Genomic DNA, 113819 nt, shown 5'->3' with positions numbered 1-113819 from the left:
GCCACCGGCTCGCGCTACAGCCACATGGGCATCGTGCTGCTGCGCAACGGCAAGCCCTATGTGTTCGAGGCGGTACAGACCGTGCGCTACACGCCGCTGGCGCAATGGGCGGCGCGCGGCAGCGGCGGGCACTACGTGGCCAAGCGGCTGCGCAATGCCGACACGCTGCTGACACCCGGCGCGGTGGCCCGGTTGCGCGCGGGCACCTCCGACTTCGAAGGCCGCCCCTACGACCTGACCTTCGAGTGGTCGGACAAGCGCATCTACTGCTCCGAGCTCGTGTGGAAGCTCTACCAGCGCGCGCTGGGCGTACGCATCGGCGAGCTGCAGAAGATCCGCGAGTTCAACCTGAACGACCCGGCCGTGCGCGCCAAGATGCGCGAACGCTACGGCGACAAGGTGCCGATGGACGAGCCGGTGATCTCCCCGGTGGCGATGTTCGACTCGCCGTTGCTCAGGACCGTCGAAACGCGCTGAACGAATGCCCCCTGGCGGGCAGCTGAGCGAACGCCCCCCAACGGGCGAAGGCGGCCCGGCCGGGAGACAATTGTGGCCGTGAGTTCCCAGACCCCGAAACCGCCGATCCGCCGCATCGCGCACCTCGACATGGACGCCTTCTACGGCTCGGTCGAGCTGCTGCGCTATCCGCAGCTCAAGGGCCTGCCGGTGGTGATCGGCGGCGGACGGCGGCGCGTGGACGAGGCCATCCGCGACCTGCCCGAGGGCGGCACGCTGGCCGACATTCCGGTCGGCTCGTTCCCGCTGCTGAAGGACTACACCGGCCGCGGCGTGATCACCACCGCCACCTACCCGGCGCGCCAGTTCGGCGTGGGCTCGGCCATGGGCCTCATGAAGGCCGCCAAGCTGTGCCCGCAGGCCATCATCCTGCCGGTGGACTTCGACGAGTACCGGCGCTATTCGCGCGCCTTCAAGCAGGTCATCCTGGAGGTGGCGCCGCTCATGGAAGACCGCGGCGTGGACGAGGTGTACATCGACTTCACCGACGTGCCCGGCGGCCAGCGCGACGGCGGGCGCTCGCTGGCGCGGCTCATCCAGAAGGCCATCCTCGACGCCACCGGCCTGACCTGCTCGATCGGCGTGGCGCCCAACAAACTCATCGCCAAGATGGCGAGCGAATTCGAGAAGCCCAACGGCATCTCGGTGGTGTACGAGGACGACCTCGAGACGCGCATCTGGCCCCTGCCCTGCCGCAAGGTGAACGGCATCGGCCCCAAGGCCGACGAGAAGCTCAAGCGCTTCGGCATCGAGACCGTGGGCCAGCTGGCGGCGCACGACCGCGACTGGCTCGTGGCCAACTTCGGCAAGGCCACCGGCGCGTGGATGCACGAGGTGGCCTGGGGCCGCGACAACCGGCCCGTGGTGACCGAGAGCGAGCCGGTGTCGATGAGCCGCGAGACCACCTTCGAGCGCGACCTGCACGCGGTGCGCGACCGCGCCGAGCTGGGCGCGATCTTCACGCAGCTGTGCGAGAAGCTGGCCGAAGACCTGCAGCGCAAGGGCTACGTGGGCAAGACCATCGGCATCAAGCTGCGCTACGACGACTTCAGGATCGCCACGCGCGACCAGACCATCGACCGCTTCACCGCCGACGCGAAGACCATCCGCCAGACCGGCGGCCAGTGCCTGAAGCGCGTGCCGCTGGAGCGCCCGCTGCGGCTGCTGGGCGTGCGCGTGGGCGCGCTGGCGAAGGCGGGCAGCCCCGAGGCGCTGGCGCCTGCGGGTGCGCAGCGCACGGCCCCGGAGCCGGTGGCGACCACGGCGTCGCTGTTCTGATGGCCATGCTCAAACGCTGGCTCCTGCGCATCGCGTTCACGCTGCTGGGGCTGATCGCGTTGGTCGGCCTCTATGTGGCCACGGCCAGTGCCCTGGTGTTCTGGCCGGCCAACGCAAGCACCCATACCGGCACCCCGCCATCGAACGACGCGCCCGCCGACGTGCAGGCCTGGGTGCTGAGCAACGGCGTTCACACCGACTACGTGTTCCCCATCCGCTCGGCCACGGTCGACTGGCTGCAGGTGTTCCCGCTGAAGGACTTCAAGGCCCCGCCGCCCGACGCCGAGTTCGTCGCCATCGGCTGGGGCGACCGCGAGTTCTACCTGAACACGCCCACCTGGGGCGACCTGACGGCGGCGCGCGCCTTCGGGGCGCTGTCGGGCGGCAACCGCGCGCTGATGCACGTGAGCTACCTGCGGCGCGCCCAGCTGGCGCGCGGCGCATACCGGCTGCCGCTGTCGCAGGCGCAGTACGCGCAGCTTGCCGGCTACGTGCGCGCCGCCCTGCCGCAGGGCCGCGCCACGCCCATCGCGGGCGCGCACTACGACAGCCAGGACGCCTTCTACGAAGCCGAAGGCGGCTACAACCTCTTCGAGACCTGCAACACCTGGACCGGCCGCGGGCTGCGGCAGGCGGGCCTGCCCGCGAGCCGCTGGACGCCGTTCGACTTCACGGTGACCTGGCACCTGGTGCCGGGGCGGCCCTGAAGGGCCTCAGCGCCTGAGCGCCCTGAACAGGGTCAGGGCTTCGGCACGCCCGCCGACCACTTCGGCCAGTTGCCCACGATGTGGTCGACCACGCGCGAGCCGACGCGCTCGATGTTCTCCACCGTCTCGGCAAAGCCGCCCGCCGTCTCGCCCGGCGCCGGGTCCAGGTGCTGCAGCGTGGTTTCCTTCGGGCTGCCCTGGTCGAAGTTGACGGCGCCGCGCAGGCTCATCACGCGGTCGGTGCCGTGCGTGCGCTTGATCACCAGAGTGATGGCGGCGGCTTCCATCTCGGTGATCACGTAGTCGTCGGCGCCGTACAGCCTGGCGATGTACTGCGCCTGCTTCGACATGCCCGGGCCGTGGAAGAAGGTGTCGCCGGTCATGTGCGTGCCGGTGCCGACGAAGGGCGCGCGGCGCGCCGCGGCGTCGGGATAGCGCAGGCGGTACTTGCGGGCCGAGTCGGCGTCCTTCAGCGGCGTGTCCGCCGAGAGCTTCATGGCCCAGGTCACGAGGTCGGGGTTGAGCTTGAAGCGGCGGTAGTCCTCGTAGCCCTTGCGCGGCATGAAGGTCGGCTCGCCGGCCTTGTTCTCCTCGGGCGCCCAGCGGTGGCCCAGGTCGTAGTCGACCAGCCAGGTGGCCCAGCTCACCTCGCCGATGGTGCCGCGCGAAGGCGGCGTGCCGGCCACGCCCGAGATGACGTAGTAGCTCTGCGAGAAATCGAACTGCGGGTTCAGCAGGATGGCCTGCATCGACGACGACGAGTTGACCTTGCCCATGCCGAGCACCGCGCCGCACACGCCGTCGGCGTTGCAGTACACGGGCTGCAGCGCGCCGGGCACGGCGATGGGCTTGGCGCCCTTCCAGTAGCGCTCGTACCAGTGCTGGAACTCGCCGGCGCGGTCACCGGTGTTCTGGCCGATCTCGAACATGGCGGCGACGAAGACCTTGACCTTCACGGGCGCGGCGGGGGTGACGGGGGTCACGGCAGCGGCCGGGGCCGATGCACCAGAAGTGGTCGGCGTGGTGGTCGAGGCGCACGCCGTGAAGAGCAAGGCGGCCGCGGGCGCCGCGAGCCAGCGGGCCGTGAAAAGGGAGGGCTTGGAGGCAGTCATTCTGGAACTCGATGAAAAAGGAAAAGACACGGGGGCAGAGCAACAAGCGCGCCCAGCGCACCGCCGGCGCTTGCGGCGTCCTACAACCCGCGATTGTCGGCGCTGGCAAAAGCACCGTGTAACGCCCCCACTTCACCTCGCTGCCCATCCACCTCTACGCCATGCCGGCCTCCCACACCTCCTCCGCACGCGCCGCCAGGCCGCCCTCGAAGCCGACGCCCATCGCCAACGGCCTCGTCTACGTGAACCCCGAGATGCCCGGCATCCGCCGCCTGAAGCAAGGCGAGCGCTTCCGCTACCGCGATGCCAAGGGGCAGTGGCTGCGCGACGTGGACGAGATCTCGCGCATCCGCATGCTGGCCATTCCGCCGGCCTACACGCAGGTGTGGATCTGCCCGTTGCCCAACGGCCACCTGCAGGCCACCGGCATCGACGCGCGCGGACGCAAGCAGTACCGCTACCACGCCGACTGGCGCACGCTGAAGGACGAGACCAAGTTCGAGCGCCTGGAGGCCTTCGCGCTCGCCCTGCCCCGCATCCGCGCCCGCGTGGCGCGCGACCTGCGGCCCGACAAGGCACGCAAGGCGCCCGGCCGCAACCAGGTGCTGGCCGCGCTGGTGCGCCTGCTCGACACCACGCTGATGCGCGTGGGCAACGAGGAATACGCGAGCAGCAACGGCTCCTACGGCCTGACCACGCTGCGCAACCGGCACGCGGCGGTGCAGGGCACGGCGCTGCGGCTGCGCTTCAGGGGCAAGAGCGGCGTGATGCACGAGGCCAAGCTCGAAGACCCGCGCGTGGCCAAGGTGGTGCGGCAATGCCAGCAGCTGCCGGGGCAGGCGCTGTTCCAGTACGCGGACGAAGACGGCGAAAGCCGGGAACTGCACAGCGTGTCGTCCACCGACGTGAACGACTACCTGGCCGAAGCGGCGCGCGGCGAGCGCTTCACCGCCAAGGACTTCCGCACCTGGCACGGCACGGTGCAGGCGCTGGAACTCACGCGGCTGGCCTGCGAGCCCGGGCGCACCGCCGCCGATGGCAGCCGCTACAGCGCCAAGGACATCCTCGCCGCGGTGGCCAAGCAGCTGGGCAACACGCCCGCGGTCTGCAAGAAGGCCTATGTGCACCCGGCCGTGCTGGCGCTGGGCAGTGCGCTGTCCGACGGCGACGAGGCCACTGGCGCGCTGTTCGAGAAGATCGGCGGCAGCAGCCAGGCCCGGCCGTCGCGCGGGCTGCACGCGGCGGAGCGGCGCATGCTGGCCTTCCTCAAGGCCAACCGCCAGGCGCAAGGTCGCGCCACGCGAAAGACATCGGCCCCGCGTGCCGCGAAGAAAGTTCAGTTGCCGGTGGCGAGCACCAGGCGCACGCTGTCGCCGTCCAGCGTCATGGCGTAGCCGAGGTCTTCGGCCAGGTTCTGCAGCGCCACGGCGTCGATGGCCAGCGCGCGCGGCGCGCGGTGCGCGTCGAGCACCGCGGGCGTGGTGCCGGGCTCGCGCGGCACGGCCTTCAGGCGCAGCGCGTTGGCACCGTCGGCCTCGACGCGGATCGCACCGGCCTCGGCCGCGCCGTCATGCAGGTAGCCCAGCGCGCCGAGGAACAGGTAGCGCAGCGCGGCCGCGGCGGGCCAGCGGTGTTCGCCGTCCTGGCCCTCCTTCGTCTCCTGCGGGTCGAGCGCGCCGTCGATGTCGAGCGACACGCCGTGCAGGTCGAAGGCGGAGCGCATCAGCGTCACGCATTGCGCGACCAGCGCGCTGCGCGTGATGCCGTCGTCGGCGGTGGCCAGTTCCCAGTCGCGCAGCGAGCGGATGGCCCCGACCAGTTCGCTCACCTGGTTGTCGATGAGCGCCACGCGCTCTTCGCAGGCCGCGGAGTCGATGGCGGGCGCGGCCACCTGGCGCTTGAGCATGAGCAGGGCCATGCGGATCACCGACACCGGGGCGGCCATGTCGTGGCGCAATGCGGGCAGCGCCCGGGTCAGCAGTTCGTGGCGCACGCCGGCGGCGATCCAGCTGCGCGCGCTGGGAGAAGACTTCATTGCGCGGCAGCCAAGGGTGTCAGGTGGGTCGGCACGGTCACGGGGTACTTCCTGAAACGAGGGGAAATACAAGTATCGTGCCCGCGTTTGGCCACGGGTGTAGGAGCGTGCCTACGATCTCCACGCGACGCGGTCCTCTGCGCAATCCCCGGGGCGAAAGATCAGGTCACCGGCTTGCCCAGGTAGGTGCGCACGTCCTTCACCTGCACGCCCGCGGCGGCGATGGCCGAGCGCAGCTGCTGCTCGGTCACGCCCAGCGTCTGGGTCCAGTAGCGCACCTCGTGCAGTTCGTTCACGTTGATGCGGGACGCATCCTGCGGCCCGCGCTTGCTCAGGTCATCGGCCATGGTGTTTTCCTTTGTAGAAGACGCCACGATGCGGCGCACGCCGGGCGCGGGCTGGAGGACGCCGGCGCACCCGCGTGCAGGAGAAATCCGGCCGCGGCCGCGCAGGCGCAAGGCCTCTTCGCTCCTCGGGAGAGCGGCGCCGCCATCCTCCGCGGTCTCACACCGCGGCCGGCCGGCAACGCGCCTGCAGTTCGCGCTTGAGCAGCTTGCCGTTGGCGGTGGTCGGCATCGCGTCGATCACCTCGATGCGCGAAGGCCGCTTGTAGGGCGAGAGGTGCTCCACCAGGTGCGCGCGCAGCGCCGCCTCGTCGAGCGCGGCACCGGGCTTGAGCTCGACGAAGGCGATCACCTGCTCGTTGCCGTCGGCCTCGGGCACGCCGACCACGGCGCACAGGTGCACGCCCTCGAAGCGGCCGATCACCGCCTCGATTTCCGCCGGGTACACGTTGAAGCCCGAGCGGATGATCATTTCCTTCAGCCGCCCCACCACAAACAGCGCGCCGTCGCCGCCGAAGCGGCCGAGGTCGCCGCTCGCGTACCAGCCGCCGGGGCGCATCACGTGGGCCGTGGCCTCGGCGTCGCGGAAGTAGCCCCGCATGAGGCCCGGCCCGCGCAGCCAGATCTCGCCGGTCTCGCCTGGCGGCACGTCATGGCCGTCGAGCGACACGATGCGGGCCTCGCCGCCCTCCACCGCATGGCCGGCCGCGGTGTCCGCGCGCGGCGCCTCGGTGCGCGTGAGGAACACCGAGCCCGCGTACTCCGACAGGCCGTAGCCGTAGTGCAGCGGCTGGCCGAACAGGGTCTCCACGCGCTGCTTGAGCGCCGGGTCGAGCGGCGCGGAGCCGGTGTACACGTAGCGCAGGTGCGGAAAGCGCGGCCGCGCATGCTCGGCCTCCACATGCCCGGCCTCCACATGCCCGGCTTCGATGTGTGCGAGCAGCCGCGCATACATGGTCGGCGGCCCCAGCAGGTTCGACACCTGCTCGCATGCCAGCGCCTGCAGCATGTCGGCCGGCGAGAAGCTGGCGCGCAGCACCAGCGCCGCACCGCCCGTGAGCGCGGCCATCAGCACGGTGCCGATGCCGAAGATGTGCGTCATCGGCAGGAAGGCGTAGGCCCGGTCGCGCTCGCCCAGCGCGCGCACCTGCGCCGACACGTGCCCGAAATGCAGCAGCCCGCGGTGCGACACCATCACGCCTTTGGGCGTGCCCGAGGTGCCCGACGTGAAGATGATCGCGGCGGTGTCGGCCAGCGCCGCGCCGGGCTCGGTGCGCGCCTCGGCACGCACGGCCGAGCGCGCCACGCCGTGCAGCGCGGCCGGTTGCGCGGCGGCGCGCTGCGCATGCACGCTGGCCGCCTCCGACGCGGCCGTCGTGAAGCAGCACAGCCGCGCATCGGCCCGCTCGACGATGGCGGCGATCTCGCCCGGCGACATGCGCGCGTTCACGCCGCACGACCACGCGCCCACGCGGCTGCACGCCATGAGCAGCGCGATGTGCGCGGCGCAGTTCTCGGCCACCAGCACCACGCGGTCGGTGGGCCGCACGCCGGCGTCGAGCAGGTCCTGCGCGGCCGTGTCGACCATGGCCTGCAATGCGGCGTACGTCGTCGTGCCGCCAAGTTCATGAAGAAAGACCGCGTCGGGCGTGCGCGCGGCGCGCGCTTCGAGCAGGTGATGGATCCGCTGCATCGCTTATTCCGCCTCGATGCCCTTGGACGCCGTGGCCCACAGCCGGCGGTCCGACTGCCCCTTGCTCGCCAGCAGGTCGGCCCCGCCCGACCACACGTCGTAGCCCTGTTCGCGCAGCCGGTGCGCGATGTCCTCGCGCGCCAGCATCTTCTGCGCGGCGGCGTTGATGCGCGCAGCCAACGCCGCGTCCATGCGCGCCGGGCCGTACAGGCCGAACCAGCCGCCCACGTCGTAGCCCGGCACGCCCGACTCGATCATGGTCGGCACGTCGGGCAGCATGCGGTTGCGCTGGCGCGAGGTGACGGCCAGCGCGCGCACCTTGCCGGTCTGGATGAAAGGCTTGGAGGTGGCGATGATGTCGAACATCATGGTCACGGTGCCGCCCATCACGTCGGCCAGCGCCGGGGCGCTGCCCTTGTAGGGCACGTGCGTGAGCTGCACGCCGGTCATCTTCTCCAGCAGCGCGCCGCTCAGGTGGTTGGACGCACCCACGCCGGCCGAGCCGTAGAACACCTTGCCGGGCCGCGTCTTCGCGTAGGCCAGCAGCTCGGCCACGTTGCGCACCGGCACGTCGTTGTTGATGACCAGCACGTTGGTGTAGTCCACCAGCGGCGCGATGGGCGTGAGGTCCTTCATCGGGTCGAAGGCCATCTTGCGCTGCACGTTCGGATTGATGGTGATGGTCGGGCTCGCGCCGAAGAACAGCATGGCGCCGTCGGGCGCGGCCTTGGCCACCGCGTCGCCGCCCAGCGAGCCGCTGGCGCCGGGGCGGTTGTCCACGATCACCTGCGTGCCCAGCTCCTGGCTCAGCCCGGGCGCCAGCAGGCGCGCGGCGCCGTCCACCGGACCGCCGGCCGAATAGCCGACCACCAGCTTGATGAGCGGCGGCAGCTGCTGCTGCGCGAAGGCACGGTGCGGCAGTGCGGCCAGCGCCGCGCCGCCCGCCGTGGCAGCCAGGGCGGCCATGAGCCGGCGGCGCGAGAGGTCGATGGAAGTCATGAGCGTTGTCTCCTGTTATGAATTTCTTCGGCGCCCGTCGCTCAGGCCGGCAAGTCGAGGACTTGCCGCGCGAGGATGTTGCGCTGGATCTCGTTCGTGCCGCCGTAGATCATTGCGGCCGTGGCGCCGATGAGCGGCGAGAGCACGTTGAAGGTCTGCCCGTCGAGCACCTGGTCGCCTGCCACGGCGCCCTGCTCTTCACCGGCCTCGACCAGCAGCGCGCCGATGCGGTGGAAGGTCTCGCTGGCCCAGATCTTCAGCAGCGACACCGACGCGGGCAGCGGCTTGCCGGCCCGCACGATGTTCGCGAAGCCGGTGTAAGCGGCCGACAGGTCGAGCACATCGAGCCGCAGCGCCGCGAAGCGCTGCGCGAACACCGGGTCGGCGAACAGGCGCCGCGCCTGCGCCAGCCGCGCGAGCTGGCCCAGCGCGTACTGCGATTGCTTGGGGCTGCCCAGGAAGATGCGCTCGAAGCCCAGCAGCGCCTTGGCGATGCTCCAGCCGCCGTGCAGCTTGCCCACCAGGTTGCCGGCCGGCACGCGCACGTTGTCGAAGAACACCTCGCAGAACTCGGGCTCGCCCGCCAGCGTGTGGATCGGGCGGACGGTGATGCCCGGCGTGCGCAGGTCGCACAGCAGGAAGCTGATGCCCTCCTGCTTGCGCGCGTCCTTGTCGGTGCGCACGAGCATGAAGATGTGGTCGGCGTCCTGCGCGAGCGTGGTCCAGATCTTCTGGCCGTTGACCACGAAGTGATCGCCCTGCGCGTCGCGCGCGGGCATGGCCTCGGTGCGCAGGCCCGCGAGGTCGGAGCCGGCATTGGGCTCCGAGTAGCCCTGGCACCACACGTTCTCGCCGCTCAGGATGCGCGGCAGAAAGCGCTGCTGCTGCTCGGGCGTGCCGTGCTGGATCAGCAGCGGGCCGATCATCACGATGCCCTGGTCGGGCGCGCGCGCCACGCCGTGCTGCTCCAGCTCCTCGATCCATGCGATGAGCTTGTCGGCCGGCAGGCCCATGCCGCCGTGCGCCTGCGGCCAGGCGGGCGCGATCCAGCCCTGGGCCGACAGCGTGAGGTACCACTCGCGCATCTCGCTCCAGCGCGCGCGGTGCGACAGGTAGCGCAACCGCGGCGGGTAGCGCTGCTGCAGGAAGGCGCGCACCATGCGGCGGAAGTCGGCCTCGGGCATGGCGGCCCAGTCGGCGGTGCGCGGGAACTCGCCTTGCCAGGCGGCCGCGCCCGTGACCGCGTCGGTCTCGCCAACCAGCGCGGCGTGCCGGCGCTGGTGCGCGCTGACGTTGCCCAGCCAAGCCGACAGGCACAGCACGCGCTTGTAGAACAGGCTCAGGTCGCATTCCTGCGTGTAGCCGATGGCACCGTGCAGCTGCACCGAGGCACGCGAAGCCTGCAGCGCGGCGGCGGTGCAACGTGCGTTGACGCGGCTGGCCTCGGCCTCGAGCCGTGCTGCCGGCAACCCCTGCCCCGCCAGCGCCAGCACCTCGGCCAGCGTGGCCTGCGCCACCTCGAGGTGAATGAACATGTCGACGCAACGGTGCTGCAGCGCCTGGAAGCTGCCGATGGGCTTGCCGAACTGGGTGCGCGTGCGCAGGTAGGCCAAGGTCTGCGCGAGCATGGCCTGGCCGGCGCCCAGCAGTTCGGCGGCCTGGAGAATCTGGCCGGCCGCGAGCGCATGGCGCAGCGCATCCTGCGCGGCGGGGCCTTCGGCCAGCACCGCGCCGGGCGGCAGCGCGACCTGCTCGAAGCGCAGGTTCGAGGCCTGGCTGCCGTCGACCAGCGGCACCGGCGTCTCTGTCACGCCTTGGGTGCCGCGCGGCACCCAGAGCAGCACCGCGTCGTCTTCGCCGCGCGCCGACACCAGCCAGCCACTGGCGGCCGCGCCGGGCAGCACCATGAGCTTCTCGCCCTGCAGCAGCACGCCGCCGGCCTGGCCCGCGCGCCCCTTCCACGCCTCGCAGCCGCAGGCCAGCGGCACCGCGCTGAGGTCGCCCGCGCTTTCCTGCCAGGCCAGCGCGGGCAGGCTGCGGCCGGCCACCAGGTCGCCCAGCAAGGCGCGGGCGGGCGGTGTGTCCAGCCGCGCCAGCAGCAGCGCGCCGAGCCCGGCCACGGCCAGCAGCGGCTCGGGCGCCACGTGCTCGCCCGCGGCGCGAAGGATCTCGGCGGCGCCGTCGAGCCCGAGCGCCAGGCCACCGGCCGCTTCGGGCGCCAGCATGCCGGGCCAGCCGAGCGCGGCGATGTCGCGCCAGCCCTCGGCTTCGTCGCCGCCGGGTGCTTCCGTGCGGGCCCGCCGCCGGGCGATGGCACGGCTGCGCGCAAAGTAGTCCAGGGCCGCGGCGCGAATGGCCGCGCGGGATTCGGAGTCCATCGGTGGGTCTGCCTCGTTGCGTTGCAAAGACGGTTCGCAGCGTGCCTGAAGACCCCATGGCCGGGCATTCGCATTTGCCGAAGGGAGGGTTTCGCAATCAGAGAACCATGCCGCGCGAGGGCGGTCTAGATTCGATGCCATGACCAAGATCAAGAAATCCCTGCATACCGAGCTGGGCCACAGCACGCCCGACAAGATCACCGTGCGCGGGCGCGACCTGCCCTCCGAGATCCTCGGCCACCTGAACCTCGGCGACATGGCCTTCCTGGAGCTGACGGGGCGCATCCCGACGCCGCAGGAGTCGGTGACCTTCAACGCCATCGTCGTCACGCTGGTGGAGCACGGCGTCACGCCCAGCGCGCTGGCCGCGCGCCTCACCTACGCGGGCGCACCCGAGGCGCTGCAAGCCGCCGTGGCAGCCGGTCTCTGCGGGTTGGGCAGCGTGTTCGTCGGCAGCACCGAAGGCGCGGCCAGGATGCTCTACGAGGCCATTCCCTTCGGCGAGAAGCCCATGCGTCCGCTGGCGGACATCGCGAAGGACATCGTCGCCGACCACCGCGCGCGCCAGCAGATCGTGCCGGGCCTGGGCCATCCGCTGCACAAGCCCATCGACCCGCGCACGCCGCGCCTGTTCCAGATCGCGGCGGAGAACGGGCTTTCGAGCCACTACGTCGCGCTGATGCAGGCGGTGCAGGCCGAGGCCGAGCGCGTGTCGGGCAAGTCGCTGCCGATCAACGCGACCGGTGCCATCGGCGCCATCGCGGCCGAGTTCGGCTTTCCGTGGAAGATCATTCGCGGCTTCGGCGTGATGGCGCGCGCCATCGGCCTGGTGGGCCACATCCTCGAGGAGATCGACGACCCGATGGCCATCGAGATCTGGCAACGCGTGGAAAAAGAAGCTGGCGGCCCGCGCCAGGACTGAAGAGCCCCCAGATGAACAACGCCAACGACAAGAGCTTTCCCGACATCCGCGACGCGGTGCGCGACCTGTGCGCGCAGTTTCCCGACGCCTACTTCCGCAAGATCGACGAAGCCCGCGGCTACCCCGCCGAGTTCGTCGATGCGCTCACCAAGGCCGGCTGGATGGCCGCGCTGATTCCGCATGAATACGGCGGCTCCGGCCTGGGCCTGACCGAGGCCTCGGTCATCATGGAAGAGATCAACCGCTGCGGCGGCAACTCCGGCGCCTGCCACGGCCAGATGTACAACATGGGCACGCTGCTGCGCCACGGCAGCGAGGCCCAGAAGCGCGCCTACCTGCCGAAGATCGCCAACGGCGAGCTGCGCCTGCAGTCGATGGGCGTCACCGAGCCCACCACCGGCACCGACACCACCAAGATCAAGACCACGGCGGTGAAGAAGGGCGACCGCTACGTCATCAACGGCCAGAAGGTGTGGATCTCGCGCATCCAGCATTCGGACCTGATGATCCTGCTGGCGCGCACCACGCCGCTGGCGGACGTGAAGAAGAAATCGGAAGGCATGTCGATCTTCATCGTCGACCTGCGCGAAGCCATCGGCAAGGGGCTCACGGTGCAGCCCATCCTGAACATGGTGAACCACGAGACCAACGAGCTGTTCTTCGAGAACCTCGAGATCCCGGCGGAGAACCTGATCGGCGAGGAAGGCCAGGGCTTCAAGTACATCCTGGACGGGCTCAACGCGGAGCGCACGCTGATCGCGGCGGAGTGCATCGGCGACGGCTACTGGTTCATCGACCGCGTGACGGCCTACACCAAGGAGCGTGTGGTGTTCGGCCGGCCCATCGGCCAGAACCAGGGCGTGCAGTTCCCGATTGCCGAGGCGTTCATCGAAGTGGAAGCCGCCAACCTCATGCGCTACGAGGCCTGCCGCCTCTTCGACGCGCACCAGCCCTGCGGCGCGCAGGCCAACATGGCGAAGTACCTCGCGGCCAAGGCGAGCTGGGAAGCGGCCAATGCCTGCCTGCAGTTCCACGGCGGCTTCGGCTTCGCGTGCGAATACGACATCGAACGCAAGTTCCGCGAGACGCGGCTGTACCAGGTCGCGCCGATCTCGACCAACCTGATCCTGAGCTATGTGGCCGAGCACATGCTCGGCCTGCCACGCTCGTTCTGAAAGCGAAGCACCTCACCATGAACGAATCCAGAACCCTTGCAGACTTTGCCGCCGGCCTGCAGTTCAAAAGCATTCCGCCGCCCGTGCTGCGCCGCACCGAAGACCTGATGCTCGACTGGCTGGGCTCGGTGCTCGCGGCGCGCACCGCGCGGCCGATTCGCAGCATCGAGCGCTTCGCACAGCTGATGGGCCCCGCCGACGGGCCCAGCGAAATCCTGACCTCGCGCCGCACCAGTTCGCCGCTGTTCGCCGCGCTGGTCAATGCGGCGGCCTCGCACTTCGTGGAGCAGGACGACGTGCACAACGGCTCGGTGTTCCACCCCGCCGCCGTCGTCATTGCACCGGCACTGGCCGTGGCGCAGAGCGTGGGCGCGAGCGGCGCGCAGCTGCTGACGGCGGTGGTCGCGGGCTACGAGGTCGGCATTCGCGTCGGCGAATTCCTGGGCCGCTCGCACTACAGGACCTTCCACACGACCGCGACGGCGGGCACGCTCGCCGCAGCCGCTGCCGTGGGTCGGTTGCTGCAGCTCACGCCGCAGCAGATGCTGCATGCCTTCGGTTCCGCGGGCACGCAGTCGGCCGGCGTGTGGGAGTTCCTGCGCGATGCGGCGGACTCCAAGCAGCTGCACTGCGCGCACGCGGCGTCCAGCGGGCTGATGTCGGCCTACCTCGCGCAGGACGGTTTCACCGGTGCCGCGAAGATCCTCGAAGGCGCGCAGGGCCTGGGTGTCGGCATGTCGAGCGACGCCGACCCGGCCAGGCTCACCGACGGCCTGGGCACGCGCTGGACGCTGGCCGAGACCTCGTTCAAGTACCACGCCTCCTGCCGCCACACGCACCCCGCGGCCGACGCGCTGCTGCAGGTGATGACGCAGAACAAGCTCGGGCCCGCCGACGTCTCGCGCGTGACCACGCATGTGCATCAGGGCGCCATCGACGTGCTGGGCCGCGTGAACGTGCCGGCCACGGTTCACCAGGGCAAGTTCTCGATGGGCACGGTGCTGGGCCTGATTGCCGTGCACGGCCGTGCGGGCCTCGGCGAGTTCGACCGCGACTTTCTCGCGCCAGAGGTCTCGGCTTTCCGCGACAAGGTGACGATGGAACTCGACGCCGAGGTCGACACCGCCTACCCCGCGCGCTGGATCGGCAAGGTCAGTGTGCAGACCGCCGACGGCCGCACGCTGCAGGGCCGCGTCGACGAGCCCAAGGGCGACCCGGGCAACAGCCTGAACCGCGCGGAGATCGAGGACAAGATGCAGCGCCTGGCGCACTACGGCGAAGGCGCGACGGCCGACGAGGCCAAGGCGCTGTGCCAACGTGTCTGGCAACTGGAAGCCACGCCGCGCGTGGGCCGCTGGCTGGGCTGAGCCGCTTCAGGCGAAGTCAGGCGAAGAACCGCCCCCGCCCCTTTCAGGCGAAGAGCCGCCCCTGGCCGGGCGAACGCGCATCGAGCCCCGCGGCGCGCACCAGGTCCCAGAAGCCCGCGGGCGAACTCGACACCACGGGCACCTGCAGCCGCGCCTCCACTTCGCGCACCGCATCGAGCGTGACCAGCCCGCCGCACGAGATCAGGACGCCGTCGGCGCCCGGTTGCGCGTCGAACACCTTGAGGCACAGGTCGACCAGCACCTGCGTCGGCACCTCGCCCACGGCCTGCACGTCGGAGATCGACAGCCCTTCGAGCCCCAACGGCTCGAAGTCGCTTTGTTCCAGGTACTTGCGCAGGTGCACGTTGACCTCGTCGATGTAGGCCGTGGCCACCGCCACGCGCCGCACCTTCAGGTGGCGCAATGCGCCGACGATGGCGTTGCTCATCGTGCTGCACGGCAGGCCGGTGGCGCGCGCCATCTCGGCCTCGAGCTGGCGATTGAAATCCGCGCCGCGGAAGAAGCTCAGCGAGGTGCCCATGAGCGAGACCGCGCTCACGCCCTCTTCCTTGAGCGCGACGGCCTTCTCGACGACCGAATCGATCACGTCGAGGTACCCGCGCGTGGAGATCTCGCCGAGGCCAAGGCCGCGCGCGCTGAAACGGATGCGTTCGCCGTAGAGCAACGGGCCGTCCACCGGTACGGCGCCGGCGGCCGGTGGAACTATCAGGCCCAGGTGGGGGGTTGTCATTTCGATGGTCCTTGTTGCGTTTGCTGTTGGTTCTCGTGTTCGGGGCGATCAACGACCGCGCTTGATCACGAGCACGTCGATGGCGGGATCGCGCCCTGAACAGTGCCCTTCCAACGCACCGCTGCAGACTGCCTAGCTGCCTTCGACCACGATGCGTTGCTCGGTGATGATCCGCTTCCATCGCGTCGTTTCCTCCGCCATGTCCTTGCCCAGCTGGGCCGGCGTGGCGTACGCGCGCAGCGTGCCCTGCGCGGCCGCCGCCGTGCCGGCCTCGGGCGTGTCGAGCACCGACTTCACAGCCGACGACAGCCTGTCGACGATGTCGTTCGGCGTGCCCGCCGGCGCGAGCACGAAGATGCGCGGCGCCACGTCGAAGCCCGGCAATGCATCGGCCAGCGGCGGCACGTTTTCCACGCCGTCGAGCTTGGCCGTGTTCATCAGCGCCAGCGCGCGCAGCTTGCCGGCCTTGGCCTGCGCCATGCCGGCCGTGGCGCTCACCACGCCGATGGGAATCTGCCCGCCGATCACGTCGGGCACGATCTGCGCGGCGCCGCGGTACGGCACGTGCACCACGGTGCTGCCGGTGGCCTGCTTGAGCATCTCGAAGCCCAGGTGCTGCACCGTGCCCACGCCCGAGGTGGCGTACGAGTAGCGCGACGGATGCGCCTTGATTTCCTTGACCAGCTCGGCCGGCGTCTTCGCGGGAAACTCGTTGCCCGTGACGATCATCAGCGGCGAAATGAAGGCGCCCGCCACCGGCTTGAAGCTGGTGAGCGGATCGATGCCGATCTTCGGCTGCAGCAGCTTGGCGATGAGCAAGGCGCTGTCGCCCATCATCAGCGTGTAGCCGTCGGGTGCCGACTTGGCGACGAACTCCGCGGCAATGAGGCCGGTGGCGCCGGTGCGGTTTTCCACCAGCACCTGCTGGCCCAGCGCGGCCGACAGGCGCACGCCGAGCAGCCGCGCCACCGCGTCGACCCCGCCGCCGGCGGAGTAGCCGACCACCAGGCGAATGGGCTTGTCGGGGTACTTCTGGGCCCAGGCCATGGGCGCCGCGAGCAGGCCCGCGAGGCCCAGGACCACCGCGGTGCACAGTGCATGCCGGCGTGCCGGGCGAAGGACTTGTCTGGTTTTCATCATGTCTCCGTTGTCTTTTTCGGGTGTCGCCGGCCGTCTGCGCGGCCTGGTCGTGAAGAGAAGTGTCGGTGCGTCGCGACGCGTGGCTCAGGCCTTGCCCTTGCCGTGCGAGGTCGGCAGCTTGGCCAGCTCGCGCACGCGTTCGGCGTTGGGCGTGAAGCCCAGGCCCGGCGTCTCGGGCAGCGTGAGCCAGCCCTGGTCGGGCACCGGCAGGCCGTCGAAGATCTGCTTGAGCATCTGCACCGCCACGTAGTGGTACTCGACCAGCCCGCCGTTGGACACGCCCGCGTGCAGGTGCATGTTGTGGAAGGGCCAGGCGCCGCCGTTGTCGATGGGCACGTTGAAGGCCTGCGCCATGCCGGCGATCTTCAGGCACTGCGAGTAGCCGCCCGAGATGGTCACGTTGGGCTGGAGCACGTCCGCCGCCTGGTTCACCAGCAGGTCGCGAAAACGGAAGGCCAGGCCTTCGTTCTGGCCGCAGGCCAGCGGAATGCGCGTGCGCGCGCGCAGCTGGGCCATCTGGCGCACGTCGTTCTGCGTGAGCGGCTCCTCGAAGAAGCTGATGCCGTAGGGCTCGATGCGCTGCGCCAGTTCGCTCGCATGGAACAGGTCGAGGCCGCAGTTGGCGTCGACGTAGAGCTTCACGTCGGGGCCGACCGCCTCGCGCACGGCTGCCACGCGGCGCACGTCCTCGGCAATGACCTCGTCGAGCGGGCGCGGCTCGTCGCGGCGCGCCAGCGCGTGGTTGCCGACCGTCATCTTCAGGCGCTGGAAGCCCTGCGACACCCACAGCTTGGCGGCGGCGGCGAGCTGGTCGCGCTCGAAGAAGCCGAAGCCGAAGGTGGCGTACACCGGCACCTTCGACCGCGCGCCGCCGAGCAGGCGCCACAGCGGCTGCCCCAGCGCCTTGGCCTTGAGGTCCCACAGCGCGATGTCGAGCGCGGCGATGGCGTGGCTCGCGTAGCCGGTCTGCCCGCGCGGCGAGAGCAGCCAGTAGAGCTTGTCCCACAGGCGCTCGGTGGCCATCGGGTCTTCGCCGATCAGCGCGGGGCCGGCCACCTCGCGCACGGCGGCGGCAATGATCTCTTCTTCGGTGATGGCCGTCATGCCGTGGCCGACGAGGCCGGTGTCGGTCTCGATCTCGGTGAGGCACAGCGACAGCGAGGTCTGCTTGTTCATGCCGACCACGTCGATGGTGACGGGAATGTTCAGCGGCGTGGCGCTGACGCGAACGATCTTCAAGGCTGTCTCCTTTGGTTTGCACGCATCTTTGCGCGCGGGCCGCGGGAGAACAATTCGTTTTTGACGGGATCGAGCCTTCGCGAGCCACGAAGGCTCGACGCCGGGCGCGTTCAGTCGGGCCGGCCGAGGTGCTCCAGCACCGAGCGCGCGGCCACCGTCAGCTCCTGCTGCTTGCGCACGCACAGCAGGTGGCGGCGCAGCGCCCAGGGCGCGTCGAGCTTCAGGCAGCGCAGCTTCAGGATCTGCAGCTGCGGCAGGATGGCCGCATAGGGCAGCACGCCGATGCCGATGCCCTGCTCCACCATGCGGCACACCATGTCGAAGCTGCCCACCTGCATGCGCACCTTCAGCGGCACCTGCGCCTCCAGCGCGGAAGCCAGCAGCACGCGGTGCAGCGCGGTGCCTTCGCGCACCACGATGTGGTCGTGGCGCAGCACCTCTTCGACGCCGATGCGCTTGCGCCGCGCCAGCGGGTGGTCGCGCGCGATGACCACGGCCAGCTCGTCGGTGCGGTACGGCAGGCATTCGAGACCCTCGGCGGGCGTCTGGCCCTCGATCACGCCGATGTCGGCCAGGCCCGCCTGCACGGCCTTCACCACCTCGGTGCTGGCGCGCTCCTGCAGGTCGATCTTGAGCACCGGGTGCAGGCGCAGGAAGGAGCCGATCTGCGCGGGCAGGAACTGCGCGATGGTCGAAGCATTGGCCGTGATGCTCACCACGCCGGCCACGCCGTTCTGGAAATCGTCGAGCTCGGCGCCCAGCCGGTCCATGGCCGAGAGCACGGCGCGCGCATGCAGCAGCAGGCCGTGGCCTGCCGAAGTGAGCGTGACGCCGCGCGCATGGCGCACCAGCAGCGGCAAGCGCGCGCGGGCTTCGAGGTCGGAGATGCGCTTGCTGGCCGCGGCCAGCGCGATGTGGCAGCGCTTGGCGCCCTCGCTGATGCTGCCGTGGTCGGCCACGGTCACGAACAGGCGCAGCGACTTGAGGTCGGCGGACATCGGGTGCGCGCCTTCAGGACGCCACGAGGTGGTCGAACAGCTCGCGCGCCGAGGCGGGCAGCTGCTCGCGGTTGCGTGCGATGAGCTTGAGCTCGCGCTCGGCCCATGCGTCGCTGAGCGCCACGGTCGAGATGCGCATGGCCATCGACAGCCGCTGCGCCGACGAGGCCGGCAGCACGCCGACGCCCACGCCCGCTTCGATCATCAGGCAGATGGCCTCGAAGCTGCTGACCTGGATGCGCGGGTTGAAGCCGCGGCCCGCGAGCTCGGCGCGGCGCTGCAGGAAGCGGTGGATGGCGCTTCCGTGGTGCAGGCCCACATGCTGCTCGTCGAGCGTGTCGGCGAAGGCCACCGACGGCGCGCCCGCCAGGTGGTGCGTGGTGGGCACCACCAGCACCAGCTGGTTGCTGCCGAAGGCACGCGCGTCGAAGTCGCCGGTGTGCACGTCGCCGGCCAGGATGCCGATGTCGGCCTCGCCGTCGGCCACCGCGCGCACGATTTCCTCGCTCAGGTATTCGCGCAGGTCGACCTGCACCGCGGGGTGCTGCGTGAGAAAGCCCGCGAGCTTCTGCGGCAGGTACTCGGTGATGGAGGTGGTGTTGGCGAACACCCGCACGTGGCCCTTGATGCCCTTGCCGAAGTCCTGCATGTCGCAGCGCAGGTGCTCCATCTGCTGCATCACGCGCTTGGCGTGGTAGAGCACCGCCTGCCCCGCGGCCGTGAGGCTCACGCCCTGCGCACTGCGGTGCAGCAGCTTGCCGCCCACGGCCTCTTCCATCTGCTTGATGCGGGTGGAGGCGGCGGCCAGCGAGATGCAGGCCTTCTCGGCGCCGCGCGTGAGGCTGTGCGCGTCCGCCACGTAGACGAACAGTTTCAGGTCGAACAGGTCGAAATGCAGGTTCACCGGGTGCGGGCACGTAAGAGGGAGGGAACGCGCATTGTCCGGCGAATGGCGCTGTGCGCTGCTTGCGGGTTTGTCCTCAGGCCACCGCGGCCATTGCGGCGGTCAGAGCCATCCGAGCCGTCACAGCCGTCACAACCGTCAGACGGGATCCCAGCTGAACACGTCCGCCGAACGGTCGAGCGGGAAGAAGCTCGCGCGCATCGCCGGCATGGCGTGCTCGGCGATGCTCTGCGGCGTCCAGCCCTCGGCGCGGTGAATGGAGCGCACCGGGCGTGGCTGGCTGATGAGCGAGATCTCGTTGTTGCGCACCGAGAAGATCTGCCCGTTGACCGCGCCCGCCGCATCGCTTGCCAGGTACACGGCCAGCGGCGCGACCTTGGCGGGCGTCATCTGCTTGATCTTGTCGACGCGGGCGCGCTGCTCGTCGGTGTCGGTGGGAATCGCGCCGATCATGCGGCTCCACGCGAAGGGCGCGATGCAGTTGGAGCGCACGTTGAATTTCTGCATGTCGAGCGCGATCGACTTCGACAGCGCCACGATGCCGAGCTTGGCCGCCGAATAGTTGGCCTGGCCGAAGTTGCCGATGAGCCCCGAGGTCGAGGTCATGTGCACCAGCGCGCCCGCGTTCTGTTCCTTGAAGTGCGTGGCCGCCGCGCGGCTCACGTGGTACGAGCCGTACAGGTGCACCTTGAGCACCGAGTCCCATTCGTCGACCGACATCTTGTGGAAGAAGCGGTCGCGCAGGATGCCCGCGTTGTTGACCACCGCGTCGATGCGCCCGAAGCTGTCGAGCGCGCACTGCACGATGTGCGCGGCGCTGGCGGCATCGGCCACGTTGTCGGTGTTGGGCACGGCCTGCCCGCCGGCCGCGCGGATCTCGTCGACCACCTGCTGCGCGGGGCCCGCGCTGCCGCCAGCGCCGTCGAGCGCCGCGCCGATGTCGTTGACCACCACCTTCGCGCCGTGGGCCGCCATGGCCAATGCGATGTCGCGCCCGATGCCGCCGCCCGCGCCCGTGACGACGACCACTTTTCCTTCAACCATGTCTGTGCTCCGGATGTTCATTCGCCCGCGGGTTCGCGGGGGAAATCCAGAATGCCACAGGGCGGGTGGGAGCGGGTTTGGGGTTTCCGAAGAGGGGCTTCAGGCAAACCCGCTCGCGTGGTTGCCCTGTGAACTTTCCACGGTCTGCCGTGTTGGTTGCGGGATTCGGCGGCCGTTTGACCATCGTTTTCAATGATGCCGCGGCATGCGCTTCAGACTTTTGGACAGCGTCCATCACATCTCCAGCGCATGCCTCACCCCCTTGCCACTTCCGTCACGGCCCTCTCCTGGCCATGGGACAGTCCACCGCCCTCGCTGACCGCCTCGCTCGCATCCCGGCTGTCCGAGCAATTCGGCACAGGCCCTGCATATCTGTTGATCAACCCCGACCACGGCGATCCTCCCGGCGTCGAGCTCGACGAGAGCGCCGGCGCTGCCTTCGGGGACGGTGTTCGGCACGGGCGGTCTGGCAACGGCCGGTCCACACCCTTCATTCCAGCGAATACCGCCGCTTCACCGAGGTGAATTTTCCTTATCTCGTGCAATTGAACGAGGGAAACGATCCCTGGCTGACCACGAGCATCGAATGGGCCGTGCAGGAGCATCTCAACGCCTGTGCCATCGGCACCGGTGTCTACCGTATCGGAGGCTGGGTCCGGCCTCATGGCGAACGCAGTGGCCATGCGCTGGCGCGGCAGCTTGCTCTTCTGATGCATTTCCGCGGCAGCGATGGTTCACCCGGGTTGGCCCGCCTGCAAGACCGGCGTGTGCTGCACCTGCTGCATCAGCGCGCCGGCATCGACTGGAGCTTCGGCCTGAAGGGCGTCGAACGCTGGTGCTACCTCGACCACAACCTCGTCCTCCAGACCCTGCAGGGCGCGCCGGGTACCCCAGACTTTCAGGCGCTGCCAACCGCGGCGGTGCACTCGGGGTTGCTCGACCGGAGCATGGCCGTCAATCTTGCCGTCGCCCGCTGGCTTCGCAGTGCATTTCCCTTGCCCGAGAACGCCCTGGCGCTCGTGCTCGACAAGGTGCGGATCGCCGGGCAGCGCGGCGTGCGCCATGCGCAAGACCAGGGCGCCTATGCCGCCGAGGCCTTGATCGACCCGGCCTTCGAGCACTGGCCGGACCTGGACCGCCTCATCAAGACCGTTGCGCGCTTCCACCAGCGCCTGAGCGACGGCATGGACCTCCACAGGCCCGAGTGGGCAGGCAAGCCTCCGGATCACTGGCGCCGACCCGAAGAAAGACCCGCATGAGCGACCTGCCCTGCAACATTTGCGACCACAAGATCGGCCTCTCGATCCTGTTGGTGCGCGCTACCGCCATCGCCAGCGACGCAGCGTTCGCTCCCGCCGAGGCGGCCGGGCTGCTGACTCACGAGGCGAGCGTCAAGGCGTTGAAGCTGCCCCCGCTGCAAGCGAGCCGCCACGCCCTGCGCATGCTGCGCCGTGGAGGCTTCGTCTACGCCTGGTACACCCGAAAACCGCGGCAACTGGCCAAGGCGTGGCAGGCCTTCCGCGTGCATGAGAGCGGCGCGCTGATCCCCGAATCGGAAATCAGTTGGGCCGACAAGGCATCCAGCTTCGCCTGCGGCAAGAATGACTCGCACCCGGACGACCTGCGCACCTTGTGCATCCAGTTGCCGGAGGACAACCCGGAGAGTGCCGGCCCCGTATGGATCGGCTTCAGCATGAACTGGTGGAACGATGCGATGCGCCGGCGTGTGCAAGCGAATGCGGCGGCGGCCGGCATGGTGAAGATCGATCCGTTGGCGCTCTTGGGAGGTGTTCCCAACGCCTTCAAGGCCGATGCCATGTCCATCCGGCAGCACGTCGCCGATTTCGCGTTGCGCTCGTTCGACCACGGCGGCACCAAGACCGGCATCAACGTCACCTCGGGTGGTACCGAGCCTGCCACGCCCTTCTACAACGGCGACCACGACAAGACCTATGGACAGGCTGGCAGCCTGGCGGGCGTCATGCGAAGGCAGGCCGCGGGACACCCCCTGACCGCGGGCAGGGAGTTCGTGCTCGCCATTCCCGACCCCGTGGGCCTGGCGGCGGACCTCAACGGCATTCGCGTGGCGAAGAACCGGGCCAACCAGCAGGAGTGGAATGGAAACGACGAATGGGTGCGATCCGAAGCCTGCCACACCACCCTGGAAGGCTTGCGCAAATCGATCGTCGTCGCGGGCATGCACCAGTCGCGCGAGTGGGGCAGCCGCGCCTCGCAGAAGCAGTGGAACAGCGTCGAAGGCCGGGGCGTGCCCTACGAATGGAAGCCCGACGCCGACGGCGCCTACGCCGCTGACGGCAGCCGGGCCGGGCACATGACACCTGTCGGTCCCGAGGCTGGAGCGATCGGCAGCCGCCTGGAGAACCGGGGCCGGATGCTGGGCGAGCGCAACTGGCGCAAGATCACCGACCAGCTCGACATGGCGCGCTACACGGCCTGGCCTGCCCAGCGCGCCGACGTCGAAAAGCGGCTTGCCGATGCGCTGGCGCCCTACGAGGCCGACTGGATCTGCGCGATCGACGGGGAACCGCTGCGGGGATGCTTCAGGCACCACTTCGACGAAAACGATGCCGGCAAACTCACGGCCCGCGCATCTTCCGGCCTGATCTACGCATCGGAGAGCGATCTGGTCCACTTTCCGCAGCCGCTCGTCCATCGGCACGCCGAGCGTTGGACGGGCTTGATCCTGGACGCCGACATCACCGAGCCGCGTGCCATTGCGCTTCGTGCGATGTTCGGCAACCAGAAGTCGGCGATCGACAAGGTGCAAGCCATCCTCGTCGGCACGGCGGACCGCTCCGAAGGTGACAGCCGTGACAAGACATACGACCTGCTCAAGGGCGTGGTGACCCATGAACTCGGGCAGCGCCTGAACTGGCTGCACCCGCACCTCATGGCGCTCTCGGCGGGCGGACTGGCAGCGAGCGCAGCGGGTGTGCTGCAGCTCCTGGCGCTGGCCTCGGGCAAATCGCCGGCACCGTCATCCGGCAAGCTCAAGAAATACCTTGCACTGCTGTCCAGGCTCACTGCGGCCCAACAACAGCTGGAACTGGTGGTCGAGGCGACCCGGCCCGGCGGCGGCAACAAGGCCGCGCTTTCGGTCGCGCTGCTGATCAAGACCCGGGTGGACGCGAAGACGGCCTTGCACATGCTCAACGGCTATGTGCCCAAGGGACAACCCACCATCGTCGTGGCGCACGGCAACACCGTCGAACTGCAGGTGATCACCGACGTGGAAACCGCGCTCTCGGTACAGGAAGGTCGGACCAGGCCCGAGCAGTTGGCGGGCCAACGCGTGAACGTCGCGCCCACGGGCGGCACAGCGGCGCGCAGCCTCGAAGATCTCCAGCTCCGCATGAGCCGGTTGCGGGTCGACCAGCCCCTCACGCCAGAAGAAGTGGCCGAGGTCATGCGGCGGCAGGCCGTCAAGAAGGAGCTGGGTCTCAACAGCGTCGACGGACGCCTGGCCATGGGTGCGATGCTGGTGCAGTTCCTGGGTCTGTACCAGGGCTTGCCGCAACTGCTGGCTGAACTCAACAAGAGCCAGCGCGATCAGGACAAGATCAACGAGGCCGCGCTCGGCGCGGCCGACAGCCTGGGTGGCTTTCTGGGTGCGAGCGCGGAGCGCCTGGCCGCTGCGCACAAGGCGGCGTTGATCGTGAGGAAGGGAGGCGAACACCTGGTGGAGGTGAGTACGCGGTTGGCGGTGTTGCGGACCGCGGCTGCGCTGACTGGGGTGTTTGGCGGGGCTGTCAACGCGTGCTTGATGCTCAAGAAGGCGGATGGGGCGGAGAAGGAGGGGGATGCGGCAGCGCATAGCAGCTATATCAGCAGCTCGTTTGCGTTCAAGGGGATGGTCGTGACGAGCGGAATTGCAGTTGCTGATGCCGCGACCAAGGGCCATGTCTCGCGCACGATCGCCAAGCACGTTGTCTTGCGCATTGCTGGCGCCGTGGCAACCGAAGCGGCTGTCGCTGGAATGGCCGCTACGGTAGCAAGCGTCGTGTCGGGCGTTGGCATAGCGCTGCTGTTGATCGGCCTGGGCGCGTATGTGTATGCGGTCATCAGTGAGCGCGATTCATATCAGCGATGGGCCGGCCGCTGCTATTTCGGGAAAGACACAGTGAAACGTTTTGAGAAAGCAACAGTGGAAGAGGCCTGGCTCATGGCCATTGAATACGAGGTCGAAACGCAGGAGGACTTGCAGCGCAAGACGAAGCAATACCCTGACGTTGGACGCAGCGATCCAGCCCCAAGCAATCCGATGGGCGACAGCTGGGGTGGAGGCATGCAGTGATCGGGTTCAACATCAATGGCGTCAGCACCGACGATGTCCGACAGGAAGGCCTGATTTCAGGCCTTCTGCAACGTTTCGACAAACACTTGCCAGGCAGTGCGCAAGCGGGCCATCAAGGACGACTCAGTGAGGTTTATCGCGACGCAATCGAACTTAATGGGGGGTCGCTGGCAAGCGCCGGGGGATTTACAACCACGTTTGGCCTGGTCGGCTTCCTAGCCCTGAGCTATTTTTTTCAAAGTACTTTGAGCACCATCATCCATAACGGCGACTATTTTTTACTGTTCGTTTTCTTCGTTACCGCAACCCCGGTCTTTTTTGTTGGCATCTACTTCGAGATGTTCAGTCCCAGCGAACAACCGATCTATTTCGACCGCGCCCGCCGCAAGGTTTGCTACGTGCATCAAGGCCGACGAAAGCGCTTCATCCTTTTCGGCCCTTCCACCGTTGAAGCACGCATGGCCGATTGGTCTTTGGTGGACTGCGAGCTGCACGCCAAACTGGGTGGCAGCACCACCAGCGTGCGACGAACCTGCCACCTGCTTTTTCTGGTTCGGGCAAGCGAGACGGACCCCACCATCGTGGACTGGTTCGTCCTCCCACAGGTTGAGTTCCCCGGGGCCATGTGGGAATACATCCGCGGGTACATGGAAGCGGACATGCCTCCGCTGATTGCCAATGAGGCGCCTCCCATCAAGGGCAAAGGCTTCGACATGATCGAAGCACTCAGGCAGCGCTACAAGGACTACTGGCGCGACTGGAAGGAGTTTCCCTGGACACAGCTGTGGCAGCACCTTGTCTTGCCGCTTTTCGCGGTGTTCCTCATCGTCAATCGCTTCGTGGTCTGGACGGCGCAAACCGTCTCATGGCCAAGAGAGATCACGGAAGCGCTCGGCGCGCCGATGACCCCCGCCGATGTCGAAGCAGACACGACCAACGAACTGCGCGCCCGACCCAAGAGCTCCGAGAGCTAGACGCGAACGGTGGCATGCCGTGCGGCCAACGCCCGCCGCATCGACCGGACCTACTGCCGCGCCGTCCGGATGTTCCCCGGCAGCGCCTGCGGCCAGCTCGTGCGGAACGGGTTGATGTCCAGTCCGCCGCGGCGCGTGTAGCGCGCATACACCGCGAGCTTGGTCGGCTTGCAGCGGTTCCAGATGTCCGTGAACATGCGCTCGGCACACGGCTCGTGGAACTCGTTGTGGTTGCGAAAGCTCACGATGTACGCGAGCAGTCCGGCCTGGTCGATGGGCGGGCCGCTGTAGCGGATCTGCACGCTGCCCCAGTCGGGCTGGCCGGTGACGAGGCAGTTGCTCTTCAACAGGCGGCTGGTGAGGGTTTCGTTGACGTGCACCTGCGCGGTGTCGCTGCTCAGCAGCTCCGGCGCGGGCTGGTAGTGGGTGCACTCGATGTCGAGGCGGTCGAGGTCGAGGCCGTCGAGTTCGTGCACCGGTTCGCGATCGAACATGTCGGGTGCCAGCAGCGTCACGCCGATGCCGCCCGAACGGTCGCTGCCGCGCCATGCGGCTTCGGCCAGGTCGGTGCGCAGGCGCTCGCGCACCTCGTCCCCGGTCGCGAAGGCGCTGTTGTTGAAGCTGTTGAGGTAGAGCTTGAAGCTCTTGCTCTCGATGATGTTGGGCGTCTCGCACGGAATGGTGAAGTGCGCGATGGCCAGCTGCGGCTTGCCGCGCAGGTTGAGCCAGCTCACCTCGAAGGCGGTCCAGAGGTCGGCGCCGAAGAAGGGCAAGGCATCGGGCTTGATGCCCATGGTCTCGCGCTGCGTGGCGCGCGCGATGGGGAACAGCAGCGTGGGGTCGTAGCGGTCGGCGTAGGCCGAGGCGCGGCCGAGTTGCGACTGTTCAGGCGTGTTGGGGTTGGAGTTGGGGTCTGTGCTCATGGCTTGGCTTGTCTGGCATCCGCCGCTTGCGCGAATGGAGCGATGTGTTGGGCGAGGATGGTGCACACCTCGGGCGGCAGGTCGTGGCCCATGCCGGGCACGGCAATGAATTGCGAGCCCGGAATGCGCTTGGCCGTGTCTTCGCCGCAGGCGATGGGCACGAGCGCGTCGGCATCGCCGTGCAGCACCAGGGTGGGCGACTGGATGCGCGGCAGCACCTGGGGCCGCTCGGCGTCGGCGCCGATGGCGAGCATCTGCCGCATCAGGCCGGCCGGATGGTAGGAGCGCCGCATGCTGAAGGTGAGCCGTTCGGCCAGCTCTTCGTCGGTCTGCGGGTAGGCCGGGCTCTGGATGAGCCGCAGCAGCCGGATGCTGTGCGCGACCAGCTCGGCCTCCCCGCGGCCCAGCGGGCGGCGCATGAGCATGCGCGTGACTTCGCGGCGCGGACCGGGCAGGCCGCGCGCGCCGCTGGAGCTCATGACGCTCACGAGGCTGGTGGCGCGCCGGGGCGCGTGGGCGGCCAGGCGCTGGGCGATCATGCCGCCCATGGAGGCGCCGACGATGTGGGCCTTCTCCATGCCCAGCGCGTCGAGCACGCCGAGCGAATCGAGCGTCATGTCCTGCAGCGTGTAGGCCGAGCGCACTTTCAGGCCGAGGCGGTGGCGGATGGTTTCCCACACGACGTTGCCAGTGCCCACGTGGTCGAAGCCCTGGCTCAGGCCGATGTCGCGGTTGTCGTGGCGCACCACGCGAAAGCCCGCATCGACCAGCTGCTGCACGAAGCCGGTGGGCCATGCCACGAGCTGCATGCCCAGGCCCATGATGAGCAGGATGACGGGACGCCCCTCGCCACCGGTGTCGTCGACCTCGATCTGCAGCCCGTTGGCGGTGACTTTCATCGCTTCCTTGTTCGGCGGGATTTGTTCGTCGGGATCTACTTGAACTCGCGCTCGCGCAGCCACTTGGTGGCGACCCACTTCTCGCCCGCCAGCACCGGCGCGCCGCCGTGCAGCGTGCGGGTGACGGGGTCGGGCCGGTCGTAGCTGAAGAACACGCCGGTGCCGCGCACCGGTGCCACCTCCAGGCCCACGTCGGGGAAGGTGGTGGCGCCGCCGCCTTCGGGCTCCTGCAGGTACATCACGAGCGTGGCGACGCGCTGGCCGCCGCGCTTCAGGATGGTGGGCGTGCCGGGCTCGCCGGGGTCGAAGTAGTCGTAGTGCGGGCGGTACTGCGCGCCGGGGGCGTAGCGCAGGATCTGCAGGCCTTCGCCGAATTCGAGCGGCCAGCGCAGCAACATGGCGATGCGCTGCTCGAGGCGCGCGACGATCTCGTTCTCACCGCGCTCGAAGAACATGCCGTCGCTGGTACGGTCGACGTTCAACACCTCGCCGCCGGTGCGGGTCTCGACGGTGAGCGAGCGCGCCAGGCGCACGCGCGCGGCGGCGATCAGGCCTTCGCACTCCTCGCCCGACAGCAGGTTGCCGAACACCACCACGCGCGGATGGCGCATGGTCTGCAGCACCTGCACGCGGCGGTCGCCGGCGTCGAGGTACAGCGGCGCACCGTCGAGGTCGGGGCCCGGCATTTCGGTGCGCACGGACGGCAGCGCCGCTTCCACATTCGGGAAGCCGGCTTCGAGCTGGGCCAGCGCCGTGTCGGCGGCGGCATCGTGCCAGCCGGCCGCGCGCATGGACGCGCGCAACGCTGGCACCGAGTGCCCGGCCGCGAGCTGGGCTACCAGCCACTCGCGCAGTTCCGGACTGATCGGTTGGGACATCAGACTTTCCTCCTGAACACCAGCCTTTCGGCCGTTGACACCTCTGCAACGAAACCATAACCCTCGAGGTCGAACTTTTCCAGTGCCTTGGGGGTGGCCGCCTTGTGCAGCACGGCCCAGCGGGCCAGCAGGCCGCGGGCGCGCTTGGCGAAGAAGCTGACGATCTTGTACTTGTCGCCCTTCCACTCCTCGAACACGCATTCGACCACACGGGCCTTGAGCACCTTCTTGTCGACCGACTTGAAGTACTCCTGCGAGGCCACGTTGACGACCACCGGCGTGCGGTCGGCCGCCAGGCGCTCGTTCAGGTGCTCGGCAATGCGCGAGCCCCAGAAGGCGTACAGGTCCTTGCCATGGCGGTTGGCCAGTGGCGTGCCCATTTCGAGGCGGTAGGGCTGCAGCAGGTCGAGCGGGCGCAGCAGGCCGTACAGCCCGCTGAGGATGCACACGTGCTCCTGGGCCCAGCCCAGCTGCGCCTGGGTGAGCGTGCGGGCGTCGAGGCCGCCGTACACGTCGCCGTCGAAGGCGAAGGCGGCCTGGCGGGCGTTCTTCTCGGTGCTCTTGCTCGACCAGGCCTCGTAGCGGGCCACGTTCAGGGCGGAGAGCTTGTCCGACAGGTGCATGAGCTCGGCGATCTGCTGGGGCGACTTCTCGCGCAGCAGCTTGATGAGCTCGACCGAGGGGCCGCGCGGGGACTCGAAATGGGGTTGGGTGGCGGGGATTTCGGAGGGGACCGGGGTGTCGTAGTCGAGCGACTTTGCAGGGGAGAGCAGGAACAGCATCCCGGAATTATGAGTGGCGCCCGTGACGCGGAGCGGCCCCGGTAAAATCCCCGGCAATCCCACCTTTGTCACCAACGGCACCCGAGGGTGCCGTTTTGCATTCCCCATGAGCGAACCCATCACCCCCCCTGCCCAACCCGGCCTCGACAGCCTGTCGAAATCGTTCGAACCCGCCGCCATCGAGGCGCACTGGGGCCCGGAATGGGAAAAGCGCGGCTATGCCAAGGCCGGCTACCGCGGCACGCAGCAACCCAAGGACGGCGCCGACGCGTTCGCCATCCAGCTGCCGCCCCCCAATGTGACGGGCACGCTGCACATGGGCCATGCGTTCAACCAGACGATCATGGACAGCCTCACGCGCTACCACCGCATGAAGGGCGACAACACCGTGTGGGTGCCGGGCACCGACCACGCGGGCATCGCGACGCAAATCGTGGTGGAGCGCCAGCTGCAGGAACAGAAGGTCAGCCGCCACGACTTGGGCCGCAAGAACTTCGTGGCGCGCGTGTGGGAGTGGAAAGAAAAGTCGGGCAACACCATCACCGAGCAGATGCGCCGCATGGGCGACACGGTGGACTGGAGCCGCGAGTACTTCACGATGGACGACGACCTCTCCAAGGTCGTGACGCACACCTTCGTGAAGCTCTACGAAGAAGGCCTGATCTACCGCGGCAAGCGCCTGGGCAACTGGGACCCGGTGCTCAAGACCTCGGTGAGCGACCTGGAGGTGGAAAGCGAAGAGGAAGACGGCTCGCTCTGGCACATCGCCTACCCGCTGGAAGACGGCAGCGGCACGCTGACCGTGGCCACCACCCGGCCCGAGACCATGCTCGGCGACACGGCCGTCATGGTTCACCCCGAAGACGAGCGCTACAAGCACCTGATCGGCCAGCGCGTGCGCCTGCCGCTGGTCGACAAGCTGATCCCGATCATTGCGGACGACTACGTCGACAAGGAATTCGGCACCGGCGTGGTGAAGGTCACGCCCGCGCATGACTACAACGACTACGCCGTCGGCCAGCGCCACAAGCTCGAGATGATCGGCGTGCTCACGCTGGACGCCACCATCAACGACAACGCGCCCGAGAAGTACCGCGGCATGGACCGCTTCGTGGCGCGCAAGGCCATCGTGGCCGACCTGGAAGCGCTGGGCCTGCTCGTCGAGGTGAAGAAGCACAAGCTGATGGTGCCGCGCTGCGCGCGCTCGGGCGCCATCGTGGAGCCGATGCTCACCGACCAGTGGTACGTGGCCATGACGCGCCCCGGCGCCGACGGCCAGTCGATCGCGCAGAAGGCCATCGACGTGGTGAAGTCGGGCGAGGTGCGCTTCGTGCCCGAGAACTGGGTCAACACCTACAACCACTGGATGGAGAACATCCAGGACTGGACCATCTCGCGCCAGCTGTGGTGGGGCCACCAGATCCCGGCCTGGTACGACGAGGACGGCAAGGTGTACGTGGCCGAGAACGAGGCCGACGCACAGGCCAAGGCACCCGGCAAGAAGCTCACGCGCGACGAGGACGTGCTCGACACCTGGTACTCGTCGGCGCTGGTGCCCTTCTCTTCGCTGGGCTGGCCCGAGAAGACCAAGGACCTGGAGCTGTACCTGCCCTCGACGGTGCTGGTGACGGGCTACGACATCATCTTCTTCTGGGTCGCCCGGATGATCATGATGACCAAGCACTTCCTCGGCACGGTGCCGTTCAAGGACGTCTACATCCACGGCCTGGTGCGCGACGCGCAGGGCAAGAAGATGAGCAAGTCCGAGGGCAACGTGCTCGACCCGGTCGACCTGATCGACGGCATCGCGCTGCCTGAGCTGCTCGACAAGCGCAGCCAGGGCCTGCGCAAGCCCGAGACGGCCCCTGCGGTTCGCAAGAACACGCAGAAGGAGTTCCCGGAGGGCATTCCGGCCTTCGGCGCCGATGCGCTGCGCTTCACTTTTGCCTCGCTGGCCTCGCTGGGCCGCAGCATCAACTTCGACTCGAAGCGCTGCGAGGGTTATCGCAACTTCTGCAACAAGCTGTGGAACGCCACGCGTTTCGTGCTGATGAACTGCGAAGGCCAGGACTGCGGCCTGCTGGAGCACACCAAGGAAGACTGCAAGGTCGGCGGCCCGGCCCACGGCTATCTGAAGTTCAGCCGCGCCGACCACTGGATCGTGTCGCAGCTGCAGCGCGTGGAAGCCGACGTGGCCAAGGGCTTCGAGGAGTACCGCCTGGACAACGTGGCCAACGCGATCTACCAGTTCGCCTGGGACGAGTTCTGCGACTGGTACCTGGAAATTGCCAAGGTGCAGATCCAGACCGGCGACGACTCGCAGAAGCGCGCCACGCGCCGCACCCTCATTCGCGTGCTCGAGACGCTGCTGCGCCTGGCGCACCCGGTGATCCCGTTCATCACGGAAGAGCTGTGGCAGAAGGTGTCGAAGGTTGCGGGCCGTGAAGGCGAGTCGATCATGGTGGCGGCGTATCCGCAGAGCCAGCCCGAGAAGATCGACGAGGCGGCCGAAGCGCATGTGGCGCGGCTCAAGAGCCTGGTGGACGCCTGCCGCACGCTGCGCGGCGAGATGAACGTGTCGCCCGCCATGCGCCTGCCGCTGTATGCGGTGGCCGACGACGCCGAGGGCGCGGCCTTCCTGCGCGAAGCGGCGCCGGTGCTGCAGGCGCTGGCCAAGCTCAAGGAAGTGAAGGTCTTCGACGACGAGGCCTCCTGGCAGGCCGCGGCCGAAGCGGCCCCGGTGGCGGTGGTGGGCGCGACGCGCTTCTGCCTGCACATGGAGATCGACAAGGCGGCCGAAAAGCTGCGTATCGGCAAGGAAATTGCACGCATCGAGGGCGAAGTCGCCAAGGTGCACGGCAAGCTGGGCAACGAGGCCTTCGTGGCCAAGGCCCCGCCAGCCGTGATCGACCAGGAGCGCAAGCGCCTGGCCGACTTCACCGCGACGCTGGAACGCCTGCGCGACCAGCTTGTGCGCCTCGGCTGACAGACGGGCGAAATCACCGGCGTTTAGGATGCTGGTTCGGCAATTGCTTGCGAATTGCTTGCGATTGCCTGCCGTTCCGGCACACTGATTTACATCTTCCAACGAACCTGAGCCGACCTGCCCATGTCCACTCCACCGACACGTATCCGCAAGGCTGTATTTCCCGTTGCGGGCTTTGGCACCCGCTTTCTGCCCGCCACCAAGGCACAGCCCAAGGAAATGCTGCCGGTGGTCGACAAGCCGCTGATCCAGTACGCCGTCGAAGAGGCCTATGCCGCGGGCATCCGCGACATGATCTTCGTGACCGGCCGCAACAAGCGCGCCATCGAGGACCACTACGACACCGCCTACGAGCTCGAAAGCCAGCTCGAGGCCAGCGGCAAGACCGCCCTGCTGAACATCGCGCGCTCGGTCATGCCCGACGACATGACCTGCTCCTACGTGCGCCAGCCGCGCATGCTGGGCCTGGGCCACGCGGTGCTGTGCGCAGAGCACCTGGTGGGCAACGAGCCCTTCGCCGTGCTGCTGGCGGACGACCTGATGGTCGGCCCCGCGGGCGGTGAACCGGTGCTGGCACAGATGACCGCCGCCTTCGCCCGCCTCGGCGGCTCGCTGCTGGCGGTGCAGGAAGTGCCGCTGGAACACGTCAAGCGCTACGGCATCGTGGCCGGCGACACCGTCGAAGAAGGCCTGGTGAAGGTCAGCAAGATGGTCGAAAAGCCGAAGCCCGAAGACGCCCCTTCGCGCCTGGGCGTGGCGGGCCGCTACATCCTCACGCCGGGTGTGTTCAACGAGATCCGCAACCAGCCCAAGGGCGCGGGCGGCGAGATCCAGCTGACCGACGGCATCGCGGCGCTGATGAAGAAGGAATCGGTCTACGCCTATTCGTACAAGGGCATCCGCTACGACTGCGGCAGCAAGGAAGGCTTCCTGCAGGCGTCCGTGGAACTGGCGCTGGCGCACCCCGAAGTGGGCGCGGAATTCCGCGAGTACCTCAAGAGCCTGAAGCTGTAGTTTCTTCCTGCAGCGCTTCCTTGTTGAAGTGCTTCAAAGCAAAGGGCCGCAACAGCGGCCCTTTTTTCGTGTTCAGCGGCGCTTCAACACGTGGATGAAATCGCTGCCCACCGTCTCCTGCGCCACCAGCTCATTGCCGGTCTGGCGTGCAAAGGCCTGGAAGTCGCGGATCGAGCCGGGGTCGGTCGACACCACCTTCAGCAACTGGCCGCTCGCCATCTCGTTGAGCGACTTCTTCGCCTTGAGGATGGGCAGCGGGCAGTTCAGCCCGCGCGTGTCGAGCTCGCGGTCGACTTCAACTTGCATTGCCTGGCTCCGGCGGCAGGTTCAGGCCGCGGCGGCGCTCTTCGTTCTCGGCCGCGGTGAAAAACACCGGCTCATGGCCGCGCGTGCGCAGCCAGTCGGCCAATGCGTAGCCGGTGCCGGCGGGCCAGCACTTGAGGTCCGGCAGGTCGTAGAGGCGGTAGTCGACCAGCTCGGGCGAGAGCTTCACCTCGCCGTCGGCCACCACGTGGTACGCGATGATGATCTGGTTCATGCGCTGGAAGTCGTAGGCGCCGACCAGCTTGGCCGCGCTCACGTCGAGGTTGGTTTCCTCCTTCACCTCGCGCGCGATGCCCTCCTCGGGCGTCTCGCCGGCCTCCATGAAGCCCGTGATCAGCGCGAACATCTTGCCCGGCCAGGCCGCGTTGCGCGCCAGCAGCACCTGGCCGCGGTACTCGACGATGGCCGCGAGCACGGGCGTGGGGTTGTTCCAGTGCGTGTGGCCGCAGTTGGGGCAGCGCAGGCGCTCCTTGGGACCGCCGTCTTCCATCAAGGCGATCCACTCGAGCGGCGTGGCACAGACCTGGCAGAACTTGGGATGGGGCATGGGAGTCTCTTTTCTTCTTGTGATCGCCGCCGCGGCGCCCGGGGCGGGGGCCGCGTCAGCTTGGTTGGAGTGCGCTCAGCCGGGCTCAGCCGGGCTCAGGCGGGGAACACGCCGGTCGACAGGTACCGGTCGCCGCGGTCGCAGACCACGAACACGATGGTGGCGTTCTCGACCGTCTTCGACACCTCGAGCGCCGCCCACAACGCGCCGGCCGCGGAGATGCCGCCGAAGATGCCTTCCTCGCGCGCCAGGCGCCGGCACATTTCCTCGGCGTCGTCCTGGCTCACGCTGATTTCCTGGTCCACGCGGCTCGGGTCGAAGATCTTCGGCATGTACTCGGCCGGCCACTTGCGGATGCCCGGAATGCGCGAGCCTTCGGCCGGCTGCGCGCCGATGATGCGCACGGCGGGGTTCTTCTCCTTCAGGAAACGCGACACGCCGGTGATGGTGCCGGTGGTGCCCATGGCGCTCACGAAGTGCGTGATCTTGCCCTTGGTGTCGGCCCAGATCTCGGGGCCGGTGGTCTCATAGTGGATGCGCGGGTTGTCGGGGTTGGCGAACTGGTCGAGCACGCGGCCCTTGCCCTGCGTGACCATCTGCTCGGCCAGGTCACGCGCGTACTCCATGCCGCCGCTCTTGGGTGTGAGCACGAGCTCGGCGCCGAAGGCCTTCATGGTCTGGGCGCGCTCCACGGAGAGGTCCTCCGGCATGATCAGCACCATGCGGTAGCCCTTGATGGCCGCGGCCATGGCCAGCGCAATGCCCGTGTTGCCGGAGGTGGCTTCGATCAGGGTGTCGCCGGGCTTGATCTCTCCGCGCTCTTCGGCGCGCTTGATCATCGAGAGAGCCGGCCGGTCTTTCACCGAACCGGCGGGGTTGTTGCCTTCGAGCTTGCCGAGAATCACATTGCCGCGCTTGGCGTTTTCTGCCGCGTTGATGCGTTGCAGGGCGACCAGGGGGGTCTTGCCGATGGCGTCTTCGATCGTCGGATAATTCATGCCAGCCACTGTGCCATAATTTTGGGCTTGCTTCAGAACCCTGCCCGGGTGGTGAAATTGGTAGACGCAGGGGACTCAAAATCCCCCACCGAAAGGTGTGCCGGTTCGATTCCGGCCCCGGGCACCACATTTGGCTCCTCAGCCCCAAGGCTTCGCGCACTTCGTGCCGCTGAGCTACCCCCTACCGGGGGCAACGCCAGCGGCCCGGCGGATCCGGCTCCGCACTGCTGCTGGAAGGGCCCCTTCCCTCCCCCCAGATCAGGCTGCCTCGCGCAGACCCGTGTGCACCGTCGGGTGCGCCAGTCGCACGCGCAGCTCGCGCTTGAGCCTGGTGTTGTCCAGGCGGCGCGATTCACCCATGAAACTCAGCAATTGCACCGGCAGTTGCCGCTCGGCCTCGTCGCGCGCCAGGCGCTGCGGGCGGGGCATGCCGTAGAGGTCGGCGGCCAGGTCGATGTAGTCGCCCATGCGCAGCTCGGTGTCGTCGGCGGCATGCACGATGCGTTGCGGCTTGCCGCGGAACAGCGCGGCCACGCAGGCGCGCGCCAGGTCGTCGGCGTGGATGTGGCTGGTGTAGACGTCGTCCTCGCGCCGCAGCACCGGCGTGCCGCGCTCCAGGCGCGCGCGCGGGGTGCCGTTGGCGCGGTCGGGCGCGTAGATGCCCGGAATGCGCAGGATGCTGGCGCGCATGCCCGCGCTGCGGCCCAGCCAGCGCACGACGCGCTCGGCGTCCACGCGGCGATGGGCGCGCGGGGTGTCGGGGCGCACGCCGCGGGTTTCGCTCACGCGGGCGCCGCCGCAATCGCCGTAGACACCGCTGGTCGAACCGTAGACGAAGGTCGAGGGCGCCGAGCGCAGCCGCAGGGCGCGCGCCAGGCCGGTGGTGCGCTGGTCGCGCCACCAGGCGGCGCCGCCGTCGCGCGCCGGGGGCGCCAGGTGCAGCACCCGCGTGGCGATGCCCGCCAGCCGGCGCAGGGTGGCCGTGTCGTCCAGGTTGCCCACCAGGGGCCGGATGCCGGCGGCGCGCAGGCCCTCGACCCGCCCGGCCGACGACGTGAGCGCCACCAGTTGCATGCGCCCGCGCAGGTCGCGCGCCACGCGCTGTCCGACGTCGCCGCAACCGACGATCAGCAGGCGCTCGCGGCGGAACCGGGCCGGCAAGGCGCCGGAGGGGCTATTGATTGAGGGCAAAATCGAGGTTCCTGTCCGAATTCAGTTGATCCCGGCGCTGCACGCAGGCCGGGCAGAGTTTTACCCCCCGAAGAATACCGATGACTGCTACAGCGCCGCACGACGCGGGCTTTTCCATCACCGTCGAACCCAGCGGCCGCCATTTCGTGGTCCACGGCGACGAAACCATCCTCGCGGCCGGCATCCGGCAAGGCATCGGCCTCCCCTACGGCTGCAAGGACGGCGCCTGCGGCTCCTGCAAGTGCAAGAAGCTCTCGGGCGAGGTCACCCTCGGGCCGCACCAGAGCAAAGCCCTGAGCGCCGAGGAGCAGCTCGCCGGCTTCGTGCTGACCTGCTGCGCCCACGCCACGAGCGACGTGGTGCTCGAGTCGCGCCAGGTCACAGAAGCCGGGGCGATGCCGATCCGCAAGATGCCGGTGCGGGTGCAGGGCCTCTCGCGCCTGTCGCACGACGTGATGATGGTGCGCCTGCAACTGCCGGCCGGCGAGCCGCTGCAGTTCCATGCGGGCCAGTATGTGGAATTCATCCTGCGCGACGGCGCGCGCCGCAGCTATTCGATGGCCAACGCACCGCACACGGTCGGCGTGCCGGGCACGGGCATCGAGCTGCACCTGCGGCACATGCCCGGCGGCAAGTTCACGGACCACGTGTTCGGCACGATGAAAGAAAAGGAAATCCTGCGCATCGAAGGCCCGTTCGGCAGCTTCTTCCTGCGCGAGGACTCCGACCGGCCGATCGTCCTGCTGGCCTCGGGCACGGGCTTCGCGCCGATCAAGGCGCTGCTGGAGCACATGCAGTTCAAGGCCATCGCGCGGCCCGTGTCGCTCTACTGGGGCGGCCGCCGCCCCGAAGACCTGTACATGGACGCCTGGCTGCACGAGCAGATGGTGAAGATGCCGCACCTGCGCTACGTGCCCGTCGTCTCCAACGCCACGCCCGACGACAACTGGACCGGCCGCACCGGCTTCGTCCACCAGGCCGTGCTGGAAGACTTCGCCGACCTGTCGGGCCACCAGGTGTATGCCTGCGGCGCGCCCATCGTGGTCGACTCGGCCAAGCGCGACTACGTGGCGCTGGCGGGCCTGCCCGAAGAAGAGTTCTTTGCCGACGCGTTCACCACCGAGGCCGACAAGGCCCTGCCCTGAAGCGCCGCCGAGCCTCTCTGGCCTCTGGCCTCTCTCTACGGAGGCTCTCCTGAATTCCCCTGACGTTCCCTGAAGACACCACAACAATGAAGACGAGACACTTCCTTCTCACCCTGCTCGCCAGCGCCACCGCCCTGATGGGCACCGGCCAGGCCCTGGCCCAGCAGCAGCGCCCCATCCGCCTCGTGGTTCCGTACGCGGCCGGCGGCCCGATCGACAACACGGCGCGCATCCTCGCCGAGCGCGTAAAAGACACGCTGGGCCCGGTCATCATCGACAACAAGCCCGGCGCGGGCGGCAACATCGGTGCCGACATCGTGGCCAAGGCGCCCGCCGACGGCCTTACCATCGGCATCGCGGCCACCGCCACCAATGCGGTGAACCCGTGGCTCTACAACAAGATCCCGTTCAACGCCGCGACCGACTTCGCGCCCATCACGCAGATGGTCCGCGTGCCCAACGTGCTGGTGATGAACGCCGACACGGCCAGGCGCCTGAACATCAACAGTGTGGCCGACCTGATCCGCTACGCCAAGGCCAACCCCGCCAAGCTCAACTACGGCAGCGGCGGCAACGGCAGCGCCGGCCACCTGGCGGGCGAGCTGTTCAAGAAGGAAGCGGGCATCTTCGCGCTGCACATTCCGTACAACGGCGGCAGCCCGGCACAGCTGGCGCTGATCTCGGGCCAGGTCGACTTCAACTTCGACAACCTCGCCACCGCCGCGCCGAACATCCGATCGGGCAAGCTGAAGGCGATTGCCGTGACGACGCTCCAGCGCAGCAGCTCGCTGCCCGACGTGCCGCCCATCGCCGACACGCTCAAGGGCTTCTCGATCGACACGTGGTGGGGCCTGGTCGCACCGGCCGGCACGCCGCACGACGTGGTCGTGAAGCTGAACCAGGCGTTCGTGGCTGCGTTGAACGCGCCGGAAACGAAGACCCGCTTCGCCGGCCTGCTGGCCGAGCCGGTGGCCAGCTCGCCCGAGCAGTTCGGCGCGTTCATGAAGAGCGAGCTCACCAAGTACGAAGCCGTGGTCAAGTCCACTGGCGCAAAGGTGGACTGACCCCCAGGGACGACCCCCAGGCAGCGCGCACTTCGTGTCGCTTCGCCCCCCCTTGCAGGCCTTGCAGGGGGCGATACCCGCGGCCCGGCAGGTTGGGGCTACTCGCCCAGGTAGGCAGCCCGCACGCGCGGGTCGCTCAGCAGGGCCTTGGCTTCACCGTTCATGGTGATCAGGCCCGACTCCATCACGTAGCCGCGATCGGCCAGTTGCAGCGCGCGGTTGGCGTTCTGCTCCACCAGCAGGATGGTCACGCCCTGCGAGGCCACGGTCTGCACCACCTCGAAGATCTTGTCGCACATGATGGGCGACAGGCCCATGGTGGGCTCGTCCAGCAGCAGCACCTTGGGGCGCGCCATCAACGCACGGCCCATGGCCAGCATCTGCTGCTCGCCGCCCGACATGGTGCCGGCCAGCTGGTCCTTGCGCTCGCGCAGGCGCGGGAAGGTCACGAACACGCGCTCCATGTCGCTGGCGATCTCGGCCTTGTCCTTGCGGATGTAGGCGCCGATCTGCAGGTTCTCGGTGATGGTCATGCGCGTGAACACGCCACGGCCTTCCGGCACCATCACGAGGCCCTCGCTCACCAGGTCCCACGCGCCGCGGCCCTTGATGCTGCGGCCCATGAATTCGATGTGGCCGGCCCCGGCCGGCAGCGTGCCGGTGATGGCCTTCATGGTGGTGGTCTTGCCGGCGCCGTTGGAGCCGATCAGCGAGACCAGCTCGCCCTCGCGCACCTCGAAGTCCACGCCCTTCACGGCCTGGATGCCGCCGTAGCCGACCTTCAGGCCGCTGACTTTCAGCAGCGTCTTGCCGGCCGTCCTGGCTGTTGCGGCATTCGACACGGTTGCTTGTTCGCTCATGGTTGCGGTGCTCATCTCAGTGGCCTCCGGTGCCGAGGTAAGCCTCGATCACCTTCTCGTTCTTCTGCACGTCCGCGGGCGTTCCTTCGGCAATCTGCTTGCCGTAGTCCAGCACGGTGACGCGGTCGCACAGGCCCATGATCAGCTTCACGTCGTGCTCGATGATCAGGATGGTGCGGTTGTCGCGGCGGATGCGGTCGATCAGCTCGCGCAGCGCGACCTTCTCGGTCAGGTTCATGCCCGCGGCGGGCTCGTCGAGCGCGATGAGCTGCGGGTCGGTGGCCAGCGCACGGGCGATCTCCAGGCGGCGCTGGTCGCCGTACGACAGCGTGCGCGCCTTGTAGTCGGCGAACTTGCCGATGCCCACGTAGTCGAGCAGTTCGTGCGCGCGGTCGGCAATGGCCTTCTCTTCGGCCTTGAAGCTGCCGGTGCGCAGCATGGCGCCGAACACGCCCGAGCTGGTGCGGATGTGGCGCCCGACCATCACGTTCTCCAGCGCCGTCATTTCGGCGAACAGGCGGATGTTCTGGAAGGTGCGCGCAATGCCGGCCTTGGCCACTTCGTGCACGGCCGTCGGCTGGTAGGGCTTGCCCGCGAGCTCGAAGGTGCCGCTGTCGGGCGTGTACAGGCCGGTGATCACGTTGAAGAACGTGGTCTTGCCAGCGCCGTTGGGGCCGATCAGCCCGTAGACCTGGCCGCGCTTGATGGTTATGCCCACGTCCGACAGCGCCTGCAAGCCGCCGAAGCGCTTGGAGATGCCGCGAACGTCGAGGATGGTGTCCGTTGTCGTCGTCATGTTGATTTTTCCTTCGGCGTTCACGGATTGATCGACATGGGGCGCGAAGCGGCACCCGGCAACTCGTCGGCGGGCGTGTCGATGCCCGGCGCATGCGTCTGCAGCGAGCCAGGCGCCACGGCCGCGTGGGCCGGGTCGACGGGCACGCCGCCCTTCCTGGTGAGCGTCTTGCCGTGCTCCGGCGAAGGCCACAGGCCGCGCGGACGCACCAGCATGATGATGATCATGGCCAGCGCGATGAACAGCTGGCGCAGGATGGAGGCGTCGAGGCGGCCGCCGGTGAGCGACTGCAGCGGGCCGGCCACGTAGCGCAGCACTTCCGGCAGCGCGGCCAGCAGCACGGCGCCCAGGATGACGCCGGGCAGGTGGCCGATGCCGCCGAGCACGACCATCGCGACGATCATCACCGACTCCATCAGGCTGAAGGACTCGGGCGACACGAAGCCCTGGAAGGCGGCGAACATCGCGCCCGACACGCCGCCGAAGCTGGCACCCATGCCGAAGGCCAGCAGCTTCATGTTGCGGGTGTTGATGCCCATGGCCTTGGCGGCGATCTCGTCTTCGCGGATGGCCATCCAGGCGCGGCCGATGCGCGAGACCTGCAGGCGGTGCGAGATGATCACGGTGGCGATCACGAGCGCCAGGAACAGGTAGTAGTACAGCGACACCGAGGAGATCGAGAAGCCGTCGAACTTCCATGCCTTGCCGAGGTCGAGGCCCCAGAACTTGACGGAGTCGATGGCCGTGATGCCCTTCGGGCCGTTGGTGATGTTGACGGGCTGGTCCAGGTTGTTCAGGAACACGCGGATGATTTCGCCGAAGCCCAGCGTCACGATGGCCAGGTAGTCGCCGCGCAGCTTGAGCGTGGGCGCGCCGAGCAGCACGCCCAGGCAACCGGCCACGACCAGCGCCAGCGGAATCACGATCAGCAGCGAGGTGTGCAGGCCGTTCGGGAACATCTGCGCGAACCACGGGAAGGTCTCGGTCAGGTGCGACGAACCCATGAGCGCGAAGAGGTAGGCTCCCACCGCGAAGAAGGCCACGTAGCCCAGGTCGAGCAGGCCGGCGTAGCCGACCACGATGTTCAGGCCCAGGGCCAGCAGCACGTAGAGCAGTGCGATGTCGGCAATGCGCACCCATGCGTTGCCCTGCATCTGCAGCAGCAGGGGCAGCGCGAGCACGGCGATGATGCCGATGACGTAGAGAGCGAGGTTCTTGCTGTTCTTCATGATCCGCTGCTCCTTACGCACGGTCCGCCACGCGTTCGCCGAGCAGGCCCGACGGACGCAGGGTGAGCATGACGATCAGCACGATGAACGCGAAGATGTCGCTGTAGTTGCTGCCCAGCACGCCACCGGTGATGGTGCCGATGTAGCCGGAGCCGATGGCTTCGATGAGACCGAGCAGGATGCCGCCGACGACCGCTCCCGCAAGGTTGCCGATGCCGCCGAACACGGCCGCGGTGAAGGCCTTCAGGCCGGGCAGGAAGCCCATCGCGTGTTGCGCGATGCCGTAGTTCGATGCGTACATCACGCCCGCGATGGCCGCGAGTACGGCGCCGATGATGAAGGTGGCCGAGATGACCATGTCGGGGCGGATGCCCATGAGCGCGGCGACGCGCGGGTTCTCCGCGGTGGCGCGCATCGCGCGGCCGAGCTTGGTGTAGTTGACCAGCCACATCAGCACCACGAGCGAGAACGCCGTGACGCTCAGGATCATGACCTGGGTGGGCGAGATGACCGCGCCGCCCACGTGGATGGGGTCGGTGGGCAGCAGGTTGGGGTAGGCCTTGTTGGTGGGTTTCCAGATGATCATGGCCAGCGTCTGCAGCAGGATCGACATGCCGATGGCCGTGATCAGCGGAGCGAGCTTGGGGCTGTTGCGCAGCGGCCGGTAGGCCACTTTCTCGATCACGAAATTCAGGGTTGCCGCGACGACGCAGGCAATGATCAATGCAATGAGGAGGACCAGCCAGCCCGGTGTGTTGGGCATGCCGTCCTTCATGAGTCCGATGATGGTCCAGCTCGTCAGAGCCCCCACCATCAACACCTCTCCGTGTGCAAAGTTGATCAGATTGATGATGCCGTACACCATGGTGTAGCCCAAGGCTATCAAGGCATACATGCTGCCGAGTACCAGACCGTTGATGATCTGCTGCAGCAAAATGTCCATATCGCGTTTCCCTATGTGTTGCACCGTTTGCGGGGTGCCATTCACCCACCGAGGCACCGGTTTGGCGCCCTTGGCATGACAAGCAAAAAACCAGCCAACATGTGTCGCCGGCGGATTTGTGGGCGGGATTGTAGTCACGCCCCAGCGCTGATTTGGTGCGTGTTGACCGGGGTTTACCCGCTCACCTCATGCTGTATGCGCGTGGGGTCATGCACGCTTTGCGGGCATGTTGCAAGACAGTATCAGTCGTTGCCTTGCGCGTTCAGCCGGCGCAGTTCGCGCAGCTTTTCGCCGATGCGAATTTCGAGTCCGCGGTCCACGGGTTCGTAGAAAACCTGGCCTTCCAGGCCGTCGGGAAGGTAGCGCTCGCCGGCGGCGAAACCGCCCTCCTCGTCGTGCGCGTAGCGGTAGCCCTTGCCGTAGTCGAGCTCTTTCATGAGCTTGGTCGGTGCATTGCGCAGGTGCATCGGCACCGGGCGCGTGCTGTCCTTCTTGATCAGCGCGCGCACCGCGTTGTAGGCCTTGTAGACCGCGTTCGACTTGGGCGCGATCGCAAGGTAGACCACGCATTCGGCCAGTGCCAATTCCCCTTCGGGGGTACCCAGTCGTTCGTAGACCTCGGCCGCGTCGAGCGCGAGGCGCAGCGCGCGCGGGTCGGCCAGGCCGATGTCTTCGCTCGCCATGCGCACCAGGCGCCGCGCCATGTAGCGCGGGTCGGCGCCGCCGTCGAGCATGCGCACGAACCAGTAGAGCGCGGCGTCGGGGTCGCTGCCGCGCACCGACTTGTGCAGCGCGCTGATGGTGTCGTAGAACTGTTCGCCGCCCTTGTCGTAGCGGCGCATGCGCTCGCCGAGCACACGCAGCAGCCACTCGTCGGCGATGTGGTCGAGCTTCTCGGCGCGCGCCGCGACGGCGAGGGTCTCGAGCGTGTTGAGCAGCCGGCGCGCGTCGCCGTCGGCGTAGGCCACGAGGCGGTCGACCGCGGCGGCCTCGATGGCCGGCACCGCCTGGATGGCCTGTGCGCGCGCGACGATCTGCTTGAGGTCTTCCTCGTTGAGCGACTGCAGCACGTACACGGCGGCACGCGACAACAGGGCCGAGTTGACTTCGAACGACGGGTTCTCGGTGGTCGCGCCGATGAAGGTGAAGAGGCCCGACTCCACGTGCGGCAGGAACGCGTCCTGCTGGCTCTTGTTGAAGCGGTGCACCTCGTCCACGAAGACGATGGTGCGCTGCTGCTCGAGCCCGTCGCGTGCCGAGGTGGCGCGGTCGACCGCCTCGCGGATGTCCTTCACGCCGCCGAGCACCGCGCTGATGCTGAGGAACTGGGCGTCGAAGGCATCGGCCATGAGCCGTGCGATGGTGGTCTTGCCGGTGCCCGGCGGGCCCCAGAGGATGCACGAGTGCGGCTGGCCCGACTCGAAGGCGATGCGCAGCGGCATGCCGGGGCCCAGCAGGTGCTGCTGGCCGATCACTTCGCCGAGCGTCTTGGGACGCAGGCGTTCGGCGAGGGGCTGATGGGCGGTGGTGGCCAAACCGGTAAGGCGCTCGTCTTGCTTATTGCTTGACGACGTCGGCACCCGCTGGCGCCTTGAAGTCGAACACGCTGGCTGGCAGCGACGGGTTCACTTCCACCTTGCTGAACTTGAGCACCGAGCGTTGGCCGAAGCTGTCGAGAATCTCGAGCGCCGCCAGTGCCTCGCCCTGGAAGCCGACCTGCACGCTCTGCAGCTGGCCGTCCTTGTTCTTCGGCGTGGCCTTGACCCACTGCAGCCCATCGCGCTCCGGCGCGGCTTCCAGCGTGAAATCGGCCTGCAGGGCGCGCAGATCGGGCGCCGCGGCAATCAGCGCGGCGGGCGTGGAGCCCAGCGCCTGCGCCTGCGTGCGCTGCGTGACCTGGTTCAGGTCGGCGTCGTACAGCCACAGCGTCTTGCCGTCGGCCACGATGCTTTGAGCGAAGGGCTTCTGGTAGTCGAACTTGAACTTGCCGGGGCGCTGGAATTCGAAGGTGCCGGTCGACGTCTTGGTGCGCCCGGGTTGCCCTTCGCGCGCCGGCGCGGTCACGGTCTGGGTGAAATCGGCGCGGCCGGACTTCACGGTCTTCACGAAGGTTTCAAGGCTTTCAAGGCCACCGGCCCACGCGTTGGCGGAACTCAGGAGGCCGATCAACAGCCAATGACGCAATTTCAATTTGGATTCCTCGAATAGCTGTGACCGCTGTGGCACAGGGCTTCACCCTAACTGCCGCGAATTGCGACAGGTGTAGGCCTTGATGAAGATTTGCAATTCCGCCGTGCGCTTTTGCAAATTGCCTTTCAGCACGTAACTGAAAACCGAAAGCGCGGCGAATTACTCCGCCGCGCGTGCCGGCACCAGGATTTCGCGCTGGCCGCTGCCGCTCATGGCGCTCACCAGGCCGGCCTTTTCCATGTCTTCGACCAGGCGCGCCGCGCGGTTGTAGCCGATCTTCAGGTGGCGCTGCACCAGCGAGATGCTGGCCTTGCGGTTCTTGAGCACGACCTCGACCGCCTGGTCGTACATCGGGTCCTTCTCGGCATCGCCGCCGCCAAGCAGGTCGCCGTCACCGTCGCCATCGACCGTGCCGCCTTCGAGCACGCCCTCGATGTAGTCCGGCTCGCCCTGGCTCTTCAGATAGGCCACCACGCGGTGCACTTCCTCGTCGCTCACGAAGGCGCCGTGCACGCGAATCGGCAGGCCCGTGCCGCTGGGCATGTAGAGCATGTCGCCCATGCCGAGCAGCGCCTCGGCGCCCATCTGGTCGAGGATGGTGCGGCTGTCGATCTTGCTGGACACCTGGAACGCGATGCGGGTCGGGATGTTGGCCTTGATCAGGCCGGTGATCACGTCGACGCTGGGGCGCTGCGTGGCCAGGATCAGGTGGATGCCGGCGGCGCGCGCCTTCTGCGCGAGGCGGGCGATGAGCTCTTCGATCTTCTTGCCGACCACCATCATCAGGTCGGCCAGTTCGTCGATGACCACGACGATGTGCGGTTCGCGCTTCAGCGGTTCCGGATCGTCCGGCGTGAGGCTGAAGGGGTTGTAGATGAACTCCTCGCGCGCCTTGGCTTCGTCGATCTTGGTGTTGTAGCCGGCCAGGTTGCGCACGCCGAGCTTGCTCATGAGCTTGTAGCGGCGCTCCATCTCGGCCACGCACCAGTTCAGGCCGTGCGCGGCCTGGCGCATGTCGGTGACCACGGGCGCCAGCAGGTGCGGAATGCCTTCGTAGACCGACATTTCGAGCATCTTCGGGTCGATCATGAGCAGGCGAACGTCGCGTGCCTCGGCCTTGTAGAGTAGCGAAAGAATCATCGCGTTGATGCCCACCGACTTGCCCGAGCCGGTGGTACCGGCCACCAGCACGTGCGGCATCTTCGCAAGGTCGGCCACCACCGGGTTGCCGATGATGTCCTTGCCGAGGCCCATGGTGAGCATCGACTTGCCTTCGTTGTAGACCTGCGAGCCCAGGATTTCGCTGAGCTTGATCGACTGGCGCTTGGCGTTCGGCAGCTCGAGCGCCATGTAGTTCTTGCCCGGAATGGTCTCGACCACGCGGATCGACACCAGCGAGAGCGACCGTGCCAGGTCCTTGGCGAGGCCCAGGATCTGCGAGCCCTTGACGCCGGTGGCGGGCTCGATTTCGTAGCGCGTGATGACGGGGCCGGGCGAGGCCAGCACCACGCGCACCTCGACGCCGAAGTCCTTGAGCTTCTTCTCGATCATGCGCGAGGTCATCTCGAGCGTGTCGGAAGAAACGGTTTCCTGGCGCGCCTGCGCGGCGTCGAGCAGGTCGACCTGCGGCAGCTTGCTGTCGGGCAGCTCCTTGAAGAGCGGCTTCTGGCGCTCCTTGACGACGCGATCGCTGCGGGGCACCTCGGTCATCGCGGGCTCGATCTGCACCGGCGGCGAAGGGACGCGGCGCTTCGGCGCCGGATCGATGGGAATGTCTTCTTCGTCGTCGAAGCTCGGCTCCTGCGGGCTCGAGTCGCCGAACGCGGCCTCCTTGGGCGCGCGCGTTTTCTTTGCGCGCGGCGCGGTCATGGGCACGGACTCTTCGTCGCCGGCGCGCTCACGCGCGGCTTGCTTGCCCATGGCGATGTCGGCGGCCATCTCGCGCTTTTCGCGGCGCGACTCGAACAGCGAATAGGCACGCGAGCCGATGCGTTCGGCAATCTGGCTCCAGGAGAACCGGAAGACCAGCGCCGAGCCGATCACGCCGCCGGCGATGGCCATCAGCGCCGAGCCGGTGAAACCCATCCAGCGGACGCTGGACGGACCTACCATGGAACCCAGCACGCCGCCGCCGGAGCCCGGCAGGTGCGATTCGAGGCGGTACAGGCGCGACCATTCGAGCACCGCGCTGGCGCACAGGAGCAGGATCAGGCCGAACCAGAAGGCCAGGCGGCTGCGGTTGAAGCGCCCGCGCGGGGGTTGTTGCTCGGCGGCGGGGGCCGGCTCGCCGCCGCGCAGCCAGTTGGCGAGGGACGAAAGCCAGGCGCGCAGCCCGGCGGCAAGGCACCACCATACGGAGTAACCGGCGACGAAATAGCTGCCATCGGCCAGCCAGGCGCCGATGCGGCCGCCCCAGTTCTTGATTTCGCCTCCGGTGCCCGACGTCGACCAGGCGGCGTCGGAGGGCGTGAAGCTCAGCATGGCCAGCAGCCAGAACAACAGCGCTGCAAATCCTGCGATCAGTGTGATTTCGTGGGCGAAGCGCATGGCGCGAACACGCACGGGTTGGCCCTCGGCGGCAGAAGAAGATTGAAGCGTATTGAGCGAATAGGTCATGAAAAACACGGCAACCGGCCCAGGAAAACAGGGGCCGGAAGCACGAACACTACAACAAAAGGCCAGGGCCGCCGGCAACGGCGGGCCCGGCCCGAAAGGCTCAAGCCAGCGACAGGAGCCGTTCCTTGACGATCATCGACCCGTCTTCCTGGGTCTGGACGAAGCCGCGCTCCTCGAGGTCCTTCATCACGCGGCTCACCATTTCGCGCGAGGCGCCGACCATCTTGGCCAGGTCCTGGCGGGAGATCTTGTCGCGCACCTTGAGGTTGCCGGCGCCATCCTCGATGGCGAACTCGAGCAGCGAACGGGCGACACGGCCGTACACGTCCATCAGCGCCAGCGACTCGATCTTGCGGTCGGCGTGGCGCAGGCGCTGCACCAGGCCGCGCATGATGTTGTACGCCATGGAGGAGTTCTCGGGCAGGCAGCGCGCGAAGGCGTCGCGGCCCAGCATGAGCACGTCGCACTGGATTTCGGTGCGCACGGTGGCCGAATGCGGCTCGTCGTCGATCAGGCTCATCTCGCCGAGGTAGTCGCCGGGGTGCAGCGTGGCGAGGATGACCTCGCGGCCGCGGCTGTCGGCGCTGGTGACGCGCGCCCGGCCGGTCAGGATGATGTAGAGCGCGTCGGACTTCTTGCCCTGCTCCACGACGACTTCCGCTCGCTTGAAGCGCTTCTTGATGATCGCGTCCGCGATGCTGGCGGATTGCGTGGCCGTCAGCGACGCGAACAATGGAACGCGCCGAAGCAATTCGAGGTTGGACAGCATCGACATTTATGAATCCCTGAGACAGCGCGCGGAGCAGCCCAAGAGACGAGCCGATGGATTACTACAATCGCGCGCATTGAAAACACCGTTTACCCGGTGTTGAACCGGGCAGTGATACTCCACATATATCGCTACCACCCTGAAAATGTACACGCTGCCGCAGCGTATATCCTAGGTTTTCTACTCATGTCCGCTCCCCAACACGCCAAGGTTCTGATTCTCGGCTCCGGCCCCGCCGGCTACACCGCGGCCGTCTACGCAGCCCGCGCAAACCTGAAGCCATTGCTCATCACCGGCATCGCCCAAGGCGGCCAATTGATGACCACCACCGAGGTCGACAACTGGCCCGCCGACGTCCACGGCGTGCAGGGTCCGGAGCTGATGCAGCGCTTCCTGGAGCACGCCGAACGCTTCAAGACGCAGATCGTCTTCGATCACATCAACAAGGTCGACCTGAGCAAGCGCCCGTTCACGCTGACCGGCGACAGCGGAACGTACACCTGCGATTCGCTGATCATCGCGACCGGCGCATCGGCCAAGTATCTGGGCCTCGATTCCGAGGAAAAGTTCATGGGCCGCGGCGTCTCGGCATGTGCCACCTGCGACGGCTTCTTCTACCGCGAACAGGAAGTCTGCGTGATCGGCGGCGGCAACACGGCCGTCGAGGAAGCGCTGTACCTCGCCAACATCGCGAACAAGGTCACGCTGGTGCACCGCCGCGACAAGTTCCGCGCCGAGCCCATCCTGATCGACAAAGTGATGGAGAAGGTGGCCGAAGGCAAGATCGTGCTGAAGCTGCACAGCGAACTCGACCAGGTGCTGGGCGACGACACGGGCGTGACGGGCATCCGCATCAAGAGCACGCAGACCGGCGCCACCGAGCAGATCGACCTCAAGGGTTGTTTCATCGCCATCGGGCACCACCCGAACACCGACATCTTCCAGGGCCAGGTGGAAATGAAGGACAACTACATCCTGACCCGTTCCGGCCTGCAGGGCTTCGCCACGATGACCAGCATTCCGGGCGTCTTCGCCGCCGGCGACGTGCAGGACAACGTGTACCGCCAGGCCATCACCAGCGCCGGTACAGGCTGCATGGCCGCCCTGGACGCGCAACGCTTCCTGGAGCAGGACGGCACGCTGTAAACGCGAACGCACGGCGGCGCCCGAAAGGGCTATAATCCGAGGCTTTGCCGAAATAGGGCCACCCTTCAACGAAGGACAGGCTACGGCGAAGCCGGGATACCGCCACCCGTTTTCTGGCGAGGTCAAGCTGCAAAACACCCTGCGACTTTCCGGTTGCAAGCGGTGCCAGCTGTTCAAGAAAGAGTGTCCTCATGGCACGCGTATGCGACGTAACGGGCAAAGGCCCGATGGTCGGAAACAACGTTTCCCACGCCAACAACAAAACCAAGCGCCGGTTCCTGCCGAACCTGCAATACCGCCGTTTCTGGGTCGAAACTGAAAACCGCTGGGTTCGCCTGCGCGTTTCGAGCGCTGCCCTGCGCCTGATCGACAAGAACGGTATCGACGCCGTGCTCGCAGACCTGCGCGCACGCGGCCAAGCTTAAGGAGCTGAATCATGGCAACGAGCAAAGGCGGACGCGAAAAGATCAAGCTGGAATCCACCGCGGGTACCGGCCACTTCTACACGACCAGCAAGAACAAGAAGACGATGCCTGAAAAGATGTCGATCATGAAGTTCGACCCGAAGGCGCGCAAGCACGTCGAATACAAGGAAATCAAGCTGAAGTAATTCAGCCCTGGTTTTCCCAAACAAGAAACCCGCTGCTTACCCAGCGGGTTTTTTGTTGCCTGTTGATTTGTGCCCCGCCACCTGCCAACAGCCAACAGCCAACAGCCAACAGCCAACAGCCAACAGCCAACAGCCAACAGCGTCAATAGAGCTTAAGCCAGCACACCCGCACAGGTGACAGGCACAAAAAAGCCGGCCCTCAGGCCGGCTTTTTGATGAGCGTGAGACGCGTCAGGCGCGAGCGGCGCGCAGGCGGGTCGAGAAGTCACGCAGGCCGGCGATGCCGCTGGCCTCCGCACGGTGGCACCAGGCCGCCAGATCGGCTGCCAGTTGCTCGCGCGATTGCGAGGTGTTCAGCCACAGCTGACGCAGCTCTTCGCGCATCGTGACCATCTTGTCGAGCACCGGATGAGCGGCACGGGCTTGCACGACGTGCGTGCGGGCCGATGCGGGCACCTTGTCGTCGTCGCGGTGCAGCCAGCGCTTGGCGGCCTTGAGCGCCGACAGGTCGGCACCCTTGGTCTTCAGCGCATCCAGTTCCATGCTGGTGGCGCGGCGCATTTCGCGCGCATAGCCGGCCATGACTTCGTAGCGGTTGGCGATGACGGCCTCGAGCGTCTTCTCGTTGGCCACAGGCTGGATGTCACCCATCAGCATCTTCGGCGGCACCTTCTTGACCTTGGCCCAGCCGAGCTTCTGGAAAACCTGGATGTAGACCCAGCCGATGTCGAACTCGTACTTCTTGACCGAGAACTTGGCCGAAGTCGGGTAGGTGTGGTGATTGTTGTGCAGCTCTTCGCCGCCGATGATCAGGCCCCAGGGCATGATGTTGCGGCTGGCGTCTTGCGCCTCGAAGTTGCGGTAGCCCCAGTAGTGGCCGATGCCGTTGATGATGCCGGCGGCGGTGATGGGGATCCAGAGCATCTGCACCGCCCACACGGCCATGCCGAGCGTGCCGAACAGCGCCAGATTGATCACCAGCATCAGGCCCACGCCTTGCCAGCTATAGCGCGTGTAGAGGTTGCGCTCGATCCAGTCATCGGGCGTGCCGTGACCGTAGCGCTCCATCGTTTCCTTGTTCTTCGACTCGGCGCGATACAGCTCGGCGCCGCGCCAGAGCACTTCGTCGATGCCCTTGACCTGCGGGCTGTGCGGGTCGTCGACGGTTTCGCACTTGGCGTGGTGCTTGCGGTGAATGGCAACCCATTCCTTGGTCACCATGCCGGTGCCCAGCCACAGCCAGAAGCGGAAGAAATGCGATGGAATCGGGCCCAGATCCATGGCCCGGTGCGTTTGTGTCCGGTGCAGGAAGATGGTGACCGCGGCAATCGTGATGTGCGTGGTGACGAGCGTGTACAGCACGACTTGCCACCATGCGAGGTCCCACAGGCCGTGTCCGAGCCATTCGATGGCCGCATTCAGAACGGCGGAGTCAGGAAGCAACATTGAGTCAGGTACTCCATGGCCACACGAAGGTGCAGCCTTCAGATAACCCGCGATTTTAAAGCGGTGGGCCTAAATGAGGCCCTTTAAACCTTCAAGAAAATCACAGATTAACCCTAGTTTGGAGTCCCGCCTCTATTTGCGGTTCCACACCGCGGCAAAGAAACCGTCGGTCGAGTGACGGTGCGGCCACAGCCGCAGATAGCGCCTGCCGCCCTCTCCGCCCGCGCACAGCGCCTCGAAACCCTCGACTTTCAGGCCGTGGAGCAGCTCGGCGGCATCCACGGGCTCGAAATCCGGGTTGGCGGCACTGAAAGCCTCGGCGATGGCCTCGTTTTCCTCGGGCAGCACGCTGCACGTGGCGTAAACCAGACGGCCGCCCGATTTCACCAGCCGGGAAGCGCTTTGCAGGATTGCTGTCTGTTTGACCGTCAATTCCTCGACCGATTTGACCGATTGGCGCCATTTCAGGTCCGGATTGCGCCGCAGCGTCCCCAGCCCCGAACACGGCGCATCGACCAGCACGCGGTCGATCTTGCCCGCCAGGCGCTTGATCCGGTCGTCGCGCTCGTGCGCGATCGCGGCGGGGTGCACGTTCGACAGCTTGCTGCGCGCCAGCCGCGGCTTGAGCGCGTCGAGCCGGTGCGCCGACGTGTCGAACGCATACAGGCGCCCGGTGTTGCGCATGGTGGCGCCGATGGCGAGCGTCTTGCCGCCCGCACCCGCGCAGAAATCGACCACCATTTCGCCACGCTTGGCGTCCAGCAGCAGCGCCAGCAGTTGCGAGCCTTCGTCCTGCACCTCGATGGCGCCGCGAACGAACGCGTCGAGCTTGGTCAGCGCCGGCTTGCCTTCGATGCGCAAGCCCCACGGCGAGAACGGTGTCGCTTCCGATTTGATAGCAGCCTTCGCAAGCTCCGCCTTCACATCCGCCCGTTTGTCGCCCAGCGCGTTGACGCGCAGGTCGAGCGGCGCCGGTTGCTGCAGGCTTTCGACCAGCGGCCAGAAACCGTCGCCCAGCTGCGCCTTGAGCGGCGCGACCAGCCATTCGGGCAGGTTGTGGCGGTGGCGCTCGAGCAGGTCGTCGGGCTTGACCGCGTCGCAGTTGTCGAGCCAGCGCTTTTCGGTGTCGTTGAGCGCGCTCTTCAGGAAGTCGCGCGGGCCGTGGAAGCCCAGGATCGCCATGCGGCGCTCCTTCGAGCCGGAGCCCGAGGGCGAGAGATGGTCGAACAGCAGCTTCTTGCGAAGCACGGTGTAGACGGTTTCGGCGAGCGTCGCGCGCTCGCGCGGGCCGAACTCGCGATGGTCGCGGAAAAAGCGCGAAACGACCTGGTCGGCCGGGTGATCGAATTTCAGGACAAGGCCGACCAGATCGGCGGTGGCCTCCAACAGGGCTTTGGGGTGCATGCCCCGATTGTCTCAGCCATCCGGCCTGTCCCGCCCGTCCAGCCCGATCCGAGCCGAAAGCCTATGCGGCGCGGCCCCAGACCTCGCCGAAAGCCTGCCGCTGGATGTCTTCCAGCGTGGGCGAATGGCCCGCCCACAGCACCAGCGCGGCGCCCGGCAGCGTGAGCGTCTGCTCCAGCTGGCGGCACAGCTGCCAGCGGTCCTCGTCGTCGAGCCCGGGCAGGTCGACGAACACGATGTAGGCCCGGCGCCACGGAAACTCGCGCAGGTTCTTGCGCACCAACCAGGCGCGCGACGCCGGCAGGCAGCGCACGAGATCGGCCCGCAGCTCGCCCAGCTCGTAGTCGTTCAGGTCGTGGCGCGAGATCTGGCTGAAGAACGGCGTGCCGGTGATCTCCTCCCAGGCGCGCGTCTCGGCCTCTTCCGCCTCCTTGAGACGGCCGCGCCACAGCTTGAGCGCCTCTTCTTCGTGCGGTCCGGCGTCGGGGTCCTCGAGCGACGCCACGGCGCTCCTGGCCGCCCACCAGCGGCTGGCCGCGCCGGAACTGTGCAAGCGCTCGAGCACGGCGAGCCGCGCTGCGCGGTCGTTCGACGGCAGCATCTGGGCCAGCCCGCGCAGCGCACCCGGGTGCTCCGGCGCAATCTGCAGGGCGGTTTCGTAGCGCAGCCGCACGGGCGCCGCCGGGTCGAGCCGCCGCTCCGAATCGGCCCATTCGACCATCTCGTCAGGCGTGTTGCGCTCGCCGCGCGCGGCCAGCACCGAGATGCGCTCGCGGATGCGCGAGCGGTGCGCGTGGTGCTGTTTCCAGTCGGCCGCATGCGCGCGGCGCCAGCGAACATCGAAATACTCGATCCACTTCTTCCGGTCGGCCAGCAACTCGAGCGCTGAGCGCTGCGACCATTCGGGCAGCGCCGCCTTCTGCTTGAGCGCCTCGAGCCGGTCGCGCAGCACCGGGTGGGTGTCCTCCAGGTCGCTGACGCGGCGCATCGCCTCGCGCAGCGCCTGGCGGGCGAAGTCTTCGTCGGGCGGGGTGCGCACGCGCTTGCGCAACGCGGCGAAAGGCCCCGGCGGCGTCGGCTCGTGCTCGGCGCGGGCCCAGTGCCAGGGCCAGAACTCGTTGGCGTACCAGTTGCCCTTGATGGCGATCTCGGTCAGCGCGGCGGCTGCCACCGTGGTGCCCAGCAGCCGCCCGGAAATGCGGTCGGCCTCGTACTCGTCCTGGCGGGCCAGCGCGAAGGTCTTGGCGGCAAAGCGCGGAAAGTACCAGCGGAAGAAGGCCTGCGAGAAAACCGCCATCACGCCTTCGCTGCGCTGCAGGTTGGCGTCCAGCTTGAGCCAGGACAGCCGCGTGCGGTAGATCCACGCGCTCAGCCTGCCGTGGTTGCCGCGCAGGTGGCCGTACTCGTGCGCCAGCACCGACAGCAGCCGCCGCCGGTCGAGCATCATCAGCAGCGGCAGGCCGATGCTCAGCGAGTTGATGGCGCCGCCGAACAGCCCGAAGCGCGGCACCTGGCGGATGCTGGCGTTGAATTCGTCGTCGAGGTAGACGTGGTGGACCGGGGGCCCCTTGATCTTGCTGCGGATGCGGTCCAGCGCCTCGAACAGCGCCGGCGCATCGTCGCGCTGCAGTTCCACGCCGTCGGGCTCGTCGAAGCGCACCCAGAGCGCGCGCAACGTGGCCCAGAGCAGGCCGCCCGCGAACAGCAGCAGCCAGCCGCGCGTGAAGCTGAAACGCTCCTCACGGATCGACGACAGCACCCAGACAATGAGGCCCACCGCAAGCGCGAGGCAGCCCAGCACCCACAGGTAGCCGAGCGCGGCAAAAGCCGCCACGCTGCGTCGATAGCGCGCACTGTCGTCCGCACTGGCATGCTCGCTCAGTCGAACCAGGTGAACAAAATCAGCGCGATCCATCCGACTCCTGTCACATCAAGCCAACCCCGACTGTTTTAGAAAGAAGCCCCCGTTGAACGACGAAGACCTCCCGCCCCTGATCGAAACACCACCCGGCCGCTACCGTCACTACAAGGGCGGCGAATACGAGGTGATCGGCACCGTGCGCCACAGCGAAACGCTGGAGCCGATGACGCTGTACCGCGCCCTGTACGGCGCCCACGGACTCTGGGTCCGGCCGGCCGCCATGTTCGGAGAAACCATCGAGATCGACGGCGCGCTCCGGCCAAGATTCGCCCCGATCTAGACGGCAGTCGGGCTGCGTACGCCCGTCCTGCTTCAGTGGGTTGCTATGTTCTTCATAGCAACCCGATCGCCGTCAACCGCAGCGGACGTCCGTCACGCGGTTGCGGGCGTCGACGTCGAGGTTCAGGCGCCCGCCGTTGAGTTCCATCGTGGCCGCGTCGCCGGGCTTGAGCACCCGCACCGTGCCGGCGGCTGCGCGCACGCGGGCGGCGGCTTCCAGCTGGGGCGTGAGCAACTGGCCCACGGCAAAACGGGCGCCATCGGCGCTGCATTGGTAGACCGGTTCCGGCGGCGGCGCGGGGGGCGCCGGGGCGGGCGCGGGCGCCGGAGCGGCACAGCCGACCAAAAGGACGACAGCGCCAGCGGCGGCCAGCAGCAGCGATTGGGTTTTCACGTCAAGACTCCCGAAAAGCCGCGAATATAAACAAATTTAATGATTGTGACTCGATGTATCTGCAAGCCATCCCTCAATGGCTCGCGGATACAACAGATGCTCTTGCGCGAGCACCCGTCCGGCCAGCGTGGCGGCCGTGTCGTCAGGCAGCACCGGCACCACGGCCTGCGCCAGGATCGGCCCGTGGTCGAGTTCGGTGGTCACCTGGTGGACCGTGACACCCGCCACCTTGCAGCCCGCCTCGATGGCGCGCTGGTGCGTGTGAAGCCCCGGAAACGCGGGCAGCAGCGAGGGATGGATGTTCACCAGGCGCCCCGCGTAGCGCCCGACGAAGCCCGGCGTCAGGATCCGCATGAAGCCGGCCAGCACCACCAGCGCGGGCGAATGGGCGTCGACCGCCTGCGCGAGCGCCTCGTCGAAGGCCTCGCGGCTCGCGAAATCCTTGTGCGGAACCACCGCCGTCGCGATGCCGTGCGCCTTGGCCGTCGCCAGGCCGCCGGCCTCGGCCTTGTTGCTCACCACGGCGGCAATGCGCGCGCCGAAGCGGCCGGACCAGCGCTCGCGCTCGGCCGCGCGCACGATGGCGGCCATGTTGGAGCCGCCGCCGGAGATCAGGATCACGATGTTCTTCATGGGAGGCGGGATTATCCGTGGGCCGACTTGTTGTCGCGGCGCGGACACTCGATCGCAGCACGACCGTGCTAAAACTCACGGCTCCGGAGACACACCGCGTCTGCGGTGAACCGATCAACACAGCGAGGCACGCATGGATTTGAGCTTCACACCCGAAGAACAGAAGTTCCGCGAAGAAGTTCGCGCCTGGGTCAAGGAAAACCTCCCCAAGGAGATTTCGCACAAGGTGCACAACGCGCTCGAACTGACGCGCGACGATCTGCAAGGCTGGGCCAAGATCCTCGGCAAGAAGGGCTGGCTGGGCTACGGCTGGCCTAAGGAATTCGGCGGTCCGGGCTGGACCGCCATCCAGCGCCACCTGTTCGAGGAAGAAACCGCGCTGGCCGGCGCGCCGCGCATCATCCCGTTCGGCCCCGTCATGGTGGCGCCGGTGATCATGGCCTTCGGCAATGCCGAGCAGCAAAAACGCTTCCTGCCCGGCATCGCCAGCGGCGAAGTCTGGTGGAGCCAGGGCTACAGCGAGCCGGGCTCGGGCTCCGACCTGGCATCGGTGAAGACCAAGGCCGAGCGCAAGGGCGACAAGTACATCGTCAACGGCCAGAAGACCTGGACCACGCTCGGCCAGTACGGCGACTGGATGTTCAACCTCGTGCGCACCAGCAACGAAGGCAAGCCGCAGACCGGCATCAGCTTCCTGCTGCTGGACATGAAGTCGCCCGGCGTCACGGTTCGCCCGATCAAGCTGCTCGACGGCGGCCATGAAGTGAACGAGGTGTTCTTCGACAACGTCGAGGTGCCCGCCGAGAACCTGATCGGCGAAGAGAACAAGGGCTGGACCTACGCCAAGCACCTGCTCTCGCACGAACGCACCAACATCGCCGACGTGAACCGCGCCAAGCGCGAACTCGAACGCCTGAAGCGCATCGCCAAGACCGAGGGCGTGTACGAAGACCAGCGCTTTCGCGACGAGATCGCCAAGCTCGAAGTCGACATCGTCGCGCTCGAGATGATGGTGCTGCGCGTGCTGTCGGCCGCGACCTCGGGCAAGAACTCGCTGGACGTGGCCGGCCTGCTCAAGATCCGCGGCAGCGAGATCCAGCAGCGCTACGCCGAACTCATGATGCTGGCCGGCGGCCCCTACTCGCTGCCGCTGATCCGCGAAGCGATGGAAGCCGGCTGGCAAGGCAACTTCCCGGGCGGCAACCCGGCGCTCGCGCCGCTGACGTCGACCTTCTTCAACATGCGCAAGACCACCATCTACGGCGGTTCGAACGAAGTGCAACGCAACATCGTCGCGCAGACGGTTCTGGGCTGAGGAGACACGCACATGGATTTCAATTTTTCCGACGACCAGGAACAACTGCGCGACGCCGTTCGCAAGTGGGTCGACAAGGGCTATGACTTCGAGCGCCGCCGCGGCATCGAGGCCAAGGGCGGCTTCTCGCGCGAGGCGTGGGACGAACTGGCCGAGCTCGGCCTGGGCGGCCTGTACATCGGCGAAGGCGACGGCGGCCTGGGCATGGGCCCGGTGGCCGGCATGGTCGTCATGGAAGAACTCGGCCGCGGCATCGTGCTGGAGCCCTTCGCGCAGACGCTGATCGCCGGCGCGGTGCTCAGCGGCTACGCGGGCACCGAGGTCAAGGACGCCTGGCTGCCCCGCATCGCCGGTGGCCAGGCCATCGTGGTGCTGGCCTACCAGGAACGCAAGGCGCGCTACCGCCTGGACCTGTGCGAAGCCACGGCCGTGAAGTCGGGCAGCGGCCATTCGCTGACCGGTGCCAAGAGCGTGGTGCCCGTGGGCGACGAAGCCGACGCCTTCATCGTGCCCGCCAAGCTCGACGGCAAGATCGCCCTGTTCCTGGTCGAGCGCAGCGCCAGCGGCGTGGAAGCCCGCGGCTACGGCACGCAGGACGGCGCCCGCGCGGCCGAGGTCGTGTTCGACAAGGCCGACGCCACGCTCGTCACGGCCGACGGCCTGGCCGCGCTCGAATACGCGGTGGACGTGGGCATTGCCGCCACCTGCGCCGAAGCGGTGGGCGTCATGGACAAGACCGTGGCCCTGACCGTCGAGTACATGAACCAGCGCAAGCAGTTCGGCGTGGTCATCTCCAGCTTCCAGGCGCTGCGCCACCGCATCGCCGACATGAAGATGCAGCTGGAGCTCGCACGCTCGATGAGCTACTACGCCACGCTCAAGCTCAACGCCCCGGCCGACGAGCGCCGACAGGCGCTGGCGCGCGCCAAGTACCAGCTGGGCACGTCGATGCGCTACGTGGCCGCGAACTCGGTGCAGCTGCATGGCGGCATCGGGGTGACCGACGAGTACATCGGCAGCCACTATTTCCGCAAGCTCACGCAGATGGAAATGACCTTCGGCGACACCCTGCATCACCTGGGTGAGGTGTCCGCGCGCATGCAGGACACGGCAGGCGTCTTCGCCTGACGGTCTTTTTCCCCTAGCATCCAACGCCCGCCCGCCTTGCGCCGGCGGGCGTTTTCACTTGGAAATCCGCTCCCCAGGAACGAAACATGCAATCCCGCCGCACCCTCCTTGCCATGGCGGTCGCCACGACCTCCGCGATCGCCGCCTCCACCATGCTGACCGCCTGCGCCACAGCCCCCTCGCCGTCCTACGCGGAACGCCCGCCCATCGTCTTCGTGCACGGCAACGGCGATTCGGCCGCGCTCTGGCAAACGACGATCTGGCGCTTCGAGTCGAACGGCTGGCCGCGCGACCGGCTCTTTGCGTTCGACCAGCCGAACCCGCTCGCGCGCGACGACGACGCCGTGGCCCAGCCCGGACGCAGCTCGACAGGCGAATCGGCGGTGTTCCTGAAGGCCCAGGTCGACAAGGTGCTGAAAGCCACGGGGGCGAGCAAGGTCGTGCTGATCGGCAATTCGCGCGGCGGCAACACCATTCGCAACTACGTGCAGAACGGCGGCGGCGCGGCCGTGGTGAGCCAGGTGGTGCTGGGCGGCAACCCCGCGCACGGCATCTGGGCGGTGAAGGCCTTCCGCGAGAACAACGAGTTCTCGGGCCTCTCGGGCTTCATGCAGCAGCTCAATGCGCCGAAGGGGCCCAACGGCGACGAGGTCACGCCGGGCGTGAAGTGGCTGACGCTGCGCTCCGACAACAACGACAAGTACGCCCAGCCCGACGGCGTGTGGATCGGCGCGCCCGGCAAGCCGACCCACATCGGCTTCGACGGACCGGCCCTGAAGGGCGCCACCAACGTGGTGCTGCCGCGCGTGGACCACCGCGAAACCTCGTTCTCGCCCGCCGCCTTCGCCGCGACCTGGCAGTTCCTGACGGGCCAGGCGCCGCGCAGCACCGGCGTCGAGGCGGAGGCCGCCGTGGTGCTCGACGGGCATGCCATCGGCGCGGAAAACCTGCCGCTGAACGGCGCGCGGCTCACGGTGTATGCCGTCGACCCCGCCACCGGCGAGCGGCTGGGCAACGCCGTCCACACCAAGGCCATCGGCATGGACGGCCGCTGGGGGCCGTTCAACGCGCGCGGCGACGCGGCGTACGAGTTCGTGCTGGCCACGCCCAGCTACGGCACCACGCACATCTACCGCAGCCCGTTCCCGCGCAGCAGCAAGTTGGTGAACCTGCGGCCCGAACGCATCGTGCCGGCCGACAACGGCGCGACGTCGGTGGTGGTCTTCACGCGGCCGCGCGGCTACTTCGACGTGCAGCGCGACACCATGCGCTTCGACGGCAAGAGCCCGCCGGCCGGCGTGCCGCCCAAGGGGGCGGGCGTGTCGACCTCGCGCCTGCGCCTGGAAGGCGGCGGTGCGCCGCGCGCGGTGACCGGCGAATTCAACGGCGAGCGCATCACCGGCCTGACCTGGCCCACCGCGAACGAGCACACGACGGTGCTCGAGCTGACTTACTGATCTACTGACCTACTGATCTGCGAGGCCACGCCATGAACGACACGAGCGCCCCCTTCGTGCTGCAGCAGCGCGACAACCGCGGCGTGCTCACGCTGACGCTGAACCGGCCGTCTTCGTTCAACGCGCTCTCCGAAGGCATGCTGGGCGCGCTGGAACAGGCGCTCGGCCAGGCCGCGGCCGACGACACGGTGCGCGCCGTCGTCATCGCCGCCGCCGGCAAGGCCTTCTGCGCGGGCCACGACCTGAAGGAAATGCGCGCCGAGCCCTCGCTGGGCTACTACCGGCAGCTGTTCGAGCGCTGCGGCGCGATGATGCTGTCGATCCAGCGGCTGCCGGTGCCGGTGATCGCGCGGGTGCACGGCATCGCGACCGCGGCGGGCTGCCAGCTGGTCGCGGTGTGCGACCTGGCGGTGGCCTCGAGCGAGGCGCGGTTCGCGGTCAGCGGCGTGAACGTGGGCCTCTTCTGCGCCACGCCCAGCGTCACGCTGTCGCGCAACCTGGGACGCAAGGAAGCCTTCGAGATGCTGGTGACCGGCGAATTCATCGGCGCGCGGGAAGCGCAGGAAAAGGGGCTGGTGAACCGGGTGGCGGCGCCCGAGGCGCTCGACGCGGCCGTCGAAGCGTTGGTGGCCAGCATCGTCGCCAAGCCGCGCCAGGCGCTGGCGCTGGGCAAGGCGCTGTTCTACCGGCAGCTCGAAACCGGCATCGAGGCCGCGCTGGCCGACGCCAGCCAGACCATGGCCTGCAACATGATGGACGAGAGCGCGCTGGAAGGCGTGCAGGCCTTCATCGAGAAACGCCCGCCGCACTGGAAGCGCTGAAGCGGCCCTTGAAAGCCGCCAGCTAGCTGTCGTGCAGCCGGGAGCTCTGCGGCAGGTGCGCCATCAGGAATTCCATCTGGTCGGCCAGGATGCGCCTGTTTCGCAGGATGAAATCTTCCCAGAGGCTGGGCACGTAGGGCGCGTACAGCAGCGGCATGTTCGCCTGCTCGGGGGTGCGGCTGCTCTTGCGGTGGTTGCAGGGCTTGCAGGCCGTGACCACGTTCATCCAGGTGTCGATGCCGCGCTGGGCAAAGGGAATGATGTGCTCGCGGGTGAGCTCGTCTTCGTGGAAATGGCCGCCGCAGTAGGCGCACACGTTGCGGTCGCGCGAGAACAGCTTGCTGTTGGTCAGGCCGGGGCGCTGGGCGAAGGGGTTGATGCGCGGCACGCCCTTGGTGCCGATGATGCTGTTGATCGCGATCTGCGACTGCTCGCCGGTGATTGCGTTGTGGCCGCCACGGAACACGGCCACCTGCGCGCCCACCTCCCAGCGAACTTCGTCCGCCGCATAGTGGATCACCGCCTGTTCCAGCGAAATCCATGACTGGGGCAGCCCTTGGGCCGACAGCTTCAAGACCTTCACACACGCCTCCTGAAAAGGAAGAACCACGGAAAGACCAGGGACACGGAGCGCGTCGAAAACACACCTCAGTCAACGCACTGCGTCACAATATACCGGCTTTGTGACAAATCGGCCTGATTCGCCCATTTGACGGGCGAAAGGCGCTATCAAAAAGATACTCACCGATGCAGGTTTTTCGCGGCTTCCGGCACCCGGGCGTGGCCCCTGCCTGCGCCCTCACCATTGGCAATTTCGACGGCGTGCACCGTGGCCACCAGGCCATGCTCGCGCTGCTGCAGACCGAGGCCCGCCAGCGCGGGCTGCCGAGCTGCGTGCTCACTTTCGAGCCCCACCCGCGCGACTATTTCGCCGCGCTCACCAAGAAGCCCGACCTGGCGCCGGCGCGCATCGGCACGCTGCGCGACAAGCTCAGCGAGCTGGCCGCCTGCGGCGTGGCGCAGACCATCGTGCTGCCCTTCGACAGCCGGCTGGCCTCCCAGTCGCCCGAGGAATTCATCCAGAACGTGCTGGTCGACGGCCTGGGCGCGCACTACGTGCTGGTGGGCGACGACTTCCGCTTCGGCGCCAGGCGTGCCGGCGACTACGCCATGCTCGACGCGGCCGGCGATGCCCGCGGCTTCGACGTGGCGCGCATGAACAGCTACGAGGTGCACGGCCTGCGGGTGTCGAGCTCGGCCGTGCGCGAGGCGCTGGCTGAAGGCCGCATGGCTGACGCCCACACCCTGCTGGGCCGGCCGTACACCATCTCTGGCCACGTGGTCCACGGCCGCAAGCTCGGCCGCGCGCTGGGCGCCTCGGCGCCGGGCCAGGACGACGGTTTTCGCACCCTCAACCTGCGCTTCAAGCACTGGAAACCGGCCGCCAGCGGCATCTTCGCGGTGCTGGTGCACGGCCTGGCCGACCAGCCGCTGCCGGGGGTGGCCAACCTGGGCGTGCGCCCCTCGCTGGACGCCAATGACGTCAACGGCGGGCGGGTGCTGCTCGAAACCCATTGCCTGGAGTGGCCCTCCCATCTGGGCGCCGAAGGGGCCTACGGTAAAATCGTGCGCGTGGAACTCCTGCACAAACTGCACGACGAATTGCGCTACACCAGCCTCGAGGCCCTCACTGCGGGCATCGCGAAGGATGGCCGCGACGCGCGTGCGTTCTTTGCATCGACCCACGCAGAAACCCATCGCCAGACCACGCGCGATCGAATTTAGCCCTGCACGCACCGTGCTGCCGCCCTTCGACAAGCTCAGGGCGAACGGCTTTATCTTCCGCACCGACACGCTTCACAACGCAGTTCGGGCTGAGCCTGTCGGAGCCCCCTGTTTCGCCGTACCCCACCATGTCTGACGCTGCTTCCACTGCCTCCCCCAAAGACTACCGTTCCACGCTGAACCTGCCCGACACCCCCTTCCCGATGCGCGGCGACCTGCCCAAGCGCGAGCCGGGCTGGGTGAAGGAATGGAACGACGAGGGCCGCTACCACCGCCTGCGCGACGCCCGCCACGGCGCGCCCAAGTTCATCCTGCACGACGGCCCCCCGTACGCCAACGGCCAGATCCACATGGGCCACGCGGTGAACAAGATCCTGAAGGACATGATCACCAAGGCGCGCCAGCTCGAGGGCTTCGACGCGCTCTACGTGCCCGGCTGGGACTGCCACGGCCTGCCGATCGAGAACGCCATCGAAAAGCAGTTCGGCCGCAACCTGAGCCGCGACGAGATGCAGGCCAAGAGTCGCGCCTTCGCCACCGAGCAGATCGCCCAGCAGATGGCCGACTTCCAGCGCCTGGGCGTGCTGGGCGAATGGGACCACCCCTACAAGACGATGGACTTCGCCAATGAAGCCGGCGAGCTGCGCGCGTTCAAGCGCGTGATCGAGCGCGGCTTCGTGTACCGCGGCCTGAAGCCCGTGTACTGGTGCTTCGACTGCGGCTCCTCGCTGGCCGAGTTCGAGATCGAATACGCCGACAAGAAGAGCCAGACCATCGACGTGGCCTTCAAGGCGCACGAGCGCGAGAAGGTGCTCAAGGCCTTCGGCACCGACCACACGATCCTGGGCGACATCTTTGCCGTGATCTGGACCACCACCGCGTGGACCATCCCGGCCAACCAGGCGATCAACCTCAACCCCGAGCTCGAGTACTCGCTGGTCGACACCGAGCGCGGCCTGCTGATCCTGGCCAACTCGCTGGTCGAGATGTGCATGACGCGCTACGCGCTCGACGGCAAGGTGCTGGCCACGGTCAAGGGCGAGGCGCTAGGCGGCCTCGAATTCGAACACCCGCTGTACGACGTCGACGCGGGCTACCAGCGCCTGTCGCCGGTGTACCTGGCCGACTACGCCACCGCCACCGACGGCACGGGCCTGGTGCACTCCTCGCCCGCCTACGGCGTGGATGACTTCAACTCCTGCATCGCCCACGGCGTGGCGTACGACGACATCCTGAACCCGGTTCAGGGCAACGGCAGCTACGCGCCCGACTTCCCGCTGTTCGGCGGCCAGAACATCTGGAAGGCCGTGCCGGTGGTCATCGCCGCGCTGCGCGACGCCAACCGCCTGCTGACCACCGAGACCATCACCCACAGCTACCCGCACTGCTGGCGCCACAAGACGCCGGTGATCTACCGCGCCGCGGCGCAGTGGTTCGTTCGCATGGACGAGGGCGAAGGCGTGTTCACCAAGGACAAGGCCCCCAAGACGCTGCGCCAGACCGCGCTCGACGCCATCGAACAGACCAGCTTCTACCCGGAGAACGGCAAGGCGCGCCTGCACGACATGATCGCCGGGCGTCCCGACTGGTGCATCAGCCGCCAGCGCAGCTGGGGCGTGCCGATCCCGTTCTTCCTGCACAAGGATTCGGGCGAGCTGCATCCGCGCACCATGGAAATCCTCGACCAGGCCGCCGACATCGTCGAGAAGGGCGGCATCGAGGCCTGGAGCCGCGTGACGGTCGAAGAGATCCTGGGCGCCGAGGACGCGCCGAGCTACACCAAGAGCACCGACATCCTGGAGGTGTGGTTCGACTCGGGCTCGACCTTCTATCACGTGCTGCGCGGCACGCACCCCACGGTGCACCACGACGTCGGCCCCGAGGCCGACCTGTACCTCGAAGGCCATGACCAGCACCGCGGCTGGTTCCATTCGTCGCTGCTCATCGCCTGCATGCTGGAAGACCGCGCGCCGTACCGCGGCCTGCTCACGCACGGCTTCACGGTGGATGCCAAGGGCATCAAGATGAGCAAGTCGCTCAAGAACGGCATCGACCCGCAGGAAATCAGCAACAAGCTGGGCTCGGAAATCATCCGCCTGTGGGTGGCCGCGAGCGACTACTCGGGCGACATCGCGGGCGACGACAAGATCCTGGCGCGCGTGGTCGATGCGTACCGCCGCATCCGCAACACGCTGCGCTTCCTGATGGCGAACACGAGCGACTTCGACATCGCCAAGGACGCCGTGCCGCTCGACCAGCTGTTCGAGATCGACCGCTACGCGCTGGCGCGCGCCGCGCAGTTCCAGGCCGAGATCCTCGCGCACTATCAGGTGTACGAGTTCCACCCGGTGGTGGCCAAGCTGCAGATCTACTGCTCGGAAGACCTGGGCGGCTTCTACCTCGACATCCTGAAGGACCGTCTCTACACGACGGCCCCGGGCTCGCTGGCGCGCCGCAGCGCGCAGACGGCGCTGTGGCACATCTCGCAGGCAATGCTGCGCTGGATGGCGCCGTTCCTGAGCTTCACGGCCGAAGAGGCCTGGAAGTTCGTGGGCACGGGCAAGCCGGGCGAGTCGATCTTCACGCAGACCTACAGCGAGTTCGCCGCGCCCGACGAGGCGCTGCTCGCCAAGTGGGGCCGCATCCGCGAGATCCGCGACGTGGTGAACAAGGACATCGAAGCCGTGCGCGCCGAAGGCAAGGTCGGCTCGTCGCTGCAGGCCAACCTGCAGGTCACGGCGCCGGCCGACGACTTCGCGTTGCTCGGCTCGCTGGGCGACGACCTGAAGTTCGTCTTCATCACCTCGGCGATCGCGCTGGCCGCGGGTGAAGCGCTGTCGACGGTGGTCACGCCCAGCACCGCCCAGAAGTGCGAACGCTGCTGGCACTACCGCGACGACGTGGGCCACGACGCGGCCCATCCGACGATCTGCGGCCGCTGCACCAGCAACCTGTTCGGCGCCGGCGAATCGCGGAGCGTTGCCTGATGGCCGCCGCGCGCTCCATGTCCGCCTCGCGTTCGCGCGGCGCCAGCATCTGGCCGTGGCTGGGGCTGGCGGTGATCATCCTGATCATCGACCAGTTCACCAAGACGCTGATCCTGGGCTACTACAAGCTCGGCGACTCGACCTACGTGACGAGCTTCTTCAACGTCGTGCGCGCGCACAACACGGGCGCGGCCTTCTCGTTCCTGGCCGACCACTCGGGCTGGCAGCGCTGGCTCTTCACGGGCATCGGCGTGGCGGCCGCGATCTTCATCGTGTGGATGCTGCGCTCGCACGCGGGGCAGAAGCTGTTCTCGTTCTCCATGGCCTGCATCCTGGGCGGCGCCATCGGCAACGTGATCGACCGGATGATGCACGGCTACGTCGTGGACTTCCTGTTCTTCCACGTGGGCAACTGGGGCTTCCCGGCGTTCAATGCCGCGGACAGCGCCATCACGCTGGGCGCGATCTGCCTGATCGTGGACGAGATCCGGCGCGTACGCCGAGGCAAATAAGCCGGCTCGGCTTTCGAGCAGGCAAGCAGACACCAGAAGGGGCCCCGCGGGGCCCCTTCTTCTTTGGGCCTCCGGGCGCCCGCGAAGGCCTGCGGGTTTGTCCCCGCTTCCAAAGCCTGTCATCGCAAAGTCATACTGCGGCGGTCCAATGTAATCGATTACATGAACACCGCACGATGAGCATCCAAGCCGTAGCCGCCAAGGCGGGAGTCTCCGTGGCCACCGTGTCGCGGGCCTTCAATTTCCCCGACAAGGTGACGCCCGCCACCCGCGCGCTGGTGGAGCGCGTGGCGCGCGAGCTCGACTACCTGCCCAACGCCAGCGCGCGCACCTTGCGCACCCAGCGCAGCCGCGTGCTCGGCGTGGTGCTGCCCACGCTGCTGAACCCGACCTTCGCCGAATGCCTGCAGGGCATTGCGCGCGCGGCCATCGCGGGCGGCTACGCGATCATTCCCGTCACCACCGGCTACCAGGTCGACGAAGAAGATCGCGCCGTGCACCTGCTGCTGGCGGGCAATGTCGACGGCCTGATCCTCGTGGTGTCGAACCCCTCCACCTCGGCTGCCCTGCCCCGCCTGCAGGCGGCCGGCGTGCCTTATGTGCTGGCCTACAACCGGCACCCCGGCCACCCCTGCGTGTCGGTCGACAGCGAAGGCGCCGTGGCCGATGCGGTCACGCGGCTGGTGCTGCTGGGCCACCGCCGCATCGCCATGGTGAGCGGCACGCTCGCCGCGTCGGACCGCGCGCAGCAACGCTACCGCGGCTACCTGCGAGGCATGGCCGACGCGGGCCTCGATGCGCCGCCGCTCATCGAAGTGCCCTTCGTCGAGACCGCTGTCGATGCGCTCTCGCGCCAGCTGCAGGCACGCCACCGGCCCACCGCGCTGGTCTGCTCCAACGACCTGCTGGCCATCCGCAGCATCCGCGCCGCGCACCTGAGCGGCCTGGCGGTGCCCGACGACCTGAGCGTGGTCGGCTTCGACGGCATCGCGCTGGGCGAAGACCTCACACCCGCGCTCACCACCATCGCGCAGCCCAACAGCGACATCGGCCGCCACAGCGTCGAGCTGCTGATGCAGGCGATGGCCGGCGGCGCCACGCTGCAGGCCGATGCGAGCCTGCTGCTGCCCCATGCCTTCCGAGACGGCGAGTCGTGCGCCTGCGCGCGCGAGGACAACAACGCCGCCAGTTACTGACCTCACCTCGTTCCCGCGCCCCATCCATCCAAGGAGTTCCACCATGTCCCTTCGCTTCCACCGCATGGCCCGCCTCGGCCTGCTCGCCGCCGCGCTCGCGGCCACGCTTTCTGCGGGCAGCGCCATGGCGCAGACCGCCATTTGCTACAACTGCCCCACCGAATGGGCCGACTGGGGCACCCAGCTGAAGGCCATCAAGGCCAAGACCGGCGTCACCGTGCCGCCCGACAACAAGAACTCGGGCCAGTCGCTCGCGCAGATGTCGGCCGAGAAGGCCAGCCCCGTGGCCGACGTGACCTACCTCGGCGTGACCTTCGCCGTGCAGGCCGCGAAGGACGGCCTGGTCGAGCCCTACAAGCCCGCCGCGTGGAAAGACATTCCCGACGGCCTGAAGGACCCGGCCGGCAACTGGTTCACCATCCACTCGGGCACGCTCGGCTTCATGGTCAACGTCGACGCGCTCAAGGGCAAGCCGATTCCCAAGTCGTGGGCCGACCTGCTCAAGCCCGAATACAAGGGCCTCATCGGCTACCTCGACCCGGCCTCGGCCTTCGTGGGCTACGTGGGCGCCGTGGCGGTGAACGAGGCGCGCGGCGGCACGCTCGACAACTTCAAGCCGGCCATCGACTACTTCAAGGCACTGCAGAAGAACGAGCCCATCGTGCCGAAGCAGACGTCCTACGCGCGCGTGCTGTCGGGCGAGATCGCGATCCTGCTGGACTACGACTTCAACGCCTACCGCGCCAAGTACAAGGACAAGGCCAACGTCGCCTTCGTGATCCCGAGCGAAGGCACGCTGGCGGTGCCCTACGTGATGAGCCTGGTCGCCAAGGCCCCGCACGCGGCCGACGCGAAGAAGGTGCTCGACTTCACGCTGTCCGACGAAGGCCAGGCCATCTGGGCCAAGGCCTACCTGCGCCCGGTGCGCGCGAACGCCATGCCCAAGGACATCGAGGCGCAGTTCCTGCCCGCCAGCGAATACGCCCGCGCCAAGAGCGTGGACTACGGCCGCATGGCCGCCGCGCAGCGCGCCTTCTCCGACGAGTACCTGAAGGAAGTGCGCTGATCCGGCGCCGCACGAGATGACGCAAGCCACCACCGCCAACGCTTCTTCCAGCGCCTGGAACCCGCGCTGGCGGCTGCTGGCCTGCGCCGCGCCCGCGGCCGTCTTCTTCGCGGCCTTCTGGCTGCTGCCGGTGGTGCGCCTGCTCACGCTGCCCGCGGGCAAGGGCTGGGCCACCTACTTCGCGGTGCTGACCGACGCGCGCTACCTGCAGAGCATGGCCAACACGGTCGCGCTCTCGGTGGCCGTGACGCTGGCCACGCTGGTGCTGGGCGCGGCCGTGGGCATCTACCTGGCGCGCCATGCCTTCGCCGGCAAGCGCGTGCTGCTGTCGCTGCTCACGCTGCCGCTGTCGTTCCCCGGCGTGATCATCGGCTTCTTCGTGATCCTGCTGGGCGGCCGCCAAGGCGTGGTGGCGAGCCTGAGCGACAGCCTGTTCGGCGAACGCATCACCTTCGCCTACGGCCTGCTCGGGCTGTTCCTGGCGTACCTGTATTTCTCGCTGCCGCGCGCCATTGCCACCTACGCCGCAGCCGCCGAGTCGATGAACACACAGCTCGAGGAAGCCGCGCGTTCGCTCGGCGCCTCGCGCCTGCGCGTGGCGCGCGACGTGTGGATGCCCGAACTCGCGCCCACCACGCTGGCTTGCGGCGCCATCCTGTTCGCCACCTCCATGGGCGCCTTCGGCACCGCCTTCACGCTGGCCAGCAAGTTCGAGGTGATCCCCATCACCATCTACAACGAGTTCACCAACTACGCCAACTTCGCGCTCGCCGCGTCGCTGTCGATCTCGCTGGGCATCGTGACCTGGCTGGTGCTGTTCGTGGCGCGCCGCTTCGGCGCCAACCCCGTCGCACGCTGAAGGCCCCCCTGCTCCATGCCCATGACCATGACCATGCCCCTGCGAAAGAACACCCACGCCAAGGCGCCCTTCCTGCTCGCCGTGACGGTCATCGTGAGCCTCTTCATGATCGCGCCGATGCTGCTGTCGGTCATGGCCGGCCTCGTCAACAACTACAGCACCGGCCTGAAGAGCGGCCTCACGCTGCGCTGGCTCGGCGAGGTGTGGGAGAACTACGGCGGCACCGTCGGCTGGTCGCTCGCGCTGGCGCTGGCCTGCGTGGCCGGCACCGTGCTGCTGGGCGTGCCCTGTGCTTATGCACTGGCGCGCAGCCGCTCGCGCGCGGCGCACATCTTCGAAGAGCTGCTGACGCTGCCGGTCGCGGTGCCGGGCCTGGCCACGGCGCTCGCGCTGATCCTCGCCTACGGCCAGCTCACGGCCTTTCGCCAGAGCTTCGCCTTCATCCTGGTGGGCCACATGATCTTCACGCTGCCCTTCATGGTGCGCACCGTGAGCTCGGCCTTCCAGCGCGACGACCTGCTCGCGCTGGAGGAGGCCGCGCGCTCGCTGGGCGCGAATTTCCGCCAGCGCTTCCTGGGCATCCTGGTGCCGGCCGTGTTCCCCGCCATCGTGGCCGGCAGCCTGATGGTGTTCACGCTGTCGGTGGGCGAGTTCAACCTCACCTGGATGCTGCACACGCCGCTCACGCGCACGCTGCCCGTGGGCCTGGCCGACAGCTACGCCTCGATGCGCATCGAGATCGGATCGGCCTACACGCTGGTCTTCTTCGCCGTCATTCTTCCCGTGCTGTGGGCCCTGCAGTACCTTGCCAACCTGATGCAGAAACGCCATGGAACTTGAACGCATCCCCATCGACATCGCGAACTGCGCGAAGACCTACGCCGACGGCACGCGCGGCCTGCAGCCCACCGACCTGCGCGTGGAAGCCGGCGAAGTGCTGGCCCTGCTCGGCCCCTCGGGCTGCGGCAAGACCACGCTGCTGCGGCTGATTGCCGGGCTGGAATCTCCCGACGCCGGCACCCGCATCGTGTTCGGCGGCCAGGACGTCACGCAACGCCCGGTGGAGCACCGCGGCGTGGGCATGGTGTTCCAGAGCTACGCGCTCTTTCCGCAGATGACGGTGGCCGCCAACATCGGCTACGGCCTGCGCATCCGCGGCGTGTCGCCTGCCGAAGAAAAGCGCAGCGTGGGCGAACTGGTCGACCTCGTGCGCCTGGGCGGCCTGGAGAACAAGCGCCCCGCCGAACTCTCCGGCGGCCAGCGCCAGCGCGTGGCCCTGGCGCGCGCCGTGGCCGTGCGCCCGCGCGTGCTGCTGCTCGACGAACCGCTGGCCGCGCTGGACGCCAAGCTCAAGGAATCGCTGCGCGACGAACTCGCCGAGCTGCTGCGCCGGCTGCACATCACGGCCATCCACGTCACGCACGACCAGCAGGAAGCGCTGGCCATCGCCGACCGGCTCGCGGTGATGCGCGCCGGGCGCATCGTGCAGGTCGGCCGCGGCGAAGACCTCTACCGCGCGCCCGCGCACCCCTTCGTGGCCGAGTTCCTGGGCCGGGTGAACCGGCTGGAGCGCGAGGCGAGCGCCATCGCACAGGGCGTCGTGCGACTCGGCGGGTCGAACGTGCCCTGCCCGAGCGCCTGGCAAAGCCATGAGAAGCTGCTCGTGCGGCCCGAAGACATCGAGGTCAACACGCCCCAGCCCGGCTGGGGCGCGGCCACCGTCGAACGCCGCACCTTCCTCGGCGACCGCGTGCAGCTGCACCTGCGGGTGCAGGACCAGCCCCTGCTGGTGGCCGACGTGGGGCGCGACAATCCTTTCGGAACGGGCGACAGCGTGGGCCTGCGCATCCACCCCGACCGCCTGATGACGTCGCAGGAAACCAGCGCATGACCAATCCCGAAGACAACAAGCTCACCGTGCTGGTCCAGCTGACCGACCTGCACATCCGCGAGCCGGGCCGCCTGGCTTACGGCCGCATCGACACCGCGCCGTACCTCGAACGCGCCGTGCAGTCGGTGCTGGCCCTGCGCCAGCCACCCGACGCGGTGGTCGTCACCGGCGACCTGACCGACTTCGGCCGCGCCGCCGAGTACGAGCACCTCGCTCGCCTGCTGGCCCCGCTCACCATGCCGGTCTACCTGATGCCCGGCAACCACGACGACCGCGACCAGCTGCGCCGCAGCTTCCCCGGCCACGCGTACCTGGGCACCGGCGCCGACACGCACGACTTCATCCAGTACTCGGTGCGCGTGGGCCCGCTGCGCCTGCTCACGCTCGACACCTGCGTGCCCGGCGCCAGCCACGGCTCGCTGTGCGAGAAGCGCCTGGCCTGGCTCGAAACCCAGCTCGACGCCTGCCGCCACGAGCCCGTGGTGGTCGCCCTGCACCACCCGCCGTTTCGCACGCTGATCGGCCACATGGACGAGATCGGCCTGCTCGAAGGCGCCGAAGCGCTCGAGGCGCTCGTTGCGCGCTACAGCAACGTCGAGCGCGTGATCTGCGGCCACCTGCACCGCGCCATCGACGTGCGCTTCGGCGGCACCATCGCCTCGACCTCGCCGGCGCAGGCGCACCAGGTCTGCCTCGACCTCGCGCCCGACGCCGACTCGGCCTGGACCCTGGAGCCGCCCGCCTTCCGGGTGCACGCCTGGTCCCCCGCCGAAGGGCGGCTGGTCACGCATCTGGCGGCCTCCGGAAGCTTCGAAGGGCCGTATCCTTTCCACGACAACGGAGCGCTGATCGACTGAAACGCGTATCTGTGGAAAATGGGGTCAAAACGAACCAAAACGAAAAGGATAGAACCCGACACCCATGAAGCATCTCCTGAATCTGCTGGCGGCCATTGCCCTGCTGGTGTGGGGCACCCAACTCGTTAGAACCGGCGTGCTGCGCGTCTTCGGCGCCAACCTGCGCAAGATCCTCGTGCAGAGCATGCGCAACCGCTTCACGGCCGCCCTCTCGGGCATCGGCGTGACCGCGCTGGTGCAGTCGAGCACCGCCACCTCGCTCATGACCTCGTCCTTCGTCGGGCAGGGCCTGGTCACGCTGCCGGCGGCGCTGGCGGTGATGCGCGGCGCGGACGTGGGCACCGCGCTCATCTCCGTGCTGTTCTCGGCCGACCTGTCGTGGCTGTCCCCCATGTTCATCTTCGTGGGCGTGGTGCTGGTCATCACGCGCGCCGACACCGTGGCCGGCCGGGTGGGCCGCGTGCTCATCGGCCTGGGCCTGATGCTGCTGGCGCTGCAGCTGGTGGTGGAAGCCACCGAGCCCCTGTTCTCCTCCCCCGCCGTGCGCGCGCTGCTCGCCTCCATCAACAGCGACGTGCTGCTGGAGATCACCATCGGCTCGGTGCTGGCCATCGTGGCCTATTCGAGCCTGGCCGTGGTGCTGCTGGTGGCGGCCATGGCCACCTCCAACGTGGTGCCGCTCGACGTGGCCCTGGGCCTGGTGCTCGGCGCCAACCTCGGCAGCGGCCTGCTGGCCGTGCTGACCACCGCCAAGGCGGCCGTCTCGGTGCGCCAGGTGACCGTGGGCAACCTGCTCTTCAAGGCCCTGGGCGTGGCCCTCGTCGCGCCCTTCATCGGCCTGTGGATCCGCTACGTGCAGCCCGAGCTGCCGAACCAGACCCATGGCGTGGTGCTGTTCCACCTGGCGTTCAACATCGTGATCAGCGTCGGCTTCATCGGCCTCACGCAATGGGTGGCCAAGCTGGTGACGCGCATGCTGCCCATGCCCCAGCAGGCCACCGGCACCAGCCGCCCGCACCACCTCGACCCCTCGGCCCTGTCAACACCTTCGCTGGCCATCTCGAACGCGGCACGCGAGGCCCTGCACCAGGCCGACATCGTGGAGACCATGCTGATCGGCGTGCTCGACGTGATCCGCAACAACGACACCCGCCTGTCGCAGGAACTGCGGCAGCTCGACGACACCGTCGACCAGCTGTACTCGGCCATCAAGTACTACATGACCCGCATCTCGCGCGAGGCGCTGGGTGAGGAGGAAAGCCGGCGCTGGACCGACATCATCAGCTTCACCATCAACATGGAGCAGATCGGCGACATCATCGAGCGCGTGATCATCGACGTCGAGGACAAGAAGATCAAACCCCAGCGCAACTTCTCCGAAGCCGGCATGGCCGAGATCGTCGAACTGCACGGCCGCCTCGTCGCCAACCTGCGCCTGAGCATGAGCGTGTTCCTGAACGGCAACGTGCGCGACGCGCAGAAGCTGCTCGAAGAGAAAGCCCGCTTCCGCGACCTGGAGCGCGCCTACGCCACGACCCACCTGGATCGCCTGTCGGACCGCACCACCCTGAGCATCGAGACCAGCTCGCTGCACATCGACCTCATCAGCGACCTGAAGCGAATCAATTCGCACATCTGCTCCATCGCCTATCCCATCCTGGAATCGGCGGGTGCACTGGCACCCAGCCGCCTGAGGGAATCGCGCCTGGGCAAGATCGAGGGCTGACAAGGCAAGGAAAGCGCAAGCGCGCTTTCCTTGCACACAGGCCGAGCGAAGCAAAGGCCCGAAAGGTTCCCAGCCCCTCTGCCCGCGCCGAGGAGCGGAGCGTTTCGCGGATCAGGGCCCACCCTTGTCTGAGCGAAGCGAGTTTGGGTGGGACCCCGCGAAACGCGAGCACCGCAGGTTGCCCGCAGCGAAGCGGAGGGACGCGGGCAGTGGGGTCGCCTTTTCTTTGCTTACTTTCTTTTGGCGAAGCAAAAGAAAGTGAGTCCGCCGCCGGGCGGAATCCCGGCCCCGGAAATCAAGAACTACTTGGCCGCAACTTCCAGCGCACCACCCTGAACAGCAGGTTCAGCAGCGCGCCGCGCATACCGCTGCGCGAGCACCGCGCAAACCATCAACTGCATCTGATGAAACAACATCAAAGGCAGCACGATAGCCCCCACCGCATGTGAAGCAAACAGCACCTTGGCCATCGGAATCCCACTGGCCAGGCTCTTCTTCGACCCGCAAAAAACAATGGTGATCTCGTCCGCCTTGTCGAAGCCCAGCTTGCGGGCAGCCAGCGTCGTCAGCGTCAGCGCCAGTGCCAGCAGCACAGCGCAAACCAGCAGCAACCCCAGCAGCGCACTCACAGGAATCTGCTTCCACAGCCCTTCGATCACCGCCGCGCTGAACGCCGTATAGACCACCAGCAGGATCGACCCCTGGTCCACGAACTTCAGCACCGCGGCGCGCTTTTGCACCCACTTCCCGATCACGGGCCGCAGCAGGTGCCCCACCGCAAACGGCACCATCAGCTGCAGAAGAATCTTGCCGATCGAATCGAACGAGGAAGATGCATTGCCCCCATGCGGCAGCACCACCAGGTTCACCAGCACCGGCGTGATGAACACCCCCAGCAAGGTGGAAGCCGAGGCACTGCAGATGGCCGCCGGCATGTTCCCCCGTGCCATCGCGGTGAACGCGATCGCCGACTGCACCGTGGCCGGCAGCACGCACAGGAACAGCACCCCCATGTAGAGCTCCGGCGTCACCAGCGGCGACAGCACGGGCTTCAACGCCCAGCCCAGCGCAGGAAACAGGATGAAGGTGCTCGCGAACACCAGCAGGTGCAGCCGCCAGTGCGTGATCCCCGCCATGATCGCCTCGCGCGAAAGCTTGGCGCCGTGCAGGAAGAACAGCAGCCCGATCGCCACCGTCGTCAGGCCTTCGAAGAAATGAGCCACACGCCCGCTGGCGGGCAGCAGGCTTGCAAGGGTCACGACCGAGACGAGCGCGAGCGTGAAGTTGTCGGGGAGGAAGCGTGAACGTGCCATGGCGCCCATTGGACCGCTACGCGATTCAAAAGAGAAATGGATTTATCGGATCAATATATGATTCCAACGCATGAATATCACCCTGCGCCAGCTCCGCGTGTTCCGCTCGGTCGCGCAAGGCCGCAACTTCAGCCGCGCCGGTGACCAGGTCGGCCTGAGCCAGCCGGCCGTCAGCCGCTCGATCTTCGAGCTCGAATCGCAGCTCGGTCTCAAGCTGCTCGACCGCACCACGCGCGAGGTGGTGCTCACCGAAGCCGGCCAGTCGCTCGCGGCCCGGCTGGAGCGCGTGCTCGACGACCTCGACCAGACCCTGCAGGACGTTGCCGGCCTCGCCAGCGCGCGCGGCGGCAAGGTGCGCGTGGCCAGCAGCCCCACGCTCTCGGCCAACCTCATGCCCGATTGCATCGCCACCTGCGCCCACACGGCGCCGGGCATCCAGTTCCTGCTGCTCGACCGCATCCAGCAGGACGTGCTCGACAGCGTGCGCAGCGGCGAGGTCGACTTCGGCGTGGTCATCGAGCCCTCGGAGGCCGACGACCTGCACTGCGAGCCGATCCTTGCCGACCCCTTCATGCTCGTGCTGCCACCCGCGCACAGGCTGGCGCAGAAACCGTCGGTGCGCTGGAGCGCGCTGGAAGGCCAGCCGCTGGTGCTGCTCGACCATGCCTCGGGCAGCCGCCGCCTGATCGACCAGGCGCTCGAGCGCCACGGCGCGCACTGCGAGGTGAAGCAGCAGCTCGGCCACCCGACCACGGTGTTTCGCATGGTGGAGGCCGGCATCGGCATCAGCGTGATGCCGGGCATGTCGTTGCCGCCGGAAGGGCTGGCGCAACTGGCGGTGCGCCCGTTGACGCCGCGCGTTCAGCGCGCCGTGATGCTCATCCGCCGGCGCAACCGCGCGCTCTCGCCGCTGGCCGAGCGTGTGTGGGGCATCGTGCGCGACACCGCCGCGCTCAATGCGGCAGCGGGGTCTGGCGAGACGGCGCCGCGGACGCCGCAGGCGAAGCGCTGAAGTGCGCCTGGCGCTGCCGCACGCAGAAGTCGATCAGGTCCTCGACCTCGGTCGCCTTGTCGAACACCGCGTCCGCGCCGAGCATGGCGCACTTGCGGCGCATCTCGGGCGTGGCGTAGTTGCTCAGCACCACCATCTTCTGGCCCGGGTCACGGTCGCGACAGGCCTCGAGCACGCGAAAACCGGTGCCGTCCTTCAGGAACAGGTCGACGATCGCCAGGTCCCACTGCGACAGGTTGCCCGTGAGCCAGCGCGTGCCTTCGGCTTCCGACTCGGCCTGGCCGATGGGGTCGATGCGCGCCACCTCTCGCAGCGTGCCCACCAGGTTTTCACGGATGGTGGGGTTGTCTTCGACGATGAAAGTGCGAATGGTGGTCATCACGGCGGGTTACCTTTGAGCTTGGAACCAAGGCTACAAAGTGCATCCGCCACAAGTCGAAGGCATGACACCCCAGCGCGGGTAGGACAAGACTGGCGTTACCGCACCGCAGCACCCGCAGCCCACGCGCTCCCGCGCATGGCGCCCCGGCACCTCACAACGTGAGGATCGTGCAACCCGTGGTCTTGCGCGCTTCCAGGTCGCGGTGCGCCTGCTGCACGTCGGCCAGCGCATAGCGCTGCTCGATCGGGATCTTCACCGCGCCGCTTTGCACCACCGCGAACAGGTCGTCGGCCATGGCCTGCGTGCTCTCGCGCGTGGACATGTGGGTGAACAGCGTGGGCCGCGTCACATACAGCGACCCCTTGGACGCCAGCGTGCCGAGGTTGATCGGCGGCACCGGGCCCGAGCCGTTGCCGAACACCGCCAGCAGGCCGAAGGGCCGCAGGCAGTCGATCGAGCCTTCATAGGTGTCCTTGCCCACCGAGTCGTACACCACCTTCACGCCCTTGCCGCCGGTGATCTCCTTCACGCGCGCCGCGAAGCTCTCGGTGCTGTAGTTGATGGCGTGCGCCGCGCCGTGCGCCAGCGCGAGCTTGCACTTGGCGTCGCTGCCGGCGGTGCCGATCAGCTGCAGGCCCAGCGCCTTGGCCCACTGGCAGGCGATGAGGCCCACGCCGCCCGCGGCCGCGTGGAACAGGATGAAGTCGCCGGCCTGCAGGCCTTCGGCCGGCAGCGTCTTCTTCAGCAGGTACTGCGTGGTGAGGCCCTTGAGCATCATGGCCGCGCCGGTCTCGAAGGAGATGTCGTCGGGCAGCCTGCACACGCACTTGGCGGGCATCACGCGCAGCTCGCAGTAGGCGCCGGGCGGCGGGCTGGCGTAGGCGGCGCGGTCACCGGCCTTCAGGTGCGTCACGCCTTCGCCCACCGCCTCGACCACGCCCGAGGCCTCCATGCCGAGCTGCAACGGCATCGCGAACGGATAGAGCCCGCTGCGCTGGTAGGTGTCGATGAAGTTCAGGCCCACGGCCTTGTGGCGGATGCGGATCTCGCCGGGGCCGGGCTCGCCGACCTCCACCTCGACGATCTTCAGTTCTTCGGGACCGCCATGGCGGTCGATACGGACGGCTTTGCTGATCATCTTTGCAGTCTCCACGCACAGGAAAAAAGATGAGGCGCATCCTGCCACGTCCGGGTGTCCCGTGGCGGCGCGGGACATCATTGCCCGGTAGAGTCGGCGGCCATGTCGACCCTGCCCCAGCACCCCGCCCGCCTCACGCCCCTGACCGTCGCTCTCCTGCTCATCCCGCCCCTGCTCTGGGCCAGCAACGCGGTGGTCGGCCGCCTGGTGCGCGACCTGGTGTCGCCGATCACGCTGAACTTCGTGCGCTGGGTCATCGCCTTCGCACTGCTGCTGCCGCTGGCCGCGCCGGTGTTGCGCCGCGGCAGCCCGCTGTGGACGCACTGGAAGCGCTACGCGCTGCTCGGCCTGCTGGGCATCGGCCTGTACAACGCCTTCCAGTACCTGGCGCTGCAGACCTCCACGCCGATCAACACCACGCTGGTGGGCTCGAGCCTGCCGCTGTGGATGCTGGCGGTGGGCACGCTGCTCTTCGGCGCCCGCGTGAACGCGCGCGAGATCGGCGGCGCGCTGCTGTCGATGGCGGGCGTGCTGCTGGTGCTGAGCCGCGGCGAATGGCAGCAGCTGCTCGGGCTGCGGCTGGTGCCGGGCGACCTGTACATGATCCTGGGCACCATCGCCTGGGCCTTCTACAGCTGGCTGCTCGCGCGCACGCACGAGCCGAAGGCGGTGCGCCAGGACTGGGCCGCGTTCCTGATGGCGCAGCTGGTGTTCGGCCTCGCATGGTCGGGCGCGCTGGCGGCGGGCGAATGGACGCTGACCGACGCGCACATCGACCTGGGCTGGCCGCTGGTGGCCGCCATGCTGTTCATCGGCATCGGCCCCGCGGTGGTGGCCTACCGCTGCTGGGGCACCGGCGTGCAGCGCGCGGGGCCGCAGGCGGCCAGCGTCTTCATGAACCTCACGCCGCTGTTCGCCGCCGTGCTCTCGGCCGCCTTCCTGCGCGAGCCGCCGCACTGGTACCACGGCGCGGCGTTCCTGCTGATCGTGGGCGGGATCGTGGTGGCGTCGCGGCGCTAGCCGCGACGCGGACGGCACCGACCGCGGGGATGGCGCTGGTGGCGCTGACCACGGCGCGTCACGCGAACAGGTGCGACAGCGCCGGCTGGTCCGCCAGCCATTGCGGGGCCTCGGCCTTGTCCACCACGCGCCACACATAGCCCGGCCGGTCGTACAGGTCGCGGCCCGAGGCCAGCAGCGCGGGGATGTCGATGGCGTCGAGGAACGCGGCGGCGTTGTATTCCTGGTGCGCGAAGCCGCGGATCTTGGCGCGCACCGCGGCCTCGTCCATCGCCAGGTACGAGAAATGCCAGCCGGCGTCGGCCAGGATCAGCCCGGGCTGCGCGCCGCTGCGCACGCGCATGCGCAACTGGTCGGGCGTGAGGCCGTCGAACTGCGCGCGCGTGGCGGCCACCGTCCACACCGAGGAGGCCTCGGGCCCCTCGACGTTGCGGTAGTTCGCATAGAAATAGTAGAAGGCCAGGCACAGGCCGTAGACCTCGTGGCGGCGGTCGTCGCGCATGGCGCGAACCACGTCGGCGCGCGGGATCTCGTCGGCGTCCGAGACCATCACCAGGTCGTGCGGCGCGGCGTCGTGCAGGCCGCGCATGACCTGGTTGCGCTGGAATTTCTCGCGGATCCAGAAACCCGATTTCGGCGTGTCGGAGTGCCAGTCGCCCGCCACGGGCGCGGCATCGGCCGCCTCGTCGAGCGCCGGCATGTCGTGCACGGCGATGTAGCGGATGCGCGGCAGGAACGCCGCGATGCGCGGGTCGGCGGCGTCGAAGCGCAGCGCCTTCGGCTCGCCGCTGAAGGTGCGGTCGGCCTCGACGATCACGAAGCAGTCGACCACGCCGGACAGCTCGTGCAGCCGCGCCGCGAGGATGTCGGCCTCGCCGTTGTAGGTGATGCAGTCGTACACCTTGCGCTGCGCCGTCGCGAGCGTGGCGGGCGCTTCGGGTTCCGGCGCGAACTCGATCCGGTAGCCGTTGCGCTCGAACATCTGCAGGATGTCGCGCTCGCCGTACCAGCTGTCGAGCTGCGACAGCGGAACGAGCGAACGCAGCGTGAGCGGCGCCAGGCTCGCGAGCTGCCGCACCCTGGCGTGGTGGCCGAACAGCAGCATGGCGTTGTAGCCGTGGTGCAGTTGCGGCCCCGCATGCTCGATGGCGAAGCTGCGCGCCAGCTCCAGCGGCGCGAAGCGCATGCCCACGGCCTCCAGCGCGGGCCGCAGCACGCCGCTGAGCTGCACGTCTTCGAGCAGCGCGTTGTGCTGCCAGTGCATCTTCAGCGGCTCGCCGTCGCGCGCCTCCACCGCATCGGGCGGCGGAATCTCCACGCGGATGTGCGGATGGTCGACCAGCGCGCGCATGAAGCGCCGGCTGCGCAGGCTGAAGCCGCCGTTCTGGACCGGTGTGACGCGGTGCTCCGCCCTGTGCAGCTCGTCGGCCCACGCGAAGCGGTTGCGCCAGTAGGTGCCCTGCGGCGCGTCGATGCGCGCGAGGTGGATGGGCGCGCCGATGTAGTCGCAGCCGAGGAACTCGTCGTTCCAGTTGTCCGCGTTGACGACCCAGCCGTCTTCCTGCACGACCAGCGCGAACTCGGTCTGCACCACGCGCCACAGCGCGAACATCATGAACCAGCCGTACTCGTGGTAGTTCAGCGGCGCGATCGGCAGGTGCGCGATGCCGGGCGCCAGGTTGGCGGGCGCGCGCGGGCTGCACAGCAGCGCACGCGCGCCGGGCATCTGCGCCTGGCTGTGCTGCAGGGCCATCGCCGCGCCGCCCGCGTCGGGCAGCCCGGTGACCGAGACCAGTGTTATTTTTCTGAAGGATTCCCTGTTCACGATGCGCCTCCCGTCGCTTTCGTGAACCCGCTCAGTAGGTGCCCGGGTAGGCTCCGCCGTCGGCCAGCACGTTCTGGCCGGTCATGTAGCCGGCCTGCATGCTGCACAGGAACGCGCAGATGGCGCCGAACTCCGCCGGCGTGCCGAAGCGCCTGGCCGGAATGTTCTTCTTGCGGGCTTCCCACACGGTGTCGAAGTCCTGGCCCGACTTCTGCGCCGCGCCGGCCATCGTGCCCTTCAGGCGGTCGGTGTCGAACGAGCCCGGCAGCAGGTTGTTGATGGTCACGCCCTGCGCCGCCACCGCCGTGCGTGCCACACCGGCCACGAAGCCCGTGAGGCCGCTGCGCGCGCCGTTGGACAGGCCCAGGATGTCGATGGGCGACTTCACCGAGCTCGACGTGATGTTCACGATGCGGCCGAAGCCGCGCCGGGCCATGCCGTCGACCGTGGCCTTGATCAGCTCGATGGGCGTGAGCATGTTGGCGTCGACCGCCTTGATCCACGCCTCGCGGTCCCAGTTGCGGAAGTCGCCGGGCGGCGGGCCGCCGGCGTTGGTGACGACGATGTCGAAGTCATGGCCCAGCGCGAACACGGCGGCGCGGCCGGCTTCGGTGGTGATGTCGGCCGCCACGTGCTTCACGAACGCGCCCGACGTGCCCGACGTGCCCGCGGCGCCGACCAGCGTCTTCGCAGCCGCCTCCAGCACCTCGGCGCCGCGCGCCACGATCACCACGTTCACGCCCTCGCGCACCAGCGCCTCGGCGCAGCCGTAGCCCAGCCCCTTGCTTGCGCCGCACACCAGCGCGGTCTTGCCTGCGATACCCAGATCCATGTTGTTTCTCCAGTCGGTCTTGTAGGTCCTGCAAGGGCCCTCAGCGCCCCTTGCGCGTGAAAACGAAGATGCCCGCGATGACGAGCACCGTGCCGGCCGCGATCCACGCGGTGAACGGCTCGCCGAGTATGACCACCCCCATGAGGATGGTCGACAGCGGCCCGATCATGCCGGTTTGCGCGGCCACCGCCGGGCCGATGCGCTCGATGGCCATCATCACCATGAGGACAGGCACCGCCGTGCACAGCGTGGCGTTGAGCACCGACAGCCAGATCACCTCGGGCGCGACCTCGAAGGCCACGCCCATCGGCCGCGTCAGCACGAACTGCAGGATGCACAGCAGGCAGGCCACGGTGGTGGCCAGCCCCACCAGGCGCAGCGAGCCCAGGCGCTTGACGAACTCGCCGCTGTAGATGAGGTAGCCGGCGTAGCTCACCGCGCTCAGGAACACCAGGAACGCGCCCCAGGCCGCCGCGCCACCGCCCTTGCCGCCACCGCCCGTCCACAGTTCGTGGCCGAACACCAGCAGCACGCCGGCGTAGCTCACGACCATGCCCAGCACCTGCGGGCGCGTCGGGTGGCGCCGGTACAGCAGCCAGCCGAAGAACAGCACCAGCGTCGGATTGAGGTAAAGAATCAGCCGCTCGAAGCTGGCCGAGATGTACGCGAGCCCGGCAAAGTCGAGGAAGCTTGCGAGGTAGTAGCCCGAGAAGCCCAGGCCGATCACGCCTATCCAGTCGCGCCCGCTGAGCGCCGGCTTGCCGCGCCCCGCCCACCACGCCATGAGCGCGAACAGCGGCAGCGCGAACAGCATGCGCAGCATGATGAGCGTGATGGCGTCCACGCCATGGCGGTACGCCAGCTTGACGATGATGGCCTTGCCGCTGAACGCGATGGCGCCCAGCGAGGCAAGGACCAGGCCCGACGCGTAGCCCTTCTTGTGCGTCTGTGCGGGGGAAATGCCGGCCGTTGCGGCTGTCTTGTTCATCCCCCGATCATCGCGGCAAGCCCGGAGCCTTGCTGCCCCGCGCTCAGTAACCCGCCGCCACGCCGTCGCGGCGCGGGTCGCTGGCGGCCACGTAGCCTTCGACCGAAGGCTCGCCCGCGCGCCAGATGAACTGGCCGGCGCCGAAGTCCTGGTACGAGTCGTTGATCACCTCCAGGTGATGACCCAGCTCGCGCAGGCCCTGCAGCGTGTTCGCGTTCATCGCGGCCTCGACGTTGATCTCCAGGCCCGTGTTGAAGCGCCAGCGCGGCGCGTCGCAGGCGGCCTGCGGGTTCTGCTTGTAGTCGAGCATGCGCACCAGCGTCTGCATGTGGCCCTGCGGCTGCATGTTGCCGCCCATCACGCCGAAGCTCATCACCGGCTGGCCGTCCTTGGTGAGGAAGGCCGGGATGATGGTGTGGAACGGGCGCTTGCCCGGTGCCACCACGTTCGGGCTCTCGGCCTTCAGGCTGAAGCCGTGGCCGCGGTTCTGCAGGCTGATGCCGAATTCGGGCTCCACGCAACCCGAGCCGAAGCCCATGTAGTTGCTCTGGATGAAGCTCACCATCATGCCGCTCTCGTCCGCGGCCGTGAGGTAGATGGTGCCGCCCTTGACCGGGTTGCCGGCCTTGAAGTCCTGCGCCTTCTTCACGTCGATGAGGCGCGCGCGCGAGGCCAGGTAGGCGTCGTCGAGCATCTGCTCGGTCGTCACCTCCATGGTGTTGCGCTCCGACACGTAGCGGTACACGTCGGCAAAGGCCAGCTTCATCGCCTCGATCTGAAGATGCTGCGACTCGACCGAGTCGACCGGCAGCGAGGCAATGTCGAACTTCTCGAGAATGCCCAGCGCGATCAGCGCGGCAATGCCCTGGCCGTTGGGCGGGATCTCGTGCAGCGTGTGGCCGCGGTAGTCGCGCGAGATCGGCTTGACCCACTCGGGCTGGTAGGCCGCGAGGTCGGCCACGGTGAGCGCGCCGCCCTGCTCGGCCGAGAACTTCGCCAGCGCCTCGGCGATCTCGCCGCTGTAGTAGGCCTCGCCCTTGGTGCGGGCGATGGCCTTCAGCGCGCGCGCGGCGGCCGCGAAGCGGAACAGGTCGCCCACCTCTGGCGCGCGGCCCCACGGCAGGAAGGCCTGCGCGAAGCCGGGCTGCGACTTCAGGATCGGCGTGGCCGCGGCCCACTTGCCCTGCACCACCGGCGGCACCAGGTAGCCGCGCTCGGCGATGTCGATGGCCGGCGCCATCAGGTCGGCGAACGGCAGCTTGCCGAAGCGCTCGCTCATCGCGACCCAGCCGCGCACCGCGCCCGGCACCGTGACCGAGTCGATGCCGCGCATCGGCGGATTGGCGGCGTCGACGCCGTACTTGGCCTTGAAGTACTCGGGCGTCCAGGCCTTGGGCGCCGGGCCCGAGGCGTTCAGGCCGTGCAGTTCCTTGCCGTCCCACAGGATGCAGAAGGCGTCGCTGCCCAGGCCGTTGCTCACCGGCTCCACCAGCGTCATCACCGCCGCCGTGGCGATGGCCGCGTCGACCGCGTTGCCGCCCTGCTGCAGGATGCGCAGGCCGGCCTGCGAGGCCAGCGGGTGCGAGGTCGACACCACGTTGCGCGCGAAGATCGGGATGCGCGTGGAAAGGTAGGGGTTGTTGAAGTCGAAGTTCATGTCAGCGGCTCTGCTTCATTCGTTGGTGATCTTGCGGTCGACGACGATCTTTTTCCATTTGGCCGCATCGACGGCGACCATCTTCGCGAACTGGTCGGGGGTGCCCGGCGTCGCGGGCTCGATACCCAGGCGCGCGAGCTTTTCCTTCACCTCGGGATCGGCCAGTGCTTCGTTCGCGGCCTTGTTCACGCGCGCCACGACGTCGGCCGGCAGGTTCTTCGGACCGTAGAAGCCGAACCACGTGTTCGACTCGTAGCCCGGCAGCGTGTCGGCGATGGGCGGCAGCTCGGGCGCCAGCGGGCTGCGCTTGAGCGAGGTGACGCCCAGCGCGCGCAGGCGGCCGTCGCGCACGTGCGGCATGCCGGTGGGCAGCGAATCGAACAGCACGTCGACCTTGCCGCTGATCAGGTCGGGAATGGCCAGCGCCGTGCCCTTGTAAGGAATGTGCGTGACGAACACGCCGGCCTGCGCCTTGAACAGCTCGGCCGTGAGCTGCACGATGGTGCCGTTGCCGCTCGACGCGTAGTTGAGCTTGCCGGGGTTCTTCTTGGCGTAGTCGATCCACTCGCGCACCGTCTTGGCGGGCGAGTTCACGGGCACCAGCATGATGCTGGCCGCGTCGCCCACGTGCGCGATGGGCGTGAAGTCGCGCACCGTGTCGTAGGGCAGCTTGCTGACGGCCGGGCCGATGGAGTGCGTGCTGGTGGTGGCCAGCAGGATCGTGTAGCCGTCGGGCGCGGCCTTGGCGGCCTGGTCGGAGCCGATGGCGCCGCCGGCACCGGGCTTGTTGTCGACCACCAGCGTGGTGCCGAGCTTCTCGCCCATCTTCTGGCCCAGCGTGCGGGCGAAGAGGTCGGTGGCGCCGGCCGCCGGGAACGGGACGATCAGGCGGATGGGCTTGTTCGGGTAGCCCTGGGCCAGGCTGGCGGACGACGCTGCCATGCCAAGCGCAACGGCGAGCACCTGGAGGAACTGGTTTCTTTTCATGTGCAGGATTCTGAGCGTCTGGAGGGAAAAACGGATGCTATTCAGCGTCGGCGCATCAAACCAGATAATTCAGCTTATTCAACTATCAACGCTGTTTATGACACGCACCGCCACGGAAGAGATCTCGCTGCAGCAGTTGCGCGCCCTGGCGGCCGTGGCCGAAACCGGCAGCTTCACGCTGGCGGCCGAGGCGCTTCAACTGACCCAGCCTGCCATCAGCCACCTGATCAAGCGCATGGAGGAAGAACTGGCGCAGCCGCTGGTGGTGCGCGGGCGGCGCATCCGCATGACCGGCGCGGGCCAGATGATGGTCGACACGGCCGTGCGGGCGCTGCGTCTCATCGACGAATCGGTCGGCGCCTGCCGCTCGCAGTCGCAGCTGCGCGAGGGCCGCGTGGTGCTGGCGGTGGGCCACCTCACTGCGGGTGCCCTGCTGCCGCCGCTGCTCGGGCGTTTCTCGCAGCAGCACCCGACGCTGGCGACCACGCTGCTCGACAGCACGGCCGAGCAGATGATTTCGCGCGTGCTGTCGCAGGAGGCCGACCTGGGCTTCGGCTCGGACATCGGCCAGAAGCATTCGGAACTGGCCACCGAGCCCCTGTTCTCCGAACGCATGGCCTTGTTCGTGCGCGACGACCATCCGCTGGCGCAGCGCGTGGTGGTCGATGCGCGGCACCTGGAGTCGCAGCCCTTCATCCATGTGAACCCCGACGCCAATGTCTGGCGCGCCGTGAGCCGCCAGCTGTCGAGCATGGCCAATGTGTACCCGCGCGTGGTGCACCACGTGTCGATGCTGTCGACGGCCTTCGGGCTGATCCAGGCGGGCGCGGGCGTGGCGCTGCTGCCGCGCTACGTCGAGGTGCTGATGCCGGCCAACCTGCGCGCGGTGGCCGTCACGCGGCCCATCCTGGAATACCCCGTGGTCGCGGTGCGGCTGGCCAAGCATCCGTTGAGTCCGGCGGCCCTGGCCTTTCTGGCGATGGCGCGGCAGCACATGAAGCCGCCGCGTGCCGGCAAGCCTTGAGTTGGCCGTGCGTGCGCCGTTCGCAAACAAAAACGGCGCCCGAAGGCGCCGTTTTCACTGAAGAGCCCGAGGCTCGGATCACTCCTCGACGAAGGCCTCTTCGCGCTTCGACTTCACGGCCGGCAGCAGCACGATGATCAGCAGCAGTGCAGCCGCGGCCAGCAGGCTTGCCGAGATCGGGCGCGTCACGAACACGCTCCAGTCGCCACGCGACAGCAGCAGCGAACGGCGCAGGTTCTCTTCCATCATCGGGCCCAGGATGAAGCCCAGCAGCAAGGGGGCGGGTTCGCAACCGAGCTTGAAGAAGGTGTAGCCCACCAGACCGAAGATGCCCACCATCCAGATGTCGAAGGTGTTGTTGTTGGTCGAGTACACGCCGATCGCGCAGAACAGCACGATGGCGGGGAACAGGTACTTGTACGGCACCGACAGCAGCTTGATCCACATGCCGATCAGCGGCAGGTTCAGGATGATCAGCATCGCGTTGCCGATCCACATCGAGGCGATCAGGCCCCAGAACAGTTCCGGGTTGCTGGTCATCACCTGCGGGCCGGGCTGGATGTTGTGGATCGTCATGGCACCCACCATCAGCGCCATCACGGCGTTGGGCGGAATGCCCAGCGTCAGCAGCGGGATGAAGGAGGTCTGCGCGCCGGCGTTGTTGGCCGACTCGGGAGCCGCCACGCCGCGGATGTTGCCCTTGCCGAAGGGCACTTCGCCCGGCTTCAGCTTGGTCTTCTTCTCGATCGTGTAGGCCGCGAAAGCTGCCAGCAACGCGCCGCCACCGGGCAGGATGCCCAGGGCCGAACCCAGCGCCGTGCCACGCAGGACTGCAGGCGTCATGCGCTTGAAGTCTTCCTTGGTCGGGAACAGGCCCGAGACCTTGGCGGTGAACACTTCGCGCTCGTCGTCCGGACGCGAGAGGTTGGCAATGATTTCGCCGTAGCCGAACACGCCCATGGCGATGGCCACGAAGCCGATGCCGTCGGTCAGCTCGGGAATGTCGAAGCTGTAGCGCGCCACGCCCGAATTCACGTCGGTACCGACCAGGCCCATCAGCAGGCCCAGCACGATCATCGCGATGGCCTTGAGCAGCGAGCCCGAAGCCAGAACCACGGCGCCGATCAGGCCCAGGATCATCAGCGAGAAGTACTCTGCGGGGCCGAACTTGAAGGCCAGCTCGGTCAGCGGCGGTGCGAAGGCGGCCAGGATCAGCGTGCCCACGCAACCAGCGAAGAACGAACCCAGCCCGGCAGCGGCGAGTGCCGGACCCGCACGGCCCTTGCGCGCCATCTGGTAGCCGTCGATCACGGTCACCACCGACGAAGACTCGCCGGGCAGGTTCACAAGAATCGCGGTGGTGGAGCCGCCGTACTGTGCGCCGTAGTAGATGCCGGCGAGCATGATCAGCGCCGACACGGGCGGCAGCGCGTACGTGGCGGGCAGCAGCATCGCGATGGTCGCGACCGGGCCGATGCCCGGCAGCACGCCGATCAGCGTGCCCAGAATGCAGCCGACCAGGCAGTACAGCAGGTTGGTGAAGGTAAAGGCAACGCCAAAACCCATCGAGAGGTGTTCAAACAATTCCATGATGTGAGTCGCTTGTTTCTCAACCGGTGATGAAGGTCGGCCAGACCTGGATCTGGAGCTTCAGCGCCCAGATGAATGCCACGTAGCTGCCCACGGCCAGGACGGTTGCGAGCGCGATGACCTTCTTCAGGTCGAACTCGTTGCCGGCCAGGCTCGAGATGATCACGAGCGCGTAGATGGCGATGATCATTCCCATCGCCGGCACACCCAGGCTCGGCAGGCCGCCGAGCAGGACGCCGAACGCGAGATTGGCGCCCAGGATGTAGACGACCTGCTTCCAGGCCCACTTGCCGATCTTTTCGCCGTCGGTGGTTTCAACGGTCAGGCCGGTGAACATGATCCCCAGGCCGATGACGGCCATCAGGATGCCGAGCATCAACGGGAAATAACCCGGTCCCATTCGGGCACCCGAGCCCACGGTGTAGGTGGTGGCGCCCCATGCGAACGCCACACCCACCACCGTGAACATCAGACCCGAGAAAAAGTCTTTCTGACTCTTGATCTTCACGAACAGTCTCCTCGAACAATTTCGATGCGGGATTGTCGAGTCAGCTTCCGGTCAGCCTGATGTGGATTCCACTAACCGGGGGCCTAGGGATAACCCGAAAGAACTCAAGGGTCCCAACGGGCAATGGGCAGGAGACGAAGGGATTATTCCAGCGGCGGCGTGGCGCTCAGCACTTCCTCGATGGTCGTCACGCCCTCGGCCACGCGCAGCGCGCCGGCCAGCCGCAGCGGCCGCATGCCGTCGATCACGGCCTGGCGGCGCAGCCCGCCCAGGTTGGGCTCCTTGGTCACGTGGCCCTTGAACGCATCGCTGATGCTCAGCAGTTCGTACAGGCCCATGCGGCCCATGTAGCCGGTCATGCGGCAGTCGACGCAACCCACCGGCTTGTAGGCACGCACCGAGCCCGTGATCTGCCAGGGCTTGACGATGGTCTCGAGCTTCTCGCGCGTGATGGTGTCGTCGGGCTGCTTGCAGTTGGGGCACAGCGTGCGCACCAGCCGCTGCGCGAGCACGCCCAGCATCACCGCGTTGATGAGGTACGACGGCACGCCCAGTTCCATCAGTCGCGTGATGGCGCTCGGCGCGTCGTTGGTGTGCAGCGTGCTGAACACCAGGTGGCCCGTGAGCGCGGCCTGCACCGCCATCTCGGCCGTGGCCAGGTCGCGGATTTCGCCGACCATGATGATGTCCGGGTCCTGCCGCATCAGTGCGCGCAGGCCCTCGGTGAAACCGAAGTCGAGTTGCGGCTGCACCTGCGTCTGGTTGAACGAAGGCTCGATCATTTCGATCGGGTCTTCCACCGTGCTCACGTTGACCTCTTCGGTCGCCACGCGCTTCAGCGTGGAGTACAGCGTGGTGGTCTTGCCCGAGCCCGTGGGCCCGGTCACCAGGATGATGCCGTTGGGCCGCGTCACCAGCTGTTCCCAGCGCTGCGCGTCGTGCTGCGCGAAGCCCAGCGCGTCGAGGTCCTTCACCGCGGTGTCGGGGTCGAAGATCCGCATCACCATCTTCTCGCCGAAGGCGGTGGGCAGCGTCGACAGCCGCATTTCGACTTCGTCGCCGCGCATGTTGCGGGTCTTGATGCGGCCGTCGAGCGGGCGGCGTTTTTCCACCACGTCCATGCGGCCCAGCAGCTTGATGCGCGCCACCATCGCGTTCATCACGCCCATGGGCATCTGGTAGGCCGGATGCAGGATGCCGTCGATGCGAAAGCGGATCACGCCCTGCTCGCGGCGCGGCTCCAGGTGGATGTCGCTCGCGCGCTGGTCGAAGGCGTATTGCCACAGCCAGTCGACCACCTGCACCACGCTCTGGTCGTTGGCGTCGAGCTGCTTGGTGCTCTTGCCCAGTTCGACCAGCTGCTCGAAGCTCGCGCCGCCGGTGTTGCCGCCGGCCTTCTGCGCCGCGCGCACCGACTTCGCAAGCGCGAAGAACTCGGCCGTGTAGCGCTGGATGTCCGCCGGGTTGGCCACCACGCGGCGCACCGAGCGCCGCGCCTGGCGCTCGACCTCGGCGATCCAGTCGGTGAGAAAAGGCTCGGCCGTGGCCACCACCACTTCGTTGGGCAGCACCTGCACCGGCAACACCTTGTGGCGCTCGGCATAGGCCGCGCTCATGGTGTCGGCCACCTTGCCCACATCGACCTTCAGCGGATCGATGCGCAGGTACGTGAGCCCCGCGCGCCCCGCCAGCCACTGCGTGAGCATTTCGAGATCGAGCGGCTTGCCGTCGCTCTCGCGCGTCATCGCCACATTGGCCAGGCGCACCAGCGGGGCCTGGCGGCTTTCGGCCTGCGCGCAGCGCGCGATGGTGCGCTTGGCTTCGACCGGGGAAATCACGCCGTCGGTGGCGAGCCACTCGATCAGGCGGCGCAGTTCGAGCGGACCTTCGTGGCGCGAGGCCGCGCCGGGGGTGGCGGAAGTGGAAGCAACAGGAACAGCGCTCATGAACCGGAAAGAATTAAGAAATCAGGACTCGGCCACCGCGTCGGCAACAAGGATGCGCGCGCCTGCGGGCGAGGTGCGCCGAGTCTGGATGGTTTGCGCGCGATCGGCAAGCCCACCGGGTGTCATTCGACCCGCCCCGGCCCCTGAAACCGGGTCGCGCGTGACACGCCCGCCACACCCCGCGCCATCGCGTTTGCCCGTCCTTTCCCATGCGCGACAAGCACTTAGCGCCGGCGCGCCGCACGGGCGCGCGGTGGCACAGCGATTGCACCCTGTGCAGGGATGCGCACCGGCCCGTCCGGCGCTTTGACCGTCCACACGAGCGAAGGGAACGCTATGGTCCAGGTGACATATCCCGGCGTCTACATCCAGGAGCGCGCGAGCGGCGTGCGCACCATCACAGGTGTCGCCACCTCGATCGCCGCCTTCGTCGGCTACACCCGCAAGGGCGTGCCCGACAAGGCCGTGGCGATCACGAGCTTCTCCGACTTCGAGCGCGGCTACGGCGGCCTCGACCACGACAGCCCGCTGTCGTACGCGGTGCGGCAGTTCTATGCCAACGGCGGCAGCCAGGCACTGGTCGTGCGCGTGGCCAGCGGCTTCGCGAGCGCCGCCTTCGTGCTGAGCGACGACACGCCCGCGCCGGTGCTCGACGTCACCGCGGCCAGTCCCGGCAGCTGGGCCAACAGCCTGCGCATCGCCATCGACCGCACCGCCGTGCGCAACCCCGATGCCGAGTTCAACCTCGTGGTGCAGCAACTCGGCAGCGACGGCGTGACCCTGCAGACGCTGGAGACGCACCGCAACCTCAACCTCGACGCCAACTCGCCGCAGTACGCGGTGTCGGTGGTCAACGGCGCCTCGGCCGCCGTCACGCTCGCTCGACGTGCGCTCGTGTTCGCCGACACCGGCTTCGCGGTCGGCACCGACAGCGCGACGCTGGCCTGGCCCATCAACCCCGCCGCGCGCACCATCACCGGCGTGCTCGACGGCACCACGCCCTTCACGCTGGCCGTGGGCGCGGGCCCCTTCGCCGACCTGGCCGCCGTGATCGCGGCCGTCACCGCCGCCATCACGGCCGCGGGTGTGGTGGGCCTCGCGGCATCCGAAACCGGCGCCGACGGCACGGCGGGCACCGACCACCTGAGGCTGGCCTCGGCCGCCGCGGGCGAGTCGTCGGCCGTCACCATCGGCGGCGGTGCCTTCGGCGGGCTGGCCGCGCTGCTCGGGCTGGGGCTGGCCAACGGCGGGCGCGAGTTCACGGGCAGCGCCGAACACCGGCCCGCCGTGGTGGCCGCGCCGCTGCCCGCGCCCGGCACGCCCGGTGTGGACGGGGTGCGCGCCGGCGCGGTCGAGCTCGTCGGCAGCCCGCTCGCCAAGACCGGCATGCAGGCGCTGCTCGACACCGACCTGTTCAACCTGCTGGTGATCCCCGAGACCTTCGACATGACCGACGCGCAGGCCGCCGCCGTCATCGCCTCGGCGGCCGACCTGTGCGAGAACCGGCGCGCCTTCTACATCCTCGATGCGCCCTCGGGCAAGACGCTCGCCAACATCGCCGCCTGGGCCAACGGCGTCACGCAGACACGCAACGCGGCCGTGTACTTTCCGCCGGTGCGCATCGTCGATCCGCTGGACGGCCTGCGCCCGCGCGCCATGCCGCCCTCGGGCACGCTGGCCGGCGTGTACGCGCGCACCGACGCCACGCGCGGCGTGTGGAAGGCGCCGGCCGGCACCGACGCTACGCTCAACGGCGTGATCGACCTGGGCCTGCCCGTGAGCGACCTGGAGAACGGCAACCTCAACCCGCACGGCATCAACGTGCTGCGCAGCTTCCCGGCGTACGGCCGCGTGGTCTGGGGCGCGCGCACCACGCGCGGCGCCGACGCGCAGGCCGACGAGTACAAGTACGTGCCCATCCGCCGTCTCGCGCTCTTCCTGGAGGAGAGCCTGTACCGCGGCACGCAGTGGGTGGTGTTCGAGCCCAACGACGAGCCTCTGTGGGCGCAGATCCGGCTGAACCTGGGCGTGTTCATGAACGGCCTGTTCCGCCAGGGCGCCTTCCAGGGCTCGACGCCGCAGGAGGCCTACTTCGTCAAGTGCGACAAGGAGACCACCACGCAGGCCGACCGCAACCTCGGCATCGTGAACATCGAGGTGGGCTTCGCCCCGTTGAAGCCGGCCGAGTTCGTGGTCATCACGATCCAGCAAGTCATCGGCGACCTGTCCTGATCCAACTGAAGGGAGCTGAACATGCCCAAAGGTTTCATCGTCAACGCCCACCGCGTCGACCCCTACAAGAACTTCAAGTTCCAGCTCATGTGGGACGGCCGCGTGGTGCTGGGCATCAGCAAGGTCGGCGCGCTCAAGCGCACCACCGACGTGGTCAAGCACCGCGAGGGCGGCGACAACAGCACCGACCGCAAGTCGCCCGGGCGCACCACCTACGACGCCATCACGCTGGAGCGCGGCATCACGCACGACCTGGAGTTCGAGAAGTGGGCCAACCTGGTCCACCCCATCACCGACGCCGGCATGGACCTGAAGAACTTCCGCAAGGACGTGGTGCTGCTCATGAACAACGAACGCGGCCAGACCGTGAAGCGCTACAAGATCTACCGCGCCTGGGTCAGCGAGTACACCGCCGTGCCCGACCTCGACTCGAACGCCAACGCCATCGCCATCGAGCACCTGAAGCTGGAGACCGAGGGCTGGGAGCGCGACATCGACTCGCCCGAACCCGACGAGACCGGCGCGGTGCCGCAACCGGCGGGCTGATCTCCCGTGCCGCTGCACCATGGACGCCACGCCATGCCCACACCGTCGATCTCGCTGCGGGCGTTCGGACGCGCCGAAGACCTGGACATCGCCCTGGACGTCGACCTGCTGCAGGCCGACCGGCCCGCGCTGGTGACGGCGCTGCTCGACCGCTGCGGCGGCAAGAGCAATGCGGCGTTCTGGTGGTCGCGCCCGGTGGGCGTGCGCATCGGCGCGCTGCTGCGGCTGGTGGCGCTGACGGAAGAGACCGACACGCTGGGCGTGGTGCTGCGCTGCGTGCAGGCGGATTGCGGCGAGCGCTTCGAGGTCGAACTGCCGCTCGCCGAACTGATGGCGCGCGCGCCCGCCGAACGCGATGCGCGCGGCGAACACCTGCGCATCGCCCTGCCCGGCGGCCGCTTCGCCACCCTGCGCCTGCCCACCGGCGACGACCTGCGCGACTGGCGCACCCAGCCGCACGCGAGCACCGCCGACGCCGTGGCCGCCGTGATCGACACGCTGCGCCTGGACGGCGACCTGCAGCCCGGCGACGCGGCCGCGCTGGCCGAAGCCATTGCCGCGCACGACCCGCTGGTGGCCTTCAGCGTGGCCAGCACCTGCCCGGCCTGCGGGGCCGAAGACGAACTGCCGGTGGACCTCGAAGGGCTCGCGCTGCACAGGCTCGCGCAGCGCCAGCGCGGGCTGCTGCTCGACGTGCACCAGCTGGCCTCGCACTACGGCTGGACCGAGGAACAGGCGCTGGCCGTGCCGCCGAGGCGGCGCGCGCGTTACATCGCGCTGATCGACAACGACGCGGGAGGCGGACTGCCATGACCACGACCACGAACTACTTCGGCGCGCTGCTGCGGTCCGCGGGGCATCCGGTGGCCGGCGCGGCGAGTGTGGCGGCGGTGCAGCCGTCTGTCCAAGCTGGCGCCGATCTGATGGAGATCGACGTCGAGCGTGAAGCGCAAGCCACCGACGCGGGCACGGCGGCTGCTCGGCTGCAGCCGGCGAACGCACCGGTTCGCCAGGCCGAGGGCGGTTCGGTGCCTTCCACGCATGCGCCGCGGCAACCCGAGCTTCGCGCGCCTTCGCCGTTGCCTGCAACGCGCGACACAGCAGCGTCCACACCCGATGTCGTCGACCTCTCGCCGCCCCTTCTGCACACCGCCGTTCAGGCCGCCCTGGCCTGGGTCGCATCGGACCCGCGGGCGCACGCCGAAGCGGGCACCGCCTCGGCGGTCGATGGCGAGGACACGGTGGTCCGGCTGCCGGTTCTCGCGCCCGGCATCGAGGAGGTCTCGCAGGAAGTCGAAGCCTTCGCTTCGACGGAGGGCGCCATCGGCGGCGCCGCCGACGACGACGATGACCGCGGCACCGTGCCACAAGGCCCGTCCAACCACCGCCGCAGCGCCGCCAGCCCCAACGCGGAACGCCGCACGCGAGCAGCCCCCGCCGCGCGCGAAGAGCCCATCGAGGTCACCATCGGCGCCATCCACCTGCACGTGGACGCCCCGCCGCCCGCCGCCATCGCGCCCGCGCCCAGCCCGCCCGCCGCGGCGCCGTCGCTGCGCACCCCCACCCCGCGCTCGGCCCTCTCGCGCCGCGCGCTCTACCGGCTCTGACGCGCCATGGCACTCGTCGACTCCGGCCGGGCCATCGGTGCCGTCACGCGGCTGCTGCAGGACCACCTGATCCGGCGCGGCTTCGACGTGAGCATCGGCAAGCCCGAGGACGCGGCCAGCAACAACGCCAACGCCAAGCTCAACCTCTTCCTCTACGAGACCGGGTTCGACCCGCACCTGCGCAACCACGCGCTGCACACCGGCCAGCCCGCGCCGCTGTGGCTGGTGCTCAAGTACCTGCTGACCGCCTTCGACCGCGTCGAGGACAGCGACAGCGCCGACGCGCACGAGCTGCTGGGCCGCGGCCTGGGCGCATTGCACGAGCTCAACTTTCTCGCGCTCGACGCGGCCGTCGCGCCCGCCGTGGCACAGGCGCTGGAGAACAACCCCGAGCCGCTCAAGCTCAGCTTCGACGACTCCGGCGTGGAGCTGCTCTCCAAGATCATGCAGGGCACCGACGAGCGCTACCGCCTCTCGGTGGCGTTCGAGATGCGCCCCGTGATGATCGTGCCCGGCACCGACCCGGCGTCCTCGTTGCTGGTGGGCGTCAACTACGAGACCACGCCCAACACCATCATCGGCGGCGAGGGCGTGCAGGTCGACGTGCAGCCCACGCTCGGGCCTTCGCTCGACCGCGTCGAGCCCGACGCCTTCGAGGCCGGCGACAGCTTCACGCTGTTCGGCGACGACCTCAACGGCAGCGACCTCGAAGCCGTGCTCGACGGCGTGGTGCTCACCGTCACCGGCCGGCGGCCCGACCGCATGCAGGTCAGGGCCGAAGGCTCGCCCGCCGTCACGCCGGTGGCCGACGGCACCGTCATCTCGGCCGGCGAGCATCCGCTGATCGTGCGACGGCGCCTTTCGCCGACACGCACGCGCTCCAGCAACCTGGTGGCCGCGCGGCTGCTGCCCACGCTCACCGGCGCGGCCATGACCGGCGGCGACCTCACGCTCAGCGGCAACCTGCTGGGCACCGACGCCGACGACGTGATCGTCGCGCTGCTGCGCAACGGCGTCGCGGTGCGGCAGTTCGACACCGTCATCGCCTCCGGCGCGCCGGCCGCGCCACCCTGGCAACGGACCCTGACGGTGCTCGGCGTGGCCGCCGCCGTGGGCGCGGGCGTGTACCGCGTGGTGCTGCGCGTGAACGGCCAGCAGGCGCGCTCCAGCCCGGACGTGACGGTGCCGTGATGACGCAGAACACCCCGCTCAAGGCCAGCGACGCCGATGCCGTGGTGTTCCTGCCCGGCGCGCGCGGCGAAGACCCGCTGGCGCAGCACTGGCTGCGCCAGGTCACGCTGCGGCTGCGGCGCGAGGTGTGCTGGCTGTGGCGCGAGCGGACCGCGCAGGTGGCGCAGGTGGCACAGATGCCCGGCGATGCAGACAGCGCGCTGCCGCCGTTTTCCGACCGCGCGCTGGGCACGCTCGACCTGCTGCGCTACGCCAACGACAAGCGCAGCTTCTTCGCCAGCGACGTCACGGCACGCCACCTCGGCGAGCTGATCGCAGCGCCGGCTGCGCCGGTGCGAGCCGGCGGCCCGCGCGGCTCCTTCACGTGGCTGGTGCAGGCGCTCGGCCTCACGCCGCTCGAGCGCTTCGTGCTCGCGATGGCGCTGCTGCCGGTGGTCGACAGCGCGGCCGGCCAGGTGATCGCGGCCTGTCTCAACGACCCGGGCCGCACCGAGCCCACGCTGGCGCTCGCACAGCGCCTGTGGGACGAGCCCGACGACCTCGTGCGCGGTTTCGACGCGGCGCATCCGCTGTTGCGCCACGGCGTGCTGTCGGCGAACGGCCAGGGCTGGCACGCCACGCTGGCGGTCGCGGGGCCGGTCGCGCGCGAGCTGCTGTTCCCCGGCCATGAAGCGCCGGCCTCGCTGCAGGCGGTGCCGCCGTGCAGCGACGTCGCCGCGCCGCCCGGCCTGCGCGTGACCGCGCCCGGCGCGCGCATGAGCCTGCAGCCGCTGGTCGGTGTGGCCGGCGCGCCGCTGGCCGAAGTCGCGGCCGCGGCCTGCGCGCCGGCCGGCGTGCCCGTCGTGCAGCCCAGCCCCGCGCTGGCGCGCGAACACCTGCAGCCCTTGCTGGTCACGGCCTGGCTGCGCGGCTGCGCCGTGTACCTGCCCATCGAGCTGCTGGCCGACGGCTGCGCGCACGACGCGCATGCCGAGCCGCCGCCGTTGCCCGCCCTGCCGCTCACCGTGTTCATCGGCCTGCGCGAGCGCGAGCCGCTGCGCAGCCTCGGGCCGCACGCACTGCCGCCCGTGGAAGTGCCACCGATGACGCACGCCGAGCGCCTCGCCTGCTGGCGTGGCGCATTGCCCGGCGTGCGCGACGAGACCCTGCTGGGCGAGGTGGCCCGGCGCTTTCGCTACGAGCGCGAGGCCATCCACCGCGTCGGCGACGAACTCGCGGCGCGCGGCATCGTGCCCACCGCCGAGGCGCTGCTGCAAGCCGCGCGCGCCGACCTCGACCTGGGCGCGCTCGCGCAACCGGTTGTGCCGCGCTTTCGGCTCGACGAACTCATGCTGCCGCCGGAGCAGACCCGCCAGCTCGGCGAGATCGTCGCCGCCATGCGCAACCTCACGCGCGTGCACTACGAATGGGGCACGGCGCGCGCGTGGAACGAGGGCGGCCTCGCGGCCCTGTTCTCCGGCCCGCCCGGCACCGGCAAGACCATGGCGGCCGAGGCCATCGCCAACGAACTCGGCCTGCCGATCTACCGCATCGACCTGTCGCAGGTGGTGAACAAGTACATCGGCGAAACCGAGAAGAACCTGCGCCGCCTGTTCGACGCCGCCGACTCGGCCGACGTGATCCTGTTCTTCGACGAGGCCGACGCCCTCTTCGGCAAGCGCACCGAGGTGAAGGACGCGCACGACCGCTATGCCAACCTCGAGGTGAGCTACCTGCTGGAGCGCATGGAGCGCTTCAAGGGCCTGGCCATCCTCGCCACCAACCGCAAGAAGGACCTCGACGAAGCCTTCCTGCGCCGCCTGCGCTTCGTGCTCGAACTGCCCTTGCCCGGCCCGGCCGAGCGGCTGCGCATCTGGCAGGGTGCGATGCCGGGCGGTGTCGATGCGAGCGCGCTCGACCTGCCTTTTCTCGCGCAGAACTTCGCATTGGCCGGCGGCCATATCCGCGGCATCGTGTTCCAGGCGTGCCTGCAAAGCGCGAACGAAGGTGCGCCGCGTGCGCTGGGCATGCCGGCCGTCATTCGTGCGGTGCACCGCGAGTACGCGAAGCTCGAACGGGCGCACAGCCTGGACCAGTTCGGTCCTTACGCGTCGCTGGTTGCGGCGCCGAGGAGCCCGGAATGAAAGCCTGTTCTTCGATTCAGCGTCATTCAGGGCAGGCGTTGATCGGCGCGCACCGGCAGCGTGCCTCCGTGCTCAGGACATCGGGTGTCCCCCTGCGCGAAACAAAGGAGGGGGCGAAGCCGGGGGACATTCGTGCAGGGGAGTACCCGGTGTCCTGTGCACACACCCCGAAAGAAGCACGGGAGCCAACGAGATGACCAGACGCATCGTCATCGACCGCCTCGACCTCGACCTGCGCGGCATCGACCCCGCCACCGCCCAGGCCGCCGCGCGCCTCCTCGGCCCTGCCCTGTCGCGCGCATTGCAGCAGCGCGACTTCAACACCCGCTCCATGGAAAGACTGGACGCCGGCCGCATCGATTCCCCTGCATCGCCGCAACCCGCGGCACTGGCCGCCCGCATCGCACGGCAGATCGCGCGGCAAGCCAGCACCGCCCGCGCCGCGCCGAAGGCCACGCCATGAACCTGCTGCGCGGCGCCCTCATCGAATACGGCACCGACCTCATCGGGCCGATCCCGAACGTGGTCATCTTCCAGTACAACCCCGAGTCGCTCTCGCGCGTGCTGCAGATCCCGCCGCGCCCGTCGGGCGCCACGCAGCGCGAGACCACGCAGGCCGGCGAGCACACCTTCGAGAAGATCAGCTTCAAGGCCCACTTCAGCGCCGCCAACCTGCTGGCCGACGACAAGGTGCTGGCGCGCACCTTCGGCATCGGGCCGCAACTCAGCGCGCTGGAAAAGATGGTGCTCCCCAGCAGCAAGCTCGCGGGCCTGGTGGGCGCGGCCATCGACGCCATCGGCAGCGCCATCGCGGGCGGCGGCGCGGCGCCGGCGGCCCAGCCCATTCCGCGCGAGAAGTACCCGCGCATCCTCTTCATCTGGGGCCTCACGCGCGTGCTGCCCGTGACCATCGACTCGATGACCATCGGCGAGCTCGAGTACGACGCCGTGCTCAACCCGCTGCGCGCCGAGGTCGACATCTCGCTGAGCGTGATCGCGGTGGACGAGTGCTCCGACGACGTGCTCGCCAAGGGCGCGCTGGCCTTCACCACCATCGCCAAGGAAGCGCAGGCCGTCGCCAACCTGGCCAACACCGTCGACCAGGTGGCCGACCTCATTCCCCTCTAGGAGCGGCCCATGTTCCTCGCCAACTCCCGCTACGCGAACGTGGCCACCGTCGAAACGCTCGCGTCCACCGGCGAGCGTGTCACGGCGCTGCGGCTGCGCAAGCTCACGCCCGTCACCGGCGACCCGCAGACCGTGCAGGCGCACGACCGCCTCGACCTTTTCGCCCAGGCCAACCAGGGCGACGCCACGCAGTTCTGGCACGTGGGCGACGCCAACACCGCGCTCGACGGGCGCACCCTCGTCGAAACCCCGGGCGACACGCTGGCCGTGCCGAAAACCTGATGGCCGACATGCGCTTTCGCATCTGGTTCGGCGACCGCGCCGCGAGCGCGGACGAGCTGGCGCGCGTGGAGCAGATCGAGGTCACGCAGGAGATGGACGCCTTCTGGGAAGCGCACGTGCGCATGGCGCTGTGCCTCGACGAGCGCGGCACCTGGCAGCACTGGCCCGGCGACACGGCCACGCCGTTCTCGCGCGTGCGGGTGGAGCTCGACCTGGGCAACGGGCGCTTCGTGCCGCTGATCGACGGGCCGCTCGCCGGCGTCGACGCCGGGCTCGACGCGCAGCCCGGGCGCAGCACCGCGACCATGGTGGTGCGCGACGACAGCGCCTTTCTCGACCGCGACGAGGAAGCCGAGAAGCCCTTCGAAAACAAGAGCGACAGCGAGGTGGCCGCCACCCTGTTCGAGCGCTTCTCGCAGGTGATCGGCGAGACGCGCATTCCGCCCACGCAGGGCACGCCCGCCACCACCACGCGGCGCGGCACGGTGCTCACCTTCCTGCGCCGGCTGGCGCGCCACAACGACCGCCACGCCTACGTGCTGCCGGCCGAGCAGCAAGGCGGCAAGAGCATCGGCTGCTTCCTGCCCGACCCCGGCGACCCCGGCGACGCCGCCGACCTGCCCGCGCTGGTGATGATCGGCATCGAGCGCAACCTGGCCGACGCCGAGATCACCGAAGACCCGCGCGGCCCCGAGCGCACCCGCGCGCGCGTGCTGCGCGTGAACGACCAGGGCGTGACCAGCTTCGAGACCAGCGCGCAGGACCTCGGCCTGATGCGCGACCTGCCCGCGCAACCCGCCGACCTCACGCCGCGCCGCCTGCTGCACCCGGCGGACAACCACCGCGAAGACCCGAGCGCCGCCGTCACGGGCCAGGCACGGCGCCGCGGCTATGTCTACACGCTGCGCAGCCGCGTGGTGCCCGGCTGCTACGGCGCGGTGCTCACGCCGTACCGCAAGGTGCGCGTCGACGCGGGCGCCACGCCCTACAGCGGCGACTACCTCATCACGCGCGTGGTGCACCGCATCACGCCTTCGCTCTACACGCAGGAGCTCGAAGCCAAGACCGACTCGACCAGCACCGTCTCCGGCGCGGCCGTGGCCGAAGCGCTCGGCGGCGGGCTCAGCGTGTCCGTTTCAGCCAGCGTGGGGATCTTCTGACCATGATCGATCTAGCCGAACTCACCCTGGAGCGCGTTGTCGACCGCATCGGCTCCACCTACTACGGCAAGTACCGCGGCCTCGTGAGCGACGTCTCCGACCCCGAGAACCGCTGCCGCATCAAGGCCGTCCTGCCCGGCCTGCTCGACGGCGAGGAATGCGGCTGGGCCATGCCGGTGCTGCCCTTCGCGGGCGACGGCCACGGCATGGTGATGCTACCGGCCGTCGGCTCGGGCGTGTGGATCGAGTTCGAGGCCGGCAGCCTCGACCTGCCGCTGTGGTCCGGCTGCTGGTTCGCCGACGGGCAGCGGCCCGACCCGCAGGGCGAGAAGGTGCGTGTGATCGTCTCGCAGAACGGCCACAGGATCGTGCTCGACGACGAGAGCGACGAAGTGAAGATCGTGCACAGCGGCGGCGCGGAGATCGTGCTGAGCGGCTCGGGCATCGCCATGAGCTTCCAGGCCTGCAAGCTGGAAATCAGCGGCAGCGACATCTCGCTGAACAACGGGCTCATCAAGGTCGGGCTGGCGGGCGTGAGCCTGGTCAACGGCGCGATGGCCTTCGGGGTGCCGCCATGAGCGCGGCGACGGGGAGACACGCATGATCCCGCTGCTCACCACCACCAGCACCGTGATGTGCCCGCACGCGGGCACGGCGCAGCTCTTCACCGCCAACACCGAGGCGGTGATCGACGGCGCGCCCGCGCTGCTGGAGACCGACGTGCACCCGGTCGTCGGCTGCACCTTCTTCTCGGGCCCGAACCCGATGCCCTGCCTGCTCATCCGCTGGAGCGGCGGCGCGGTGCAGACAACATTGCACGGCGTCGGCTTTCTTCTGCAGTCGAGCGTCGGCGTCTGCTACAACGCCCTGCAGGCGCCGCAGGGCGTGGCGATCGTGGTGCAGACGCAGACGCGCGCCATGGGAATCTAGCCATGGCCACCCTCCCCAACGGCCGCCACCTCGCCTTTCCATTCCGCATTGCGCGCGACGGCCGCACCGCCGCGCCGGTGTCGGATGCCGACCAGGTGCGCGACGAGCTGCTGCAGTTGCTGCTCACCGCGCCGGCCGAGCGCCTCTTCCTGCCCGAGTTCGGCGCCGGGCTGCGCAAGCTGGTGTTCGAGCCCGCCTCCGACGTGCTGCGCGGCGTGGTCAAGGCGCGCATCACGCAGGCGCTGTCGCGCTGGCTCGGCCACCGGCTCACGGTGGAGCTGATCGAGGTCGACTGGGACGACGGCCTTGCCATGCTGTCCGTCACCATCAAGTACCGGCCGGCGGGCAGCCCCGATTCGCGCATCGTGAAGTTCCAGAGGGCCGGATCATGAGTGCAGTGGTTTTCCAGGAACTCGTCGACGACCGCGCCGACGTGCTCGCGAGCAAGAACCTCAACGGCATGAAGCTGGTGCTGGTGGCGCTGCCGCCCGGCGCCAACCCCGGCCACGCGGACCTCGACCTGCGCTTCTTCAACCAGCTGCACGTGGCCGCGATCCTGGCGGAGATCACCGCCACGCCGGCGCGCGCGGGCCAGATCTTCCGCGTGCGCGGCGGCACGCGCGTGCCGGCGGGCGCCGCCGCGGGGCAGGTCAAGGTCACGGCCGTGACGGGGGTCGATGCCACGCGGCTGTCGCTGCGCGTGGCGCCGGTGGGCGACTACTCGACCTACACGCTCGAGCTGGTGTGGGACGGCAGCCGCATCGACCCCTTCTTCTCGGCCATCGGCTTCAAGTTCAGGCCGGGCTGCTTCACCAACGACTGCGCGCCGCCGCAGGACGGCCCGCCGCTGCGCCCCGGCCCGAAGATCGACTACCTCGCGCGCGACTACGATTCCTTTCGCCACACGCTGATGACCGCCATGGCCGAGCGCGTGCCGGGCTGGAAGAGCACCAGCGAGGCCGACCACGACCAGGTGCTGATCGACCTGTTCGCGGCCGCCGCCGACGAGCTGGCCGACCACCAGGACCGCACGATGGCCGAGGCCTTCCTGGCCACCGCGCGCAAGCGCGTGACGCTCGCGCGGCAGGCCCGGTTCATGGATTACCACGTGCACGAAGGCAACCAGGCCAGCAGCTGGCTCGCACTCGAAGTGGTGGCCGGGCAGGCGCCCTTCCGCCTCGACGGCCAGGATCTGCTGGTGTGGACCGGCGTGGCGCCGGCCGAAGACGACGCGGTGTTCTTCGCCAGCCGCGAGCGCTTCCTGCCGCCCGCGCAGCGCCAGCGCTTCGACCCGCTGGTCAACCGGCTGCGCATGCACACCTGGCGCAACGCGCAACCCGCCTTGCGCGCGGGCAGCAGCGTGGCCGACGTGGTGCCGCTGGTGCCCGGCGCGGGCCAGGCCGAAGCCGATGCGCTGCGCGACCTGGTGCGCACGGGCGCGCTGCGGCAACTGCTCATTGCCGAAGCGCTGAACCCGCTCACCGGCCTGCTGCCCGGGCGCAACCGCGCCAAGCGGCAGCTGCTGCGGCTGCTGGCGGGCAACGGCGCCGCGCAGACCGTGCACGACCCCGTCACCGACACCTGGCTGGTGCGCCTGCAGTGGCGCGACGAAGACCGCCTGCGCTTCGACTACAGCTTCACCACCTTCTGCGCGGGCGTGCCGAAGGAAGACATCTCACTGTTCTTCGGCAACCTCGTGCCCGTGCACGAAGGCCTGCCGATGGCGGTCGATTTCTTCGAGTCCGGCGCGCTGCTGCCCAGCGACACCGCCAGCCACAAGCACCGCTACTACCAGCGGCTGGAGCGCCACGGCGACCCGAACGACTGGGTGCTCGCGCCGTTGCCCGAAGGCCCGCTGGCCTACCTGCCCCCGCCGATGGACGGCGCCGTCGACGGCGAAGTGCCCGCGCGTTCCACGCTGCAGGTGAGCGTGGTCACCGGCATCGAGACGCAGGCGTGGAGCGAGACCGAGAGCCTGGTGCACAGCGACGACTCGGCCTCGTTCGGGCGCCGCTTCATGGTCGAGACCGACGAGCGGCGGCGCAGCACGCTGCGCCTGGGCAACGGCGTCAACGGCCAGCTGCTGCCCTTCGGCGCCGAGCTGCACACGCAGTACCAGACCGGCCAGGCCGGTGGCGGCCACGCAGGCAACGTGGGCGCCGACCAGCTCGTGAACCTCGCCGACCTGGCCGGGGCGCTCCAGGGCGCGTTCACCGACGCCTGGAACCCCTTCGACGTGACCGACGGCCGCGACCCCGAGCTGCCCGAGCGCATCCGCCGCAACGCGCCCGAGGCCTACCGGGCGCGCCAGCTGCGCGCCGTTACGCTGGCCGACTACGTGCGCCGCGCCGAAGAGGTGCCGCGCGTGTCGCGCGCCGTGGCCCGCTACGCCTGGACCGGCAGCTGGCGCACCGTGCGCGTGGTGATCGACCCCGCGGGCAGCACCACGCTCGACGACGCCTTGCGCGCCGACGTGGCCGCGCACCTGGAGGCGGTGCGCCTGATCGGCGAAGACCTGGAGCTTCGCCCGCCCCACTACATCCCCATCGAGCTGCGCATCGTGGTGTGCGCGCAGCCCGACCAGTGGGTCGAAGACCTGCGCTTCGTGCTCGAGCAGGAGTTCTGCGACGGCCACACCGCCGACGGCCGGCCCGGCTTCTTCCACCCCGACGCGTGGACCTTCGGGCAGGACCTGCACCGCAGCGCCGTCGAAGGCCGCGTGCACCGCGTGGCCGGCGTCGAGCACCTGGTGTCGGTCACCATGAAACGCTTCGACGCGCCCACGCCCGGCGTGCCCGGCACCGAGGTGCTTGAGATGGGCTTCGACGAAGTGGTGCTCTGCGCCAACGACCCCGACCACCTCGAGCGCGGCCTGGTGCGCATCGAGGTGAAGGGCGGGAGGCAATAGCCATGGCCTGCGATCCGCTCATCACCGACGACTTCCAGTTTCCGCGGCTGCCCTTCAACCGGCCCGGCCTGCCGCGCATCGCGTGGCGCATCGGCCGCTACCCGGACTTCGTGGAGGCCATGACGCGCCACATCGACGCCGCGCCCGAACTGGCCGAATGGACGCACCGCGACCCCGACGACCCGGCCATCGCGCTGCTGCAAGGCGCGGCCGTGCTCGGCGACATCCTGAGCTTCTACCAGGAGCACTACGCCAACGAGGCCTACCTGCGCACCGCCGCCTGGCGCAGCAGCGTGGCCGACCTGGTGCGGCTCACGGGCTACCGGCTCGCGCCCGGCATCGGCGGGCGCGCCACCTTCGCGTTCGAGGCGCGCGGCACGCAGCCGGTGACGCTGCGCGTGGGCTTCCCGGTGAAGGCCGACCTGCGCGACGTGAGCGCGCCGGCCGACTTCCAGACCACCGGCGAGCTCGTCGCCTGGCCGCACCTCGGTCGCTTCAACCTGTACCGCCAGCGGCAGTACGGCTGGATCATCGGCGCGGGGCAGGCGCGCGTGGAGCTGGCCACGGTGGGCGGCGCGGACGACTCGGCCTCGCTCGAGGCGGTGGAACTCAAGAAGGGCGACCGGCTGGTGCTGGTGCCCGAGGAGAGCCTGCTGGGCCTGCAGTTCCAGCTGGCGCTGGGCTGGACGCTGAACCAGAGCTGCGAAGAGATCGTGGTCGTGGAGAAGGTCGAGCGCCAGCTCGGCCGCGTGATCCTCACGCTGGCGGGCAACTTCACGCACGGCTGGTTCACGCATTGCCGCGCCTTCCTGCTGGGGCGCAGCTTTCGCCATTTCGGCGCGAGCGCGCCGCCGCAGTTCGTGGAAAGCACCGGCGGCAGCGCGCCCGTCACCACGGTGAGCACCACGCCCTTCGTGCGCGGCACGAAGGCGACCGTCAGCTACACCAGCCCGTACATGGTGCTCGACCCGCAGACCTTTCCGCTGGAGCAGGAGGTGCACGACCTGGCCGCGGGTGGCACGGCGCTCATCACCGGCACGGTCGGGTTCCCCATCGCGGTGACGCGCACCCTGGCCACGGTGCGCTCGCAGCCCGCGCGCTGGGGCAACCTCAACATGCCCGCGAGCTTCGTGCGGCTGGACCGCGCCATCGCCCCCGACTGGACCTCGGCCTTTCCCGCCTTCCCGGCGCTGGCCGACCTGCGCACGCTGCGGCTGCACGAGACCAAGGGGCCGATGCTGCAGCTGCGCCCGCTGCCCGCCTTCGCCGGCACGGCCTTCGCCAACGGCACGCAGGCGCTGAACTTCTACGGCAGCGCGGCGCAGGCCAGGGCGCTGGCGGGGCGCAAGCTGTATCTGTCGCATGCGGACGGCCGCAGCGTGGAACTGACATGCACCAATGGGCCCGCGGACTTCTCGCAGGCAGCGCCAGACCCGGCACGCATGTGGCCGCTGTCGTTCGACCGCGCGCCAGCGCCCTTCACGCGCGCCGACTTCGACGAGACGAAGCCGCCTGTCACCGTGTTCGGCAACCTCGCCGACGCCACGCAGGGCAAGCAGGAAGCCGACGCGGTGCTCGGCAACGGCGACGCGCGGCAGCCGCTGCAGACCTTCGCACTGCCCAGGTCGCCGCTGACCTACTGGCTGTCGAACGGCGCCGTGCCGCCGCAGACGCCCTTCCTCGAGGTCTGGGTCGGCGCGCGGCTGTGGACGCGCGTCGACAGCTTCTTCGGCCACGGTCCGCAGGAAGAGATCTACATCGTGCGCGAGGACGCCGAGAACCGCAGCTTCGTGCAGTTCGGCGACGGCGAGATGGGCGCGCGCCTGCCGTCGGGCGTGAAGAACGTGGTGGCGCGCTACCGCAGCGGCACGGGTGCGCGCGGACCCGTGAAGCCCGGCGCCACGCCCTCGTCGAGCGAGCGGCCCGACGGCTTCGACAAGGTGTCGCTGGCCGGCATCGTCTCGGGCGGTGCCGACCCCGAGGACCAGGAGAAGGCCCGCGAGGCCGCACCGGGCAAGGTGCAGAGCCTGGGGCGCCTCGTGAGCCTGCGCGACTTCGAGACAGAGACGCTGTCGGTGCCCGGCGTGACGACGGCGACCGCGGCCTGGGACCTGTACCAGGGCGTGCCCGCGGTGATCCTGCGCGTGCTGCTCGAAGCCGGTCGCGAGGCCGAGTTCGCGGACGTGCGCGCCACGCTCGCCCATGCGCAGCGCTGCCGCGGGCCCGACCGCTTTCCGGTGATCGTGCAGCAGGCCCTGCTGCGCTACGTGTTCGCCGACCTGACCTATGCGCGCGACCCGAGCTACCGCGCGGAAGACGTCGCTGCTGGCCTGCGCGCGGCGATGGGGCTGGCGGGCGATGCCGACAACGAGCGCACCGGCCTGTTCGGCCTGCGCGCGCGCCGCCTCGGCGAGCGCGAGTACGCGAGCCGCATCGAAGGCCGGCTGCAGAACGTGCCCGGCGTGCTGTGGTGCCGCGTGGTTGCGATGGGACGCTTCGCCGCGGGGGTGGTCGATGTGACGACGCCGCTGCCGCCCAACCCGCCGCGCCCCCTGGCCGCGCTGCTGCCGTGCACGCCGCGCGAGCTGCTGCAGCTGCTGCCCGCGCACCTCACGCTGACGCCGGCGGTCGAACCGTCGGCGGGGGAATGCGCATGAACACCCACCGCCTCACCGTTCGGTCTTGCTTCTTCCCCCGCTGGGGGAAGGTTGGGATGGGGGCAGGCAGGGCGCCCCGTGGATGCGCCGCTGGCCCCCACCCCTGCCCTCCCCCGGAAGGGGAGGGAGAAAGACAAGGGCCCCACTCCTTCCCCATCTGGGGAGAAGGAGAAAGACAGGGAGCGTCCGCATGAGCACACCCACCGTCCCGCTCTTCGACCGCCTGCCCGAGATCTACCGCACGCGCGACGCGGAGCAGTCGCCCGCCTACCCGCTGCGCGCCTACCTCGGCGCCATCGAGGAGGCCTTCGGCGCGCTGCACGACGACATCGGCCGGCTCTACGACAACCTGTTCATCGACACCTGCGAAGACTGGGTGGTGCCCTACCTCGGCGACCTGCTCGGCACCACGCACCTGAAGGGCGAGCCGCGCACGCTGCGCGCCGACGTGGCCGACACCATTGCGCTGCGCCGCCGCAAGGGCACGCTGGGCGCCATCGAGCGGCTGGCGGCCGACCTCACGGGCTGGGCCTGCCGCGGCGTGGAGCTGCGCGAAAACCTGGGCTGGCGCCAGCACCTGAACCACCAGCGGCCCGACGCGGGCGGGCTGCCGCCGTGGGGCAGCGAGAGCATCACGCGCTTCATGGTCCCGCGCGGCGGCACCGCGCCGGTTCGCGACCCGGCCTCGCTGGCGTTGCTGGGCACGCCCTTCGACAGCTTCGCGTACACCGCCGACGTGAAGCCCGCGGTCGACGACGTGCGCCACGTCAACCTGCCGAACCTGGCGATCTTCTTATGGCGGCTCGCGGCCTGGCAATGGCCTGCGCTGCCGCCGCTGGTGAAGGGCGTCACCGACCTCGGCGCGCAGCCCGTGCCGCTCGCGCGCTTCGTCGTCCGGCTCGACCTGCACCCGCTGGACCGGCCGGTGCAGCTCTTCAACATCGCGCGGCCCGCCGACCTCGACCTGGGCGCGTCGGGCGGCGTGGTCGCGCCGCTCACGCAGCCCGACGCCGTGCCCGACCTGATGCGCGACGCGCGCATCACCACCGGCGCGCCGGCCGGCCACCCCGACGCCTATGTGCGCGTCGACTTCTTCGACGACACGGCCGCGCCGCCCACCGGGCTCGACCTGGCGAACGTGGGCCTGAACATCTTCCTGCCGCAGTCGGCGCAGGCCGCCTTCGCAGCCACCGCCTGGCAGTTCCGCGGCGACAACCTCTGCGCCTGGGAAACCGGCCTGCGCCGGCCGGTGGCCGACGGCGAGATCGTGATCGACCCCGACATCGGCCGCCTGCTGATCGGCGTGGGCACGGCGGCGCAGCGCGACGCGCTGGCCACCGGCGCCGTGCCGCACCTGTACACCAGCTTCACCTATGCAAGCCCCGGCCCGGTCGGCGCGCACCCGGTGGTGCGCGCGCCCTTCGATCGCACCGGCGCCGAGGTGCGCGAGGCCAGCGCGCTGCCCGGCGGCACCTCGCTGCAGGCGCAGATGGACAACCTCGATGCCGCCACGCAGCCGGTGGTCATCGAGATCCAGGACAGCGGCGTGCACCCGCTGGACATCGGCGCGCTCGCGGGCACGGCGATCGACGGTGGCGTGTCGGTGCGGCTCGCGCATTCGCTCACGCTGCGCGCGGCCGACGGGCACCGGCCCGTGATCGTGCTCGCACGAGCGCTCGGGTTCAGGCCGGTCGACGCGGTGGACGCCACGCTCGACGCGCCCGCGGTGCGCCTCGAAGGCCTGCACCTCGCGCCCGGCGCGGGCTTTGCGGCCGGCAGCGCGCTCATCGGCCGCGCTGCCCTTGCGCGGCTCGAAATCATCGGTTGCACGCTCGACCCCGGCGGCCACGCATTGCGCGACGACAGCCGCGCGCCGATGACGCCCGCGCTGCACCTGGAAGACGGCTACGGCTTCACGCAGGCGGCCGACCGCGACGCCTTCGCTCCGACGCCCGACATCGTGGTGCAGCGCTCGGTGACCGGCGCGATCGCGGTGGACGAGCGCTACCGCCTGGACATCGCCGACAGCATCGTGGACGCCGGCCTCGGCGTGGGCGACCCGGCCAACGGCAGCTTTGCCATCGGCGGCGCTACCGACCCCGCGAACGGCTGGGCCGCGCCGCTGCAGTTCCAGGGCCTCACCGCCTTCGGCCCGGTGCGCGTGAGCCGGGTGGGCGGCGCGGGCGGGCTGTTCGCGCAGCGCTTCGAGGTGCTCGACAACCAGCACGGCTGCCTCAAGTGGAGCTGGTTCAGCGGCGACGCCGACCGGCTGCCGCCCAACCACTTCTGCCTGCACGGGGGGGACGACGCGGGCGGTGCCCGGCTGGCCTTCACGGCCGAGCGCTTCGGCGACCCGGGCTACGCGCAGCTGGCGCGCGGCAGCGACGTGCGCATTCGCACGCGCGGGCCCGACGACGACGCGATGGGCGCCTTCGGCTTCCTGCTCGAAGCGCACAAGTGGACCAATCTTCAGGTGCGGCTGCGCGAGTTCATGCCGGTCGGCGTGCGGCCGCTGGTCGTGCCGGTGACGTAGACACAACGAGGGGGCTCTCATGCAAGGCGACTTCTCCAACCTCGACTTCGACCCGCATGCGCACGAGCGCGGCGTGGCGCCCGCGGCCAACGGCGTGCTGCGCAACGTCAACGGCGTGCTGCACCAGCAGGGCCGCGTGTCGCTGGACACCGACTTCACCGACGCCCAGTTGCTCGAGCTCGGCTGGCAGGGCCAGGCCGGGCGCGACATCATCGGTGCAGGCGTGTGCGCGGTGCCGGCCACCGAGCCCGACGGCTTCAAGGTGCAGTCGGCCGCGGTGGTCGACGGGCAGGTGCATGTGCAGCTGCACCCGGGGCGCGCATGGGCCGACGGCATCCTGGCGCGGCTGGCCGGCGCCGCCGCGGACCCCGCCGCGCTGGTCGAGCGCACGGCGCTGTACTTCGGCCCGCCGCTGTCGAGCCCGCTGCCCACGGCCGACAGCATCGACGACAACGTCCGCGACGCGGTGATCCTGGAGGTGTCGGAAGAATCGCTGCACGGCTTCCAGTACCCCGAGCGGCTCATCGAGCCCGCGCTCGGCGGGCCCGACACCACCGAGCGCGCCTACGTCAACTGCCGCATCCGCCTGCTGCGCCTGGGGCCGGACGAAGACTGCGACACGGTCCGCGCCAAGCTGCGCGACGACCTCTCGGCCAAGGGCCGGCTCACCGCCTCGCTGGCGCCGGTGATCGCCATCGCGGGCGATTGCCCCGTGGTGGGCGGCGGCGGCTACACGGGCTTCGAGCACAACCTTTACCGCATCGAGATCGCCGACACCACGGCGGGCGCGGCGGGCGCGCCGCGCTTCAAGTGGTCGCAGTGGAACGGCGGGCTCGCGGGGCGCGGGCGCTTCGACGCCACGGTGAACCCGCCGCGCGTGACCATCGACGCGGGGCGCGCGGCGGTCATCCATTCGGGCCTGAACGCCTTCTACCTCGAAGCCCTGCAGTACGACGAGGCCGTCGGCGCCTGGCAGGTGAGCTGCGGCGCCATGGCCACGCTCACCACCGACCACGACCTCGAGCTGGCCGTGCCGCCCGTGTTCGGCGCCCTGCCCTCGACCACCGACTCGGTGTTCTTCCGGCTGTGGAACGGCATCGAGGACATCGCGGCCTTCACCGATGCGGCCGATCCGGTGGAGCTGCGCGACGGCATCCGCCTGCAGTTCGACGCACCGGCCGCAGGCAACTACCGCGCGGGCGACTACTGGACCTTCGCGGTGCGCGCGGGCGAAATCGCCAACCCCGCCGTGCTGGTGAACGATGCGCCGCCCGTGGGCATCGTCTACCACCGCGTGGCGCTCGCCGAGATCGACTGGACCGGGCGGCGCAACACCGACATCTCGGGCGCCATCGAAGACTGCCGCAAGCGCTTTCGCCCGCTCACCAACCAGAAGATCTGCTGCACCTTCCTCATCGGCGACGGCGTGTCGAGCTTCGGCGACTTCAACGAACTCGAGGAGGCCGCGCGCCACCTGCCGCTGGCCGGCGGCGAGCTGTGCCTGCTGCCCGGCCTGCACCGCGCCAACCTCGCGCTCACGGGCCGGCGCAACGTGGTGATCCACGGCTGCGCGCGCCGTTCCATCGTGCTGCCGCGCACCGACACGCGCGCGCTGCCGATCCTGTCGTTCACCGACTGCGACGGCATCGAGGTGCGCGAGCTCGACCTCGTCACCTACGACGGCATTGCCGTGGCCATCGAGGGCAGCGCCGAAGGCAGCTGCCGCGACCTGCGCGTGCACGGCTGCCGCATCATCGCGCGCACCAACGCCATCCGCGCGACGCAGGCGGCCGAGCTGAAGATCGACGACAACCGGCTGCACCTGCTCGACACGGTGGACGGGCGCGCCACCATCTCGATCAACGCCGACGACGTGCTGATCGAGCGCAACACGCTGGTGCTGCTGCCCTTCGTGGACGACACGCCCAACGACCCCGACACGCCCGACGACGACCCGACGCGCGACCCGGCCGACCCGTGCGCGCGGCCGCAGGTGATCTACCGCTTTCCCAGGCTGGTGCTGCTCTACGCCTTCAAGGTGTGGGCCTTCGCGCTGGTGAAGCTGGTGCCCAGGCAGCCGTACCGCGCCTTTGGCGGCATCCACGTGCGCCAGGGCTCGGAGCGCGTGCGCATCCTGGAGAACCGCGTCGTGGGCGGCGGGGGCAACGGCGTCACGCTGGGCGGCGACATCGATCCGCCGCCGCCGGTGATCATCCTTCGCACGAACAACAACGCGAACACAGGCACCAACAGCCTGAGCACCTCGCTCTCGACCGCCACCGCGGCGGCCGAACCCGAAGCCCCGGCCGCCGCGGTGAACGTCACGGCCAACGGCCAGTTCATCGCGCTGGTGCAGGACGAGAAGGGCAAGCCCGTGCCCGACGTCGACGTGTACCTGGAGGCCGACACCACCGCCACCGACCGCAGCGACGCGCAGGGCATGGCCAGCGTGAAGACCGCCGCGGGCGCCTACACGCTGGACGTGTCGCCGCAGTACCGCGTACTGCGCGTGGCCGAGGCGCGCGATGCCGACGGCGTGCTGGTGAACGCCGTGACCGTCGCGCCGCGCGCGGTGAACGCGGCGGCGGCCAGGCGCGGCTTCCTGCACGAGATCGGCATCGAGGACAACGACATCTCGATGATGGGCCTGTCGGGCATCGGCTTCGCGCTGCGCGAGGGCGCCACGCTCGGCGCGAAGACGCCGGCCGTGCCCGCCAACGACCCCAAGGGCGCGCTGCTGGCGTACATCGACACCGCCATCCTCAACCTCGCGCTGACGCCGCTGCTGCGCGCCACCGACCTGGTGCGCGACATGACCATCCTGGCCAACCGGCTGCACGACAACCTGCGCAACCCCTTCACCGACGCGATGCGCAAGGACGCGCAGGTGATCGGGCGCGGCGGCGTGTCGCTGGCCATCGTCGAGTCGGTGGTGATCTCGGGCAACCACGTGTACGGGAACGGCCCCAACGCCATCGACCCGGTGTGCGGCGTGTTCGTGGGCTACGGCAACGACCTGGAGATCACCGACAACGTGCTGGCCGCCAACGGCACGGTGGCCGTCGGCGCCGACGACAACCGCCTGCAGGGCCTTCGCGGCGGTTTCTACATCCGCTTCGCGGGCGCGCTGACCTCGCAGTTCGCCGCTTCCAGCGGGCGCAAGCCGGCGCTGCGCGTGCACGACAACCGCGTGGACCAGCCGGCCGGCCGCGCGCTCACCAGCTACGCCTTCGGGCCGGTGTCGATCGCCAACAACCACCTCAACAGCGAGTACAGCGGGCGCTTCGGGCTGCTCGACACCGTGGTGGGCGGCGTGCTGCTGTTCAACCTGGGCGGCATCCACCGGCTGCTGGCGCGCACGCTGGGCAAGTACTTCGACAACGCCAATGCCTACGCGGCGCGCGCCGAGCTGGTGCTGCCGGGCGGCGAGACGCTGTTCGACGACAACTACGTGCGCCTGGGCAGCGTGAACCGTTCGCTCACCTCGCAGGCGCTGCTGTGCTTCGACGACCTGGGCTACTCGGCCAACACCTCGTCGGTGTTCCGGCGCGAGCCCTTCCTGGCCAACGCGGTGCTGATGGGCGACACGGTGCGCGCCACCGGCTCGCGCTTTCGCGAGGACGCGAACCACACCATCTCGGCGCTCACGCAGGGCTTTCGCACCAACATCACCGCGCTCAACCAGGCCGACCACTGCATCGTGGCGCGGCCCGCGCGCGTCGGCGCCAACCCGCTGCCGACGGTCGACACGCCCAACCAGGTGCTCGACGCGACGTTCTGCGAGCGCACCTTCGGCAACGGCGCGGGGCTGGCGCAGTTCGCCACGCAATCGCTCTCGGCCAACGCGCGCGAGCTGGGCGGCACGCTGCCCGACAACGCCTTCACCACGGCCGAGATGGGCAACCTCTCGCGCCAGTACGCCGCGCGCTCGATGGCCGTGGCCAACGAGACGCACGTGGCCACCACCAAGGCCTACAGCTACGAGGCGCAGCGCCTGTCGGTGAAGCTGGGCGCGGACCACCCGATGGCGCAGGCGCTGCAGGCGCAGGCCGACGCGGGCGCGCAGACCTCGCAGGTCATCGCCAGCAGCGCCGAGGTGGCGACGGTGCAGGTGCCCACGGCGGTGGACGGCGGCGCCACGCTGGGCGGGCGCTTCGTCAACGCGCGCGGCCAGGGCCAGCAGGGCTACGTGATGGGCCTGCTGCGCGCCAACGGCACGCAGGTCGACGTGGTGGGCACCACCGACGCGGCGGGCGCCTTCTCGGCCGTGTACGACCCCAAGCAGGCGGCCGTGCTGGAGAAGGAGGGCGACCTGTTCCTGCGCGTGACCGACGCGGCCGGCAAGCAGGAGATCGTGCGCGGCAAGGACCCGGTGCGCCTCGGCCCCGGTGCCAACGTGCAGGTGACGCTGACCGGGCCGGTGCGCATCGTGCCGAAGTCGGTCGCGGTGGACGGCACGGTGATCTTCGGGACGCGGACGGCGCCCGGCACACCGACACCACCACCGCCGCCGCCACCTTCGCCGCCCGCTCCGCCCGCTCCGCCTGCACCGACGCCGCCGGCCCCCACACCCCCCACGCCCCCCGCACCACCCGCACCCAAGGTGCGCACGCCGCTGGAGAAGCTGGACGTTGACGAAGCCACGCGAAAGCGGCTCAATGCAGCAGGCATCGTCGATGTCGAGGGCGTGGTGGAGATCGCACCCGCCAAGCTGGCCGACGCGTTGGGCGACAAGCAGATGGCCGCCACGCTGATCGAGCGCGCGAAGCGCATCCTGGCGGCCAGTCCCCCGCCCGCACCGCCACCGTCGCCCGTGACACCG

At 68.7% G+C, this 113819-nt stretch carries 97 protein-coding genes and 1 tRNA gene (2 of these 98 running past the window's edge); 53 read left to right on the top strand and 45 right to left on the bottom strand.

Going from position 1 to position 113819, the window contains the following annotated elements; translation table 11 throughout:
- The 3 genes from BM004_RS03760 to BM004_RS03750 form a co-directional block, all read left to right on the top strand.
- Window positions 1-477 carry the 3' portion of a YiiX family permuted papain-like enzyme gene (locus BM004_RS03760; protein WP_256219773.1) on the top strand. It extends 180 nt beyond the left edge of the window, so 477 of the gene's 657 nt are visible here — the last part of the coding sequence; its start codon lies off the left edge, out of view; its stop codon occupies window positions 475-477.
- Window positions 478-606: 129 nt separating this feature from the next.
- A complete protein-coding gene (dinB, locus tag BM004_RS03755; protein WP_256219807.1) occupies window positions 607-1794 on the top strand; it encodes a DNA polymerase IV in 1188 nt (395 codons plus the stop codon).
- Window positions 1794-2501 carry a TIGR02117 family protein gene (locus tag BM004_RS03750; RefSeq protein WP_256219772.1) on the top strand — a complete coding sequence of 236 codons (708 nt, stop codon included), beginning with the start codon at window positions 1794-1796 and terminating at the stop codon, window positions 2499-2501. The genes dinB and BM004_RS03750 overlap by 1 nt, the downstream gene beginning before the upstream one ends.
- Before the next feature lie 32 nt (window positions 2502-2533).
- On the opposite strand, the gene BM004_RS03745 is transcribed toward BM004_RS03750, so the two are convergent.
- Window positions 2534-3613: a purine-nucleoside phosphorylase gene (locus tag BM004_RS03745; protein WP_093211345.1), complete on the bottom strand. Its 1080-nt coding sequence runs from the start codon at window positions 3611-3613 to the stop codon at window positions 2534-2536.
- Between the two features lie 161 nt (window positions 3614-3774).
- On the opposite strand from BM004_RS03745, the gene BM004_RS03740 reads away from it, so the two are divergent.
- A complete protein-coding gene (locus tag BM004_RS03740; protein WP_093211343.1) occupies window positions 3775-5007 on the top strand; it encodes a DNA topoisomerase IB in 1233 nt (410 codons plus the stop codon).
- Here BM004_RS03740 and BM004_RS03735 read toward each other — a convergent pair.
- From BM004_RS03735 to BM004_RS03715, 5 genes are all read right to left on the bottom strand, one after another.
- Window positions 4950-5648 carry a hypothetical protein gene (locus tag BM004_RS03735; RefSeq protein ID WP_093123797.1) on the bottom strand — a complete coding sequence of 233 codons (699 nt, stop codon included), beginning with the start codon at window positions 5646-5648 and terminating at the stop codon, window positions 4950-4952. The genes BM004_RS03740 and BM004_RS03735 overlap by 58 nt on opposite strands.
- Window positions 5649-5809: 161 nt before the next feature.
- Window positions 5810-5995: a DUF3606 domain-containing protein gene (locus BM004_RS03730; RefSeq protein WP_093211341.1), complete on the bottom strand. Its 186-nt coding sequence runs from the start codon at window positions 5993-5995 to the stop codon at window positions 5810-5812.
- Between the two features lie 157 nt (window positions 5996-6152).
- Complete coding sequence (locus BM004_RS03725; RefSeq protein ID WP_093211339.1) at window positions 6153-7685, bottom strand: class I adenylate-forming enzyme family protein; 1533 nt, start codon at window positions 7683-7685, stop codon at window positions 6153-6155.
- 3 nt (window positions 7686-7688) lie between these two features.
- Window positions 7689-8684, bottom strand: a complete 996-nt coding sequence (locus BM004_RS03720) for a Bug family tripartite tricarboxylate transporter substrate binding protein (protein WP_093211337.1) — start codon at window positions 8682-8684, stop codon at window positions 7689-7691.
- A gap of 41 nt (window positions 8685-8725) precedes the next feature.
- Entirely contained in the window at window positions 8726-11062 is a 2337-nt protein-coding gene (locus BM004_RS03715; protein ID WP_093211335.1) for an acyl-CoA dehydrogenase family protein, read from the bottom strand.
- Window positions 11063-11201: 139 nt separating this feature from the next.
- On the opposite strand from BM004_RS03715, the gene BM004_RS03710 reads away from it, so the two are divergent.
- Genes BM004_RS03710 through BM004_RS03700 form a run of 3 tightly spaced genes read left to right on the top strand, consistent with a single transcriptional unit; the run spans window position 11202 to window position 14526 of the window.
- Window positions 11202-11984 (top strand): citryl-CoA lyase, encoded by a 783-nt coding sequence (locus BM004_RS03710; protein WP_093211333.1) that lies wholly within the window; start codon window positions 11202-11204, stop codon window positions 11982-11984.
- Between the two features lie 11 nt (window positions 11985-11995).
- Window positions 11996-13159 carry an acyl-CoA dehydrogenase family protein gene (locus BM004_RS03705; protein WP_093211331.1) on the top strand — a complete coding sequence of 388 codons (1164 nt, stop codon included), beginning with the start codon at window positions 11996-11998 and terminating at the stop codon, window positions 13157-13159.
- A gap of 17 nt (window positions 13160-13176) precedes the next feature.
- Window positions 13177-14526 (top strand): MmgE/PrpD family protein, encoded by a 1350-nt coding sequence (locus BM004_RS03700; RefSeq protein ID WP_093211329.1) that lies wholly within the window; start codon window positions 13177-13179, stop codon window positions 14524-14526.
- Window positions 14527-14569: 43 nt separating this feature from the next.
- Here the strand turns inward: BM004_RS03700 and BM004_RS03695 are convergent, their stop codons facing one another.
- From BM004_RS03695 to BM004_RS03670, 6 genes are all read right to left on the bottom strand, one after another.
- Window positions 14570-15277: an arylmalonate decarboxylase gene (locus tag BM004_RS03695; protein ID WP_093211327.1), complete on the bottom strand. Its 708-nt coding sequence runs from the start codon at window positions 15275-15277 to the stop codon at window positions 14570-14572.
- Window positions 15278-15409: 132 nt separating this feature from the next.
- On the bottom strand, window positions 15410-16414 hold the full coding sequence (locus BM004_RS03690; RefSeq protein ID WP_093212007.1) for a Bug family tripartite tricarboxylate transporter substrate binding protein: 1005 nt from the start codon (window positions 16412-16414) through the stop codon (window positions 15410-15412).
- Between the two features lie 87 nt (window positions 16415-16501).
- A complete protein-coding gene (locus BM004_RS03685) occupies window positions 16502-17656 on the bottom strand; it encodes a mandelate racemase/muconate lactonizing enzyme family protein (protein ID WP_093211325.1) in 1155 nt (384 codons plus the stop codon).
- Window positions 17657-17766: 110 nt separating this feature from the next.
- On the bottom strand, window positions 17767-18654 hold the full coding sequence (locus tag BM004_RS03680; RefSeq protein ID WP_093123772.1) for a LysR family transcriptional regulator: 888 nt from the start codon (window positions 18652-18654) through the stop codon (window positions 17767-17769).
- 13 nt (window positions 18655-18667) lie between these two features.
- The gene (locus tag BM004_RS03675; RefSeq protein WP_093123769.1) at window positions 18668-19558 is read right to left on the bottom strand and encodes a LysR family transcriptional regulator; all 891 of its coding nucleotides are present in this window, start codon (window positions 19556-19558) and stop codon (window positions 18668-18670) included.
- Between the two features lie 138 nt (window positions 19559-19696).
- Entirely contained in the window at window positions 19697-20602 is a 906-nt protein-coding gene (locus BM004_RS03670) for an SDR family NAD(P)-dependent oxidoreductase (protein ID WP_093212005.1), read from the bottom strand.
- Window positions 20603-21123: 521 nt separating this feature from the next.
- On the opposite strand from BM004_RS03670, the gene BM004_RS40570 reads away from it, so the two are divergent.
- Genes BM004_RS40570 through BM004_RS03655 form a run of 3 tightly spaced genes read left to right on the top strand, consistent with a single transcriptional unit; the run spans window position 21124 to window position 25891 of the window.
- Window positions 21124-21861: a DUF4123 domain-containing protein gene (locus BM004_RS40570; protein ID WP_177206339.1), complete on the top strand. Its 738-nt coding sequence runs from the start codon at window positions 21124-21126 to the stop codon at window positions 21859-21861.
- Window positions 21858-24917, top strand: a complete 3060-nt coding sequence (locus BM004_RS03660; RefSeq protein WP_093211321.1) for a T6SS effector BTH_I2691 family protein — start codon at window positions 21858-21860, stop codon at window positions 24915-24917. Before BM004_RS40570 ends, BM004_RS03660 begins: the two co-directional genes overlap by 4 nt.
- A complete protein-coding gene (locus BM004_RS03655; RefSeq protein WP_143072401.1) occupies window positions 24914-25891 on the top strand; it encodes a DUF6708 domain-containing protein in 978 nt (325 codons plus the stop codon). Before BM004_RS03660 ends, BM004_RS03655 begins: the two co-directional genes overlap by 4 nt.
- 50 nt (window positions 25892-25941) lie before the next feature.
- Here BM004_RS03655 and queF read toward each other — a convergent pair whose 3' ends face one another.
- Genes queF through yaaA form a run of 4 tightly spaced genes read right to left on the bottom strand, consistent with a single transcriptional unit; the run spans window position 25942 to window position 29373 of the window.
- On the bottom strand, window positions 25942-26814 hold the full coding sequence (queF, locus tag BM004_RS03650; RefSeq protein ID WP_093211317.1) for an NADPH-dependent 7-cyano-7-deazaguanine reductase QueF: 873 nt from the start codon (window positions 26812-26814) through the stop codon (window positions 25942-25944).
- Window positions 26811-27713 carry an alpha/beta hydrolase gene (locus tag BM004_RS03645; RefSeq protein WP_093211315.1) on the bottom strand — a complete coding sequence of 301 codons (903 nt, stop codon included), beginning with the start codon at window positions 27711-27713 and terminating at the stop codon, window positions 26811-26813. Before BM004_RS03645 ends, queF begins: the two co-directional genes overlap by 4 nt.
- A gap of 35 nt (window positions 27714-27748) precedes the next feature.
- Entirely contained in the window at window positions 27749-28591 is an 843-nt protein-coding gene (locus tag BM004_RS03640; protein WP_093123749.1) for a 2OG-Fe(II) oxygenase, read from the bottom strand.
- On the bottom strand, window positions 28591-29373 hold the full coding sequence (gene yaaA / locus BM004_RS03635) for a peroxide stress protein YaaA (RefSeq protein WP_093123746.1): 783 nt from the start codon (window positions 29371-29373) through the stop codon (window positions 28591-28593). The genes BM004_RS03640 and yaaA overlap by 1 nt, the downstream gene beginning before the upstream one ends.
- A 106-nt stretch (window positions 29374-29479) precedes the next feature.
- On the opposite strand from yaaA, the gene BM004_RS03630 reads away from it, so the two are divergent.
- On the top strand, window positions 29480-32359 hold the full coding sequence (locus tag BM004_RS03630) for a valine--tRNA ligase (protein WP_093211313.1): 2880 nt from the start codon (window positions 29480-29482) through the stop codon (window positions 32357-32359).
- Window positions 32360-32482: 123 nt separating this feature from the next.
- On the top strand, window positions 32483-33373 hold the full coding sequence (gene galU / locus BM004_RS03625; protein WP_093123741.1) for a UTP--glucose-1-phosphate uridylyltransferase GalU: 891 nt from the start codon (window positions 32483-32485) through the stop codon (window positions 33371-33373).
- Between the two features lie 72 nt (window positions 33374-33445).
- Here the strand turns inward: galU and BM004_RS03620 are convergent, their stop codons facing one another.
- The 3 genes from BM004_RS03620 to cysM form a co-directional block, all read right to left on the bottom strand.
- Window positions 33446-33679, bottom strand: a complete 234-nt coding sequence (locus BM004_RS03620) for a sulfurtransferase TusA family protein (protein WP_093123739.1) — start codon at window positions 33677-33679, stop codon at window positions 33446-33448.
- Complete coding sequence (locus tag BM004_RS03615) at window positions 33669-34244, bottom strand: NUDIX domain-containing protein (RefSeq protein WP_093123736.1); 576 nt, start codon at window positions 34242-34244, stop codon at window positions 33669-33671. Before BM004_RS03615 ends, BM004_RS03620 begins: the two co-directional genes overlap by 11 nt.
- Before the next feature lie 95 nt (window positions 34245-34339).
- Window positions 34340-35242 (bottom strand): cysteine synthase CysM, encoded by a 903-nt coding sequence (cysM, locus tag BM004_RS03610; protein ID WP_093123734.1) that lies wholly within the window; start codon window positions 35240-35242, stop codon window positions 34340-34342.
- Between the two features lie 42 nt (window positions 35243-35284).
- Between cysM and BM004_RS03605 the strand changes: the two genes are divergently transcribed.
- A tRNA-Leu gene (locus tag BM004_RS03605) sits at window positions 35285-35369 on the top strand.
- A 131-nt stretch (window positions 35370-35500) separates the two neighbouring features.
- On the opposite strand, the gene BM004_RS03600 is transcribed toward BM004_RS03605, so the two are convergent.
- Complete coding sequence (locus BM004_RS03600) at window positions 35501-36433, bottom strand: NAD-dependent epimerase/dehydratase family protein (RefSeq protein ID WP_093211311.1); 933 nt, start codon at window positions 36431-36433, stop codon at window positions 35501-35503.
- An 80-nt stretch (window positions 36434-36513) separates the two neighbouring features.
- On the opposite strand from BM004_RS03600, the gene BM004_RS03595 reads away from it, so the two are divergent.
- On the top strand, window positions 36514-37578 hold the full coding sequence (locus tag BM004_RS03595; protein WP_093211309.1) for a CDP-6-deoxy-delta-3,4-glucoseen reductase: 1065 nt from the start codon (window positions 36514-36516) through the stop codon (window positions 37576-37578).
- A gap of 86 nt (window positions 37579-37664) precedes the next feature.
- The gene (locus BM004_RS03590; protein ID WP_093211307.1) at window positions 37665-38642 is read left to right on the top strand and encodes a Bug family tripartite tricarboxylate transporter substrate binding protein; all 978 of its coding nucleotides are present in this window, start codon (window positions 37665-37667) and stop codon (window positions 38640-38642) included.
- 98 nt (window positions 38643-38740) lie between these two features.
- On the opposite strand, the gene BM004_RS03585 is transcribed toward BM004_RS03590, so the two are convergent.
- From BM004_RS03585 to BM004_RS03550, 8 genes are all read right to left on the bottom strand, one after another.
- Window positions 38741-39502 (bottom strand): ABC transporter ATP-binding protein, encoded by a 762-nt coding sequence (locus BM004_RS03585; protein WP_093125142.1) that lies wholly within the window; start codon window positions 39500-39502, stop codon window positions 38741-38743.
- Between the two features lie 16 nt (window positions 39503-39518).
- Window positions 39519-40298 (bottom strand): ABC transporter ATP-binding protein, encoded by a 780-nt coding sequence (locus BM004_RS03580; protein WP_093123723.1) that lies wholly within the window; start codon window positions 40296-40298, stop codon window positions 39519-39521.
- 20 nt (window positions 40299-40318) lie between these two features.
- On the bottom strand, window positions 40319-41527 hold the full coding sequence (locus BM004_RS03575; RefSeq protein WP_093123720.1) for a branched-chain amino acid ABC transporter permease: 1209 nt from the start codon (window positions 41525-41527) through the stop codon (window positions 40319-40321).
- A 13-nt stretch (window positions 41528-41540) separates the two neighbouring features.
- The gene (locus tag BM004_RS03570; protein WP_093123717.1) at window positions 41541-42470 is read right to left on the bottom strand and encodes a branched-chain amino acid ABC transporter permease; all 930 of its coding nucleotides are present in this window, start codon (window positions 42468-42470) and stop codon (window positions 41541-41543) included.
- A gap of 242 nt (window positions 42471-42712) precedes the next feature.
- Window positions 42713-44005 carry a replication-associated recombination protein A gene (locus BM004_RS03565; RefSeq protein WP_093123715.1) on the bottom strand — a complete coding sequence of 431 codons (1293 nt, stop codon included), beginning with the start codon at window positions 44003-44005 and terminating at the stop codon, window positions 42713-42715.
- 22 nt (window positions 44006-44027) lie between these two features.
- A complete protein-coding gene (gene lolA / locus BM004_RS03560) occupies window positions 44028-44660 on the bottom strand; it encodes an outer membrane lipoprotein periplasmic chaperone LolA (RefSeq protein WP_093123712.1) in 633 nt (210 codons plus the stop codon).
- A gap of 159 nt (window positions 44661-44819) precedes the next feature.
- Window positions 44820-47276: a DNA translocase FtsK gene (locus BM004_RS03555; protein WP_093212003.1), complete on the bottom strand. Its 2457-nt coding sequence runs from the start codon at window positions 47274-47276 to the stop codon at window positions 44820-44822.
- Between the two features lie 100 nt (window positions 47277-47376).
- Window positions 47377-48051 carry a Crp/Fnr family transcriptional regulator gene (locus BM004_RS03550; protein ID WP_093123707.1) on the bottom strand — a complete coding sequence of 225 codons (675 nt, stop codon included), beginning with the start codon at window positions 48049-48051 and terminating at the stop codon, window positions 47377-47379.
- Window positions 48052-48231: 180 nt separating this feature from the next.
- Here BM004_RS03550 and trxB point away from each other — a divergent pair, with 180 nt between their 5' ends.
- The 3 genes from trxB to rpmG all read left to right on the top strand — a co-directional run bounded on the left by trxB (window position 48232) and on the right by rpmG (window position 49801).
- The gene (trxB, locus tag BM004_RS03545) at window positions 48232-49191 is read left to right on the top strand and encodes a thioredoxin-disulfide reductase (protein WP_093211305.1); all 960 of its coding nucleotides are present in this window, start codon (window positions 48232-48234) and stop codon (window positions 49189-49191) included.
- Between the two features lie 191 nt (window positions 49192-49382).
- Window positions 49383-49616: a 50S ribosomal protein L28 gene (rpmB, locus tag BM004_RS03540; RefSeq protein ID WP_007830293.1), complete on the top strand. Its 234-nt coding sequence runs from the start codon at window positions 49383-49385 to the stop codon at window positions 49614-49616.
- Window positions 49617-49627: 11 nt separating this feature from the next.
- A complete protein-coding gene (gene rpmG, locus BM004_RS03535; RefSeq protein WP_007830291.1) occupies window positions 49628-49801 on the top strand; it encodes a 50S ribosomal protein L33 in 174 nt (57 codons plus the stop codon).
- A gap of 231 nt (window positions 49802-50032) precedes the next feature.
- On the opposite strand, the gene BM004_RS03530 is transcribed toward rpmG, so the two are convergent.
- The 3 genes from BM004_RS03530 to BM004_RS03520 all read right to left on the bottom strand — a co-directional run bounded on the left by BM004_RS03530 (window position 50033) and on the right by BM004_RS03520 (window position 54566).
- Entirely contained in the window at window positions 50033-51247 is a 1215-nt protein-coding gene (locus BM004_RS03530; protein WP_093123702.1) for a DesA family fatty acid desaturase, read from the bottom strand.
- A gap of 132 nt (window positions 51248-51379) precedes the next feature.
- Window positions 51380-52651, bottom strand: a complete 1272-nt coding sequence (locus tag BM004_RS03525; protein ID WP_093211303.1) for an RsmB/NOP family class I SAM-dependent RNA methyltransferase — start codon at window positions 52649-52651, stop codon at window positions 51380-51382.
- 61 nt (window positions 52652-52712) lie between these two features.
- A complete protein-coding gene (locus tag BM004_RS03520) occupies window positions 52713-54566 on the bottom strand; it encodes a M48 family metalloprotease (protein WP_093123698.1) in 1854 nt (617 codons plus the stop codon).
- Window positions 54567-54618: 52 nt separating this feature from the next.
- Between BM004_RS03520 and BM004_RS03515 the strand changes: the two genes are divergently transcribed.
- The gene (locus BM004_RS03515; RefSeq protein WP_093123696.1) at window positions 54619-54852 is read left to right on the top strand and encodes a DUF1653 domain-containing protein; all 234 of its coding nucleotides are present in this window, start codon (window positions 54619-54621) and stop codon (window positions 54850-54852) included.
- Between the two features lie 72 nt (window positions 54853-54924).
- Here the strand turns inward: BM004_RS03515 and BM004_RS03510 are convergent, their stop codons facing one another.
- Together BM004_RS03510 and purN are read right to left on the bottom strand one after the other, a co-directional pair.
- Window positions 54925-55245, bottom strand: coding sequence for an I78 family peptidase inhibitor (locus tag BM004_RS03510; protein ID WP_093123693.1), 321 nt, complete (start codon window positions 55243-55245; stop codon window positions 54925-54927).
- A 36-nt stretch (window positions 55246-55281) separates the two neighbouring features.
- Window positions 55282-55878: a phosphoribosylglycinamide formyltransferase gene (gene purN, locus BM004_RS03505; RefSeq protein WP_093123691.1), complete on the bottom strand. Its 597-nt coding sequence runs from the start codon at window positions 55876-55878 to the stop codon at window positions 55282-55284.
- A gap of 133 nt (window positions 55879-56011) precedes the next feature.
- On the opposite strand from purN, the gene BM004_RS03500 reads away from it, so the two are divergent.
- The 4 genes from BM004_RS03500 (at window position 56012) to BM004_RS03485 (ending at window position 60599) form a co-directional block, all read left to right on the top strand.
- The gene (locus BM004_RS03500) at window positions 56012-57193 is read left to right on the top strand and encodes an acyl-CoA dehydrogenase family protein (RefSeq protein ID WP_093211301.1); all 1182 of its coding nucleotides are present in this window, start codon (window positions 56012-56014) and stop codon (window positions 57191-57193) included.
- 12 nt (window positions 57194-57205) lie between these two features.
- Window positions 57206-58321, top strand: a complete 1116-nt coding sequence (locus BM004_RS03495) for an acyl-CoA dehydrogenase family protein (protein ID WP_093211299.1) — start codon at window positions 57206-57208, stop codon at window positions 58319-58321.
- 86 nt (window positions 58322-58407) lie between these two features.
- Complete coding sequence (locus BM004_RS03490) at window positions 58408-59778, top strand: alpha/beta fold hydrolase (protein ID WP_093211297.1); 1371 nt, start codon at window positions 58408-58410, stop codon at window positions 59776-59778.
- 32 nt (window positions 59779-59810) lie between these two features.
- Complete coding sequence (locus tag BM004_RS03485) at window positions 59811-60599, top strand: enoyl-CoA hydratase (protein ID WP_093211296.1); 789 nt, start codon at window positions 59811-59813, stop codon at window positions 60597-60599.
- Between the two features lie 22 nt (window positions 60600-60621).
- On the opposite strand, the gene BM004_RS03480 is transcribed toward BM004_RS03485, so the two are convergent.
- Window positions 60622-61182 carry an HNH endonuclease gene (locus BM004_RS03480; RefSeq protein WP_093123678.1) on the bottom strand — a complete coding sequence of 187 codons (561 nt, stop codon included), beginning with the start codon at window positions 61180-61182 and terminating at the stop codon, window positions 60622-60624.
- 164 nt (window positions 61183-61346) lie between these two features.
- Between BM004_RS03480 and BM004_RS03475 the strand changes: the two genes are divergently transcribed.
- From BM004_RS03475 to BM004_RS03430, 10 genes are all read left to right on the top strand, one after another.
- Window positions 61347-62384, top strand: a complete 1038-nt coding sequence (locus BM004_RS03475) for a bifunctional riboflavin kinase/FAD synthetase (protein WP_093123676.1) — start codon at window positions 61347-61349, stop codon at window positions 62382-62384.
- Between the two features lie 128 nt (window positions 62385-62512).
- Window positions 62513-65371, top strand: coding sequence for an isoleucine--tRNA ligase (ileS, locus tag BM004_RS03470; protein WP_093211294.1), 2859 nt, complete (start codon window positions 62513-62515; stop codon window positions 65369-65371).
- Window positions 65371-65883 carry a signal peptidase II gene (gene lspA, locus BM004_RS03465; protein WP_093123671.1) on the top strand — a complete coding sequence of 171 codons (513 nt, stop codon included), beginning with the start codon at window positions 65371-65373 and terminating at the stop codon, window positions 65881-65883. Before ileS ends, lspA begins: the two co-directional genes overlap by 1 nt.
- A 176-nt stretch (window positions 65884-66059) precedes the next feature.
- Window positions 66060-67079, top strand: a complete 1020-nt coding sequence (locus BM004_RS03460) for a LacI family DNA-binding transcriptional regulator (RefSeq protein WP_093211292.1) — start codon at window positions 66060-66062, stop codon at window positions 67077-67079.
- Window positions 67080-67122: 43 nt separating this feature from the next.
- Window positions 67123-68145 (top strand): ABC transporter substrate-binding protein, encoded by a 1023-nt coding sequence (locus tag BM004_RS03455; RefSeq protein ID WP_093211290.1) that lies wholly within the window; start codon window positions 67123-67125, stop codon window positions 68143-68145.
- A 16-nt stretch (window positions 68146-68161) separates the two neighbouring features.
- Window positions 68162-69004, top strand: coding sequence for an ABC transporter permease (locus tag BM004_RS03450; protein WP_093211288.1), 843 nt, complete (start codon window positions 68162-68164; stop codon window positions 69002-69004).
- 39 nt (window positions 69005-69043) lie between these two features.
- Window positions 69044-69844: an ABC transporter permease gene (locus BM004_RS03445; protein ID WP_093125139.1), complete on the top strand. Its 801-nt coding sequence runs from the start codon at window positions 69044-69046 to the stop codon at window positions 69842-69844.
- Complete coding sequence (locus BM004_RS03440) at window positions 69834-70895, top strand: ABC transporter ATP-binding protein (RefSeq protein WP_093211286.1); 1062 nt, start codon at window positions 69834-69836, stop codon at window positions 70893-70895. The genes BM004_RS03445 and BM004_RS03440 overlap by 11 nt, the downstream gene beginning before the upstream one ends.
- Entirely contained in the window at window positions 70892-71752 is an 861-nt protein-coding gene (locus BM004_RS03435) for a phosphodiesterase (protein ID WP_093211284.1), read from the top strand. Before BM004_RS03440 ends, BM004_RS03435 begins: the two co-directional genes overlap by 4 nt.
- 64 nt (window positions 71753-71816) lie before the next feature.
- On the top strand, window positions 71817-73478 hold the full coding sequence (locus BM004_RS03430) for a Na/Pi cotransporter family protein (RefSeq protein ID WP_093123655.1): 1662 nt from the start codon (window positions 71817-71819) through the stop codon (window positions 73476-73478).
- Window positions 73479-73780: 302 nt separating this feature from the next.
- On the opposite strand, the gene BM004_RS03425 is transcribed toward BM004_RS03430, so the two are convergent.
- Window positions 73781-74791, bottom strand: coding sequence for a bile acid:sodium symporter family protein (locus tag BM004_RS03425; RefSeq protein ID WP_093212001.1), 1011 nt, complete (start codon window positions 74789-74791; stop codon window positions 73781-73783).
- Window positions 74792-74861: 70 nt separating this feature from the next.
- Between BM004_RS03425 and BM004_RS03420 the strand changes: the two genes are divergently transcribed.
- A complete protein-coding gene (locus BM004_RS03420; protein ID WP_093123653.1) occupies window positions 74862-75803 on the top strand; it encodes a LysR family transcriptional regulator in 942 nt (313 codons plus the stop codon).
- Here the strand turns inward: BM004_RS03420 and BM004_RS03415 are convergent.
- Both BM004_RS03415 and BM004_RS03410 read right to left on the bottom strand, forming a co-directional pair.
- Complete coding sequence (locus BM004_RS03415; RefSeq protein WP_093123651.1) at window positions 75745-76182, bottom strand: response regulator; 438 nt, start codon at window positions 76180-76182, stop codon at window positions 75745-75747. The genes BM004_RS03420 and BM004_RS03415 overlap by 59 nt on opposite strands.
- 154 nt (window positions 76183-76336) lie before the next feature.
- Window positions 76337-77323: a quinone oxidoreductase family protein gene (locus BM004_RS03410; RefSeq protein WP_093211282.1), complete on the bottom strand. Its 987-nt coding sequence runs from the start codon at window positions 77321-77323 to the stop codon at window positions 76337-76339.
- Window positions 77324-77425: 102 nt separating this feature from the next.
- On the opposite strand from BM004_RS03410, the gene BM004_RS03405 reads away from it, so the two are divergent.
- A complete protein-coding gene (locus BM004_RS03405) occupies window positions 77426-78343 on the top strand; it encodes a DMT family transporter (protein WP_093211280.1) in 918 nt (305 codons plus the stop codon).
- 58 nt (window positions 78344-78401) lie between these two features.
- Here BM004_RS03405 and BM004_RS41340 read toward each other — a convergent pair whose 3' ends face one another.
- The 5 genes from BM004_RS41340 to BM004_RS03380 are packed head-to-tail and all read right to left on the bottom strand — an operon-like array spanning window position 78402 to window position 84632.
- The gene (locus tag BM004_RS41340) at window positions 78402-80168 is read right to left on the bottom strand and encodes a DUF5672 family protein (RefSeq protein WP_177206337.1); all 1767 of its coding nucleotides are present in this window, start codon (window positions 80166-80168) and stop codon (window positions 78402-78404) included.
- Between the two features lie 31 nt (window positions 80169-80199).
- Window positions 80200-81000, bottom strand: a complete 801-nt coding sequence (locus BM004_RS03395; RefSeq protein WP_093211278.1) for an SDR family oxidoreductase — start codon at window positions 80998-81000, stop codon at window positions 80200-80202.
- Window positions 81001-81040: 40 nt separating this feature from the next.
- Window positions 81041-81988, bottom strand: coding sequence for a DMT family transporter (locus BM004_RS03390; protein ID WP_093123640.1), 948 nt, complete (start codon window positions 81986-81988; stop codon window positions 81041-81043).
- Between the two features lie 43 nt (window positions 81989-82031).
- Window positions 82032-83645 (bottom strand): gamma-glutamyltransferase family protein, encoded by a 1614-nt coding sequence (locus tag BM004_RS03385; protein WP_093211276.1) that lies wholly within the window; start codon window positions 83643-83645, stop codon window positions 82032-82034.
- A gap of 15 nt (window positions 83646-83660) precedes the next feature.
- The gene (locus BM004_RS03380) at window positions 83661-84632 is read right to left on the bottom strand and encodes a Bug family tripartite tricarboxylate transporter substrate binding protein (protein ID WP_093123636.1); all 972 of its coding nucleotides are present in this window, start codon (window positions 84630-84632) and stop codon (window positions 83661-83663) included.
- A gap of 97 nt (window positions 84633-84729) precedes the next feature.
- Here BM004_RS03380 and BM004_RS03375 point away from each other — a divergent pair, with 97 nt between their 5' ends.
- Window positions 84730-85656, top strand: a complete 927-nt coding sequence (locus BM004_RS03375; RefSeq protein WP_093123633.1) for a LysR family transcriptional regulator — start codon at window positions 84730-84732, stop codon at window positions 85654-85656.
- A 78-nt stretch (window positions 85657-85734) separates the two neighbouring features.
- Here the strand turns inward: BM004_RS03375 and BM004_RS03370 are convergent, their stop codons facing one another.
- The 3 genes from BM004_RS03370 to BM004_RS03360 all read right to left on the bottom strand — a co-directional run bounded on the left by BM004_RS03370 (window position 85735) and on the right by BM004_RS03360 (window position 89700).
- Window positions 85735-87246, bottom strand: a complete 1512-nt coding sequence (locus BM004_RS03370; protein ID WP_093123630.1) for a tripartite tricarboxylate transporter permease — start codon at window positions 87244-87246, stop codon at window positions 85735-85737.
- A 19-nt stretch (window positions 87247-87265) separates the two neighbouring features.
- On the bottom strand, window positions 87266-87754 hold the full coding sequence (locus tag BM004_RS03365) for a tripartite tricarboxylate transporter TctB family protein (RefSeq protein WP_093123628.1): 489 nt from the start codon (window positions 87752-87754) through the stop codon (window positions 87266-87268).
- A 143-nt stretch (window positions 87755-87897) separates the two neighbouring features.
- On the bottom strand, window positions 87898-89700 hold the full coding sequence (locus tag BM004_RS03360) for a type IV pilus assembly ATPase TfpB (protein WP_093211274.1): 1803 nt from the start codon (window positions 89698-89700) through the stop codon (window positions 87898-87900).
- Window positions 89701-90036: 336 nt separating this feature from the next.
- Between BM004_RS03360 and BM004_RS03355 the strand changes: the two genes are divergently transcribed.
- The 17 genes from BM004_RS03355 to BM004_RS40560 all read left to right on the top strand — a co-directional run.
- Entirely contained in the window at window positions 90037-91932 is a 1896-nt protein-coding gene (locus BM004_RS03355; RefSeq protein WP_093211272.1) for a phage tail sheath family protein, read from the top strand.
- 21 nt (window positions 91933-91953) lie between these two features.
- Window positions 91954-92478, top strand: a complete 525-nt coding sequence (locus tag BM004_RS03350) for a phage tail protein (protein WP_093123620.1) — start codon at window positions 91954-91956, stop codon at window positions 92476-92478.
- A gap of 33 nt (window positions 92479-92511) precedes the next feature.
- The gene (locus BM004_RS03345) at window positions 92512-93291 is read left to right on the top strand and encodes a hypothetical protein (protein WP_093211270.1); all 780 of its coding nucleotides are present in this window, start codon (window positions 92512-92514) and stop codon (window positions 93289-93291) included.
- Window positions 93288-94085: a hypothetical protein gene (locus BM004_RS42405; RefSeq protein ID WP_093211268.1), complete on the top strand. Its 798-nt coding sequence runs from the start codon at window positions 93288-93290 to the stop codon at window positions 94083-94085. The genes BM004_RS03345 and BM004_RS42405 overlap by 4 nt, the downstream gene beginning before the upstream one ends.
- Before the next feature lie 6 nt (window positions 94086-94091).
- Window positions 94092-95276 carry a Pvc16 family protein gene (locus BM004_RS03335; RefSeq protein WP_093211266.1) on the top strand — a complete coding sequence of 395 codons (1185 nt, stop codon included), beginning with the start codon at window positions 94092-94094 and terminating at the stop codon, window positions 95274-95276.
- Window positions 95276-97399, top strand: coding sequence for an ATP-binding protein (locus BM004_RS03330; protein ID WP_093211264.1), 2124 nt, complete (start codon window positions 95276-95278; stop codon window positions 97397-97399). The genes BM004_RS03335 and BM004_RS03330 overlap by 1 nt, the downstream gene beginning before the upstream one ends.
- Window positions 97400-97592: 193 nt before the next feature.
- A complete protein-coding gene (locus tag BM004_RS03325; protein ID WP_093211262.1) occupies window positions 97593-97862 on the top strand; it encodes a hypothetical protein in 270 nt (89 codons plus the stop codon).
- On the top strand, window positions 97859-98527 hold the full coding sequence (locus BM004_RS03320; RefSeq protein ID WP_093123605.1) for a hypothetical protein: 669 nt from the start codon (window positions 97859-97861) through the stop codon (window positions 98525-98527). Before BM004_RS03325 ends, BM004_RS03320 begins: the two co-directional genes overlap by 4 nt.
- Before the next feature lie 9 nt (window positions 98528-98536).
- Window positions 98537-98809: a hypothetical protein gene (locus BM004_RS03315; RefSeq protein ID WP_093123603.1), complete on the top strand. Its 273-nt coding sequence runs from the start codon at window positions 98537-98539 to the stop codon at window positions 98807-98809.
- On the top strand, window positions 98809-99969 hold the full coding sequence (locus BM004_RS03310; RefSeq protein ID WP_093211260.1) for a hypothetical protein: 1161 nt from the start codon (window positions 98809-98811) through the stop codon (window positions 99967-99969). Before BM004_RS03315 ends, BM004_RS03310 begins: the two co-directional genes overlap by 1 nt.
- Window positions 99970-99971: 2 nt before the next feature.
- Entirely contained in the window at window positions 99972-100547 is a 576-nt protein-coding gene (locus BM004_RS03305; RefSeq protein ID WP_093123601.1) for a phage baseplate assembly protein V, read from the top strand.
- Window positions 100548-100569: 22 nt separating this feature from the next.
- A complete protein-coding gene (locus BM004_RS03300) occupies window positions 100570-100899 on the top strand; it encodes a hypothetical protein (RefSeq protein ID WP_093211258.1) in 330 nt (109 codons plus the stop codon).
- Window positions 100900-100901: 2 nt separating this feature from the next.
- Window positions 100902-101291 (top strand): GPW/gp25 family protein, encoded by a 390-nt coding sequence (locus tag BM004_RS03295; protein WP_093211256.1) that lies wholly within the window; start codon window positions 100902-100904, stop codon window positions 101289-101291.
- Window positions 101288-103807 (top strand): baseplate J/gp47 family protein, encoded by a 2520-nt coding sequence (locus BM004_RS03290; RefSeq protein ID WP_093211254.1) that lies wholly within the window; start codon window positions 101288-101290, stop codon window positions 103805-103807. The genes BM004_RS03295 and BM004_RS03290 overlap by 4 nt, the downstream gene beginning before the upstream one ends.
- Window positions 103808-103809: 2 nt before the next feature.
- On the top strand, window positions 103810-106464 hold the full coding sequence (locus BM004_RS03285) for a baseplate J/gp47 family protein (protein ID WP_093211252.1): 2655 nt from the start codon (window positions 103810-103812) through the stop codon (window positions 106462-106464).
- A 190-nt stretch (window positions 106465-106654) separates the two neighbouring features.
- Entirely contained in the window at window positions 106655-108997 is a 2343-nt protein-coding gene (locus tag BM004_RS03280) for a phage tail protein (RefSeq protein ID WP_093211250.1), read from the top strand.
- Between the two features lie 19 nt (window positions 108998-109016).
- On the top strand, window positions 109017-113819 hold the 5' portion of the coding sequence (locus BM004_RS40560) for a hypothetical protein (RefSeq protein ID WP_143072400.1). 54 nt of this gene lie beyond the right edge of the window; only the first 4803 of its 4857 coding nucleotides appear in the window; its start codon is at window positions 109017-109019; its stop codon lies off the right edge, out of view.

It is taken from the genome of Variovorax sp. OK212 (assembly GCF_900112425.1).
GTDB lineage: Bacteria > Pseudomonadota > Gammaproteobacteria > Burkholderiales > Burkholderiaceae_C > Variovorax.
The sequence above is the reverse complement of the archived record's forward strand: the minus strand, read 5'-3'. Positions and strand labels throughout refer to the sequence as shown.

What these genes read in the sequence shown, in the direction of transcription:
- BM004_RS03335 (WP_093211266.1), top strand. Translation starts at nt 94,092, where the DNA reads ATGGCACTCGTCGACTCCGGCCGGGCCATCGGTGCCGTCACGCGGCTG.
- BM004_RS03375 (WP_093123633.1), top strand. Translation starts at nt 84,730, where the DNA reads ATGACACGCACCGCCACGGAAGAGATCTCGCTGCAGCAGTTGCGCGCC.
- trxB (WP_093211305.1), top strand. Translation starts at nt 48,232, where the DNA reads ATGTCCGCTCCCCAACACGCCAAGGTTCTGATTCTCGGCTCCGGCCCC.
- BM004_RS03475 (WP_093123676.1), top strand. Translation starts at nt 61,347, where the DNA reads ATGCAGGTTTTTCGCGGCTTCCGGCACCCGGGCGTGGCCCCTGCCTGC.
- BM004_RS03715 (WP_093211335.1), bottom strand. Translation starts at nt 11,062, where the DNA reads ATGGACTCCGAATCCCGCGCGGCCATTCGCGCCGCGGCCCTGGACTAC.
- rpmG (WP_007830291.1), top strand. Translation starts at nt 49,628, where the DNA reads ATGGCAACGAGCAAAGGCGGACGCGAAAAGATCAAGCTGGAATCCACC.
- BM004_RS03420 (WP_093123653.1), top strand. Translation starts at nt 74,862, where the DNA reads ATGAATATCACCCTGCGCCAGCTCCGCGTGTTCCGCTCGGTCGCGCAA.
- BM004_RS03390 (WP_093123640.1), bottom strand. Translation starts at nt 81,988, where the DNA reads ATGAACAAGACAGCCGCAACGGCCGGCATTTCCCCCGCACAGACGCAC.
- BM004_RS03430 (WP_093123655.1), top strand. Translation starts at nt 71,817, where the DNA reads ATGAAGCATCTCCTGAATCTGCTGGCGGCCATTGCCCTGCTGGTGTGG.
- BM004_RS03555 (WP_093212003.1), bottom strand. Translation starts at nt 47,276, where the DNA reads ATGACCTATTCGCTCAATACGCTTCAATCTTCTTCTGCCGCCGAGGGC.
- BM004_RS03745 (WP_093211345.1), bottom strand. Translation starts at nt 3,613, where the DNA reads ATGACTGCCTCCAAGCCCTCCCTTTTCACGGCCCGCTGGCTCGCGGCG.
- BM004_RS03330 (WP_093211264.1), top strand. Translation starts at nt 95,276, where the DNA reads ATGACGCAGAACACCCCGCTCAAGGCCAGCGACGCCGATGCCGTGGTG.
- BM004_RS42405 (WP_093211268.1), top strand. Translation starts at nt 93,288, where the DNA reads ATGACCACGACCACGAACTACTTCGGCGCGCTGCTGCGGTCCGCGGGG.
- purN (WP_093123691.1), bottom strand. Translation starts at nt 55,878, where the DNA reads ATGAAGAACATCGTGATCCTGATCTCCGGCGGCGGCTCCAACATGGCC.
- BM004_RS03705 (WP_093211331.1), top strand. Translation starts at nt 11,996, where the DNA reads ATGAACAACGCCAACGACAAGAGCTTTCCCGACATCCGCGACGCGGTG.
- BM004_RS03500 (WP_093211301.1), top strand. Translation starts at nt 56,012, where the DNA reads ATGGATTTGAGCTTCACACCCGAAGAACAGAAGTTCCGCGAAGAAGTT.
- BM004_RS03295 (WP_093211256.1), top strand. Translation starts at nt 100,902, where the DNA reads ATGGCCACCCTCCCCAACGGCCGCCACCTCGCCTTTCCATTCCGCATT.
- BM004_RS03595 (WP_093211309.1), top strand. Translation starts at nt 36,514, where the DNA reads ATGACTGCTACAGCGCCGCACGACGCGGGCTTTTCCATCACCGTCGAA.
- BM004_RS03495 (WP_093211299.1), top strand. Translation starts at nt 57,206, where the DNA reads ATGGATTTCAATTTTTCCGACGACCAGGAACAACTGCGCGACGCCGTT.
- cysM (WP_093123734.1), bottom strand. Translation starts at nt 35,242, where the DNA reads ATGAATTATCCGACGATCGAAGACGCCATCGGCAAGACCCCCCTGGTC.
- lspA (WP_093123671.1), top strand. Translation starts at nt 65,371, where the DNA reads ATGGCCGCCGCGCGCTCCATGTCCGCCTCGCGTTCGCGCGGCGCCAGC.
- BM004_RS03740 (WP_093211343.1), top strand. Translation starts at nt 3,775, where the DNA reads ATGCCGGCCTCCCACACCTCCTCCGCACGCGCCGCCAGGCCGCCCTCG.
- BM004_RS03520 (WP_093123698.1), bottom strand. Translation starts at nt 54,566, where the DNA reads ATGGATCGCGCTGATTTTGTTCACCTGGTTCGACTGAGCGAGCATGCC.
- BM004_RS03290 (WP_093211254.1), top strand. Translation starts at nt 101,288, where the DNA reads ATGAGTGCAGTGGTTTTCCAGGAACTCGTCGACGACCGCGCCGACGTG.
- BM004_RS03695 (WP_093211327.1), bottom strand. Translation starts at nt 15,277, where the DNA reads ATGACAACCCCCCACCTGGGCCTGATAGTTCCACCGGCCGCCGGCGCC.
- BM004_RS03435 (WP_093211284.1), top strand. Translation starts at nt 70,892, where the DNA reads ATGACCAATCCCGAAGACAACAAGCTCACCGTGCTGGTCCAGCTGACC.
- BM004_RS03730 (WP_093211341.1), bottom strand. Translation starts at nt 5,995, where the DNA reads ATGGCCGATGACCTGAGCAAGCGCGGGCCGCAGGATGCGTCCCGCATC.
- ileS (WP_093211294.1), top strand. Translation starts at nt 62,513, where the DNA reads ATGTCTGACGCTGCTTCCACTGCCTCCCCCAAAGACTACCGTTCCACG.
- BM004_RS03300 (WP_093211258.1), top strand. Translation starts at nt 100,570, where the DNA reads ATGATCCCGCTGCTCACCACCACCAGCACCGTGATGTGCCCGCACGCG.
- dinB (WP_256219807.1), top strand. Translation starts at nt 607, where the DNA reads ATGGACGCCTTCTACGGCTCGGTCGAGCTGCTGCGCTATCCGCAGCTC.
- BM004_RS03325 (WP_093211262.1), top strand. Translation starts at nt 97,593, where the DNA reads ATGACCAGACGCATCGTCATCGACCGCCTCGACCTCGACCTGCGCGGC.
- BM004_RS03575 (WP_093123720.1), bottom strand. Translation starts at nt 41,527, where the DNA reads ATGAAGAACAGCAAGAACCTCGCTCTCTACGTCATCGGCATCATCGCC.
- BM004_RS03530 (WP_093123702.1), bottom strand. Translation starts at nt 51,247, where the DNA reads ATGTTGCTTCCTGACTCCGCCGTTCTGAATGCGGCCATCGAATGGCTC.
- BM004_RS03350 (WP_093123620.1), top strand. Translation starts at nt 91,954, where the DNA reads ATGCCCAAAGGTTTCATCGTCAACGCCCACCGCGTCGACCCCTACAAG.
- BM004_RS03525 (WP_093211303.1), bottom strand. Translation starts at nt 52,651, where the DNA reads ATGCACCCCAAAGCCCTGTTGGAGGCCACCGCCGATCTGGTCGGCCTT.
- BM004_RS03360 (WP_093211274.1), bottom strand. Translation starts at nt 89,700, where the DNA reads ATGAGCGCTGTTCCTGTTGCTTCCACTTCCGCCACCCCCGGCGCGGCC.
- BM004_RS03385 (WP_093211276.1), bottom strand. Translation starts at nt 83,645, where the DNA reads ATGAACTTCGACTTCAACAACCCCTACCTTTCCACGCGCATCCCGATC.
- BM004_RS03285 (WP_093211252.1), top strand. Translation starts at nt 103,810, where the DNA reads ATGGCCTGCGATCCGCTCATCACCGACGACTTCCAGTTTCCGCGGCTG.
- BM004_RS03405 (WP_093211280.1), top strand. Translation starts at nt 77,426, where the DNA reads ATGTCGACCCTGCCCCAGCACCCCGCCCGCCTCACGCCCCTGACCGTC.
- BM004_RS03720 (WP_093211337.1), bottom strand. Translation starts at nt 8,684, where the DNA reads ATGACTTCCATCGACCTCTCGCGCCGCCGGCTCATGGCCGCCCTGGCT.
- BM004_RS03305 (WP_093123601.1), top strand. Translation starts at nt 99,972, where the DNA reads ATGATCGATCTAGCCGAACTCACCCTGGAGCGCGTTGTCGACCGCATC.
- BM004_RS03370 (WP_093123630.1), bottom strand. Translation starts at nt 87,246, where the DNA reads ATGGAATTGTTTGAACACCTCTCGATGGGTTTTGGCGTTGCCTTTACC.
- BM004_RS03425 (WP_093212001.1), bottom strand. Translation starts at nt 74,791, where the DNA reads ATGGCACGTTCACGCTTCCTCCCCGACAACTTCACGCTCGCGCTCGTC.
- BM004_RS03750 (WP_256219772.1), top strand. Translation starts at nt 1,794, where the DNA reads ATGGCCATGCTCAAACGCTGGCTCCTGCGCATCGCGTTCACGCTGCTG.
- BM004_RS03310 (WP_093211260.1), top strand. Translation starts at nt 98,809, where the DNA reads ATGGCCGACATGCGCTTTCGCATCTGGTTCGGCGACCGCGCCGCGAGC.
- BM004_RS03680 (WP_093123772.1), bottom strand. Translation starts at nt 18,654, where the DNA reads ATGTCCGCCGACCTCAAGTCGCTGCGCCTGTTCGTGACCGTGGCCGAC.
- BM004_RS03710 (WP_093211333.1), top strand. Translation starts at nt 11,202, where the DNA reads ATGACCAAGATCAAGAAATCCCTGCATACCGAGCTGGGCCACAGCACG.
- BM004_RS03485 (WP_093211296.1), top strand. Translation starts at nt 59,811, where the DNA reads ATGAACGACACGAGCGCCCCCTTCGTGCTGCAGCAGCGCGACAACCGC.
- BM004_RS03735 (WP_093123797.1), bottom strand. Translation starts at nt 5,648, where the DNA reads ATGAAGTCTTCTCCCAGCGCGCGCAGCTGGATCGCCGCCGGCGTGCGC.
- BM004_RS03490 (WP_093211297.1), top strand. Translation starts at nt 58,408, where the DNA reads ATGCAATCCCGCCGCACCCTCCTTGCCATGGCGGTCGCCACGACCTCC.
- BM004_RS03355 (WP_093211272.1), top strand. Translation starts at nt 90,037, where the DNA reads ATGGTCCAGGTGACATATCCCGGCGTCTACATCCAGGAGCGCGCGAGC.
- BM004_RS03570 (WP_093123717.1), bottom strand. Translation starts at nt 42,470, where the DNA reads ATGGACATTTTGCTGCAGCAGATCATCAACGGTCTGGTACTCGGCAGC.
- BM004_RS03670 (WP_093212005.1), bottom strand. Translation starts at nt 20,602, where the DNA reads ATGGTTGAAGGAAAAGTGGTCGTCGTCACGGGCGCGGGCGGCGGCATC.
- BM004_RS03440 (WP_093211286.1), top strand. Translation starts at nt 69,834, where the DNA reads ATGGAACTTGAACGCATCCCCATCGACATCGCGAACTGCGCGAAGACC.
- BM004_RS03700 (WP_093211329.1), top strand. Translation starts at nt 13,177, where the DNA reads ATGAACGAATCCAGAACCCTTGCAGACTTTGCCGCCGGCCTGCAGTTC.
- rpmB (WP_007830293.1), top strand. Translation starts at nt 49,383, where the DNA reads ATGGCACGCGTATGCGACGTAACGGGCAAAGGCCCGATGGTCGGAAAC.
- BM004_RS03690 (WP_093212007.1), bottom strand. Translation starts at nt 16,414, where the DNA reads ATGAAAACCAGACAAGTCCTTCGCCCGGCACGCCGGCATGCACTGTGC.
- galU (WP_093123741.1), top strand. Translation starts at nt 32,483, where the DNA reads ATGTCCACTCCACCGACACGTATCCGCAAGGCTGTATTTCCCGTTGCG.
- BM004_RS03345 (WP_093211270.1), top strand. Translation starts at nt 92,512, where the DNA reads ATGCCCACACCGTCGATCTCGCTGCGGGCGTTCGGACGCGCCGAAGAC.
- BM004_RS03590 (WP_093211307.1), top strand. Translation starts at nt 37,665, where the DNA reads ATGAAGACGAGACACTTCCTTCTCACCCTGCTCGCCAGCGCCACCGCC.
- BM004_RS03660 (WP_093211321.1), top strand. Translation starts at nt 21,858, where the DNA reads ATGAGCGACCTGCCCTGCAACATTTGCGACCACAAGATCGGCCTCTCG.
- BM004_RS03455 (WP_093211290.1), top strand. Translation starts at nt 67,123, where the DNA reads ATGTCCCTTCGCTTCCACCGCATGGCCCGCCTCGGCCTGCTCGCCGCC.
- BM004_RS03620 (WP_093123739.1), bottom strand. Translation starts at nt 33,679, where the DNA reads ATGCAAGTTGAAGTCGACCGCGAGCTCGACACGCGCGGGCTGAACTGC.
- yaaA (WP_093123746.1), bottom strand. Translation starts at nt 29,373, where the DNA reads ATGCTGTTCCTGCTCTCCCCTGCAAAGTCGCTCGACTACGACACCCCG.
- BM004_RS03410 (WP_093211282.1), bottom strand. Translation starts at nt 77,323, where the DNA reads ATGATCAGCAAAGCCGTCCGTATCGACCGCCATGGCGGTCCCGAAGAA.
- BM004_RS03550 (WP_093123707.1), bottom strand. Translation starts at nt 48,051, where the DNA reads ATGTCGATGCTGTCCAACCTCGAATTGCTTCGGCGCGTTCCATTGTTC.
- BM004_RS03630 (WP_093211313.1), top strand. Translation starts at nt 29,480, where the DNA reads ATGAGCGAACCCATCACCCCCCCTGCCCAACCCGGCCTCGACAGCCTG.
- queF (WP_093211317.1), bottom strand. Translation starts at nt 26,814, where the DNA reads ATGAGCACAGACCCCAACTCCAACCCCAACACGCCTGAACAGTCGCAA.
- BM004_RS03450 (WP_093211288.1), top strand. Translation starts at nt 68,162, where the DNA reads ATGACGCAAGCCACCACCGCCAACGCTTCTTCCAGCGCCTGGAACCCG.
- BM004_RS03615 (WP_093123736.1), bottom strand. Translation starts at nt 34,244, where the DNA reads ATGCCCCATCCCAAGTTCTGCCAGGTCTGTGCCACGCCGCTCGAGTGG.
- BM004_RS03280 (WP_093211250.1), top strand. Translation starts at nt 106,655, where the DNA reads ATGAGCACACCCACCGTCCCGCTCTTCGACCGCCTGCCCGAGATCTAC.
- BM004_RS03395 (WP_093211278.1), bottom strand. Translation starts at nt 81,000, where the DNA reads ATGGATCTGGGTATCGCAGGCAAGACCGCGCTGGTGTGCGGCGCAAGC.
- BM004_RS03645 (WP_093211315.1), bottom strand. Translation starts at nt 27,713, where the DNA reads ATGAAAGTCACCGCCAACGGGCTGCAGATCGAGGTCGACGACACCGGT.
- BM004_RS03320 (WP_093123605.1), top strand. Translation starts at nt 97,859, where the DNA reads ATGAACCTGCTGCGCGGCGCCCTCATCGAATACGGCACCGACCTCATC.
- BM004_RS03380 (WP_093123636.1), bottom strand. Translation starts at nt 84,632, where the DNA reads ATGAAAAGAAACCAGTTCCTCCAGGTGCTCGCCGTTGCGCTTGGCATG.
- BM004_RS03640 (WP_093123749.1), bottom strand. Translation starts at nt 28,591, where the DNA reads ATGTCCCAACCGATCAGTCCGGAACTGCGCGAGTGGCTGGTAGCCCAG.
- BM004_RS03585 (WP_093125142.1), bottom strand. Translation starts at nt 39,502, where the DNA reads ATGAGCGAACAAGCAACCGTGTCGAATGCCGCAACAGCCAGGACGGCC.
- BM004_RS03580 (WP_093123723.1), bottom strand. Translation starts at nt 40,298, where the DNA reads ATGACGACGACAACGGACACCATCCTCGACGTTCGCGGCATCTCCAAG.
- BM004_RS03315 (WP_093123603.1), top strand. Translation starts at nt 98,537, where the DNA reads ATGTTCCTCGCCAACTCCCGCTACGCGAACGTGGCCACCGTCGAAACG.
- BM004_RS03460 (WP_093211292.1), top strand. Translation starts at nt 66,060, where the DNA reads ATGAGCATCCAAGCCGTAGCCGCCAAGGCGGGAGTCTCCGTGGCCACC.
- BM004_RS03725 (WP_093211339.1), bottom strand. Translation starts at nt 7,685, where the DNA reads ATGCAGCGGATCCATCACCTGCTCGAAGCGCGCGCCGCGCGCACGCCC.
- BM004_RS03415 (WP_093123651.1), bottom strand. Translation starts at nt 76,182, where the DNA reads ATGACCACCATTCGCACTTTCATCGTCGAAGACAACCCCACCATCCGT.